The sequence below is a fragment of the Sandaracinaceae bacterium genome (assembly GCA_020633055.1).
Classification (GTDB): Bacteria; Myxococcota_A; Polyangia; order Polyangiales; family Houyiibacteriaceae; genus JADJJE01.
The window spans coordinates 403701-514523 of the sequence record JACKEJ010000010.1; the positions used below are offsets into that span (position 1 = coordinate 403701).

85 protein-coding genes (1 of these 85 cut by a window edge) are annotated in these 110823 nt (G+C 70.1%); 44 read left to right on the forward strand and 41 right to left on the reverse strand.

Annotated features, from left to right (window positions below; genetic code table 11):
- Window positions 1-321, reverse strand: the start of a protein-coding gene (locus tag H6726_24130; protein MCB9660755.1) for an alpha/beta hydrolase. 528 nt of this gene lie to the left of the window's left edge; the window shows 321 of its 849 coding nt (coding positions 1-321); its start codon is at window positions 319-321; its stop codon lies off the left edge, out of view.
- Window positions 322-329: 8 nt separating this feature from the next.
- Window positions 330-1847 (reverse strand): S1 RNA-binding domain-containing protein, encoded by a 1518-nt coding sequence (locus tag H6726_24135; GenBank protein ID MCB9660756.1) that lies wholly within the window; start codon window positions 1845-1847, stop codon window positions 330-332.
- Window positions 1848-1972: 125 nt separating this feature from the next.
- Here H6726_24135 and H6726_24140 point away from each other — a divergent pair, with 125 nt between their 5' ends.
- The 3 genes from H6726_24140 to H6726_24150 all read left to right on the forward strand — a co-directional run bounded on the left by H6726_24140 (window position 1973) and on the right by H6726_24150 (window position 12446).
- On the forward strand, window positions 1973-8200 hold the full coding sequence (locus H6726_24140; GenBank protein MCB9660757.1) for a DUF4011 domain-containing protein: 6228 nt from the start codon (window positions 1973-1975) through the stop codon (window positions 8198-8200).
- A 222-nt stretch (window positions 8201-8422) separates the two neighbouring features.
- The gene (locus H6726_24145) at window positions 8423-11089 is read left to right on the forward strand and encodes a protein kinase (protein ID MCB9660758.1); all 2667 of its coding nucleotides are present in this window, start codon (window positions 8423-8425) and stop codon (window positions 11087-11089) included.
- 340 nt (window positions 11090-11429) lie between these two features.
- Window positions 11430-12446 (forward strand): DUF2236 domain-containing protein, encoded by a 1017-nt coding sequence (locus H6726_24150; GenBank protein ID MCB9660759.1) that lies wholly within the window; start codon window positions 11430-11432, stop codon window positions 12444-12446.
- Between the two features lie 107 nt (window positions 12447-12553).
- On the opposite strand, the gene H6726_24155 is transcribed toward H6726_24150, so the two are convergent.
- The gene (locus H6726_24155; GenBank protein ID MCB9660760.1) at window positions 12554-13816 is read right to left on the reverse strand and encodes a sulfotransferase; all 1263 of its coding nucleotides are present in this window, start codon (window positions 13814-13816) and stop codon (window positions 12554-12556) included.
- 177 nt (window positions 13817-13993) lie between these two features.
- On the opposite strand from H6726_24155, the gene H6726_24160 reads away from it, so the two are divergent.
- Window positions 13994-16009, forward strand: coding sequence for an acetoacetate--CoA ligase (locus tag H6726_24160; protein MCB9660761.1), 2016 nt, complete (start codon window positions 13994-13996; stop codon window positions 16007-16009).
- A gap of 14 nt (window positions 16010-16023) precedes the next feature.
- On the opposite strand, the gene H6726_24165 is transcribed toward H6726_24160, so the two are convergent.
- Complete coding sequence (locus tag H6726_24165) at window positions 16024-18936, reverse strand: cyclic nucleotide-binding domain-containing protein (GenBank protein MCB9660762.1); 2913 nt, start codon at window positions 18934-18936, stop codon at window positions 16024-16026.
- Window positions 18937-19056: 120 nt separating this feature from the next.
- On the reverse strand, window positions 19057-20697 hold the full coding sequence (locus tag H6726_24170) for a hybrid-cluster NAD(P)-dependent oxidoreductase (GenBank protein ID MCB9660763.1): 1641 nt from the start codon (window positions 20695-20697) through the stop codon (window positions 19057-19059).
- A 69-nt stretch (window positions 20698-20766) separates the two neighbouring features.
- Between H6726_24170 and H6726_24175 the strand changes: the two genes are divergently transcribed.
- From H6726_24175 to H6726_24200, 6 genes are all read left to right on the forward strand, one after another.
- Window positions 20767-22941, forward strand: coding sequence for a molybdopterin-dependent oxidoreductase (locus tag H6726_24175; protein ID MCB9660764.1), 2175 nt, complete (start codon window positions 20767-20769; stop codon window positions 22939-22941).
- Between the two features lie 52 nt (window positions 22942-22993).
- Window positions 22994-23938 carry an alpha/beta hydrolase gene (locus tag H6726_24180; GenBank protein ID MCB9660765.1) on the forward strand — a complete coding sequence of 315 codons (945 nt, stop codon included), beginning with the start codon at window positions 22994-22996 and terminating at the stop codon, window positions 23936-23938.
- Between the two features lie 134 nt (window positions 23939-24072).
- Window positions 24073-24402 carry a hypothetical protein gene (locus tag H6726_24185; protein MCB9660766.1) on the forward strand — a complete coding sequence of 110 codons (330 nt, stop codon included), beginning with the start codon at window positions 24073-24075 and terminating at the stop codon, window positions 24400-24402.
- Between the two features lie 17 nt (window positions 24403-24419).
- A complete protein-coding gene (gene msrA / locus H6726_24190; GenBank protein MCB9660767.1) occupies window positions 24420-25070 on the forward strand; it encodes a peptide-methionine (S)-S-oxide reductase MsrA in 651 nt (216 codons plus the stop codon).
- 52 nt (window positions 25071-25122) lie between these two features.
- Window positions 25123-25806, forward strand: coding sequence for a hypothetical protein (locus H6726_24195; protein ID MCB9660768.1), 684 nt, complete (start codon window positions 25123-25125; stop codon window positions 25804-25806).
- A 60-nt stretch (window positions 25807-25866) separates the two neighbouring features.
- A complete protein-coding gene (locus H6726_24200; GenBank protein ID MCB9660769.1) occupies window positions 25867-26685 on the forward strand; it encodes a sterol desaturase family protein in 819 nt (272 codons plus the stop codon).
- Here H6726_24200 and H6726_24205 read toward each other — a convergent pair.
- From H6726_24205 to H6726_24225, 5 genes are all read right to left on the reverse strand, one after another.
- Window positions 26652-28232: an AMP-binding protein gene (locus H6726_24205; protein ID MCB9660770.1), complete on the reverse strand. Its 1581-nt coding sequence runs from the start codon at window positions 28230-28232 to the stop codon at window positions 26652-26654. The genes H6726_24200 and H6726_24205 overlap by 34 nt on opposite strands.
- Window positions 28233-28361: 129 nt before the next feature.
- Window positions 28362-29327 carry an NAD(P)-dependent oxidoreductase gene (locus H6726_24210; GenBank protein ID MCB9660771.1) on the reverse strand — a complete coding sequence of 322 codons (966 nt, stop codon included), beginning with the start codon at window positions 29325-29327 and terminating at the stop codon, window positions 28362-28364.
- Between the two features lie 22 nt (window positions 29328-29349).
- Complete coding sequence (locus H6726_24215) at window positions 29350-29820, reverse strand: hypothetical protein (protein ID MCB9660772.1); 471 nt, start codon at window positions 29818-29820, stop codon at window positions 29350-29352.
- 101 nt (window positions 29821-29921) lie between these two features.
- A complete protein-coding gene (locus H6726_24220) occupies window positions 29922-30629 on the reverse strand; it encodes a hypothetical protein (GenBank protein MCB9660773.1) in 708 nt (235 codons plus the stop codon).
- A 163-nt stretch (window positions 30630-30792) separates the two neighbouring features.
- Window positions 30793-32187 (reverse strand): wax ester/triacylglycerol synthase family O-acyltransferase, encoded by a 1395-nt coding sequence (locus tag H6726_24225; protein MCB9660774.1) that lies wholly within the window; start codon window positions 32185-32187, stop codon window positions 30793-30795.
- A gap of 172 nt (window positions 32188-32359) precedes the next feature.
- Here H6726_24225 and H6726_24230 point away from each other — a divergent pair, with 172 nt between their 5' ends.
- Complete coding sequence (locus H6726_24230; protein ID MCB9660775.1) at window positions 32360-34585, forward strand: PQQ-dependent sugar dehydrogenase; 2226 nt, start codon at window positions 32360-32362, stop codon at window positions 34583-34585.
- Between the two features lie 75 nt (window positions 34586-34660).
- Window positions 34661-34804, forward strand: coding sequence for a hypothetical protein (locus tag H6726_24235; protein ID MCB9660776.1), 144 nt, complete (start codon window positions 34661-34663; stop codon window positions 34802-34804).
- An 18-nt stretch (window positions 34805-34822) separates the two neighbouring features.
- Here H6726_24235 and H6726_24240 read toward each other — a convergent pair whose 3' ends face one another.
- On the reverse strand, window positions 34823-35872 hold the full coding sequence (locus tag H6726_24240) for a serine/threonine protein kinase (GenBank protein ID MCB9660777.1): 1050 nt from the start codon (window positions 35870-35872) through the stop codon (window positions 34823-34825).
- Between the two features lie 36 nt (window positions 35873-35908).
- Window positions 35909-36148, reverse strand: coding sequence for a hypothetical protein (locus H6726_24245; protein MCB9660778.1), 240 nt, complete (start codon window positions 36146-36148; stop codon window positions 35909-35911).
- A gap of 267 nt (window positions 36149-36415) precedes the next feature.
- On the opposite strand from H6726_24245, the gene H6726_24250 reads away from it, so the two are divergent.
- From H6726_24250 to cofC, 6 genes are all read left to right on the forward strand, one after another.
- Entirely contained in the window at window positions 36416-36784 is a 369-nt protein-coding gene (locus H6726_24250) for a DUF533 domain-containing protein (GenBank protein ID MCB9660779.1), read from the forward strand.
- 4 nt (window positions 36785-36788) lie between these two features.
- Complete coding sequence (locus H6726_24255; GenBank protein MCB9660780.1) at window positions 36789-37508, forward strand: hypothetical protein; 720 nt, start codon at window positions 36789-36791, stop codon at window positions 37506-37508.
- Between the two features lie 381 nt (window positions 37509-37889).
- The gene (gene npdG, locus H6726_24260) at window positions 37890-38534 is read left to right on the forward strand and encodes an NADPH-dependent F420 reductase (GenBank protein ID MCB9660781.1); all 645 of its coding nucleotides are present in this window, start codon (window positions 37890-37892) and stop codon (window positions 38532-38534) included.
- Window positions 38535-38536: 2 nt separating this feature from the next.
- Entirely contained in the window at window positions 38537-39331 is a 795-nt protein-coding gene (gene cofE / locus H6726_24265; protein MCB9660782.1) for a coenzyme F420-0:L-glutamate ligase, read from the forward strand.
- Entirely contained in the window at window positions 39328-40251 is a 924-nt protein-coding gene (locus tag H6726_24270) for a 2-phospho-L-lactate transferase (GenBank protein ID MCB9660783.1), read from the forward strand. Before cofE ends, H6726_24270 begins: the two co-directional genes overlap by 4 nt.
- Complete coding sequence (gene cofC / locus H6726_24275; protein ID MCB9660784.1) at window positions 40248-40862, forward strand: 2-phospho-L-lactate guanylyltransferase; 615 nt, start codon at window positions 40248-40250, stop codon at window positions 40860-40862. Before H6726_24270 ends, cofC begins: the two co-directional genes overlap by 4 nt.
- Here the strand turns inward: cofC and H6726_24280 are convergent.
- Window positions 40840-41394 (reverse strand): helix-turn-helix transcriptional regulator, encoded by a 555-nt coding sequence (locus H6726_24280; protein MCB9660785.1) that lies wholly within the window; start codon window positions 41392-41394, stop codon window positions 40840-40842. The genes cofC and H6726_24280 overlap by 23 nt on opposite strands.
- A gap of 98 nt (window positions 41395-41492) precedes the next feature.
- On the opposite strand from H6726_24280, the gene H6726_24285 reads away from it, so the two are divergent.
- Together H6726_24285 and H6726_24290 are read left to right on the forward strand one after the other, a co-directional pair.
- On the forward strand, window positions 41493-42074 hold the full coding sequence (locus H6726_24285; protein ID MCB9660786.1) for a superoxide dismutase [Fe]: 582 nt from the start codon (window positions 41493-41495) through the stop codon (window positions 42072-42074).
- Window positions 42075-42237: 163 nt separating this feature from the next.
- Complete coding sequence (locus tag H6726_24290; GenBank protein ID MCB9660787.1) at window positions 42238-44544, forward strand: PilZ domain-containing protein; 2307 nt, start codon at window positions 42238-42240, stop codon at window positions 44542-44544.
- A gap of 31 nt (window positions 44545-44575) precedes the next feature.
- On the opposite strand, the gene H6726_24295 is transcribed toward H6726_24290, so the two are convergent.
- Together H6726_24295 and H6726_24300 are read right to left on the reverse strand one after the other, a co-directional pair.
- Window positions 44576-46573, reverse strand: coding sequence for a PAS domain S-box protein (locus tag H6726_24295; GenBank protein ID MCB9660788.1), 1998 nt, complete (start codon window positions 46571-46573; stop codon window positions 44576-44578).
- Window positions 46574-46660: 87 nt separating this feature from the next.
- Complete coding sequence (locus tag H6726_24300) at window positions 46661-48307, reverse strand: hypothetical protein (GenBank protein MCB9660789.1); 1647 nt, start codon at window positions 48305-48307, stop codon at window positions 46661-46663.
- 108 nt (window positions 48308-48415) lie between these two features.
- Here H6726_24300 and H6726_24305 point away from each other — a divergent pair, with 108 nt between their 5' ends.
- The 6 genes from H6726_24305 (at window position 48416) to H6726_24330 (ending at window position 55661) form a co-directional block, all read left to right on the forward strand.
- Window positions 48416-50179, forward strand: a complete 1764-nt coding sequence (locus H6726_24305) for a proline--tRNA ligase (GenBank protein ID MCB9660790.1) — start codon at window positions 48416-48418, stop codon at window positions 50177-50179.
- Window positions 50176-50361, forward strand: a complete 186-nt coding sequence (locus H6726_24310) for a hypothetical protein (protein MCB9660791.1) — start codon at window positions 50176-50178, stop codon at window positions 50359-50361. The genes H6726_24305 and H6726_24310 overlap by 4 nt, the downstream gene beginning before the upstream one ends.
- A 185-nt stretch (window positions 50362-50546) precedes the next feature.
- Window positions 50547-53057 (forward strand): transglycosylase SLT domain-containing protein, encoded by a 2511-nt coding sequence (locus H6726_24315; GenBank protein ID MCB9660792.1) that lies wholly within the window; start codon window positions 50547-50549, stop codon window positions 53055-53057.
- Between the two features lie 12 nt (window positions 53058-53069).
- Window positions 53070-54227, forward strand: coding sequence for an FAD-dependent oxidoreductase (locus tag H6726_24320; GenBank protein MCB9660793.1), 1158 nt, complete (start codon window positions 53070-53072; stop codon window positions 54225-54227).
- A 14-nt stretch (window positions 54228-54241) separates the two neighbouring features.
- Entirely contained in the window at window positions 54242-55201 is a 960-nt protein-coding gene (gene trxB / locus H6726_24325; protein ID MCB9660794.1) for a thioredoxin-disulfide reductase, read from the forward strand.
- 16 nt (window positions 55202-55217) lie between these two features.
- Entirely contained in the window at window positions 55218-55661 is a 444-nt protein-coding gene (locus H6726_24330; GenBank protein MCB9660795.1) for a nuclear transport factor 2 family protein, read from the forward strand.
- A 77-nt stretch (window positions 55662-55738) separates the two neighbouring features.
- Here the strand turns inward: H6726_24330 and nadB are convergent, their stop codons facing one another.
- The 8 genes from nadB to H6726_24370 all read right to left on the reverse strand — a co-directional run bounded on the left by nadB (window position 55739) and on the right by H6726_24370 (window position 63259).
- On the reverse strand, window positions 55739-57358 hold the full coding sequence (gene nadB / locus H6726_24335; protein MCB9660796.1) for an L-aspartate oxidase: 1620 nt from the start codon (window positions 57356-57358) through the stop codon (window positions 55739-55741).
- Between the two features lie 74 nt (window positions 57359-57432).
- The gene (locus H6726_24340; GenBank protein ID MCB9660797.1) at window positions 57433-57744 is read right to left on the reverse strand and encodes a tetratricopeptide repeat protein; all 312 of its coding nucleotides are present in this window, start codon (window positions 57742-57744) and stop codon (window positions 57433-57435) included.
- Window positions 57741-58277, reverse strand: coding sequence for a hypoxanthine phosphoribosyltransferase (hpt, locus tag H6726_24345; GenBank protein ID MCB9660798.1), 537 nt, complete (start codon window positions 58275-58277; stop codon window positions 57741-57743). Before hpt ends, H6726_24340 begins: the two co-directional genes overlap by 4 nt.
- A 47-nt stretch (window positions 58278-58324) precedes the next feature.
- A complete protein-coding gene (locus H6726_24350; GenBank protein ID MCB9660799.1) occupies window positions 58325-59170 on the reverse strand; it encodes a flagellar biosynthetic protein FliR in 846 nt (281 codons plus the stop codon).
- On the reverse strand, window positions 59167-59496 hold the full coding sequence (sctS, locus tag H6726_24355) for a type III secretion system export apparatus subunit SctS (GenBank protein MCB9660800.1): 330 nt from the start codon (window positions 59494-59496) through the stop codon (window positions 59167-59169). The genes H6726_24350 and sctS overlap by 4 nt, the downstream gene beginning before the upstream one ends.
- Window positions 59497-59622: 126 nt before the next feature.
- Window positions 59623-59940, reverse strand: a complete 318-nt coding sequence (locus H6726_24360) for a hypothetical protein (protein MCB9660801.1) — start codon at window positions 59938-59940, stop codon at window positions 59623-59625.
- 177 nt (window positions 59941-60117) lie between these two features.
- On the reverse strand, window positions 60118-61824 hold the full coding sequence (locus H6726_24365; GenBank protein ID MCB9660802.1) for a zinc-ribbon domain-containing protein: 1707 nt from the start codon (window positions 61822-61824) through the stop codon (window positions 60118-60120).
- Between the two features lie 37 nt (window positions 61825-61861).
- Window positions 61862-63259, reverse strand: coding sequence for a response regulator (locus H6726_24370; protein MCB9660803.1), 1398 nt, complete (start codon window positions 63257-63259; stop codon window positions 61862-61864).
- A 302-nt stretch (window positions 63260-63561) separates the two neighbouring features.
- Here H6726_24370 and H6726_24375 point away from each other — a divergent pair, with 302 nt between their 5' ends.
- Entirely contained in the window at window positions 63562-64023 is a 462-nt protein-coding gene (locus H6726_24375; protein MCB9660804.1) for a hypothetical protein, read from the forward strand.
- 31 nt (window positions 64024-64054) lie between these two features.
- Here H6726_24375 and H6726_24380 read toward each other — a convergent pair whose 3' ends face one another.
- Window positions 64055-65413: a sigma-54-dependent Fis family transcriptional regulator gene (locus H6726_24380; GenBank protein ID MCB9660805.1), complete on the reverse strand. Its 1359-nt coding sequence runs from the start codon at window positions 65411-65413 to the stop codon at window positions 64055-64057.
- Window positions 65414-65718: 305 nt separating this feature from the next.
- Here H6726_24380 and H6726_24385 point away from each other — a divergent pair, with 305 nt between their 5' ends.
- The 3 genes from H6726_24385 to H6726_24395 all read left to right on the forward strand — a co-directional run bounded on the left by H6726_24385 (window position 65719) and on the right by H6726_24395 (window position 72041).
- Window positions 65719-67653 (forward strand): hypothetical protein, encoded by a 1935-nt coding sequence (locus tag H6726_24385; protein ID MCB9660806.1) that lies wholly within the window; start codon window positions 65719-65721, stop codon window positions 67651-67653.
- A gap of 80 nt (window positions 67654-67733) precedes the next feature.
- A complete protein-coding gene (locus H6726_24390; protein MCB9660807.1) occupies window positions 67734-69560 on the forward strand; it encodes a hypothetical protein in 1827 nt (608 codons plus the stop codon).
- A 93-nt stretch (window positions 69561-69653) separates the two neighbouring features.
- Entirely contained in the window at window positions 69654-72041 is a 2388-nt protein-coding gene (locus H6726_24395) for an MMPL family transporter (GenBank protein MCB9660808.1), read from the forward strand.
- A gap of 122 nt (window positions 72042-72163) precedes the next feature.
- Here the strand turns inward: H6726_24395 and H6726_24400 are convergent, their stop codons facing one another.
- Genes H6726_24400 through H6726_24410 form a run of 3 tightly spaced genes read right to left on the reverse strand, consistent with a single transcriptional unit; the run spans window position 72164 to window position 73937 of the window.
- Window positions 72164-72829, reverse strand: coding sequence for a hypothetical protein (locus H6726_24400; protein ID MCB9660809.1), 666 nt, complete (start codon window positions 72827-72829; stop codon window positions 72164-72166).
- Between the two features lie 6 nt (window positions 72830-72835).
- Window positions 72836-73462: a GTP cyclohydrolase I FolE gene (gene folE / locus H6726_24405; GenBank protein MCB9660810.1), complete on the reverse strand. Its 627-nt coding sequence runs from the start codon at window positions 73460-73462 to the stop codon at window positions 72836-72838.
- Complete coding sequence (locus H6726_24410; protein ID MCB9660811.1) at window positions 73452-73937, reverse strand: hypothetical protein; 486 nt, start codon at window positions 73935-73937, stop codon at window positions 73452-73454. Before H6726_24410 ends, folE begins: the two co-directional genes overlap by 11 nt.
- A 94-nt stretch (window positions 73938-74031) precedes the next feature.
- Here H6726_24410 and H6726_24415 point away from each other — a divergent pair, with 94 nt between their 5' ends.
- Window positions 74032-74463 carry a nuclear transport factor 2 family protein gene (locus H6726_24415; GenBank protein MCB9660812.1) on the forward strand — a complete coding sequence of 144 codons (432 nt, stop codon included), beginning with the start codon at window positions 74032-74034 and terminating at the stop codon, window positions 74461-74463.
- Here H6726_24415 and H6726_24420 read toward each other — a convergent pair.
- Genes H6726_24420 through H6726_24435 form a run of 4 tightly spaced genes read right to left on the reverse strand, consistent with a single transcriptional unit; the run spans window position 74454 to window position 77850 of the window.
- Entirely contained in the window at window positions 74454-74834 is a 381-nt protein-coding gene (locus H6726_24420) for a hypothetical protein (protein MCB9660813.1), read from the reverse strand. The two genes, H6726_24415 and H6726_24420, sit on opposite strands and share 10 nt — an antisense overlap.
- Window positions 74821-75789, reverse strand: coding sequence for a hypothetical protein (locus tag H6726_24425; protein MCB9660814.1), 969 nt, complete (start codon window positions 75787-75789; stop codon window positions 74821-74823). Before H6726_24425 ends, H6726_24420 begins: the two co-directional genes overlap by 14 nt.
- A gap of 4 nt (window positions 75790-75793) precedes the next feature.
- On the reverse strand, window positions 75794-77179 hold the full coding sequence (locus tag H6726_24430; protein MCB9660815.1) for a sigma 54-interacting transcriptional regulator: 1386 nt from the start codon (window positions 77177-77179) through the stop codon (window positions 75794-75796).
- The gene (locus tag H6726_24435; protein ID MCB9660816.1) at window positions 77176-77850 is read right to left on the reverse strand and encodes a ribulose-phosphate 3-epimerase; all 675 of its coding nucleotides are present in this window, start codon (window positions 77848-77850) and stop codon (window positions 77176-77178) included. The genes H6726_24430 and H6726_24435 overlap by 4 nt, the downstream gene beginning before the upstream one ends.
- Before the next feature lie 249 nt (window positions 77851-78099).
- On the opposite strand from H6726_24435, the gene H6726_24440 reads away from it, so the two are divergent.
- The 3 genes from H6726_24440 to H6726_24450 all read left to right on the forward strand — a co-directional run bounded on the left by H6726_24440 (window position 78100) and on the right by H6726_24450 (window position 81389).
- Window positions 78100-79008 (forward strand): hypothetical protein, encoded by a 909-nt coding sequence (locus H6726_24440; GenBank protein MCB9660817.1) that lies wholly within the window; start codon window positions 78100-78102, stop codon window positions 79006-79008.
- Between the two features lie 521 nt (window positions 79009-79529).
- A complete protein-coding gene (dnaA, locus tag H6726_24445; GenBank protein MCB9660818.1) occupies window positions 79530-80975 on the forward strand; it encodes a chromosomal replication initiator protein DnaA in 1446 nt (481 codons plus the stop codon).
- A 126-nt stretch (window positions 80976-81101) separates the two neighbouring features.
- A complete protein-coding gene (locus H6726_24450) occupies window positions 81102-81389 on the forward strand; it encodes a hypothetical protein (protein MCB9660819.1) in 288 nt (95 codons plus the stop codon).
- A 70-nt stretch (window positions 81390-81459) separates the two neighbouring features.
- Here H6726_24450 and H6726_24455 read toward each other — a convergent pair whose 3' ends face one another.
- The 4 genes from H6726_24455 to H6726_24470 all read right to left on the reverse strand — a co-directional run bounded on the left by H6726_24455 (window position 81460) and on the right by H6726_24470 (window position 85105).
- On the reverse strand, window positions 81460-83307 hold the full coding sequence (locus tag H6726_24455; protein ID MCB9660820.1) for an IS66 family transposase: 1848 nt from the start codon (window positions 83305-83307) through the stop codon (window positions 81460-81462).
- A gap of 82 nt (window positions 83308-83389) precedes the next feature.
- Entirely contained in the window at window positions 83390-83746 is a 357-nt protein-coding gene (tnpB, locus tag H6726_24460; protein ID MCB9660821.1) for an IS66 family insertion sequence element accessory protein TnpB, read from the reverse strand.
- Window positions 83743-84096 carry a hypothetical protein gene (locus tag H6726_24465; GenBank protein ID MCB9660822.1) on the reverse strand — a complete coding sequence of 118 codons (354 nt, stop codon included), beginning with the start codon at window positions 84094-84096 and terminating at the stop codon, window positions 83743-83745. Before H6726_24465 ends, tnpB begins: the two co-directional genes overlap by 4 nt.
- A gap of 160 nt (window positions 84097-84256) precedes the next feature.
- Complete coding sequence (locus H6726_24470; GenBank protein MCB9660823.1) at window positions 84257-85105, reverse strand: sigma-70 family RNA polymerase sigma factor; 849 nt, start codon at window positions 85103-85105, stop codon at window positions 84257-84259.
- Between the two features lie 59 nt (window positions 85106-85164).
- On the opposite strand from H6726_24470, the gene H6726_24475 reads away from it, so the two are divergent.
- Together H6726_24475 and uvrA are read left to right on the forward strand one after the other, a co-directional pair.
- Window positions 85165-87888: a serine/threonine protein kinase gene (locus H6726_24475; GenBank protein ID MCB9660824.1), complete on the forward strand. Its 2724-nt coding sequence runs from the start codon at window positions 85165-85167 to the stop codon at window positions 87886-87888.
- A gap of 142 nt (window positions 87889-88030) precedes the next feature.
- Window positions 88031-91084: an excinuclease ABC subunit UvrA gene (gene uvrA / locus H6726_24480; protein MCB9660825.1), complete on the forward strand. Its 3054-nt coding sequence runs from the start codon at window positions 88031-88033 to the stop codon at window positions 91082-91084.
- Here uvrA and H6726_24485 read toward each other — a convergent pair.
- Entirely contained in the window at window positions 91065-92342 is a 1278-nt protein-coding gene (locus tag H6726_24485; protein MCB9660826.1) for a L,D-transpeptidase, read from the reverse strand. The genes uvrA and H6726_24485 overlap by 20 nt on opposite strands.
- 141 nt (window positions 92343-92483) lie before the next feature.
- Between H6726_24485 and H6726_24490 the strand changes: the two genes are divergently transcribed.
- Both H6726_24490 and H6726_24495 read left to right on the forward strand, forming a co-directional pair.
- Entirely contained in the window at window positions 92484-92981 is a 498-nt protein-coding gene (locus H6726_24490; GenBank protein MCB9660827.1) for a DUF2505 family protein, read from the forward strand.
- A gap of 141 nt (window positions 92982-93122) precedes the next feature.
- On the forward strand, window positions 93123-93683 hold the full coding sequence (locus H6726_24495; GenBank protein MCB9660828.1) for a hypothetical protein: 561 nt from the start codon (window positions 93123-93125) through the stop codon (window positions 93681-93683).
- 8 nt (window positions 93684-93691) lie between these two features.
- Here H6726_24495 and H6726_24500 read toward each other — a convergent pair whose 3' ends face one another.
- Window positions 93692-94510, reverse strand: a complete 819-nt coding sequence (locus H6726_24500; GenBank protein ID MCB9660829.1) for a glutamate racemase — start codon at window positions 94508-94510, stop codon at window positions 93692-93694.
- A 178-nt stretch (window positions 94511-94688) separates the two neighbouring features.
- Here H6726_24500 and H6726_24505 point away from each other — a divergent pair, with 178 nt between their 5' ends.
- The 3 genes from H6726_24505 (at window position 94689) to H6726_24515 (ending at window position 97884) form a co-directional block, all read left to right on the forward strand.
- Window positions 94689-95966, forward strand: a complete 1278-nt coding sequence (locus H6726_24505; protein MCB9660830.1) for a protein kinase — start codon at window positions 94689-94691, stop codon at window positions 95964-95966.
- Window positions 95967-96003: 37 nt separating this feature from the next.
- The gene (locus H6726_24510) at window positions 96004-96705 is read left to right on the forward strand and encodes a tetratricopeptide repeat protein (GenBank protein ID MCB9660831.1); all 702 of its coding nucleotides are present in this window, start codon (window positions 96004-96006) and stop codon (window positions 96703-96705) included.
- Between the two features lie 114 nt (window positions 96706-96819).
- Window positions 96820-97884: an FHA domain-containing protein gene (locus H6726_24515; GenBank protein ID MCB9660832.1), complete on the forward strand. Its 1065-nt coding sequence runs from the start codon at window positions 96820-96822 to the stop codon at window positions 97882-97884.
- A gap of 63 nt (window positions 97885-97947) precedes the next feature.
- On the opposite strand, the gene H6726_24520 is transcribed toward H6726_24515, so the two are convergent.
- Both H6726_24520 and H6726_24525 read right to left on the reverse strand, forming a co-directional pair.
- Window positions 97948-99000, reverse strand: coding sequence for a hypothetical protein (locus tag H6726_24520; GenBank protein MCB9660833.1), 1053 nt, complete (start codon window positions 98998-99000; stop codon window positions 97948-97950).
- A 23-nt stretch (window positions 99001-99023) separates the two neighbouring features.
- Entirely contained in the window at window positions 99024-99689 is a 666-nt protein-coding gene (locus H6726_24525; protein ID MCB9660834.1) for a hypothetical protein, read from the reverse strand.
- Window positions 99690-99759: 70 nt separating this feature from the next.
- On the opposite strand from H6726_24525, the gene H6726_24530 reads away from it, so the two are divergent.
- From H6726_24530 to H6726_24540, 3 genes are read left to right on the forward strand one after another with little or no spacing between them, the layout of a single operon-like run.
- Window positions 99760-100560, forward strand: coding sequence for an adenosylcobinamide amidohydrolase (locus tag H6726_24530; protein MCB9660835.1), 801 nt, complete (start codon window positions 99760-99762; stop codon window positions 100558-100560).
- Window positions 100557-101525, forward strand: coding sequence for a cobalamin biosynthesis protein CobD (gene cobD, locus H6726_24535; GenBank protein ID MCB9660836.1), 969 nt, complete (start codon window positions 100557-100559; stop codon window positions 101523-101525). The genes H6726_24530 and cobD overlap by 4 nt, the downstream gene beginning before the upstream one ends.
- 46 nt (window positions 101526-101571) lie before the next feature.
- Window positions 101572-102678: a histidinol-phosphate aminotransferase family protein gene (locus H6726_24540; protein ID MCB9660837.1), complete on the forward strand. Its 1107-nt coding sequence runs from the start codon at window positions 101572-101574 to the stop codon at window positions 102676-102678.
- 122 nt (window positions 102679-102800) lie between these two features.
- On the opposite strand, the gene rpoC is transcribed toward H6726_24540, so the two are convergent.
- Together rpoC and rpoB are read right to left on the reverse strand one after the other, a co-directional pair.
- Complete coding sequence (rpoC, locus tag H6726_24545) at window positions 102801-106976, reverse strand: DNA-directed RNA polymerase subunit beta' (GenBank protein ID MCB9660838.1); 4176 nt, start codon at window positions 106974-106976, stop codon at window positions 102801-102803.
- Window positions 106977-106979: 3 nt separating this feature from the next.
- The coding region (gene rpoB, locus H6726_24550) for a DNA-directed RNA polymerase subunit beta (protein ID MCB9660839.1) at window positions 106980-110823 on the reverse strand (3844 nt) is incomplete at its 5' end.

Genomic DNA, 110823 nt, shown 5'->3' on the forward strand with positions numbered 1-110823 from the left:
GAGCGAGGTGCCCCCGACGACGGCCTGCGCCACACCCAGGTGGTCGAGCAGCGCGATGACGTCGGCGCCGAACTGCGGCATGGAGTACGCGCCCATGTCGTGCGGCTGCTCCGACGCGCCGTGGCCCAGCATGTCGCACAGGATGACGCGGTTACCCGCCGCAGCGAGCGTGGGCGCCAGCATGGTGAACATGCGCACGTCCATCAGCAGACCGTGGACCAGGACGATGACGCGCGGCCCGGAGCCGAGCTCGCGATAGGCGATGCGCCGGCCGGCGTGGTCGAAGGTGCGGGGTTCCGGGAGGGGGGAGCGCTTGGCCATGCCTTAGGCTACTTCAAATCGTAGCTGCGGACGACTCGCCGGCGCTTGGGCTCGTCACCGTCCGATGCCGAGCCATCGGCGTCCTCCGAGGCGGCCGCCGAGCCGGCGGCGCCCCCCTCGGTGGGCAGCGCCGCGTCGAGCGCCGCAGCCAGCGGGCTCGCAGCGGCACGGGCCTCGCGCTCCTGGGCCTGCCGCGCCTGCTCCGTGCGCGCAGCCTGCGCCGCGAGAGCTTCCTCTCGGGCGCGCTGCTGCTCGAGCTCGCGCTCACGCGCCTCGCGGGCCTTCTGCTCCTGTTGGGCGATGCGCGCCAGCGCCTCCTTCGAGGGCGCCGCCGGTAGGTCGAGGCTGAGCTTGCCCAGCGCCGCGGCCAGCGCCCCACCGCCGCGAGTGCTCTCCCCCGCCTGGGCGGTCTTGTAGTCGCGGAAGTCGTTGCGGGCCTGCACCTCGGACACCTTCTTCGCGCTGAAGCGCAGCCGCCCGCGCGCGGCGTCCAGCAGCACCACCTGCAGCACCTCCCCGATGGGGAACGCGCGCCGCAGGTCGCGACCCTCCTGCACCTCCAGCTCGCGCGCCGGCACCAAGCCCTCGCCCTGCTTGGTCTCCACCACGACGCCGTGCGGCAGGTGCTTCACGACGGTGCCCTCGAGCACCGCGTCCTTGCTGGGGGGCGGGATGGCCGGGGCAGCCTCGGCCGCGGGAGCCGCCGCCAGCAGCGCCTTCATCGACAAGCCGATGCGCGCGCCGTGCTTCGAGCCCTCCTCGGGCAGCTCGATGGAGAGGACCTTCACCTCGACGCGCTCGCCGAGCGACAGCACGTCGTCCACGCGCTCGACGCGCCCACGCGTGATCTCGCTGATGTGCACGAGGCCCTCCACGCCACCCAGGTCGACGAACGCACCGAACTTCTGGATCGAGCTGACCGTGCCGCTGAGGATGGCCCCCTCCTTGATCTCGGTCAGGCGGGCGCGGCTGGCCTCGGCCTTCTCCTGCTCCAGCACCTTGCGGCGCGAGACGATCACCGAGCGCCCCTCCTCTTTGATCTCCAGCACGGCGAAGCGCGCGGTCTGGCCGACCAGCGGCTCGAGCTCTGCCACGTAGGACGTGCTCACCTGCGACGCCGGGCAGAACGCGCGCGTGCTGCCGACCGTCACCTCGAGCCCCCCCTTCTGCGCCTTGCTGAAGCGCCCCTCCACGGGCGTCCCGGTCTCGAGCGCCAGCTGCAGCTCGCGCACGTCGATGCCGCCGCCCGAGCCCATCGTGACGACCAAGAGCGGTCCGTCGTTGTGGTGTGGGTCCACCACCGTCGCCTCCAGCTCGTCGCCCACCTGCACGGTGAGTGAACCGTCCGGGCGCTGCAGCTCGAGGCGGGCGACGCGCGCGTCGGCTCGGCTGCCGAGGTCCACGAAGACGCTGTCGGCGCCGATGTGCACGACGCGCCCGCGCACGCGCTCCCCCTTGGTGAGGCGTCGCACGGACGTGGGGGCGGACTGCTCCATGAAGGACCGGAAGTCGTCGTTGCTGGACATGGTGCCGAGGGTTGCCGCCAAACGGGGTGGGTTTCAAGGCGCCGGGGGGTGCCGAGCCGCACGCAGCTGTAGTAGCGTGCCGTCCCCGCCCGTCAGCCGAGCGCTGCGCGAGCCTCGGAGACCGCATGACGAAGAGAGTGGAGGATCCCCCCCGCCGCCCCCTGGGCCCCCTCGACCCCGAGCGGGTCCGCTGCCGCCTCGAAGGCGACCTGCTCGCGCAGCTGGCGCGCACGTCCGACCTGGGGGCGCTCGCGGGCCGCGCCAAGGGCTTCGATGGCGCGCGGGTGCGTCGGGACCTGCTGGCGCGCTCCCTGCGGCTGTCGGCGGCGATGGCGCCCGCGGCCCACCGCATGCTGGAAGAGAGCGCGCGGGTGCTGGGGCTGGCCGAGGGCACGCAGCTCGAGCTGTATCAGTCGGCAGGACCCGAGAACGCCGCCATGCACTTGGTCGAAGCGCCCGTGCTCGTCGAGGTGCAGGGGCGGCTGCTCACGCAGCTGGACGAGGTCGGGCTGCTCTCGGTCTTCGGCCACGAGCTGGGGCACTACCTGGCGCACGGACCCGCGGGGACGCGTGGGGAGCAGCACTTGGCAGCGCGCGCGTTGGCCCGCAGCGGGGACGAGCAGGTCGCCTTCCTCGCGCAGCAGCTCGGCGTGGCGGCCGAGATCACGGCGGACCGCTTCGGCCTGCTGGCCTGCCAGGATCTCCCAGGCATGTTGCGCACGCAGATGTCGGTCACCACGGGGCTGCCCGTGAGCGCGCTCACCTGGGACACGGACGCCTACCTCGCGCAGTGCCGAGAGCTGATGGAGGCCTGCCTCGAAGGGGCGGACCAAGCGCGCAGCGGGACCCACCCCGAGCACCACCTGCGAGCCTACGCCGTGTGGCTCTTCAGCGAGAGCGACGTGTACCACGCGCTCACCGGCAAGGGTTCGGGACAGCGCCCCATCGCGGACGTCGAGGACACGCTCGCGACCATCCTCGGGCGACCCGAGCTGGACGTGGCGTACGACCCGCTCGAGGCGCCGCCCCTTGAGGTCTTCGAGTTCGCGCTGGCCGCGGCCGTCATCGTGGCCTGGGCCGACGAGGAGCTGGCGCCCGAGGAGTCGGAGCTGGTGGAGCGCATCTTCGCGCCGCTGGTGCCCGACTGGCAGACCTACCTGGACCTCGAGAGCGCGCGCGCGCGGCTGGCCCGTACGGCGCCCATCGTGCGCAGCGGCGGGGCCGACCTGGCCCGACGCGTGTTTCTGCTGCTGGTGCACATGCTGGGCGCGGACGGCACCATCGACGAGCGCGAGGTCGGCGCTGTGCTCGGCGTCGGCGTGGTGCTCGGACAGCAGGCGCTCTTCGAGCGTTGGATGGTGGCTGCGCTCGCGGCCCTGAAGGTGCACATCGTCATCTCGGACGTGGCGCCGCAGGTCATCCCGCTGCCGGCACGCCACGCCGACGTCCTCGACGCGCTGGATGCGTTCCTCGACGGCGTCTGCCGACGCGGAAGCGGGAGCATCGTATTCCGCCGACTGCTGCACTTGGTGGGGCAGTCGGAGCTGCACGAGGGAGCCGTGACCGCCATCGAGGGCGCGTTCGACGCGCGCCAGGTGCGCGTCGTTCCACCGCTGCGACACGCCCAGCTGGACGACGTGCTGCACCTGGAGGCGCCCCTCACGACCCACGACGACGACGACGACGACCAGGGTTCGGCGGCGCCAGACCCGTCGCGACAGCAGCTGGTGCGCGGCCTCTCGCGCCTGCGGGACCAGCTGATCTCGGGGGACGGGCGCAGTCCCTCCGTGCGGCTGCGAACGGTGCGCAACGAGCGCGGCTTCGACGTGGCGCGCCTCGACCGCATCTCCCTCGGGATGGGGGAGCGCGCGCTGACGCACGTGCGCGCGGGTCGCGTGGCGCGGCTGGTGGACGCCAGCGAAGCGGGCACGCACCGCGCGGCGGAGGAGTGTGGGGAGGCGCTCGACAAGCTCGACCGCGCACACCGCGATCGCGTCGAGGAGACGGGCTCGCACGACCTATACGTGGGGTATCCGTTCCTGACGGGTGCGGTGGCGCAGAAGACCGCGCTGGTGGCGTACCCGGTGCGCGGGCCCCTGCTGCTCTTCCCGGTGGACCTCGTGCGCGACAGCCGCGGCGCGCGCAGCTTCAAGCTGGCACCTCGCAAGGACGAAGACCCCATCGTCAACCAGTCGCTGCTGCGCCTGATGTTCAACAAGCTGCGCTTTGGCTTCCCCGATAGCCTGGCCGAGGAGCTGGACACGCTCGCCAGTGACCGCGAGGTGGGCCTGGGGGCCGTGCTCGCGCGCCTCGCCGAGCTGGGCGTCGACGTGCAGGTGCCGGGCGGCGCGCTGCGGTCGTTCGAGGAGCGGGCGGACATCGACCAGGGCGGACCACGCCTCGAGGTCGAAGAGGTGGCCGTGCTGGGACTCTTCCCGCAGTCCAGCTCGGATCTCCTGCAGGACTACGACGCCCTCATCCAGGAGCTGAGCGAGGGCAACACGCCGGTCCCGAACCTCTTGGCCTCGGCCACGGTGCTGTTGCCAGCAGCCCTGCGAGGACAACGCCTGCCTCCGCCCGCGCAGTCCGCGGCGCACCCCCTGATGGACGCCGACCCGGCCCAGCGCGAGGTGCTGAGCGAGTGCCTGAAGCACGAGGCGATGGTCATCGACGGTCCACCCGGGACCGGCAAGAGCCAGGTCATCGCGAACCTCGTGTTGGATGCCCTGCGCCGTGGGGAGCGCGTAGCGGTCGTGTGCGAGAAGCGGGCGGCCCTCGACGTCGTGTTTCAGCGCATCGAACGGCTCGGGCTGCGGCACGCGCTGGCGCTCGTGCACGACGTCCACGAGGACCGGAAGGCGCTCTACGCCCAGATCGCAGAGCGCCTGGACGGATTCACGCCGTTGACCTTCGACGTGGCCGCCGCCGAAGCGCTCCACCAGCAGCACGCGGCGACCGCAGGCGAGCTGGACGCGCGACGCGCGGCGCTGGCGTGGCGCGCCCCCGGCGCCACCCTCGGCGTGGGAGAGCTGCTGACCCTGCGGGCCGCGACTGCACCCGAGCCCGACGGCCCCCAGACGACGAGCGCACCGGACGCCCCCGCGGGACCGCTCCCGGAGTGGCTCGCGGGGCTCGACCTGACGACGCTCTCGGACGTGCTCGGGCAGGTGGTCGCGCTGCACGCCGAGCAAGAGTTCTGGGCGCCGGGCAGCCCGTGGCGCGCCGCGCCGGGCGAGCCCCCGCGCGCGACCCTCGCGAGCGCGGGGGACGCGGAGCTGCGCGCGCTCGTCACCCGCACGGAGGCTGCCATCGAGGCCGCCCGGCACTTCGCAGCGGCTCCCGCGGCCCTCGCGCCCGACGCACTGGACGCCGTGACGGACGTCCTCGCGGGCGAGCGTGACGTACGCGCTCTGCGATCGGAGGTACCCGACGGAGACGCGCTCTACGTGGCGGTCCGCGCGGCCGACGCGCTGGACGCCGCCGTCGACGACTTCGAGGACGCAGACGCCCAGCTCGCGCGCGAGCGCGCGGCGGTGGACGCGTGGGACGAGCCCGTGCTGCTGGAGCCCAGCGCAGAGCTAGTGGCCGCGCTCGCCGTGCTGCAAGGCTACGCGGGTCGCTTCGTGCGCTTCTTCGTGTGGGCGTGGTGGAGCGCCCGCTCGCGCGTCACTCGGAGCATGAGTCAGGTGTGGCCCGAGCGAGCGGGGCATCCGCTGGATGGGGCCTTCCTGGGTCAGCTGATGAGCCGCGTTCGTGCCGCGGGCGTGTGGCGGGCCGCGACGCACGCGATGGCGCACCTGCCGGGCGCCCCCCGTCTGCGGAACCGCCGCGACCTCGTCGCCTACCTGCCCGCCGCCGCGCGCATGATGGCGCACCAACGCATGCTGCGGAGGGCCGCGCCCCAGCTGGCCATGGCCCGGCTGCCCACGTCGCTGGGCGCCACCAGCCTCCCCGCCTGGGACGCCGAGGTGGCCGCGCGCGATGACGCGCACACCCGCCTCACCCAGCTGCGTGAAGCGGTGGTGGCGCTACGCCCCTACGCGCCGGGACTGAGCGCCGCCCCGAGCGCCGTCGAGCTCGAGGCCCTGCGCGACCGACTCGCGCGCGACGGGGCGCGCGTGGCGCGCTGCGACGGTCAGCTCGCGCGGGCCGAGCAGCAGCTCCCCGCGCTGCGCGCCGTGCTCGACGTCCTCGTCACCGCGCACCCAGACGCGGGTCCCGAGCGTTGGCGGCAAGCGCTGCTGCACGGCTGGGCGACGGCGCAGCTGACGCGGGCACATCGGCACCACCCCGCCCTCACGGACTACGGGACCCCCGAGAGCGACGAACGCAAGCAGGCCGCCATCGCGCGCCTCGCCACGCTCGACACGCAGCTCTCCGAGATCGAGACCGAGCGCGTGCTCGCCACGCTGGACCGGGCACCGCTGCTGAACGTCGCAGCGCCAGAAAAGCACAAGCGTCGCAGCGCGGCGCAGGCGGTGTGGGAGAGCCTCCTCAAGGAGACCCGCAAGAAGCGCAACCTCCTCGCGCTGCGCACCTTCGTGCGGCAGTTCGCGGACGAGGGCCTGCTCGACGTCGTGCCCGTGTGGCTGCTCTCCCCGGAGACCATGGCCATCTTGTTTCCACGCGAGCCCCTCTTCGACCTGGTGGTGTTCGACGAGGCGTCCCAGTGCACGGTCGAGTCGGGGCTGCCGGTCCTGCTGCGTGCAAAGCGCGTGGTGGTCGCGGGCGACGAGCAGCAGATGCCGCCCACCTCGTTCTTCCGCATGGGCGGGGGCGATGAAGAAGACGCTTCACGCAGCGATGCATCCAACGAGGCGGACCGCGCCGAGCGCGAGGTGCGCGACATGCTGACGTCCGAGTCGCTGCTGACCCTCAGCCGCAGCCGCGTCCAGCACACCGCGCTCTCGTGGCACTACCGCTGCCAGGACGAGTCGCTGATCGCCTTCTCGAACCACGCCATGTACGGAGGCGAGCTGCTGACGATTCCGTCCACGCACGCGACCGACGCGACCCCAGGCCTGCGCTTCGTGCACCTCGAAGACGGTGAGTACGACGGGGGCCAGAACGTCAAGGAGGCCGAGCGGGTCGTGACGCTGCTCGCCGAGCTGCTCGCGGAGGCCGCGCCGCCGACGCTCGGCGTGGTGACGTTCAACCTCAAGCAGCGCGCCGCGGTGCTGCAGGCCATCGAGCAGCGCGTCGCGAGCGACCGAGCGTTCGGCGAAGCATGGACGGCGGCCGAGGCCAACGAGCGCCTGGACGAGCGCCCGTTCGTGAAGAACCTGGAGGCAGTCCAGGGTGACGAGCGCGACGTGATCGTGTTCTCGCTCGCGCACGCGCCCGTGTCGCGCAAGAGACGCAGCGGGAGCACCGACCGCTACGTGCCCGCCCGCTTTGGTCCGCTGGGGCAGCGGGGAGGTGAACGGCGCTTGAACGTCGCCATCTCGCGCGCGAAGCAACGCTGCTACATCGTCTCCTCGTTCCTCCCAGACCTACTGAGCGTGGCAGGCTCCAGTCACCTCGGGCCACAGCTCTTCAAGCGCTACCTCGAATACGCCGACGCCGTCAGCCGCGGCGACGCAGCACGGGCAGAAGGGGTGCTGTCCCTGGTGCGGGAGACCCGCAGGAGCGGGAGCAGCAAGGTGCGCCCGCTCCCGGTCGCAGGCTACGTGCCCATCGCGACGCAGCTCGCGTTGGCGCTCGAGCGACGCGGCGTGCCGTACGAGCTCAACGTGGGGACCTCCGACTTCCGCGTGCCGCTCGCGGTCCTGAACCCATCCGACCCGTCGCGCTTCGCGCTCGCGGTGCTGCTCGACGAGTCCGGCGAGGGCTCGAGTTCGTTCGATCGGTTCGTCCACCGCCCGCGCGTGCTCGAGACGCGTGGCTGGCGTGTGCTCGAGGTGGACGCGGCCACGTGGGCGCACCGGCCCGAGGCCGTGGTGCAGCAGATCCTCGAGCGTGTGCCGGGAGCCGAGGGCGCGCTCCACACCCCCGCGTTCCGTTCGCGCCGAACCAGGAACCACGACGGCATCGAGCCCGCGACCAGCCCCCAGCCCGCCGCGCGTGCGCGTGCGCGTGACCCCCAGCGTGCGTCGGCCGATGAGCCTGCGCCGTCCCCGTCGCCGCGGGCCGATCTCCCTGCTTGGGCGGGGGGGATCCCAGACGCGACCTACCAGAACGCCGCCGTCCGCCTGCATGCCGCAGAAGAGCTCCCGCTCGCCGAGCTCACCCGCCTGGTCGGCGGCGCGCGAAGACTGCGCATCTTCGAGGCGGAGCTCGCGAGCTGGGGCGTGCCGTTTCGCATCGAACGCGTCGCGCGCGGTCGCTCCGAGTTCGTCTGCGTGGTTGCCTGATCATTCGGAAGCGGCGCCGAGGCACGCGCGAATCGGTGACGCCCGTCCGCCAGCCGCGCCGCCCGTGGATTCGCGACCACACGGTCAGCTCGGCGGCCCATTCGCGCGTTTCGGGTGGGCGCCGCGCCAGAGTTGTGTACTCTCGTCCGCACTCCTCCCCCAAGGGCCCTCATGTCGCTCGCGCCCGTCCCCCTCGAAGCTCCTGCTGAAGAACGTAGCAGCATGGTCGGGCGTCAGCTCGGCCGCTACGAGGTCCTGACGCGCCTGGCGTCCGGCGGCATGGCCGAGGTGTACATCGCGCGAGCGATCGGCGTGGCGGGGTTCGAGCGCCTCGTCGCCCTCAAGGTGCTGCACGGCAACCTCGCCCACGAGCGCGAGTTCATCACGATGTTCCTGGACGAAGCGCGCCTCGCCGCGCGCATCCGGCACCCGAACGTCGTGCCCACGCTGGACGTGCGCGACAGCGGCGGCGACGGTTTCTTCCTGGTGATGGACTACGTCGAGGGCGGACACCTGGGCACGCTCATCGGCACGGAGGCCCAGCAGCATCGGCGCCTCCCGGTCGACGTCGTGGCGCGCATCGCCATGGACGCGCTGGCCGGGCTGGCCGCAGCCCACACGCTGCACGACGACGCTGGCCAGCCGCTCAACCTCGTGCACCGCGACGTGTCCCCCCACAACCTCCTCGTCGGTGCAGACGGCATCTGCCGCCTGACCGACTTCGGCGTCGCCAAGGCCGAGATCCGCCTGTCTTCCACGCGCACGGGGCAGTTCAAGGGCAAGCTGGGCTACATGGCGCCCGAGCAGGCGGCGACTGGCACCACGGACCAGCGCTCGGATCTGTTCAGCATGGGCATCATCGTGTGGGAAGCGCTCACGGGCTGCCGGCTGTTTCGTGGGCGCAACAACGTCGAGACGCTGACGAAGATCCTGAACGAGCCCATCCCGGCGCCCTCGTCCCGCGCGCCCGAGCTCGCGCCCTTCGACGCCCTGCTCGCGCACGCTCTGCAGCGAGATCCGGCGCGCCGCTTCCAGAGCGCCGACGCGTTCATCGAGGCGCTCGAGTCGGTCATTCGCCCGTTGGGCGGGGCGGCCAGCTCTCGGTTGGTGGCTCAGCACGTCGCGCGCATCCTCGGCCCCGGGCTCGACGCGCAGCGCGCGGCGCTCAAGGCCGCTACCGAGGCACTCGGCCGCGCCCGCCTGGACGGCGAGTTCATGCCGGCTCCACGCGGGAGCCAGCCCGGCACCCCGCCGAGGCCACCCGAGCGCGAGTCGCTGACCCCGGCGCTCGATCCCGCCCTCGGCGAGGTCGTGGACGGTCGCTATCGCCTGGACATGGTGCTGGGCCAGGGCGGTCACGGGGTGGTCTACGGCGCGACGCACACCACGCTCCGCCGTCGCGTGGCGCTCAAGGCCTTGCGCGCCGACCTCAGCGGCTGCCCCGAGGCCGCGTCACGCTTCGAGCAGGAGGCGCGCTCGGTCTGCTCGCTGGGCCACCCGAACATCGTCGACATCATCGACTTCGGGCACCTGCCCGACGGGCGCTCTTACTTCGTGATGGAGCATCTGGACGGGCAGACGCTGCGCGCGCGGCTCCGCCAAGGCGCACTCGCCACGCCAGAGGCGATCCAGGTCGCGGGCCAGGTGGCCAGCGCGCTGTCGGCGGCACACGGACAGCGCGTGATCCACCGCGACCTCAAGCCCGAGAACATCTTCCTGCAGGCTCCCCAGGGGGGCCTCCCAGCCGAGGCGAAGGTGCTGGACTTCGGCGTGGCCAAGGTGGCCAGCGCGCCGCACAGCACCGACGAGAACGTGGTGTTCGGTTCGCCGCACTACATGTCCCCCGAGCAGGCGGCGGGGGACTCCGTCGACGGCCGCACGGACGTCTACGCGCTCGGCATCATCCTCTACGAGATGCTCACGGGCGTGGCGCCGTTCCGAGGCGACTCGTTCGTACACGTGTTGCATCAGCACGTGCACGCGCCACCGCCAGGACACCCACGCCTCACCCGCGACGAGCCCGTGCTCGGGAACATCATCCTGCGCGCGCTGGCGAAGGACCGCGAGCAGCGCTACCCCGACATGAACGCGCTGCTAGCCGACCTACCGCAGCTCGAGCGCCCATCGCACATCTCGGGCGTGGACCTCGTCGCCGCGCGCGTCACGCCCGCCGTGGCGGCCCCACCCGCGGCGGCCGCGCCAACGAAGAGTCGGTGGCGGACGATGGCCTGGGTGGGTGCCAGCGTCGTCGCGCTCGGCCTCCTCGCAACCCTCGGCGTGGTCGCCCTGCGTACGCTGGGCCCGGAAGCACAAGCCGCGTCACGAGGCGCGAGCGAGAGCATGGTGCCCACCTCGGGTTCCCCCGGCGCCCCCGATGCCCCAGCGCCCGAGAGCGCCCCGCCAGGCGGCGCCAGCGTTGCGGCCCTCCCAGCGCCCACGCCGAACGCAGCCCCGGGCGCAGACGCCAACGCAGGCTCCACGGCCAACACCCCGGCGCCCGCCGGAGCAAGCGCACACGTCGTCCAGATCCACAGCGACCCACCGGGCGCGATGGTCGAGCAAGACGGAGCGCTCATTGGCAACACGCCTCTCCCCTTCCACCTGCCCAGCGGGCACGTGGAAGCACGCCTGACGCTGACGCTGGCGGGACACCGCAGCGCCGTGGTCGCCGTGAGCGGAAACTCCCCCGAGCGCATCGACGTCACCCTCGCGCCCAGCAGCGGCAGCAGCAGCTCACGCTCGTCGCGCCACGGCGAGGCCGCGTCGCCAGCCTCCGCCCCCAGCGCGCAAGCCCCCGCCCCGAGCCCGCCCCCGACGTCCCCTGCGCCGCGTCCGAGCCCCGCGGTGAGCGTCGACGTCGTCGACCCCTGGAACCAGGGCAGACGCTGAGCACCCGCAGAAGCCCTCTCGCGCTGCGCTGAGCCTCTGACCCGCGGCTCGGAACCAACGACGCGAGCGCCTCTCGACATCCGTGCCCCGCGGACGAACCCTCATTCAGGCGAGCCTCCAGAGCCCCTACAGCGTCCCGCGGCCAGCGCCCGCGCTCAGGTGAGCCTTCCGCGCCCAAAGCGGACCTCACGAGTCCCGCGGAAACCTTCTCGCGCAGGTCGAGCCCAGAGACGTCACCGAGGGAGGGGGGAGCTCCGCAGCCGACACCCGGGGCCCCGCCCGACGTGGTGAGAACCGCGCCAGTATTGACCAACGGGTGAATTAATCCGAAACTGTGCACATGTTGGTCACTCAGCGGCAGTTCGAGTCGACGGTGAGCGCAGCCGCAGCCCAGGTCACGGACCCCCGAGCGGGGTTCCAAGGGCCCTCGAGCATGAGCTGGCGCATCGGCAAGGAGACCGTGATCTTCATGGGCGGGGGCTGTGCCGCCCTGCTGCAGCTGGCCCACCCCTACGTCGCCCACGGCGTGGATCAGCACAGTGAGACCCGCTCCGATCCGATCGGCCGCTTCAACCGCACGTTCCTGCACGTCTTCAACATGATCTTCGGCTCGCAGGCCGAGGCCCTCGAGTCCTCCCAGCGCGTGCGCGCCATCCACGACGCGGTCCACGGCCCCATCACCGAGAACGTCGGACGCTTCGAGCGCGGGCACCGCTACCGGGCGCACGATCACGACGCGCTCCAGTGGGTGCACGCCACGCTGATCCACACCGCGGTGCGCGTGTATGACCTGGCCGTCAGGCCCCTGTCGTGGGCCGAGCGCGACCAGTACTACCAAGAGTCCAAGAGCTTCGCGGCGCTGTTCGGTATCGAGCGCGGGCGCATGCCCGCCACGTGGACCGAGTTCGACGCCTACGTGAACGCCATGGTCGTGAGCGACACCATCCGCGTCGGCACCGCCGGGCGCGAGCTGGCGCAGTACCTGCTCACGCCCCCCAGCCAGGTGAGCAAGCCGTTCTTCGACTGGTACGTGCTCATGACCGCGGGCCTGTTGCCCGACTCGGTGCGCGCGCAGTTCGGCATGCGCTTCAGCGCGGAACACGAGCGCATCTACCACGCGTCGTTCCGCACGCTGAGGCACGTGGTGAAGGTGCTCCCGCCGCGCGTGCGCTATGTCCCCGCCTACCACGAGGCCAAGCGGCGCCTGGCCGGCAAGGAGGGCCCCGACGTCATCGGCCGCGCGCTGGAGCAGACCGTCCTGCGCGTGCTCGCGCCAGCCGCCTCCACGCCGCCGTCCATGTTCGAAGCCGCCGTGGGCAAGCACGCCCGCGCGGCGTCGCGCTGCCCGGTCGCCTAGCACGCCTAGCGCCCCGCTGGCGCCCCTGACGCGATGCCTCAGCAGCGCACCTGACGCAGGGGCTTACACCGGCCACGACCGCGCGTGTCCGCAGCGGAAGGTGCCGCTCAGGGCTCGAAGCCGTACGCCTCGAACACGTCGCGCAGCTCGGCGTAGACCTCGGCCTCCGTCAGGCCGTACTCCTCGAGCGAGTACGCGTGCTTGCTGGCGTGCGCGCGCTGACGGGACGTGGCCGCGACGAGCTTCGCGCGGAACGCGTCGTCCACGGGCTCGCCGAGCCGCTCGTACAGCGCTGCCACGGTCCCCTGCGGATCCGCGACCAGCTCGTCGTAGCGGATCACCACGAAGCGGTCGGCGGGGAGCTCGCGCTGTAGCGTGAGGGCGTAGCGCAGGTAGTCCATGCCGAAGCGCGCCAGCGCCTTGGCCTCGGGCGAGTCCTTCTGGATGTCCGGCGAGTGCGTCTTCCACGCCGCGTAGAACATGCTCAGGAAGCTGCCGAGCCCGTCGTACGGGTGCCGCACCAGGTACACGAAGGTGGCGTCCGGAAAGCGCCCCAGCATGGTCTTGATGCGCGGCGAGAAGAAGACGTTCTTGTTCAGGAAGCGGCGTCCGTTCCCCGACGAGAAGAGGATGCGACGCAGCGATCCGTCGTAGTAGTCCATCAGGCGCTCGCGCTCCTCGCGCGGGCACGCGTCGAGCCAGGCCAGGTCGCGCAGCTGCTCTGGGAAGGGCGAGAGCAGCATCGTCGTGGGCGTGTGCATGGCATAGACGAAGGTGCACTCGTCCTCCTCGGCCTTGTCGAAGCCCATCTCGTGGATGTCCTCCCAGCGACTCTCGAAGAAGAGCCAGTTGCCGAGGTCCACGGTGAGCTTGCGCAGCAGCCCGAAGAAGAAGCGCTGGTCGACCCAGCGGATGGCGGCCAGCAGCTTGTACACGACCACCGAGCCGAAGACCGTCTGGTAGAGCTTCACCGTCGTCCAGCGCGCTTCGTCGAGCGACAACAACCGGTGCAAGAGCGTGGTGCCGCTGCGCGGGTTGGCGAAGATGAACACGGGGCGCTTCACGCGCGTGCGACGCCAGGTGGGGAACAGCACGTCATCGAGCGCGTTGCAGGCGTAGTTGAACGCGAACAGCGCGAAGTAGAGCGGCGTGTAGATGGCCACGGCGAACGCCCGCCGCAGCGAGAAGCGCTGCGCGGTGAGGGTGAGCAGGCGCGCGACGGCCCCCGGCTGCAGCACGAGGTTGCCGCGCCCGCGGGGCAGTACGTCGCGCACGGCTGGCGTGGCCGCGAGCTCGAGAGAGTGGAGGCTGGGGCGCGAGGAGCCGCTGTCGAGGGGCTCGTGGGCGTGGGTGGTGGGGCTGGTGGTCATGGAGAGGCTCCCGGTCTAACGCCGAATTCCTGAACAAAAGCGTGGGTGCGCCGTGTTTTCCCGGCAACACGCTCCGGGTGAGCCGTCGTTCCTCCGGGGTGAACCGGCCGCTGCCGGAATGAACCGCCATTCATTTCGGGGTTGCAGCGCCGGGCAGGAGGTGGTGTCTTGGGGCCCATGGAACCCGTGCAGCCCAGCGACACCGACCCGTCCCCAGACCGCGTGCTCTACCAGCCCACCCCCGCCCGCGTCGCCGCGACGCAGATGGACGCGTTCCGGCGGCGCATCGAGGCCACCCACGGCGTCTCGCTCGCGGACAGCGTCGCGCTCCACGCATGGTCCGTCGCCAACCCAGGGCCCTTCTGGCGCGCCGTGTGGGAAGACAGCAGCGCGGTCGGTGAGCTGGGCGCGGTCGACCTGGAGCGGCCCGAGGCGATGCCCGGCGCGCGCTTCTTCCCAGAGGCGCGGCTGAACTTCGCGGAGAACCTTTTGCAGCGCACCGACGACGGCGTGGCCCTGATCTACGCCGACGAAACGGGCACCCGCGAGCGCGTGACCTTCGCCCAGCTGCGCACGCAGGTAGCCACCCTGGCGGCGGCCCTGACGGCAGCCGGCGTGACCAAGGGCGACCGCGTGGCCGGCTACGTTCCCAATGCCCCCATCGCGGTGCGCGCCATGCTCGCGGCGGCGAGCCTCGGGGCGACGTGGTCGTCGTGCTCGCCGGACTTCGGCTCCGCGGGTGTAGTGGACCGCTTCGGGCAGATCGAGCCACGCGTGCTGATCACGGTGCCGGGCTACGGCTATGGCGGGAAGTACTTCGACATCCGCCCCAAGATCGCCGAGGTGTTGCGCGCCGTGCCGAGCATCGAGCGCTGCGTGCTCGCGCCCCACGACCTCGGTGGGCTCGGCAAGGAGGACGCGCTCGCGGGCCTCGGTCCGCTCGCCGATCATCCATCGGCGGTGCGACTGGCGGACTTCCTCGCCGGACACGAAGCCGACGCGCTGCGCTTCGAGCGCCTACCCTTCGATCACCCGCTCTACGTGCTCTACAGCTCGGGTACCACGGGCAAGCCCAAGTGCATCGTGCATGGCGCCGGCGGGACGCTGCTGCAGCACCTCAAGGAGCACCGCCTGCACACCGACCTGCGGAGCGACGAGCGCTTGTTCTACTTCTCCACCTGCGGCTGGATGATGTGGAACTGGCTGGTGAGCGGCCTGGCCGTGGGAGCCACCCTGGTGCTGTACGATGGGAACCCGATGAGCCCGTCGCCCGAGGCGCTCTTCGAGCTGGCAGCGCGCGAGCGGATCAACGTGTTCGGCACGTCCGCCAAGTACATCGACGCGCTGGCCAAGCAGGGCGTCGTGCCGCGCGAGGGACACGACCTCGGTAGTGTGCGCGCGATCCTCTCGACGGGTTCCCCGTTGGTGCCCGAGTCGTTCGACTACGTGTACGAAAACATCAAACGCGACGTGCTGCTCGCAAGCATCTCGGGTGGAACGGACATCGTCAGCTGCTTCGTCCTGGGCGATCCGACGCGCCCCGTGCGACGCGGCACCATCCAGGGCAAGGGGCTCGGGATGGACGTACAGGTGTGGAACGACGAGGGCGCGCGTGTGCTGGACGAGCAGGGCGAGCTGGTGTGCATAGCGCCCTTCCCGAGCATGCCCGTGGGCTTCTGGGGCGACGACGACGGCTCACGTTACCGCGCCGCGTACTTCGAGCGCTTCCCTGGGGTGTGGTGCCACGGCGACTTCACGCGCGAGACCGCGGACGGAGGGTTCGTCATCACGGGCCGCTCGGACGCGGTGCTGAACCCGGGAGGCGTGCGCATCGGCACCGCCGAGATCTACCGCCAGGTGGAGCGGCTCGCCGAGGTGCAGGAGGCCATCGTCATCGGGCAGCCCTGGGAGGGCGACGTGCGGGTGGTGCTGTTCGTGGTGCTCGCCGCGGGAGCCAACCTAGATGATGAACTGCGAGGGCGCATCAAGCGCGAGATCCGTGACAACGCGAGCCCGCGACACGTGCCCGCCCGCATCCTCGCCGTGCCCGGGATCCCTCGCACGCGCAGCGGCAAGATCAGCGAGCTGAGCGTGCGGCGCGTGGTGGCGGGCGAGCCCGTCAAGAACGTGGAGGCCCTCGCCAACCCCGAGGCGCTCGACTACTTCCGAGATCTGCCCGAGCTGCGCGCCTGAGTCGCCGGTGGGCGTCAGCCGTGCGCCACGCGCTCGAGGGTGTTGGCGAGCCGAGTGCTCACCAGCGTGAGAAACCCCGCCGCCGCGAGCCGGTCGCTCTTGAGCAGCGACTTGAACGCGCTCGCGTCGAACTCGAGCACGCTCGCGCCGCCTTCCCCCGCGCGGACCGCGAGTGTCCTGGTGCGTCCCAGGATGACGCCGAGCTCGCCTACGAACTCCCCCTCCTCGATGCTGCCCACGCGCTCCCCCTGAGCGAGCAGGGCGTCCGCGCGGCCGCGGACGACCGCGAGGAAGTGGTCGCTCTTGCTGCCCGCGTCCCACATGAGCTCGTTCGCCGCGTACTCGCGAGCGACGCTGATGCGGGCGAGGTTGGCCAGCGAGGGGAAGTCGAGAGCGTGCGCGGCCTTGGCGGAGAGGAGCGCGAAGAGGCGGGCGAGCGCGGGCGGCGCCTCGGGCTCACGCGCGCTCTCGGGCCCGCGCAGCACCGCCGCAGCCACCTCGGCCAGCAGCGGATCCGTCGTGTGCTCGGCGTCCCGCGCAGCTGCCCGCCCCCTTTGGCCGTCCACGCAAGCGAGCGCAAACAGTGCGATGCTGCGCTCCACGTGCCCCCACTCGCGCAGCGCGCGCGCGCACACGTCGGCGACGTCGGGTCGCGGCACGGGTTCGCCGTGCTCGAGGGCAGCATCCACCACGGCCATGAGCGCGCGGTTGATCTCGGGCGAGAGCTGCAGCGAGCGTTGCCGCTCGTGGACCAGCACCTGCACCTCGACGGCGGCCAGCGTCCGCAGACGCTCCGCCAGCTTCTGGTGCGCAGGGTCGTCTCCCAGCCCCGAGAGCAGATGTAGGCTGCGCTCGACGACGCGCGCACGCCGCCGCCCCATGACGGCGAGCAGCGCGCCGCGCACCCCACCGGGCAGCGACGTCGCCTCTGCCAACCCCGTGGTGTTGATGTCGAGCCAGAGGAGCTCGGACAGCCCCCGCTCGACGCGCTCGACCAGCTTGCCGGCGCGCCCCGTGAGCTCGTCGACGGCCGCATCTTGCTCTTCCGCAGTGACCGCATAGCGCCGCTGCAGGTCTCGAATCTCGGCGAGCACGCGGTCGTCGGTGAGCGCCTTCTTCACGGGCACCCCACGCTCGGCGGCGGTCACCAGCACGCGCTCCAAGGCCTCACGAAACCCGTCGAGCCGTAACCGGTTCTCCACGCTGCGGGCCTCCTCGGCGCCGAGCAGCTGCGCGTCCTCGATACCGAGCTCCGCGAGGATCTCGGCGTGCTCGTCCTCGCTCACCTCCATCTGCTCGCGTAGGTTCTCGAGGACCGAGAGCCCCGCGGCGCTGTCGGCGTGCCCAGCCACGAGGCACTCGCGCAGCGTCGCACGGTAGGCCTCGAGGCGCGCCCCCGATGACGCGATCGGCAGCGCCTGGGCCAACACGAAGACCTCGTCCGTGTTGAGCTGCGCCACGCTCCGCCCACCGAGCACGCGCGCGAGCAGGCTACCCAGCTTGTCGAGCTGACGACGCAGCGCCTCGGCCACGCTCTCACGCTCGTACGCCTCGCTCGTACGCGGCCACGTGCGAGAGAGCCACACAGCGGACAGCGTCACGATGAAGATGTCGAGGAGCGTGTGCGGCACGGTCGAGAGCAGGTTGATGTTGGGCCGTCCGCCGAAGAGGTAGAACGAGTTGAAGGTCAGGAAGGTGCAGATCACCAGCGCCCGGTGCCGCAGCTCCTCGGCGCGCAGAGCCTTACCGCGGGCGCGGCGGTACGCGCCGTAGGCAGCTTCGAGCGCGCGGCCTGCAGCGACGCTCAGCAGCATTGCGCCGAGGATGGTGAGCGGCGCCGCCAGCCACTTGGGCGGAAACGCGAACGCGTGCCCTCCGAGGAACACGCCGGCCGCGCCGAGCTGCTGCATCACATCCTCTTCGTGCGTCCAGGCGCCCGAGAAGTAGTAGCCCGCGTTGCCCGCGTACACGGCGTAGTAACCGTAGAAGCCCCACACGAGCCCGAAGTAGCCGTAGTAGAACGCCCGACGACCGGGCTCCATCAGCCCCGCCCAGTATTGCCGCTCGAGGTCCACGTCAGGGCAGGGGCTCTTGCACCCCACGCAGATGCTCTGGTCCTCTCCGTTGGGCGTGGTGGTGCGGCACGTCGCCTGCGTCAGACGCAGCTTGCCCGCGTGGGCCTCGCTCTCGAGCAGCCCACGAGGCTCGGTGTAGACCTTCTGCACGGCCGACACGGGGCAGATGTAGTTGCACCAGGTCTTGCCGCCGAAGAGGTAGCCGACCAGCATCGCGAGCGCGATCACGGACAAGAAGAACACCCCGAGCGCGACCCGGTCGGAGTTGATGAACAAGATGCGCAGGGACACACCGAGCCACAGCAAGCCACCCTGCACGTACCAGACGTTGCGCCCCAGGAAGGACTCCGGCGAGACCAGCACGAGCTTGCGCTCGACGCGCCCGGTCTTCGGGTGGATCACCTTGCGCGTGCGCTGCAGCCCGAGCCGCCTCGGGATCTGCATGAGCGCCGAGAGCGGACAGACGCGCCGCCAGGCCTCGTGCCCGAACACGAGCAGGAACATGGGGACGATCGGGAGCAGGATGGTCCAGAACAGACGGGCGCCTACCGGGTAGGCCTGCTCCACCAAGCAGCGCCCTTGGATGGTCGTGCAGCGCGCGTCGCACTGTCCCGTGGGCGCCCCCACCCAGTCGACCTCGCCGGACGCCAGGCGCCGAGGACACGCAAAGCGCTCGTGGGGAGCCTCCGCGTCCGCGAAGCGGTCCAAACGAAACGGGCTCCAGCTCGATGCATGGTCGGTGAGCACGGAGGTCAGCGGGTCGTAGAACAGCGAGGCGATGATGACGCCCCACCCCACGACGAGGGCGAAGCGAATCACGCGCGCGCTGCGCTCAGCGAGGCGGGCGAACACGCCGGAGCGTACCTCGAAACGGTCGCGCGGTCGTCGTCGAACGGCAGCGCGTCACGTGCCCCACGCTCGCACCGCGCACCGCGCGCTCACACGTCGACCGCAGCGCGCCCGCCCGCGGGCTCACACGTCGACCACGACGCGCCCGACGGGGTGCGCCACGCAGGCCAAGGTGAAGCCGGCCTCGCGATCCGCCTCGCCCAGGCCGATCCCAGGCGGGACGCGCACCTCACCTCGAACCGACACGCGGCACGTCCCGCAGGCCCCACTGCGACACGCGAAGGGGATGTCCACGCCAGCGCTCTCGGCAGCGTCCAGGACGGTCATCCCCGCGTCGCACGCGACGTCCCCGGGCGCGTGGGCGCAGCCTTCGAACGCCACCACGGAGGCAGTCTTTCGCGGGGCGCGCACCACGGGGGCGGCGTCGTGCACCGGCCGCGGCGCGCGCAGCTCGGGGGCCGCCGAGCTCTCGCCCAGCGGCGCGGGGAGCATGCGTCGGAGCGCGCTGGCGGAGGCGCGCGTCGTGACTTGGCTGGCGCGCTCCGGAGAGGCTCCGAAGCTCTCGGCCGCGTAGTGCTCCATGGGAAATCCGGCTGCCTCCACGGAGGCGCGCACCGCCCTCATGAAGGGCTCGGGGCCGCACAGGAAGATGTGCCGCTGCTGCCAGTCGGGGGCAACGCGCGCGAGCAGGGCCGCGTCCACGCGCCCGCGGAGCCCCTCGTGCCCCGGGGGAAGGTCGCGCGTGAGCGTCACGGCCAGGCGGAACGACGCGTGGCGGCGCTCCAGCAGCTGGAGCTCGTCGTGAAAGATCACGTCCGAGAGCGAGCGCGCGCTGTGGACGAATACCACGTCGCGTGGGTCGCCCCGGTCGTGCAGCCAGCGGGCCATGGACATCACGGGCGTGATACCGCTACCCGCCGAGATCATCAGGAAGCGCTCGGCGTTGGTGTTGGCGCACGTGAAGTGCCCCGCGCAGCCCGTGACCAGCAAGCGCCCGCCGACGTGCATGTGATCGCACAGCCAGTTGGACACCACCCCCCCGGGCACGCGCTTGACGGTGAGCTCCAGAACGTCCGGACGGCTGGGGCTCGAGGCGATGGTGTAGGAGCGTCGCGCGACCTGCCCGTCGATGTCGAGCTCCAGGCAGAGGAACTGCCCGGGCGCGTAGCGGAAGTGCAGCGGCTCCTCCGGGGCGAACCGGAACGTCGTGCAGTCCGCCGTCTCGCGGAGCGTCTGGACGCAGCGGACATGGATGCGCTCCCCCCCCCACACGCGCGTGTCCAGCGCCCCCTCCTCGGCGTCTGACGCGCTCCGCGCCGCCTCGGCCTCCGAGGGCAAGAACTCCTCGCCGAGCGCGTCGAGCACCGCCAACGCGGCGCGCTCGCGCTTGGACACACGCCCGACACCCAGCACCCCCCCTGAAGCGCGCGCGAGCGACCACCCGAGGCGCGCGAAGTCCGCGCGCGCCCCAACGCGCTGGTCCGCCGGGAGTTCCGTCGCGAGCGCGGCATAGCGTCCCCGCAGCGCGCGCAGGCTACCGTCGAACGTGCCGCGCCGATGCTGTCCCCAGAGGGTCGAGTAGCGTCCGTCGACGGCCTCCATGAGCGCGCTCACGGCCGGGCTCTGACACCAGCGTCGGTTCTCGCTCAGCTTCTGGAACACCTCGACCTCGTGGGCGTCGATCTCGTCGTCGGCGCCTGCGACGAAGAGCAGGATGGCGAAGGGCAGATCGGCGGCGGGGGGGCGGGGTACTTGCTTGGCCATCGACTCCCCCGAGGTATCACGCGGGTGCTTCGTGACCAAGCCAAAGTCCCTGGGTGGTACGCTGCGCGCGTGCCGGTCCACTACACCACCTGCAACATCTGCGAGGCCACATGCGGCCTGGCCGTTCACGTCGAGCGCGGCCGCATCGCCCGCATCGAACCCGACCGCGACCACGTCGCCAGTCGCGGCTACGCGTGCGTGAAGGGCCTCGCGATGCGCGAGGTCCAGCACTCCCCCGACCGCTTGGTGTATCCGCAGAAGCGTGTGGGCGCCGAATTCGTGCGCATCTCCTGGGAGCAGGCGCTACGCGAGATCGGGGACAAGGCGCGGGCCCTGCGAGAAGCGCACGGAGCCGACGCCCTCAGCGTGTACCTGGGCAACCCGATCAGCTTCAGCTTCCTGGCGCCCATGCTCGCGGCCGGCTTCGCGCAGGGGCTCGGCACCAAGAACTTCTTCCAGACGGGCTCTCAGGACTGCAACAACAAGTTCGTCGTGGCGCAGCGCATGTACGGCTTCCCGTTCGTGCAGCCCTACCCGGACGTGGACCGCACCTCGCTACTCGTCTGCGTCGGGTCCAATCCGGTCGTCAGCCGCATGAGCTTCATCCACCTGCCGGACCCCGTACGCCGGCTGGAGGCGATCGTGCGCCGTGGTGGGCGCGTGGTCTTCGTCAACCCGCGTCGGACCGAGAGCGCGCGGCAGCTCGGCGAGCAGGTCTTCATCCGCCCCGACACCGACGTGTTCTTCTACCTCTCGTTCCTGCACGAGGTCCTGCAGCACGGCGTGGACCGTACCCATGTGGAGCGCCACATGAGCGGCTTCGCGACGCTCGAGCCGCTCGCGCGCGCGTGGCCTCCGGAGAAAACGGCCCAGGTGACCGGCATCGCCCCTGACGTCCTACGCGAGCTGGTGCGCGCCTACCTCGCGGCGGACGGAGCCGCGCTGTTCTGCTCCACGGGCGTGAACCAGGGCAGCCACGGCACGCTCGCCTTCTGGTTGCAGGAGGTCATCAACGCCATCACCGGGAACCTCGATCGCGCGGGCGGCACGCTGGTGGGGCAGCCGATCGTGCCGGACCTCATGCGCACGCTGCGCAAGGCCGGAAACACCATGCGCCCGGACCGCAGCCGCGTGGGGGACCTCCCGTCGTGCGTGGACAGCTTCCCGGCGGGCATCATGGCCGACGAGATCCTCACGCCCGGCCCCGGCCAGGTGCGCGGTCTGTTCGTACTGTCCGGCAACCCCGTGCTGTCGGTACCCAACGCGGGGGGTCGCCTCACGCGCGCCCTGAGAGAGCTGGAGCTGCTGGTGACGGTCGACATCTTCCGCACCGAGACCGGGCAGCTGGCGCACTACGTGCTACCTGGCACGACGGCCTTGCAGCGCCCCAACATCCCGTTCGTGTTCCAGTCGTTCATGGGCGCGTCCCCCACCCCCTTCATGCAGTACAGCGAGCGCGTACTGCCGCCCGAGGGCGAGCAGCGCGACGAGGTGGACATCCTCTTGCAGCTCGCCCACGCATGCGACGCGCCGCTGTTCGGCTCGCGCGGCCTCGCGACGGTCCTGCGCACGTGGCAGCAGCTTGGGCGCGTGCCTGGCTTTGGCGCGACGGTCGGCCTCACCCACGAGCGCCTGCTGGACGTGGTGCTGCGAGCCACGCGACAGGGGTCGCGACGGAGCCATCGGGCCACACCGCACGGCGTGCTGCGCCCACCCCACGCTGGCGGCACCTTCCTCGGCACACGCGTGGTCACGGACGATGGTCGCGTGCAGCTGGCCCCACGGGACCTCGTGGCCCTGGCGCGCGAGCTGCCCGACGCGTACGAGCGCGAGCTGACGCAACGCACACGGCTCAAGCTGATCAGCAAGCGCGAGCCCCTCAGCCACAACAGCTGGATGCACAACGTCCCGCGCTTCGTGCGTGGAAGGCACACGACCAACTACGTCTACATGCACCCCGAGGACGCACTCGCGGCCGGACTGCGCGACGGGGACATGGCCATGGTGCGTAGTGAGGTGGGCAGCATCGCGCTGCCAGTCGCCATCACGGAGGACATGATGCCGGGCGCCGTCGCGCTGCCGCACGGCTGGGGCCATCAGGACGCCGACGGACTGCGCGTGGCCTCGGCCACGAATGGGCAGAACGTGAACTTGCTGGCGCGCACGGGCCCCGATGCGCTGGAGCCGCTGTCCGGCATGGCACAGCTGAACGGCATCGTGGTCGAGATCGTGAGCGCGCCGTGAGCCTCGCGAGCGCAACCACCAGCCCCTCAGCCGCACGTCTCCAGAGAACAGCATGAGCCCGACACTCCGCGCCCCATTCCAGCAGCTGCGCTTCTCCGAGCTCCCGGAGCGCCCTCGCCTCCCCCACCCCTACGCCAGCACGCCGGCGCGCGAGCTGCAGCTGGAGACACGCGCGTTCGGTCCCGTGCGGGTACACTGCCGCGTCACGGGCGAGGGACCGCCGCTGTTGCTGGTGCACGGCCTGATGACCTCGAGCTACTCGTTTCGGTATGTGCTCGAGCCACTCGGACGGCACTTCACCGTATACGTGCCAGACCTCCCCGGCAGCGGGCGCAGCGCCATGCCAGACCGCTCCTATCACCCGGAGCGCTACGTGGAGTTCCTGTCCGAGCTGATCGACGCGCTCGACATCCGAGGCTGCGCCGCGGTGGGGAACTCGCTGGGCGGCTACCTGGGGATGCGGTTGGCCCTGCACGACGCCGCCGCGCTGTCGCGACTGGTGAACCTGCATTCGCCGGGCATCCCCCTGCCGCGCCTGCACCTGCTGCGTGCGGCCCTCGGGCTCCCGCTGAGCGAAGCCGTGCTGCAGCGCGCCATCGCCCTGCATCCCGAGCTCTGGGTACAGCGCAACGTGCACTACTTCGACGAGACCTTGAAGTCGCGCGAAGAGACCCGCGAGTACGCCGCGCCGCTGCGGACGTTCGAGGGGCGCCACGCGTTCTTCCGCATCCTGCGCGAGACCCTCGACGTGGACGAGATGGCCCGCTTCACAGGCGAGCTCGAGACGCGTCGTGCGCGAGGCGAGCGCTTTCCGATCCCGCTCCAGCTCATGTACGCGCCGCGCGATCCGATGGTGCCACCCCGCGTGGGCGACCGGCTGCGGGCGCTCCTGCCGGGAGCGGAATTCGTCGCGCTGACGCGAGGCTCGCACTTCGCCCACGTCGACGCGCCGGACGCTTTCTTGGACGCGGCGCTCCCGTTCCTCACGCGCGCGTAGTGGCGCGGACCCGCCGTGGGCGCGCCCGTGGGTGCCAGCGCCCACACCCATGGCGGCAGCGGATCGGTGCCTACCCGCGTTCGGTGATTGTGTTCTGGCCGGAATTCCGGCAATTCCCTCTCCAAGGAATTCCCATGCGACACCACAGCACTTTCTCTGCCCTCGCGACTCTGCTTCTCTCCGCCGCAGCGACGGTCTCCATCGGCTGCAGCGACACGGGCGAAGGCGCGCCTGACATCATGTTCGAAGACCGCGACGCGGGGAACGACAGCTGCACGAACTCGACGATCACGTGCAACGACCTGTCACGACAGCCCTACCAGGTATGCATGACCGAGGACAACGCCACTTGCTATCTCCGCCGCAACGGCGTGCGCTACGACTGCGCCGAGTGCGGCACCGTCGGTGGCTGCTTCGAGGCGAGTGAGCGGCTCGTCGCCGAGCAGTGTCCGGCCAGCCCCTGAGCGCCTACACTCCGGTCATGTTCTTCGGTCACAAGAAGCTCACCCTCCCGAGCCCGGACGAGGCCCTGCCTGGCAGGACCACCCCGATGATCGTTCCGCAGGAGCACTTCGTGCTCGCAGGAGCGCCACTGGTGGCCCCTTTCCCGGAGGGCAGCGCGCGAGCGCTCTTCGGCCTGGGCTGCTTCTGGGGCGCCGAGCGGAAGTTCTGGCAGACGGACGGGGTGGTCAGCACCGCGGTGGGCTACGCGGCCGGGCACACGCCCAACCCCACGTACGACGAGGTCTGCTCTGGACAGACAGGCCACAACGAGGTGGTGCTGGTGGTCTTCGACCCGGCCCGCGTGTCGTACGACACCCTGCTGAAGGTCTTCTGGGAGAGCCATGACCCCACCCAGGGCATGCGACAGGGCAACGACCGCGGCACCCAGTATCGCTCGGGTATCTACACCTACGACGAGGCGCAGCACCGCGCCGCGCTCGCCTCACGAGACGCGTTCGCGCCGCGTCTGGCTGCTGCGGGGTACGGGCCCATCACCACCGAGATCCTCGACGCCCCGCCCTTCTACTACGCCGAGTCCTACCATCAGCAGTACCTCGGCAAGAACCCAGGGGGCTACTGCGGTCTCGGTGGCACGGGGGTCTCCTGCCCTGTGGGCCCCACGGTCTAGCCATCGGACCGGCCCCCGCTCGCTCTCCACTTGCAACCCGGAAAGCCGTCTCATGTCACTTCGCGAATCCGCTCTGCGCCTTCACGCCTCGCGTCACAGCGCGCCTCTCCTCGGCCTCCTCACCACCGTCGTGCTGCTCCTGGGCACCTCCCAGGCCCACGCGCAGTCGCCCGTGCAGCTGGTCGGCGACGGGCGCGGCGTCACCACGTCCGGCCCCACCGAGGCGATTCGCCTCAACGCCTACGGCGTCCTCCGCGGCGGCGGAAGTTGGCGCGTGCGTGGTGACGGCGGCAGCGCGTCGGACGACGCCGGCGTCGGCGGCGGCCTCGGGCTGCGCGTGGAGATCCCCCTGCATGAGTACTTCGTGCTGGGGCCCATGGTGGACTTCCACGTCCTCACGCTGGACCCGCTGCTGATTGGCGATCGGTTTCGCATCAACACGCTCACGTTCGGGGTGTGGTCCAAGGGTCGCTACCTGTTCGACCTCTCGGGCCACCCGTTCGAGGTCTACGTCTCGGTGCCCATGGGGCTCAGCCTCTACTTCGCGGACCAGCCCGGCTGGGACACGCAGGTGGGCGTCAGCGTCGGCCTGCTGCTGGGTGCACAGCTGTTCATCAACGAGCGCTTCGGGTTCTTGCTGGAGAACGGTTTTCGTCGCGACGGGTTCCGCGAGGATGGTCTCAAGTACCGCACCCTGCAGTTCGTCATGAACGCGGGTATCTCGATTGCGTTCTGAGGCTCCGCGCCCGAGCTCGGGGCACGCCCTGGGCGTGGGTGCGGACGGCGGGGTGAGCGCATGAGCTACCCCGCATGGCTGGCTGGCATCTCGCTGGCGTTCGCCCTGCTCGAGCGGGCCCGCCCCCGCTACTCCGCGCAGCGCGTCTTGCGCCGGGGCGTCGTCCGCGACCTGCTCTACGTGGTTTGGAACGGGCACTTCTTGGCGGTGGTGCTCGCGCTGGCGGCAAACCCCCTCGCGGGCGTCGTCGATCGGCTGGCGTCCGACCACCTGGGCATGGACCTGCACCGCGCCGTCGCGGCGGGCTGGGCCCCCGCGCTCCAGTTCGGCGTGGGCCTCGTCGCGATGGACTTCGCTCAGTGGTGCATCCACAACCTGCTGCACCGCGTCCCGCTGCTGTGGCGCTTCCACAAGGTGCACCACGCCATCGTGGAGCTCGACTGGCTGGGCAACCTGCGCTTCCACTGGTTCGAGATCGTGGTGTACCGGACGCTCCAGTACCTGCCGCTCGCGTTCTTCGGCTTCTCCGCCGAGGTGCGCTTCGCGCTGGCCGTGTTCAACACCGCGGTGGGGCACTTCACGCACGCCAACCTGCGCGCACCCATCGGGCCGCTCGGCTATGTGCTGAACCACCCGGCCATGCACGCCTGGCACCACGTGCACCCCGACGCTGGCCCCGTGAACAAGAACTTCGGGATCACGCTGTCGGTCTGGGACTGGCTGTTCGGCACGGCCTACGTGCCCCACGAGCCCCCGGCCCGGCTGGGCTTCGAGGGCATCGAGACCTTCCCCGAGACCTTCCCCGGGCAGCTGCTGTATCCGCTGCCCGTGGAGGCCAAGCTGCGTCAGTTGACCGAGCGGGCGCGGTCGCCCCAGTAGGTCGCGCGCAGCGCCTTCTTGTCGGGCTTGCCCACGGCCGAGAGGGGGATCTTGTCCACGAAGTCGACCGACTTCGGCGTCTGGACCGAGCCCTTGGCCTCCTTCACGCGCTCCTTGAGCTCCATGGCGAGCTCCTGCGTGCCCTCGACGCCGGGCTTGAGCACGACGACGGCCTTCACGGCCTCGCCCCAGCGCTCGTCGGGCACGCCGATGACCGACACCATGGCCACGCTCGGGTGCGCGGAGATGACGTCCTCCAGCTCACGCGGGAACACGTTGAACCCGCCGGTGACGATCATGTCCTTCTTGCGGTCCACGATGTAGAGGAACCCGTCCTCGTCCAGGCGACCGACGTCGCCCGTGTGCAGCCAGCCGCCCGAGAACGCCTTGGCCGTCTCCTCCGGGAGCTCGTGGTAGCCCTTCATGACCAGCGGGCCGCGCACGCAGATCTCGCCCGCCTCGCCGGCCGGCACGGGCTTGTCCTCGTCGTCGAGCAGGGCCATGTGCACCCAGGGGGCGGGCCGACCGCAGGACGAGAAGCGCTCGGGCTTGCTCAGGTCGTGCTCCTTCTTCTTCATGTGCGTCAGCACCATGGGCGCCTCGGACTGCCCGAAGAACTGGAAGAAGATCTGGCCCCACTGCTCCACACCTTGCTGCAGGCGCGCGGGCGACATGGGCGAGGCGCCATAGAACAGCGTCTCGAGCGACGAGATGTCGGCCGTCTTCGCGCGCGGATGGTCGAGCAGCGCGTAGACCATGACCGGTACCAGGAACGTGGTGGTGATGCGGTGCTTCTCGACGGTGTCGAAGAAGATGTCCGGCGTGAAGCCCTTGGTGGCGTAGAGCGCGCCGCCGCGCTGCAGCGTGGGCACGAACACCGCGGCCGCCGCGTGCGAGAGGGGCGTGGCGACGAGGAAGCGGATCTCCTCGGGCCACTCCCACTCGGCCATCTGCACCATGGTCATGTACGCACCCGAGCGGTACGGCTGCAGCACGCCCTTGGGGCGCCCCGTGGTGCCGCCCGTGAACACGATGGTGTTGAGGTCCTCGGCGGTGATGTCCGCGGCCACGAGCGGCTTGGGCTCGAAGGTCGCCGCCAGCGCGCAGTAGTCCTCGCCCACCTCGGTGGGGCCGAAGGCCAGCAGGTTCTTCAACGTGGGCACGCGCTCCTTGAGCGCCTTGGCCAGCCCATCGAACGCGGTGGGGTCGTAGATGAGCGTCTCGATGCCCGCGTTCTCGATGACGTAGGCGTGGTCGTCGAGCGAGCCGAGCGGATGCAGGGCGGTGGCGCACACGCCCGCGATGGAGCCGGCCGCGATGTTGTGCAGCACCTCGGGACGGTTGGCCGAGATGATGGCCGTGCGCGAGCCCTTGCCGATGCCCTTGCTGTTCAGCGCCTGGATCAGCTGGCTGGTCTTCTCACGCACCTCCCGATACGTCTGCATCTCGTCGCCGAGGTACAGGCAGGGGCGGTCGTGGTAGCGGTTGAGCCCGTCGATGATGAGGTGGGGCATCAACGTCGGCTCGAAGAGGTGGTTCGCGCTCATGGTCATCCTGGGGACGCACCATAGCCCGGAATCGCCCTTTGTGGAGGCGCGGAACCGAAAAAATAGAACTTGTTACAGCGGGCGCACGGAACGGAAGGGCCGCATCACACCGGCGCCGGTGCGCGACCGTCAGCGGGGGCGCACCAGCGACAGGAAGCCCCAGCGCACGGCGCGTCGCCCGGGACGTAGCCCCAGGCGCACGGGGGCCATCCGCTGCTTCAGCTCGGCGGCGTAGTCCTCGAAGCGCCCACCCTGAAAGTGCAGCAGACGCTCCGCCTCGTCCGTGTCCATCCAGTCCGTGTAGTAGCTCTCGTCACCGAACGCCTCGAACGGGACGTGGCCCAGGCCCAGCGCGTCGAAGAGCGCCTGCATCAGGTCGTAGTGCGTGATGCGGCAGCCCTTCCCGCCGCCCAGCATGAGCGTCTTGCCCAGCGCCTCGTCGCACGACACGGCGGCCGCGAACGCGCGCGCGACGTCGTCGCGGTGCACGTACTCGAGGCGGTTCTTGGGCGAGATGCGGAACAGCATGCGCAGCGTGTCGAGGGTCACGCTGGTGGCGCCCGGGTCGGGCGAGACCCCTACGCGCATGATCACCCACGGCACGCGCGAAGCTCGGATCATGGTCTCGCACGCGATCTTGCCCCGCGTGTACTCGTCCGTGCCCTGAGTGGGCGTGCTGGCGCGCACGGGCGGGCGCTCGTGCAAGCGCGGCCCGTGGACGCTCACGCTGGACGGGAAGACGAGGCGCGGCGGTGTGCGGTTGTCTTCGATGGCGCGCAGCACACACTCTGTGCCACCCACGTTCACCGCGCGCGCCAGCTCGGGCGCGCTCTCGGTGGTGGGAGGCAACACCGCGGCATGGTGGATGACCGCGTCGCACTCGAGCACGGCGTGGCGCACGTACGTGACGTCGCGGATGTCGCCGTAGCGCACGTCCAGGTTCTGCCCTGACCGTGTAGCGAGCTTCTGCAGGGCAGCCGCGCGCTTGCGGTTGAGCTTGGTGTCGAGGTCCAGGGCGCGCACATCGTGGCCGGCGCGGATCAAGGCTTCGGCCGTAGCCATCCCGAGGTTCCCGAAGGCCCCTGTCAGCATCACGAGCATTACGATGGTGTTCCCTTCAGGGGCAGATCTGGGCCGGGTTCAGCAGGTTCTGCGGGACGCAGCGGCGGAGGCAGTTGTTGCCCTCGATGCACATGACGCCGCTCATCTGGTTGCAGTCCGTGCCTGGGTTGACGGGGCAGCGGTCGGGGTTGCCGATGGGGAGCCCGGGCTCGCACTCCTCGCTCGCCTGGACGATGCCGTCGCCGCAGCACGTGGGCTGCCCGTTGCAGGGCCCCAGGTCGGGCCCCATGTCCGGCGGCCCCATGTCCGGAGGCCCCATGTCGGGCGGACCGCTGTCGGGCTCGCCCATGTCCGGAGAGCCAGTGTCGGGTGAACCCAGATCCGGCTGACCGAGGTCCGGGGCCCCCATGTCCACCTGGTCCTCCGGCGCTCCTCCCTCGAGGAACACGCCGTCCGCACACGCCGAGAGCCCCAGCCCGCCACTGACGACGAACGCCAACGCTCCCAATATCAGCCAGCTCCGCATGCCATCTCCAAGTGGGCGCCGACGGGCGCTCTCCCGCATTGGTACCATCGTCGGGACCCCGCTGCCAAGCCACGTACCGACGGGCGGACCAAGTTTCGCCCCTACTCGGACGTCGCCGAGGCAGCGCTCGCGGGGGCCATGGCCATGACCTGCTTCATGGCGCGCCAGGCGAGGGCGGCGGGGACGATGACCCACGCCAGCGCGACCGTGCGGTCGATGTTCGAGACGATGGGGTTGCTGGTCTCGCCCATCAGCAGGTAGGGAACGTAGTAGGCCCACGTGCCCGCAAAGTGTAGGGCGCACAGCACGGCCTCGACGACGGGACGCGCGGGCGAACGCTTCGCATAGAGGGCCACGACGAGGAGACACATGGGCAGCTGGATGAGCAGCTCGAGCCAGTAGACGGTGTCCAGCGCGATGCGGTGCAGGTCGTGCATCGGGAAGTCGTGGTTGGCGTTGGACACGGCGTAGGCGTCACGCAGGTTCGGCATGACCTGGAACAGACCGGACATCACGTCGCAGCCCGTGTGGTACCAGCACGCGTTCATCAGGAACCACACCATGGCGAACTTGTCGGTGTCGGAGAACGCCGGTCCGACCTTCCAGATCTGGTGCAGCTTCCACATGCCGAAACTCGCGGCGGCCACACACACCAGGAAGTACGGCGAGAGCAGCATCGCCATCCACTGCGCCGGGTCGAAGTGCAGCGCGAAGTGCACGCTGGGGTCGCTGGTGTCCAGCATGCAGGCCAGCGCGACGGTGAAGAACTCCATCCCAGCGGGCCAGTAGATGTAGAGCTTGGTCTTCATGATGCGCGGGACGCTAGCAGAACCGCGGACGCGCGCACGGTTAGCGTTATTGGCGAACACCGACGCGTCGCGTAACGGCCCGCGGGCAGGCGCGCTGGCCGCGGGGTCCACGGCCCCACCCATCCGGCGGCGGCGCGAACACCCGCGGGCGGCGCACCTGACGTCAGCGCGCGGTGCGCAGCTCTTCGTAGGCGGGCCGCACGAACGCCGCCATCGACCACACATCCGGGACGAGGTCGGCGGCGACCATGAACCCGAAGTCCACGTGCCCGTCGTAACTCATGACCGTGATGTTGAGCCCCGCGCCCTCCATCACCGGGCCCATGGGGTACACCGCCACCAGGCGTGCGCCCGCCAGATAGATGGGGACTTGTGGCCCGGGCACGTTGGAGATGACCAGGTTGTGGATGGGGCGGTGCTTGTCGGCCAGGCGCAGGCGCGAGTAGAAGCGCCCCGCCAAGTGGAAGGTGGTGGGCGCCGCGAATTCCGCCCAGCTCTGCAGCATGTCGGCGCCAATCGCCTGATGCTCGTGCTTCGCGCCCATGGTGGCCGCCTTGATGGCCATCAGGCGCTCGACCGGGTCGTCGATGTCGGTGGCTAGCGAGGTGAACATGCCCGACACGTGATTGCTGCCGAGCCCGGGGCGCATGGAGCGCACGGAGATGGGGCACACGGCAACCAAGGGATCCACAGGCAGCTCTGCGCGCCCCTCCAGGTACCGGCGCAGCGTCCCTGCGCACACGGCCAGCACCACGTCGTTGAGCTTGACCCCGTGGCGGTCCTTGACGCGCTTGAGCCCCTCGAGGGGCAGCTGCGCGAAGGCCACGTTGCGCCGCGCGCTCAGCGCTCCGTTGAAGCTGGTGCGCGGCGCGCGCAGGGGCGTGCCTCCCACCAGGGCGTCGGCCTCCTGCCGCTGCTTGGCGACCCCTGCCACGGCGCTCGCGGTCTGCGCCACCAAGCGCACGAATTCGGCCGGCTGCTTCACCCGCGAGACGACCGCCTCGCGCAGCATGTCCACGGGCGACGGAACGCCCTCACCCCGGAACGTCGGGGTCGTCGCGGGGCCAGGCGCGGCCTCGCTGGCGTCGAGGCTGAAGAGGTGCACGAGCAGACCCGCGCCCGTCGCCCCATCGACCGCCGCGTGGTGCACCTTGGTCATGACGGCGAAGCGCCCCCCCTCGATGCCCTCGATGACCCACGCCTCCCACAGCGGGCGTGAGCGGTCCAGTGGTGTGCTGGCGATGCGTCCACAGATCTCGCCCAGCTCACGGCGCCCCCCGGGCGCGGGGCAGGCCACGCGCCGCACGTGACGGATGATGTCGAAGTCGGGGTCGTCGATCCACACGGGGTGGTGCAGCTCGAACGGCACCTCCACCAGCCGCCGGCGGAACGCGGGCAGCCGGTGCACGCGGCTCTCGATGAGGTTCTGGACTTTCTCGAAGCTGTAGCCCCCCGGCATGTTGGCCGGGTCCAGCACCGCGGCCATGGCCACGTGCATGTGCATCTTGGGCGTCTCGAGATAGAGGAAGGAGGCGTCGAGACCGGAGAGGCGTTCCACGGCGCGAGTCTGCCTCGTCCGCGCGGAAGTTTCAGCCACAACCTGCCACGCGACGTCCCGCGACCTTCACGGGGGTCGCAAGAAGACGAAGAGTACCGTGCCGACGTGCGGGGAGGCTGGCGCGTCGGCGGCCAGAGCGCGACACCAGCGGATTCACGTGGATACTGCTGGGATGGCACACCGTCTCCTTGCACGCGCGGCCCGGTCGCAGCCCCTCACCCTGACGCTCGCATGGCTGCTGTGGTGCGCACCGGCCGACGTTCGCGCGGACTTGGTGGGCTCGCCGGCGGGTTTCGCGGAGAGCACCTGGCTGTCCACGGCGAGCGACATCACTGGCATGGCGTTCGCCCCCGACGGGTCCAGCCGGCTGTTCCTGACCCGCAAGGGAGGCGAGGTGCGCATCGTGCAGCTGAACCCGGGTGGGGCTGGGACGCTGCTCCCCACGCCCTTCGCGACGGTCTCGCCCGTGTTCACCAACAGCGAGTGTGGCCTGATCGGCATCGCGTTCGACCCAGACTTCGTGACCAACGGCTACGTGTTCCTGTTCGTCACGGTCTCCGACTCCGAACAACAGATCATCCGGTACACCGCGAGCGGCGACGTCGGCACCGCGAAGACTGTGATCGTCCAAGACCTCCCCACGCGCGGGCAGAACCACGACGGGGGTGGCATCGGCTTCGGCGCGGACGGCATGCTGTATTGGTCCATCGGGGATCTGGGCAACGGCACGGGCGTGGACGCAGACCTGACGCGGATGGCCGCGAAGGTAGGACGGGCGCGACGCGACGGTTCGGTCCCGGGCGACAACCCCTTCGTCGATGGTCCGGGCGGCAACGCCGACTACATCTTCGCCAGGGGCTTCCGCAACCCGTTCACGCTGACGTTCCAGCCCACCACGGGGCTCCTGTGGGTCAACGTGGTGGGTACCACCTACGAACAGGCGTTCGTCGTGCGGCGAGGGAACCACGCAGGCTACAACGACTACGAGAACGATCAGCCAGACGGCTTCATCACGCCGGTCATCGCGTATCGCACCGGGGGGACGCGCACGCTGGTGGTGGAGCCGGACGGGGCCGTGCGCAGCGGCGGCGTCATCACCTTCACGACGGCCGTCGGTCACCGCTTGCGCCAGGGTGAGCGGATCGTGGTCACAGGCGTGACGGACGACAGCTTCAACGGCACGTTCTACGTGGCGCAGGGCTCGCGCGCGCCGAACGACCGCCTCTTCACCGTGTCGAGCCCCGGACCCGACGCGAGCAGCGGCGGCGGGCAGCTGACCACCATGGCGCAAGGGCGCACCATGAGTGGTGGCACGTTCTACGATGCCACCGGCTTCCCCGAGGCCTATCGCGGCAACTTCTTCTACGGCGACTTCATCGACAACCGCATGATGCGCGCGGTGGTGGGTCCGGGCACCGCGGTGAGCAGCGTGGACTACTGGTCCACCAACCTGAACGCGCCCATCGACCAAGCCGTCGGCCCCGACGGCGCGCTCTACACGGCGAGCTACAACGGCACCATCTACCGCACGCGGTACTCCGCACCGTCGCAAGCGCTCGTCGTGTCGCAGCGCCACGTGCGCGCGCTCGAGGGCGGCGCGGCGGTGTTCTCGATCTCGCTCGCGCAGGCACCGGCGGGAGACGTGAGCGTCATGATCGTGCGGGAGAGTGGGGACGCCGACGTGAGCGTGACGCAGGGCAGCGCCCTGACGTTCACCACCGGCAACTGGATGGACCCGCAGCCCGTGCGCATCGTCGCCGCGAACGACGAGGACGGGGAAGACGATCGCGCGCAGCTGCGCGTCTCGTCGAGCGGGCTCGTCGCGGTGGACGTCCAGGTCGACGTGACCGACAGCGCCTCCGTGGTGTTGGTGGTGTCGACGCCCAACCTGACCCTCACCGAAGGTGGGACGCGCACGTTCACCGTGCGGCTCGCCGACGCACCTGACGCCGACGTGCTCGTGAACGTCGCTCGCGGCGCGGGGGACGCGGATCTCAGCGTCAGCTCTGGCGCGCAGCTGACCTTCACGCCTGCGAACTACGCGACGCCGCAGATCGTCACCATCGCAGCGGCCGAGGACGCCGACGGTGTCAACGACACGGCGACGTTCACGGTGAGCGCGGCGGGCGCGGCGACGCGCTCCGTCCAAGCCATCGCGGTGGACGACGACGCTGGGGGAGCGGACGCGGGGGTCGTGGAAGACGGAGGCGCGTCGGACGCGAGCGTGACGCTCGACGGAGGACGACTGGACGCAGGGAGCGGGCCGAACGGTGGTGGAGGCTGTGGGTGCCGTGTCAGCGCGGGAGGGGAGCGCGCTCCGGCCTGGCCCACCGTGGTCGTCATCGCGGCTGCGCTTTGGCGGCGTCGAGGAGGGCGCTGCCGCACACGCCTCGGATGAAACGCCTGGCGCCCGCGATTTCCACCCAACGCCACGGTCTTTGGTTCATCATGGCGCGGTGACCGAGGACGGCCGATGACGGCGAGCCCACTCGACCCGGCGCTCCAGCAGCGCATGACCGAGATCCTCGCGGAGCTCGACGACACGGTGGCGGTCGACGCGACCATCGGTCGGTCGCTCTCCTACGAGGTGACCCGCCGCGCTGGGCTCGCACGCTGAGCGCGCCCGCGTAGCTGGCTAGGGGTCGACGATGGTGTCGTCCATGTCCACGCGATCGACCGTCGTCACCACGCGTTCCCCGGAGTCGCCCGCCCGGTCGTTCAGGTCTCGGAACGCATGTCGCATCGCCGCGGCCATCGCCCGCGCGTCTTGAAAGCGCTCGTCGGGCTCCTTGGCGAGGGCACACGCGAAGAAGTCGTCGACCGCAGAGGGCAGCCCGGGGAGGTGCGTCGAGGGCGGCGCTGGCGAAGCGGTCAGGATGCCCATGACCAGCTGTGGGAAGTTCTCGCCCTCGAACGGCAGCGCGCCGGTGAGCATCTCGTACATGACGACCCCCGACGCCCAGAGGTCGACCCGCGCGTCCACGGGCCGGCCCATGGCCTGCTCGGGGGCGAGGTAGTGCGGGGTCCCGAGCACGTCACCATCCCCCGTCAGCCCCTCCTGCGACTCGTCCTTGGCGATGCTGAAGTCGAGGATCTTCAGCACCTCCTCACCGCGCTCCTGCGCCAGGAAGAGGTTGTCGGGCTTGATGTCGCGATGGATGACGCGCTCGGCGTGGGCGCGCGCGAGGCCGTCCAACAGCTGTCCACCGAGCTGCGCGACGCGCGCCACCGGGAGGCGGTGGCCACCCAGCTGCGCGCTGAGCTCCTGCCCCGTGAGGTGCTCCATGACGATGTACGGGGCTCCGTCTGGCAGCCGCCCGACGTCGAAGATGCGCACCACATTGGGGTGCTCGATGCGTCCAGCCGACTGCCCCTCACGCAGGAAACGGGTCTCTGCCGCGCTCCCGCTCTCGAAGCGTGAGTGGAGCACCTTCACTGCCACCGTCGTGCCGAGGTGCACGTGCTCCGACCGATACACCGACCCCATGGCGCCATCGCCGATGCGCTTCCCGAGCAGATAGCGTTCCTCGAGCAGTGTCCCTGTGAGGTCGTCGCGCGACGGCTTCCAGGTCACACCCGCCGGGAGACGGGTCTGGGGGTCGACGACGTCCCCCGTGAATGGACAGCGCAGCACGGACGCGACGTGTGGCAGGTTGCAGTGGCGACAGCGAACGAAGCGTTCCAAGGAGACCTCCGCGGCCATCATGCCCCAAGTCGGGGGTCAGCTGGTGATGGGCATGCGAACGAGCGCGGTGTGACCCTCGGGGAGCGCCGGGAAGCGCATGGCCCGAAACGCCGCACCTACGCAGCGAGCCGTCCCCGCCCACCGACGGGACTCGATCGCGACGAGCTGGGCCGTTCCATCGGACTCGATGACGAAGGCGACTTCGAAGCTGACAGGGCCGCTCGCCGCCGCGAGACAGCGTCGCAAGTCGACGGAGGCGCGCACCCGGTGGGACACATCGCTCGATTCACCGTCGCCCGCCTCGTCTGTCGACCGCGCCGCTCGAGCGTGCTCATCGCGTCGAGCGGTGCATCCATCGCCCTCACGACGTCCGTTGTGGTCCGGACGCCACGCTCGCGGTACGTCCCGGGCGCCGAGCACGTCCGGCACGGCGTGCCCACTCAGGACATCTTCCTCGTGGTTCGTGGCGCTCCACCGTGTCACCACGAGGCGACTCGACAGTACACGGCGACCGACGAACGTTGCTACCCTGCGGCCCGACCGATGGACACGCTACGCATCCTCGAACTCTGGGCCGCGACCGCCTGGGCGGACGGCCACCTCCATCCCAACGAGGCCGCCGCCCTTGAGCGCCGCATCGAGGCCAGCCCCGACCTCAGCCGCGCCGAGCTCGAGACCGCGCGCCGCCTGCTGAGCCACCCGCCAGACGTGAGCGTCGACGCCGTCCAAGCCCTCGACGCCATCGCTCGCGAGGGCGTGTACCGGGCGGCGCTGGGCATCGTGGCCCTCGACGGCGTCCTGCACGAGCGTGAGCGCGCCTTCATCACGCGGTTGCGCGCCGCCCTCGGGTTGGCCGAGGCCACCTTGGTGGCCATCGAAGCGGAGCACGGCATCGCCCCCGCCGTGGCCTGAGCCCATGCCACTCCAAGTCCTCGGCCCCCACGACAGCCGGGTCCTGTCCGAGCGCGGCCTGCTGCTGCGCGGCGTCCTGTCCGTGGCCGCGCTCCCCGAGCCGCTGCGCGCCACGCTCGCCGCACAGGATCCTGCCTTCCTCGACTACGCCCAGCTGCTGGTCTTCGCACACGCCGGCCCGCGCATGTGGCGCGCCCTCCAGACGGCCCCCGCGGATCTCCGCACCACGGAAGATCCGATCGACACCTTCTCGGTCGAGACCGTCCGAGAACACCTCGAGCGCGAGCTGGGCGTCCAGCGCTTCACCCTGCTCTACCCCGGGCACCGCACCATCCCGCTCCAGGAGCTGGGCGCGCTCCTCGGCTGGCACCACCCCTCGCCCCTCCGCGTCGGCATCAACCACACCTTCGGCACCTGGTTCGCCTACCGGGTGGCCCTCCTCGCCGACACGAACCTCCCGCTCTCCCCGCTCCCCGACGACGCCGCCAGCGCCCCGTGCGCCACCTGCGTGGACAAGCCCTGTCTCTCCGCCTGCCTCGGCAACGCCCTCACCCAAGGCGACCTCTCGCTCCCGCACTGCATCGACTTCCGCACCCGGCCCGAGTCCCCGTGCGCCCACCGCTGCCCCGCCCGCGAAGCCTGCCCCATCGCCCCCGAGCACCGCTACGACGCCGACCAGATCCGCTACCACTACGGCGTCTCCCTGAAGATGCTCACGCGCTAGCGCCACATCCATCCTCCACGCGAACCAACCGCCCCCGACCAACCACCACCGACTCACTCCGACTCCCGCCACACCCATCCTCCACGCGAACCAACCGGCCCCAACCAACCACACTCGACTCACTCCCGTCCCCCTCCAAAGCCCCAGACGTCGCCGAGGGAGCGGGGCGGCCCGCGCCTGGGTGCTGGGGGGACCCGCTTTCAAGCGCCGCTCTGCGGCGCGTAGAAAACGGGGAGGCACCACAGGGAGCGCCTGCGCGACCGGGCCCAGGCGCGGGCCGCCCCGCTCCCACTCGCAACGTCGCCCCCGGGGCGCTATGGTGCCGCGCGCCGCCACCGGCGCCGACAGGGCCCGCGGGTCCGAGACCAAGGAGACAGGTAGATGCGTATTGGACTTGTGGGTGGAACCGGCCGCGAAGGCACCGGGTTGGCGCTGCGCTGGGCGCGCGCCGGGCACGACGTGTTCATCGGCTCGCGCGAGAGCGAGCGCGGCGTGGCCAAGGCGGCCGAGCTGGCGAGCGAGCACGGCATCACGCTCAGCGGCGGAGACAACCTCGCGGCCTGTGCCCACGGCGAGGTCGTCATCGTCACCGTGCCCTACGCCGCGCACGCGCCCACCTTCACCGCCATCCGTGACGCCGTCGCCGGCAAGGTCGTGGTGGACATCACCGTGCCCCTCAAGCCGCCCAAGGTGCGCAGCGTGCAGCTGCCCCCCGGCTCGGCTGCCGCGCTGGAGTCGCAGGCCATCCTGGGCGAGGGCGCCACCGTCGTCGCCGCGCTGCACCACATCAGCTCGGAGCACCTCGGCGACCCCGCGCACGAGTTCGACTGCGACGTGCTGCTGTGCGGCGAGAAGGTCGCGCGCGAGACGGTCGCGAAGCTGATCGAGGACCTGGGCCTGCGGGCCATCGAGGCGGGCACCCTGGAGAACGCGGTGGCCCTCGAGTCCATCACGCCCGTGCTGCTTTTCATCAACAAGAAGTACGGCGCCACGGCGGGCCTGCGCATCACGGGGATGCCCGCATGACGATGGAGCCCGGGGCGGCGCTCGAGGTCGGCGCTCGCGTCCACTTCACAGCCCTCCCGGGCATCCCGCTCGTGCAGAGCGGCGACGCGCTGGCGCCGCTCGTCCGTGCCGCGCTGGCTGCGGCAGAGCTCACGCTCGCGCCGGGTGACGTCCTGGTGGTCACGTCCAAGCTGTTCTCGCGCAGCGAGGGGCGCTTCGTGGACATGAGCCAGGTCGTCCCCTCGGACGAAGCGCGCGCGCTGGCGCTCGAGGTGGACAAGGACCCCGCGCAGGTCGAGCTCATCCTGCGCCAGTCCGCGAGCATCTCCCGCAAGCGGCCTGGCGTGCTCGTGGTGCGCCATCGCCTCGGCTTCATCTCGGCCAACGCCGCCATCGACATGAGCAACGCCTCGCCAGCGCACGCACCTGCGGGGTCGGGGCCGTGGGCCCTGCTGCTCCCGGAAGACCCCGACCGCAGCGCGCGCAACCTCCTGGCGGAGCTCGGCGCGCCTGGCGTGGGCTTGATCGTCAGCGACTCGTTCGGGCGCCCGTTCCGGGTCGGCACTGTCGGCGTGGCCGTGGGCGTCGCGGGGGTGCCCGCCGTGTTCGATCAGCGCGGCCGCCACGACCTCCACGGGCGCGAGCTGCAGTACACCATCACGGCGCTGGCGGATCAGCTGGCGGCCGCTGCGGATCTGGTCGCCGGCCAGAGCGACGAGGCCCGTCCGGTCGTCCACGTCCGTGGGCTGCGCTTCACCCCGAGCGAGACGGGCGCACACGAGCTGCTGCGCGACCCCGACGTGGACCTCTACGCATGAGCAGTGCCCCACGGGTCGTCGCGCTGGCGGGCGGCGTCGGTGGTTCGCGCCTCGCGCACGGGCTCGCGCGCGCGCTGCCCGAGGGCGCGCTCACGGTGATCGTCAACACGGGCGACGACCTGACGCACCTCGGGCTGCGCATCTGCCCTGACCTCGACACGCTCATGTACACGCTGTCGGGGTTGGGCGACCGCGCGCGCGGCTGGGGCCTACGTGACGAGACGTTCCGCGCCATGGAGATGGTCGCGCGCTACGGCGGGCCGACGTGGTTCGCGCTGGGGGACCAGGACCTCGGCACGCACCTGGTGCGCACGGCTCGCCTGGGCGAGGGCGCGACGCTCACGCAGGTCACGGCCGAGCTGTGCGAGCGCGTGGGCGTGCGTACGCCGCTCCTGCCGATGAGCGACGGCGAGCGTCGGACGTTCATCGAGACGACCGACGGGGAACGGCTCCCCTTCCAAGACTGGCTCGTGGGTCGCCGCGCGGCGCCGCGTGTCGCGCGCGTCACGCGTGAAGGGGACGGCCACGCGACCGACGAGGTCCTGCGCGCGCTCGACGAGGCCGACCTGGTGGTGTTGTGCCCCAGCAACCCCTTCGTGTCCCTAGACCCCATCCTCGAGCTACCGGGTGTCCGGGAGCGCGTGGCGGCACGCCGCACCGTCGGGCTGAGCCCCATCGTCGGCGGGCAAGCCGTCAAGGGCCCGCTCGGCACGATGATCCCGGACCTGCTCGGCACCCCGGCGAGCGCCAGCGCCATCGGCATCTACTACGCGGACCTGCTGCGTGGGCTGGTCGTAGAGCGCGGCGACGCGGTGAACGTCACGCTCCCCACGCTGGAGACCGCCACCGTCATGGGAGACGAGGTCGATCGAGCGCGCCTGGCGCGCGAGCTGCTCGACTTCGCGGCGGCCCTACCGTGAGACGACACACCGCCATCGTCCCGGTCAAGGGCTTCGCGCACGCCAAGTCGCGGCTCACCGAAACGCTGACCACGTCCGAGCGCGAGGCGTTCGCGCGCCACTGCTTCGAGCATGTGCTCGGGCTGCTGGAACACCACCCCGGTGTCGACCGCGTGCTCGTCAGCTCGCGCGACGCCGACGTGCTCGCGCTGGCCCGCACACGAGGCCACGTGCCGCTGCACGACCCCGTCTCCGCGAGCCGCCTGAACGAGGTGATCGACGCCGCGCTGACCGTCGCCGTAGAGCAGGGCGCGGAAGCCGCGCTGGTCCTCATGTGCGACCTGCCGCTGCTGCGTGCCTGCGACCTCGACGCACTCTTCGCCAGCGACGCGGAGCTGGTCTTGGCGCCAGACGGCGCACGGGCAGGCACCAACGCGCTGGTCGTGGCGCCCGCGGATCTGCTCCCGACGTGCTTCGGAGACGCGCGCAGCTTCGCGCTCCACACGGCCCGCGCCAAGGCCCTCGGCGCACGAACGCACGTCGTCCACTCCGAGGGCCTCGCGGGCGACGTCGACACGCCCGCCGACTACGCCGCGTACCGCGCGCGCCTCAGCCCTCCAGCGAGAGGATGATCAGCGAGTAGCCTTCCGCGGGCACGGCCCCTCGGTTGGTGTAGCGGTGCGGCAGGTGCCCCGGGAACTGCACCAGCGACCCGGCCTCGACCACGACCTCGTCGCCGTCCACCACGAGCGTGGCCTCGCCCGAGAACACCACGAAGAACTCCTGCGAGCCGCGCGGGTGGGGCCGCCCCGCGGCCGAGCACTTCGGCATCAACGTCACCCGTTGGATCTGCACGCCGCGCGAGGCGATGGGCGACAGCAACCTGGAGATGTAGCGTCCTTGGTCGTCGCGGTACTCGCGCGCGTCCAAGGTCTTCACCTTGTAGAGGCGCTGTCGCGGCGGCGCCGCCACCAGCTCGTCGAGGCCGACCTGAAGTGCCGCGGCGACGGCCAGCAACGTATCCAGGCGTGGGTTCGCTTCGCCCTGCTCCAGACTCGCGAGGGTCGCCCGCGGGAGGTTGGCGGCCAGCGCCAAGGACTTCTGGGTCAGCCCCGCGGCGTGCCGCAGGCGCTGGAGATTCTCGGGGAGGTAGCTGCGACTCATGACGGTATCCTGGAGAATCCTATCAATATTCTAGAGCTTGGGGGCTTGATCCGCGTCCCCCAGGTCTTTAGCTTCTGCGTTCCAACTCAGGAGGAAACATGGCTATCGAACTCCCCGCACTGCCCTGGCCCAAAGACGGTCTCGCGCCCCACATCAGCGAAGAGACCCTCGACTACCACCACGGCAAGCACCACAACGCCTACGTCGTGAACCTCAACAAGCTCATCCCGGGCACCCCGCACGAGAACCAGAGCCTCGAGGAGATCGTGAAGAGCTCGTCGGGCGGCGTCTTCAACAACGCCGCGCAGGTGTGGAACCACACCTTCTACTGGAACAGCATGAAGCCCGGCGGGGGCGGTGAGCCCACGGGCGCCATCGCGGACGCCATCAACGCCAGCTTCGGCAGCTACGCCGCGTTCCGCGAGCAGTTCGCGGCGGCCGCGGCCACGCAGTTCGGCTCGGGCTGGGCCTGGCTGGTCAAGAGCGGCGACACGCTCGAGATCGTGAAGACGCCGAACGCGGAGACCCCGCTCACCACCGACAAGAAGCCCCTGCTCACCATCGACGTGTGGGAGCACGCCTACTACGTCGACTACCGCAACGCGCGCCCCAAGTACATCGACACCTTCCTCGACTCCCTGGTGAACTGGGACTTCGCCAACGCGAACCTGGCCGACTGATCGCCGCTCGCCACGGCGCTGTTCGCGCACTCGAACGCCCTCCGCGGTCTCGCTGCGGAGGGCGTCGCGTTTCGCGCACGCCGCACGTGTCGAAAACTGGACCCCCCGCGCGCGTTCTGAAATGCCTCCCGGTGCGGAGCACTGGCTCCACCAGAGGCAAACCATGCAAGCACAGATCGAGCGCAGGGCGCACGCGCAACGCGTGCCGATGGATCACGGGGTGGTCGAGGTCTCCTTCGTGGAGTACGGCGAGACGGCCCCAGCCGACGCGGTGAACATCGCCGAAGGCGGGTTGTCGCTGCGCGCATCCATCCTCCCGGAGGTGGGCACGGAGATGCGCTGTTCCTTCCCCATGCCCGACGGGCAGTCCATCGAGGCGGAGTGCCAGGTCGTGTGGGCGCAACACAGCGGCCCCTACGCGGGGGAGTTCGGCCTCCGCTTCACGGACCTGGCGCGCCTCGACGAAGAGCGCATCCGCGACTACGTCGACGCCCACCGCGCGCACGGCGAGTGGCAAGACTCGAGCGCAGGAGGCGGGAGCGTCGACGACTCGGACCCAGGCTACGTCGACGACTCGGACCCGGGGTACGCGGCGCGCGTCGCAGACTCCTACGAGCCCTCACCGCCCACCAAGCACCCGGCCATCCCCGACACCATCCGCCTGTTCATCGATGGCGTCTCGAGCCCCGTGGCTGCGAAGGTGGTTCAAGCGACGAACGAAGCGCTCGTGGTGGAGCAGGCTCTCCCCTTCCTGCGCCTCGGCACACGCATCGCGGCGGTCGAGGGCGGCCCGAAGGGCTCGCTGGTGGGTGTCGCGCTGCGCGTGGTGGATGGAGCGCCGAAGCTGGTGCTGACCGTGCAGTTCGGCGGCGAGACGGAAGCGGTGGAGCAGGAGCTCGAACTCGCCATCCCCGAGCCCGTGCACAGCGACGTCGCCTACGCCAAGACCGAGCTACGCAGCCCGCTCGACACGTTGCCAGACGTGGAGGACGGCGAGGGCGACAGCGCCGTGGACGCGACCCCAGAGGAGCAGGCCGGAGCGGTCCTCGAGGACGGACACGTGAGCATGGCCCTCGAGGACGCCCGGCACTCTTCGGTGCCGCCCGCCCGCATCGTCGATGCGCGACCCTCCCGTAGTCCGTCCGACATGGCCCGCGCAGCGCGCGCCGAGGTGGCGTTCGCCCGGCCCGACGACGACGACGACGAGGACGACGAGGACGAGAACGTCGTCGTCGCGCTGGGCGCGCTGGCCGAGGACGTGAGCCAGAGCGAGCTAGACGACCTCGACGAGCTGCTGAGCGCTCCGCACGTCGCGGATCGCGAGCCGATGCGCCCCGGGCGGGCCGATACGCGCGACCCCGCTTCCCGCGGGCACGCGCCGGCCGCGGCCGACGAGGTGCCCGACGCGCTGGGAGACTCCCCGGTGGACCGCCTGTCGCTGCTGCTCCGGACGCGCTCGCAGCAGCTCGGCGCGCGAACCGCCCCGCTGCGCGCTCGAGGGCGCGCGCTCCTGGCTGGCGGCTTGAAGGGCCTGCTGCCGGCGCTGCGCCTTTTGTGGGCGCGCACGCTGCAGCTCGCGGTCACGCTGCGTACCAAAGCCAAGCCCACGTTGCGCGCGCTCGGCCGGCGCACTCAGAACACGGTCGCGCAGCTGCGTGGCCACCAAGCTCGACGCACCACGACCTCGGGCCGCCCGCTGCGACGCCAGCAGTCCCGCGTGGGGGCGACGGTGCGGCCCGGCGCCCCTCGAGCGCAGCACGAGACGAGCGCCGCGCTGGACCCGCAGCGCGCGCGTCGACGTGCGATCGCCCTGTCCGCGCTGGCGTTCTCGCTGGTAGCGCTCACCGTGTGGGCGCTCGTCCCCTCTGCCGAGGAGCCGGCCGAGGTCGACGCACCGCCCACCACCGCCAGGACCCCGAGTGAGCCACTGGCCGCCGCACCGGCCCCCGCGACGGACGTGGCCGTGTCCCCGTACGTCGCGCCCGCGGCGCCCGCCCCAGCGCCCGCCGCGGCGGTGGCAGCCGCCCCCGTCCCACCCGGACCCACTCCTGGTCCCCTCGCAGAGCCCACGTACCCCTCGCTGGGCGACGAGCGTCCCCAGGCGCCGGGCTCGGTGCCGGGCGACTCTCCATACGCAGAGGGCGGGGCTGAGCAGGCACCCATGCAGGAGGGCCGCTCCTTCGGCGCAGACACAGTCGGCAATGCCCGACGCTTCGAGATCAGCATGAGCCAGCCGGTCGAGAACGTGCGCGGCCGCGCGGAGAGCAACGGCTTCGTGGTCGACATCCCGGGCTCGCTCGCGATGGGTGGCGCACGGACGATCAGCCGCAACCATCCGTCCGTCGCGCGTAGCCACATCCTGAATCACGGCACGTACTCGACCCTCACCGTCGAGTTCGTCGCCGGCCAGTCGCCCGCCTACCGCGTGAGCGGTCGGGGCGCGACGCTGCAGATCGAGATCGCGCGCTGAGTCCCTCGACCCGAGCCCCGCGTGCGCGAGCCTACTCGTCGCCGGGGCTCGAGCCGCGGGCCGACGCACGGTCCAGGTCGAGGATCTTCTGGTCACCGACGTAGCTGCGCGTCTCGTACTTGGTCACGCGCCCGATCTTGCGCACGATGTCCGCCATGCGCTGAGCCTCGCTGACCATCGTGCCCGCCGCGCGATGCTCCGCCGACCCGGGCACCAACTTGCGCTCCAGTAGCTCGGCGTACGCCATGATGCTCGTCAGAGGCTGGTTCAGCTCGTGCGCCGCCGTCCCTGCCAGCTCGGCCAGCACGGCCTGCCGCTCCGTGTGCTCGAGCTTCTGATGCACCTCGGCCAAGCGCTGCTGCGTGCGGAGCCGCTCGCGCAGGTCGGTGAAGATGCCGAACGTCGCCACCGGCTCTCCGCGCTCGAAGATGAGCGCGGCGGAGATCTGGATGGGGATCTGCTCCCCCTTCACCCCCTTCGCGTCCACGCGCGTGGGCACGAGGCGGCCAAACCCGCCGTAGCCGTCGGACATCAGCCGCTCCCGTACCAGCGTCCACCCCTCACCGTCGTAGAGGTCGGCGAGGTTCATGCGACCCACGACGTCGGCTGCTCGGTAGCCATAGATGCGCTCGGCGCTGGGGTTGAAGAGCACGATGTTGCCCTCCATGTCCCCGGCCACGATGCCGTCCACGCTCGCGTCGATCAGCGACTCGAGGAACTCCATCGTCTTGATGAGCTCCGCCTCGGTCTGCCGCTGCACCGTCACGTCCTGACAGGACACCAGCACCTTGGCGTCGCCGATGGCGAGAGCCGCGAACGAGCAGTTGAGGATGACTTCGTTGCCGTCCTTGCGCACGAAGCGGATGTCCGCGCCACGCGGGTACACGCCCGCCGCGAAGCCGTCCCACAGCGCCCGAGTGCGCTCCCGCTCGGTCTCGCTGACGAGACCCTTGATGAGCAGCCCCTTCATCTCGTCCGCGGAGTAGCCCAGCATCTCGTGCGCGCGAGGGTTCGCGAACAAGAGCGACCCGTCCTCCGCCAGCACGGCGATCCCCTCGGCCGCCGACGCGAACAGCTCCGCGTAGCGCTCGAGCCCCGCGAGCCGACGCTCGGCCTCGAAGCGCGCGAACGTGACCTCCTGAGTGTGATCACGCAGCGACTGCATCACGCGCGCGTTGCGCAGCGCGACCGCGGTGGCGTTGGCGACGGCCTGGCAGTACCGCATCTCGCGTGGCTGCAGCACACGGTGAGGGGTCTCGAGCCGCAGGAAGAACACGCCAATGGCCTGCGTCTCCCACACGATGGGAATGAGCACCATGGCGCCTAGGTCCTGCGACACGTTGACTCCCGCGAGGACGGGATGGGTCCTGACGTCGTCGATGGTCAGCGGCTCGCGGCGCCGCAAGACCTCTCGAATCTCGGGGTAGTCGGCCAAGTCGATGGCGAGGTTGGTGAGCGTCTCGTCGTCGCTCGCCACCATGACGTACCCCTTCTCGTCGATGTCCGACCCCTCGGTGTCTGGCGCGAGCACGATGGAGATACGGGCCGAGCCGATGGCGCGCGCGACGCGTCGCACCACCGAGAACAAGATGTCGCGGAAGTCCAGCGACGACGTGAGGCGCTGGGTCAGCTCGAGCAAGGTCTCCGCGTCGGTCGCGGCCTCGACGAGGGCCAGGCGGGCGCCGCGCCCTGCCTCGGCCACGCGCAGGCGGGCCTGGCACTGAGCGGGCGCGAGGGGAGCGAGGAGCACGTCATCCGCGCCGTGCGCCAGCCACTGCGCGGGGTCGTCCTGCGTGTCCTCGGGGAGCCACACGAGCAGAGGTACTCGGGGCCGCAGCGCCTCCCTCGCCGCGCTCACGAGCGCGCTGTCCGCGGCCACGACGACAGGCCCGATCTGCCCCGCGGCGGCGGCCTCCAGCAGCTCCGTCACGCTCCCCACGGCTCGCACGCCGGTCCCGAGGGCACGTACGACGAGCGCGCGCCGGTCCAGGTCGTGGTCCAGCACGTAGGGTACAGGGGAGGGGTTCATCAGGCGGGGGGCTCACAGGGCGCCCAAGGCGTCCTGGGGCAGCATATCAGGGGAGCCTCATTGTCGGTATCAAATGGCAATTGTGATCTAGATCTCAAACGCCATGGCTTCGACGCGCGCGAGCTCGCGGACACGCAGGATCTCCGACGTGTACTCGCTCATCTCTTCGCGAATGGCCTCGCTGGTGAGGTCCACCATGCTCTCCACGACCGGAGTCACGGACGCCAGCGTCTCCGTGAGCCCATGGGCCAGCTCGTCCAGCCGGCGGTCCAGGTCCGCCAGGTCTCGCTCCGTGTCGGCAGCCACCGCCTCCAGCATGCGTGCGTGCGCGGTGCTCAGCTCGTCCAGCGCATCCGCCGGGACGACCTCCGGGAACATGCGCGCGAGCCGTACGAGGTTGCGCCACGTGTCCTCGGCCTGCACCGGGTCGGGGCGCCTCCCCCTCAGCCGCTGCCCACCGGCCTCCAGCTGGTGAAAGGCCTCACGGTACTGCGCGAGCTGCACGTGGTACTGCATCTCCTTCGCCTGCGGCCACAAGTAGTGCAGCCGCGAGTGGCGCTGTTCGGTGGCCACGTCACGGAGCCCCTTGCTGGACTCGGGCAGCCGCGCGAAGAACGCCGCCGCCATGCGGTCACACTGCGCGAGGAGCGCGCGACTGGCGATGCGACGCCGAAGCCGGTGCACGGTGCGCTGCAGCAGCAAGAGGGCCTGCTTGCAGGCCACGTTGGTGGCCTCGTCCAGGCTCGCTCCGTACTCGCGCGCCCACGCGACGAGCTGATTGCGGTGGCGCGCCTCGATGTCCGCGGTGACGCGCGGCCGGTCCAGCTCCATCGCGCGCAGCTCGCGCAGGTTGCGGTGCGAACGCACGAAGAGCACCACGTAGATGGACAGATAGAAGGCGCCGTACAGCAAGAGCCACAGGCTGAGACCCACGATGGTGGCGAGGTGGTCGTTGACCCAGGCGCCGAGCGCCCCGCCGAGGGGCACACGCAGGCCGCGCGCCACCTCGCGCGAAGCCCACGTCACCAACCGAGGGCGCACGGAGAAGGTAAAGTCTCCGATCAGGGCGAGGAGCACGATGACGACCAACCCGAGCCGCCGCATGAGCACCGCCACGGGCACGCTCGCGTTCTGCGAGATGCGCATGACGTGACGCGAGCCATACACGACGTCCGCGGCGCCGAGGACGAAGGCGAAGAGCCTGGGCGCCACACCATACCGAGAGCGGACCTCGAGGTTGAACAGCGTCTCGTTGGGTTCTCCAGCGACGACCACCTGCGGGAACTGGAGATCGAGGCAGACTTCGCGAGGAGGTCCTGCCACGCGCGGCACCTGGAGCACGAGCGCCTGCCGCTCCCTGGGCGTCGCGGGGTTCTCGTCGAGCGACGCGACGAAATCATCGACGCGGGCGTGACGACTTGCCGTGAGCTCCTCCATCATGGACTGCAGACGGCCTTCGATACGCTTGACGTAGTCGATGGGGCTGCGGTCTCCCTGCTGCGCGAGCTCCGACCAGGAGACGTCGGCGCCCTGCTCGAAGCGCACGACCGTCGTCTCGGCGCGTCCCGTGAGCTTGTCGAGGGCGTTGGTCGCGAGGGTCGCTTGCAGCCGCCGGAAACGCAGGAACCACATCACCTTGTGGATGAAGTACAGCAGCGACAGCAGCATCACGCCGTAGAAGACGGCCACGAAGACGGTCGCGAGCGTGCCCATGGGGAAGGCGCCTTCTAGCACCGACACACCGCTCGGGCACCCCGTCCTCTGGCGTCGCGCCCGGTTGCGCATGGCACGGCGCCCCTCGCGGCGCTGGTGTCCCGCGCCTCCGCGGGCTACAAGGCGCGCATGCGCTACCGTCAGGCGTTCATCCCCACGCTCAAGGAAGTCCCCAAGGACGCGACGAGCCCCTCCCACGTGCTGCTCCTGCGCGCCGGCTACGTGCGCATGGTGGGCGCAGGCATCTACGAGATGCTGCCGCTCGGCCAGCGTGTCCTGACCAAGATCAGCAACATCGTCCGTCGCGAGATGAACGCCGCGGGCGCCCAGGAGCTGCTCATGCCGGCCCTGCTCCCGGCCGAGTACTTCCGTGAGACGGGCCGTTGGGACAGCTTCGGCGACACCCTGGTGCGGCTGCGGGACCGGCGCGGCAACGACTATCATCTGGGGCCCACCCACGAGGAGATCATCACGGACCTGGTGCGGCGCGAGGTCAAGAGCTACCGCCAGCTCCCGCTCAACCTGTACCAGGTCCAGATGAAGTACCGCGACGAGCCGCGGCCCCGTGGTGGGCTGCTGCGCTGCCGCGAGTTCCTGATGAAGGACGCCTACTCGTTCGACGTGTCCATGGAAGCGGCCGAGAAGAGCTACGCGACCATGCGCGACGCGTACCACGCCATCTTCCGGGGCCTCGGGCTGCACTATCGCGTCGTGCGCGCGGACAGCGGGGCCATGGGCGGGAGCACCAGCGCCGAGTTCCAGGTGCTGACGCAGACGGGCGAGGACGCCATCGTCGCCTGCTCCTCGTGCGAGTACGCGGCCAACGCCGAGGTCGCGGAGGCTTGCCCGGCTGCGCCCGGAGCCGCACCCGGCGGGGACGTCCCCGCCATCGAGAAGGTGCGCACACCGAAGGTGAAGAGCATCGCGGACGTCGTTGCGTTCTTCGAAGCCAACGTCCCTGGCACGACGGGCGTGGCACCCGAGACGTGCATCAAGTCGCTCATCTACGTCGCCAGCAACATCACGACGGGCGCCAGCGAGACGGTGATGGTCGTCGTCCGCGGCGACCACGAGGTGAACGACATCGCGCTCGCGCGCCACCTGGGCGCGGACGAGGTGCGCATGGCCACCGAGGAAGAGGTCAAGGCACACGTCGGCGCCGCCCCCGGCTTCATCGGCCCAGTCGGCTACAGCGGGCGGGTCATCGTGGACCCAGACGCCGCTGCCATCCCGAGCGCCGTCGGTGGCGCGAACGAGAACCCCTTCCACTCGGCCAACATCGTCTACGGCCGCGACTACGAAGGCGAGCGCGTCAACGTGCGCCTGGTGCGCTCGGGCGACCTGTGCGTGCAGTGCGGCGCCCCGCTCGAGACCTACAAGGGCATCGAGGGCGGCCACGTCTTCATCCTCGGCACGCACTACTCCGAGAAGATGGGCGCGACCTTCCTGGACGAGAGCGGCAAGCAGCGCGCCATCGTCATGGGATGCTACGGCATCGGCGTGTCCCGGCTCATGGCCACCGCCGTCGAGCAACACCATGACGACGCGGGCATCCGGTGGCCGATGGCCATCGCGCCCTTCCAGGTCATCGTCTCCGTGCTCGGCGACGCGACTGAGACGGTGGCGGCCGCGACGGCGATCTACGACGGGCTGCGCGGCGCCGGAGTGGACGTGCTGCTCGACGACCGCGACGAGCGGCCGGGCGTGAAGTTCAAGGACGCCGAGCTGCTCGGCATCCCGCTACGCGTCACGGTCGGCGCCCGGGCGCTGGCGGAGGGGAACATCGAGATGAAGGAGCGCAGCGGGGGCGACGCCCTCGACGTACCCGTCACCGAAGCCGTTGCACGCATCACCGAGCGCGTCGTCGCGCTCGGTGGGGAGCTGACCAAGTGAGCGACCAATACGAGACCCCCACCAGCCGCATCATCGTCCTCGGACTCGTCTTCGCCGCCCTGGTGGCGATCGGGGTGGTGACCGTGCTGAAGCCGGAGTTGGAGCAAGAGCCCGAAGCGACCAACGTCGCCGAGGTCGGGCCGCAAGCGACGCCGAGCAGTGCGCCGCCCCCTGCGCACTGAGACCGCTCCCCTGCTCGGAATGTGGGACCCCCGCTCGCGCTTCGAGTGCGCCGCTTGGCGCGACACGGCCTCGGGCCCCGAGTGGCGCTGAAATGATCTGCGGGGGTCGTGCGTCCTACCGGTGGCGCACCCACTTTCGCGAGCTTTTGCGTTATTGGCCACCATTCATCACAATGGAGGTACCTGTGACCCCCCGCTTCATTCGCACCCACGTCTCCCGGTCAGCCCCCCTCCGCATCGCGGCGCGGGTCGCGCTCGCCCTGCCCCTCGCGGGTGCCGCGCTGTGGGGACCGGGCTTGGCGCAGGCCGAAGGCGGGGAGCGCTGCGCGGTGGGCGATGTGGCGTGGTCCTCTGCCGAGCGCCTGACGTGCCGCGTGGACCCCCTGCGACGACCCGAGTCGACGCCCGACCTCGACGCGCTCGCGCGCGAGCAGCCGGTCGCGAACGGCTCGAGCCGAATCACCCCGGGCACTGCGGTCAGCGCACCCGCCATCGTACGCGCACCGGAGCCCAGCGCCTTCGAGCGGGCCCGTGCGCTCGCTGCGGACGGCGAGCTGGATGCCGCTCTCGGGCTGTTGGACGAGACCGCTGCGGCCTTCCCCCGCCTGGCGGACCGTGTCGCCCTGTTGCGCGCCGAGCTGCTGATCGACGCCGCGCGCTACCCCGAGGCCGCCGAGGCGCTACGCACGGCTCGCCAGAGCGTGGACAGCGCGGTACGTGTCGAAGCCGAGATCGCGGAGGTGCGCGTCCGCATCCTGTCCGACGACCCACGCGCCGACGGGGCGCTGCGTGCGCTGATGGGTCGCTATCAGGAGCTCCCCGGTGAGGCGCAGCTGCGCCTCCTACTGGGTGAGTCGCAGCTGCGCCGCGACCGACGGACACAAGCGGCCGAGACGTTCCGCGTGCTGGACCTGCACTTCCCCGGGAGCCCGGCCGCCGAGGCAGGCCTGGCGCACCTGACGGCGCTGCGGGAGGCTGGGGTGCGCGTGCGGCGTCAGCTCACCACCGAGCGTGTGGACCGCGCCGAGCGCATGGTCTCGCTGGGGCAGCACGAACGGGCCCGCGCCGAGCTGGCCGCGCTCGGCGAAGCCCGCCTCAGCCGGGCGCTGCGGTCGCGGGTACACCTGGCGGCGGCGCAGCTAGCCCGCCTCGAGGGCCGCTGGAGCGACGCGCTGACCCACCAACAGCAGGGCATCCGCCAGTCGCCTCCAGTCAGCGCCGAAGAGACGGAAGAGCGCGCCGAACGCGCTGCGGACCTCATGACGGCGGCGCTCTCCCGCGATGTGGAGATCGCCACGCGTCGCGTGGAGCACATGGTCGGGCGGCGCGCCTACGCGCAGCTGTCGAACGCCCAGCTCGTGCAGGTCATCGAGGTCGCCGCCCGCGCAGGGCTGGCGGAGCCGGTGCGGAGCGCCACTCACGCGCTCTCCACGCGTGACATCGCTGCGGACGCCCGCATGAACGCAGCCCTCGAGGCCATGGGGCTGGCAGACGACACGGACCTGCTCCGCATGTTCGAACCGCTCGCCAACACGCGCTCGCAGCGTGGCACCCAGGCGGCGTACTACCGCGCGCGCGCGCTGGAGCGCCTTGGGCGCTTGGATGAGGCGCGAGCGGCCTATGGCGAGCTCAAGACGCACGACCGTACCCCCCAGCGCTACTACGCCATGTGGGCTGACGTGCGCGTGCGCGCGCTGCAGCCCGCCCCCGCCAGCGACTCGCGCCGCCTCGACCCTGCCGCCACCCGCAGCGTCGGAGAAGGAACGCGCGGAGCACCGGTGGACATCGCGCCTGGCAGCCTACACCTCAACGTAGACCTGAACCTGGTCGCCGAGCGTCTCTTGCCGCTGGCCGCCGAGCACGGCGATGCGTTCCCGTCGCTGCCGCGCGCGTACGACCTGCTCCGCTTGGGCGAACCCAACACCGCCACCCACGAGCTCTACGAGGCGTTCCTGCAGTGGCGCGACGCGCGCGGCACCGCGCTACGGCGCACCGGGCTCGAGGGCGTGGCGCGGGGTGGTGATCGCCGTCGCAGCGCGGTCAGCTTCACCGCGCGCCAAGAGCGGCGCGGCCTGGCTCCTGAGGAGCGCCTCGAGCTCGCCGAGATCAGCTCCGCGCTGGGTGACCACGGCATCGCCGTTGGAATGGTCGGGTGGTCGGAAGTGGGAGCCCGCCCGCGGGCCCACGCGCACCTGGTGGAAGAGGCAGCCCTTCGACATGGCCTCGACCCGAACCTCCTCTTCGCCATCATGCGCGTAGAGAGCGTCTACCAGCAGGGCATCATCAGCTACGCAGGCGCCATCGGTCTCGCGCAGATCATGCCCCGCACGGGCCGTCTGATCGCCGAAGCGCGGGGCATGACGGACTTCGACACGGGGGACCTGGTGGACCCTGCCGTCAACCTGGACTTCGCGGCTTGGTACCTGGCCTCGCTGATCGAGCGCTTCGATGGTCACCTGCCGCTCGCCATCGCCAGCTACAACGGCGGACCCCATAACGTGCGCCGCTGGCTGCGCGCGCACGGGCCGGGCCAGCCCATCGACGCGTTCCTCGAGTTCATCCCGTTCGAGCAGACGCACCGCTACGTGCGCCGGGTGTTGACGCACTATCAGGCGTACCGTGCCCAAGCCGGGCTGCCCCCCGAGGTGCTGTCCATGGCGCTGCCCAGCGGCGACGATCACGCCATCGCGTTCTGAGCGACGCTCGTGCTGCGCGCCGACGTCGTCGTCTTGGGGGCTGGCGTGGTGGGGCTCGCCTGCGCCCGAGCGCTCGCCCAGACGGGGCGGGAGGTGTACGTGCTGGACCGCGAAGGGGGTGTGGGGCGCGGCACCAGCGGGCGCAACAGCGGGGTCATCCACGCGGGGCTGTACTACCCGGGAGACTCCTGGAAGGCCCGACTGTGCGTCGATGGTGCGCAGGCGCTGTACCGCTTCTGCGCGGAGGCGGGCGTGCCCCACGAGCGCACGGGCAAGTGGGTGCTGGCCGCGCACCCCGAAGAGCTCGAGGCGCTGCACGCCGTCGCGCGCGCTGCGACGAAGAACGGTGCAGACGTAACGTCTGTGGACGGCCGCGACGTGACGCGGGAGGACCCCGCCCTGCGTGCCTGTGCGGCGCTGTGGTCGCCCAACTCCGGCGTGGTAGACGCCGCAGCCCTGGTGGACGCGCTGGCACGCGAGGCGCGCGCTGCGGGCGCCGAGTTGGCGCTCGGACAGCGAGCGGTGCGCCTCGAGCGCGGGTCCGGGGGCTGGACGTTGACCGTGACGACCGGCAACGACGGCGCGTCCGACGCGACCGAGGAGATCCATGCCGACACCGTCGTCAACGCAGCTGGGCACGGTGCGCCCGAGCTGGCCCGCCTCGCGGGCCTCGACCTCGCGGCGTGGGATGCACGACCGGCGTACTACCGCGGGGACTACATGAGCCTCGCGACCGAGGCGCCGCGGCCGCGCTGCCCGCTCGTGTACCCCGTGCCACAGACCCACGGGTTGGGCGTGCACCTCACGCGCGACCTCGGCGGGCGCACACGCGCTGGTCCGGACGCCTACCCCATCGACGCCCAGGACGTCCGCTTGAATCTGCTGGACGACACCGCTTGGGCACACAAGGCACAGACCTTCGCGGCAGCGCTCGGTCGCTACTTGCCCGGCATCACCGCCGAGCACCTGAGCCCCGAGTACGCCGGCGTGCGCCCCAAGCTGCTGCGCTCCGATGGCTCCTCCGGGGACTTCCTGCTGCTCGGGCCGGCCGACCTCGGCGCGCCCGGCATCGTGCACCTGCTAGGCATCGAGTCGCCGGGGCTGACGGCCTGCCTGGCCATCGCCGACTGGGTTGCAACACAGCTCGAAACCCGTACAACGCGGAGCTAACCGAAGGAACCCCCATGTCCGACAACGCCCACAAAGTCGTCATCATCGGCAGCGGCCCGGCCGCCCACACCGCCGCCATCTACTGCGCGCGCGCCGAGCTACAGCCTGTGCTCTTCGAGGGCTTCATGGCGGCGGGCGTCGCGGCCGGCGGTCAGCTCACGACCACCACGGACGTGGAGAACTTCCCGGGCTTCCCCGAAGGCATCATGGGCCCCGAGCTGACCGACCGCTTCCGCGCGCAGTCGGTGCGCTTCGGCACCGTCATCCACACGGAGACGGTGGAGTCGCTCGACCTCAGTCAGCGCCCCTTCCGCTTCAAGACCGACTCGCAAGAGGGCACGGCCGAGACGATCATCATCGCGACCGGCGCGACCGCCAAGCGCATGGACATCCCGGGCGCCGGGGACGGCGAGTTCTGGCAGCGCGGCGTGAGCGCGTGCGCGGTGTGCGACGGCGCCCTGCCGCCCTACCGCAATCAGCCGCTGGCCGTCATCGGCGGGGGCGACTCCGCCGTCGAGGAAGCCACCTTCCTCACGAAGTACGGCAGCAAGGTCTACCTGGTGGTGCGCCGCGACGAGCTGCGGGCCAGCAAGATCATGCAGCAGCGTGCGTTCGACAACCCGAAGATCGAGATCCTCTGGAACACCGAGGTGACCGCCTGCAAGGGCGGCGATGGGCTCGAGAGCATCACGGTCGTGAACAACAAGACGGGCGAGTCGCGCGACCTGGCCGCCACTGGGCTCTTCTTCGCCATCGGCCACACGCCCAACACCGCGTTCCTGGGCGGGCAGATCGAGACCGACGCGCAGGGTTACATCGTCACGCAGCCCGACTCCACTGCCACCAACGTCCCGGGCGTGTTCGCCGCGGGCGACGTGCAGGACAAGAAGTGGCGTCAGGCCATTACAGCGGCTGGCACAGGCTGCATGAGCGCGCTCGAAGCGGAACACTTCCTCGCGGCGCACGGCGGCTGAGGATACACTCCGCGTCATGCCGTCCCTCGCCGTCGACGTCTCTGCCGCGCCCAGCGAGGTCCTCCTCGTCGAGCGCTTCCTCGCCGCCCTCGAGAGCCTCGACAGCGAGGCCATCCTCGACCTCGTCGCGGACGACGTCGTGTACCAGAACGTGCCGTTGCCGCCCGCGCGCGGACGCAAGCAGTTCGAGCAGCAACTCGGGCTGATGGCCCGCCACATGACAGAGTTCGTCGTCGACTCGGCGCGCTACGAGACGCGGGGCGCGACCGTGCAGTGCAACCGCTACGACACGCTGGCAGGCCCGGGGTGGCGCATGCGCCTGTGGGTCGAGGGCGAGTTCGTGGTGCGCAATGGCCTCATCGTGCGCTGGGTGGACCGCTTCAGCTGGCCCAAGCTGCTGCTCGCCACGGCCAAGACCACGCCGCGCCTGCTCATGCACCTGACCAAGCGCGGTCGCTGAGCGCGCCACCGCGGAGGGGTGCGGCCCGTGGGTGGCACCTCTCCGGGCCACGGGGCGCTACGCCCCCCGGGGGACGGTCAGCGCTTGCGGATGTGCGGCGCCTCGTCGCGGCTGATGTACGTGTCGCCGCCGAAGCGATCGTCATCCATGTCCGGATGGTCCACCGTGTAGTGCAGCCCCCGGCTCTCGCTGCGCGCCGCTGCGCTCTTGATGATGAGCTCCGCCACGTCGGCGATGTTGCGCAGCTCGAGCAGGTCACGGTTGACCAGGTGGTTCCAGTAGTACTCGCGGATCTCCTCCTGCAGCACCGCGATGCGCCGCGCCGCGCGCTTCAGGCGCCTGTCCGAGCGCACGATGCCCACGTAGTTCCACATGAAGCGGCGCAGCTCGTCCCAGTTCTGCGTGACGATGACCGCCTCGTGGCTCGGGGCCGCCGCGCCCGGGTCCCACTCGGGGATGTTGGGCATACCTGAAAGGTCCGCCGAGGCGACGATGCTCCCCGCCGCGCGCCGCCCGTAGACCAAGCCCTCCAGCAAGCTGTTGCTGGCCAACCGGTTGGCGCCGTGCAGCCCGGAGCAGGTGACCTCGCCGACGGCCCAGAGCCCCGGCAAGCTCGTCTTCCCGTCGAGGTCGATCACGACGCCACCGCACATGTAGTGCGCCGCCGGGACGACCGGGATGGGGTCCTTCCGCATGTCCACGCCGTACTCCATGCAGCGCTCGTGGATGTTCGGGAAGCGCGAGGCCAGGTAGTCGGCGTCCTCGCCCGTCATGTCGAGGAACACGCAGTCCTGACCCGTGCGCTTCATCTCGAAGTCGATGGCACGCGCCACGACGTCACGCGGGGCGAGGTCCTTCATGGCGTGGTGCCGCTCCATGAACGCGGTGCCGTCCGCGAGCCGGAGGATGCCCCCCTCCCCGCGCAGCGCCTCGCTGATGAGGAAGCTCTTGGCCTTGGGATGGAACAAGCACGTCGGATGGAACTGGAAGAACTCCATGTTCGCCAGCAGCGCGCCCGCCCGGTAGGCCATGGCCACGCCGTCACCGCTCGCGACGTCCGGGTTCGATGTGTAGAGGTAGACCTTGCCCGCGCCGCCCGTGGCCAGCACCGTGGCCCGCGCGACGAACGTGAGCACCTCACCGCTGTCCTCGTCGAGCACGTACGCGCCGGCCACGCGACGCTCGCCTCCGAACTTGCTCAGCTCGAGCAGGTCGATGGCCATGTGGTGCTCCAGCAGCTTGATGCGGGGCTGCGCAAGGACGGCCGCCACCAACGCGCGCTGCACCTCGCGGCCCGTGATGTCCCCCGCATGGATCACGCGGCGCGCGCTGTGCCCACCCTCGCGTGTGAGGTCGAAGTCCTCCGTCTCGTTCCCGTCGGCGTCCAACGTACGGCTGAACTTGGCGCCGATCTCCATCAGCTCGCGGATGCGTGCGGGGCCGTCGGCGATGACCATCTCGACCACGTCGCGGTGCGACAGACCGCCCCCCGTCGTGAGCGTGTCCGCCACGTGTGCGTCGAACGAGTCGGTCGGGTCCAGCACCGCCGCGATGCCCCCTTGCGCGTAGTTGGTCGCGGAGTCCTCGCGGCTGCGCTTGGTGACGCACGTGACCGTGCCGTGCTCGCTGAGCTCGAGCGCGAGGGTGAGCCCGGCCACGCCCGAGCCGATGATCAAGAAGTCGGTGTCGACACGCATGAGGGGGCGAGCATACCAGCACCCGGGAGCCGCGCAGCCCGGCGCCTGCACGCAAAGCCTCGACGCCCGGCGCGTCAGTGAAGGGTCGCCAGCAGCCCGCGCAGCTCGCCGAGCGCGTGTCCGTCACCCGTGCGCTGGGCCGCAGCGACGCCCGCCTCGAGCGCGGCGCGCGCCTCGTCCACCCGTCCGAGCTGCTCGGCCACCTGCCCCGCCATGAGATACGACGGAACGTAGTCCGGAAAGCGCGCCATCACCGCTTGGTACGCGCCGAGCGCGTCGTCCAGGCGCTCCAGGCTCCGCAGCTCCATCGCGCGCGCGTAGTGCACGAACGGGTCCTGGCTGCCCTTCGCGATCATCGCGTCCAACATGTCGAGGCGCTTGCTCATCCCTCCTCCAGCACACCCAGGTAAGGCAGGTTGCGCAGCTTCTGCGCATGGTCGAGCCCATATCCAACCACGAAGACGTCGTCGATGGTGAAGCCCAGGTAGTCGATGTGCACGGGCGTACGCGCCCGCGCAGGTTTGTGCAGGAGCGACGCCAGCTCGAGCGTGGCGGGACCTCGCGTGCGCAGGTTCTCGAACAGGTAGGCCATCGTCAGCCCCGTGTCCACGATGTCCTCCACGAGGATGACGTGCTTGCCCTCGATCGAACGCGTTAGATCGCTCGTGATCTGCACGACGCCGCTGGTCTCCGTCGCGTCGCCATAGCTGCGCACGGCCATGAACTCGACCTCGACCTCGAGGTCGTCGTCGAGGGCGCGGGCCAAGTCCGCGGCGAAGACGAAGCTGCCCTTGAGCACGGCCACGAGCACCACCGGGTGTCCGCGATGGCGCGTGGAGATGTCGCGCCCGAGCTCACGGACCCGCGCCGCGATGGTGTCTTCTGTGATCAGGACGCGCGGCGCTGGCGTGGGCGACATGCAAGGGAGACTCGACGCCACCGGCGCACCTGTCAAGACGCGCGGGCTCAGCGCGTGAGCGGAAGCGATGTGCGCGCTTCGTCGATCCCCGACGTGAACAGCTCGGGCAGGAGAGGCACGAGGACACCCAGCGTGAGCAGCAGCCCCAGCACGCCCACGGACGCGCGCAGCGGCATGCTGGCGAAGTGCAGTGGGAGCTGCGGCGCGGTCCGCCCTAGCAACCCCATCCCGAGCTCCGTCAGGACGAGCGCGAGCGCGGCCGGAGCGCCGATGGACACGGTCAGCGCGAGCGCGGCGGCCACCCACCGCATGCTGCGCTCCGCCAGCGCCGGCCACGCGTCGCCGGCGAGCGGCGTGCCCACCGGCACCAACTCGAAGCCCGCCGCGAACGCCTCGAGCGCGACGCGGTGCCCGCCGAACGCGAAGAACAGCGCTACCGCAAACAGACTCAGCCACGTCCCCAAGGGCGTCAGGTGTCCACCAAAGATGGGACCCGAACCGCCCCCCTGCTGAGCGCCGCGGAGCGTGTCCAACCACTGCCCAGCCCCCTCGAGCGCGACGACCGGGAGGGCGATGGCCAGCGCGAACAGCGCGCCACGCAAGACCTCCACAGCGAGCGAGACCACGAGCGAGAGCGCATCGGGGGTCAGGGCGTCGCCGGGGAGTGACGCATTGGCGTGCGCGGCGGCGAGCGGCGAGAGCGCAAGCGTCGACACCAGCGCCACCCCAGCGCGTCCGAGGGGCGGGGCTGGTCGCAGGAGGAACAGGGGACCGAGGATGGTCAGCGGAGTCAAGCGGGCCAACACCAACAGGCCGACGTGCAGCGGCGGGACGCTCACCCCGGGATCCAGCGCGCGGAGGCAGGCCTCGAGCAGCGCCGCGGTGGGGTTCATCGTTGCAGCTCTGGGAGCGCCTCGAAGAGCCCCGCGCTGAAGCGCGTCAACTCCCCACCGAGCGCGCCACCGACCAAGGCCAGCACCAGCCCCACCGTCACCAACTTGGGGACGAAGCTGAGCGTCTGCTCCTGCACCTGCGTCACGGCTTGGAGCACCCCCAGAGACAGACCCACGACCAGGCTCACGAGCAGGGCTGGTCCGGAGAGCAGGAGCGCCAAGTAGAGCGCCTCGGTCGTGAGGCGTGAGAGCTCAGCGGGTTCCACCAGGTACTCCCATGTGGTTCGACACGCACATGCGGCGCAGTGGAGCAGCAGAACGGCCATAGAGCAACCCGGGGCACGCCGCGTCGAGACGGGCCCGGACGAGCCGGCCGTCGTACGCGAGCGGAGTCCACCCCAGCTCGGATCGGTCCGCGCGCGCGTCGCGCTGAGGCGCCCACAGGGCGTCCGTCAATGCGTGAGCAACAGCTTGACGAGGCCGAACGTGACGACGGCCACCAGGACCGCCAAGGCCAGCTGCACGGGCAGGCCCATGGCGGCGAGGCCCTTCTTCTTCTTGCGGACCTTGCGTGGTGCGCTCGGCGCAGCCGCGATGTTCACTTGGACGGACGGCTCGTCACGACGGACCGGCGCCGTCGCGGGTCGGGCAGCGGCCTGCGCCTCCAGCTCGGCCGTTGCGGCGTCGAGCGCCGAGGCGTCCCACATCTCGGTCAGCTCGTCCGCTTGAGACCCCGGGTCGGACTTGGTGTCGTCGGTCGCGTTGCTCACGGCTCCCTGCGATGGTCGCAGAAACCGGACGCGAAAGCCAAGGTCCTTGCGTAGTTTTCCACATGGCTCGGACCCCGTCTGGCGCGCCGGCCGAGCGGCAGACGCGACACGCGCGCCCTGGCCGAGTGGGCCGACGGGCCGGTCGCGGGCGGGCGGTGCCTGCGAACTGCGCCGCCTTCACCCCCCAGCGCTGAACACGACAGGGAAGCGCGTGGAGCCGCCGTCCGACGACGCCGGGAAGCGCCAGCGACGCACGCTCTGTTCGATGCACGACCCCAAGCCGCCGAAGTCATTGCCCGTAGCGTTCACCGCGGTGACGGTGCCGCTGCGGCCCACGGTGACATTGACGTCCATGCGCGCCCGGGGCGGGTTGGCCTGACCGCGTGCTGCGCGCTCGTAGCAGGTCTGCAGCGCGCGCCGGTTGTTGTTGACCACGCGCTGCACGGCCGAGGCCTCGAGCGGCGGCGCAGCGGCGGCGGACATGGTGGTTCCGATGGACGAGGGGTTGGCGGACGAGCCCACGGACTCGAACTGCGCGAACGCGGCGTCGTCCGCCATGGCCGTCGCTGCCATGGTGGGGGCGGTGGGTGTCGGCGCACGACTGGTGCTGGAGCCGCTCCGGCTGTGGCCGGTCGACGTCTCGGCCTCTGGCTCCGACTCCGGCGCGCCGGCGTCGACCGTATCGGTCTCTTCGGGCACCTCCAAGGGTGGAACGACAGGATCGGGGGTGGGGTCCGGCGAGGGCGTGTCTGCCACGGCGACGGTCGCGGGTTCCTGGGCGCCGAACCACTCCGATCCCTTCATGCCCAGCACGACCCCGAAGAAGATGCCGCCCGCGAGCATGCCCCACACCCACACGGGCGTCTTCTGAGAAGACTCGCGCTCCCGGTATGCGGGTTCGTTGGCCGCCGTGGACGCGGCCACGGCGATGGGCGCAGCGACGGCGGGTGCCGTCTGGGACGCGGTGGGAGCGACAGGCGCCGGTGGAATGGAGGACGGGCTGGCGAAGTCCAGCGCAAAGTCGTCCTGGCCTGGCGCGTCCGGGAGCATGTTCCCAGGGGGCGCGACGGGCGCCGCGGCACGACCTCCGACCGGGACCAAGTTGGCGCTCGAGCGATCGGACGTGGGGAGGGTGAACGCGCCCGAGCCAGGTCGTCCCCGCGGACCCGTGGGACGCGGCGTGGCTCCCGAACCTCCAGTGCGGGTCGCAGGCGGGACGGATGGTCGTCGACGCTGGTCCAACAAGGACGCGAGCTGCGGAATCTCACGGATGGGCCGCCAGTCGTCGAACCCCTCACGCCACGCGAGGGAGTCCCCCGTGACCGCACCCGTACCGATCTTGCGCGCGATCTCGTCCCGCTGGATCGGCCCGACCGGGACGTCGTTGACGGCGACGTGCCACTCCTCGGTGGCCTGAGGCATCGGGGCCGCAGCGGACGTCCGCAGCGACCCGGCGTCTTCGTTGCCGACCTTCTTGCGGAAGTCCGCCCCGAGCGCCGACGGCCGCGCCGCGCTCGCGGCGCCAGCGCTCTTGGCGGACGCCCCTGGCGCCTTGGCGGGCACCCCAGCAGCCTTGGCCGGGACGCCAGCCGCCTTCGTGGGAACCGAAGACGCCTTGGCCGGGACGGACGACGTCTTGGCCGCGGCCATCGGGACCGGCGCCACCTTCGACACGACGGCCGGAGCCTTCTTGGGGACAGCCGCCTGTGGTGCCGCCGCTTCAGTCGGGGCAGCCGCTGGCGGGGCGACACTGGGAGTCACGCCCGCGCCTCGGATCAGGATGTCGTTGCCGCACTTGCGGCATGTCATGCGCAGCGTGCGCCCTGCGACCTTCTCGTCGGGGATCTGGTACTTGGCTTTGCAGTTGTCGCAGAGAAATTTCATCGGGTCCGGGTGCCTGGGGGGACGTGTCGCGGGGCGCTCAGAGCAGCGCCATCAGGTGTTCCTTGATGCCCTGCCGCGTCTCGTCGTCGGGGGAGTTGCCGAGCGCACGTTCCCACATTTCGATGGCCTTGTATTTGAAGCCAGCCCGCTGATACAGGATCGCGAGGTTCTTCAGCGCGGCGAAGTGTCGGGGTTGCAGGTCTACGGCGGTCTCCAGCTCTTGAATCGCGTCGAAGATGTCATCACCACGCCCCAGCACCAAGCCGAGGTGGTAGTGAAGCTGAAAGCTCGCGGGATCGACCCCCAACCCCTGCCGGAGCTTGGCTACCGCCAACTCGAGGTCCCCCCCGCGGTACGCGTCCATCCCCTGCTCCAGGAACGCCGACGTCTCCTTCGAGAGCATGTCGTCGGGCTGCACCTCGCCGCTGCGCCCGTCGAGCACCGCATCCACGTGGCTCAGCACGTCGCCCATCTTGAACGGCTTCTCGAGGAACGCGTCCACGCCGAAGCTGGACTTGAGGTCCTCGGCGACGCGCCAGCCGCGGTAGATGGCGCTGACCATGATGATGGGGATGTGCCCGTAGCGCTTGCTGCCCTTGATGCGTCGGCAGATCTCGAAGCCGTGCACCTCGGGGAGCATCGCGTCCAGCAGGATGACGTCGGGCGTGTCGTCGCGCACCAGCTGCAGCGCCTCGAGGCCCCGCTTCGCCTCGATGACCTGGTAGCCCTTGGTCTGGAGCACGCGCGTCAGCAGCTTGCGGATGTCGTCCTCGTCATCCACGACGAGCACCTTGGGGCGCTCCGGGCGGGGCCGCGTGGCGGCGGTCGGGATCTCGACGGCCGCGACGCGCGACTCTTCCTCCCGGCGCGTGGGCGCTGCGGGGGGCACGGGGGGCGGCGCGGCGCGACGCGGTGGTGGCGTGATGCCCACGGACGCGAGGTACTCGTCCGTGACATGCGAGCCGATGTAGTACGGCTCGTTCGCTTCGAGGGCCGCGTAGGCGTAGTCGATGACGACCTTGAGAGCCTCGTGCAGGGCGACGTGCGCGAACACGCGCAGCCCGGTGACGAACTCGATCTCGTCCACCACGCGGCGATCGTTCGGGTCCGCCATGGCGAGATAGACCCGATCCTCCTTTACGAGCACGGGGAGGATCAGATGCTGTCGGGCGATCTCGACCGGCACGAGCTTGAGGTTGTCGCTCGGGATGACCACCTGCGTGAGGTCGATGCCGGGCAAGCCGTGCTGCTCGCTGAGCGCCTTCAAGAGGTCCACTTCCGCGACCTTGCCGGACTTCACGGCTGTGGTGGCCAGCCGCTGCCCAGGATGGGTGCGCTGCTCGGCCAAGAGCTCGTCTAGCTCGGCCTGCGTCACGAGACGCTGCTTCAGCAGGATCTTGCCGAGCTGTTTCTTGTCGCCTGAACCGTTACTCATCGCGGGGGGAAGGGGCGAGCGTCTCGGTCGCCCTTCGGAACGGGAATGCTACAGCACCGCTCTTCGCTTTCACAACTCGCAAATCCCAGACGTCCGCGAGACGGACCCGATCCGCCGCCTTCTGGACGACGACCCCTGCGCCACGCACAATGGCTAGCCGCCGCGCGGGAATAGACCCCGCTGCGACCTCGATTGACCTCATGATGCGCCCCGTCTCCGCTCTGCCCTCCGCCTCCCCCCTGCGTCCCAGCTCCTCGACACGCGGTTTGCGTGCGCGGTCGTCCACGTGGGCTTACCTGGTCTTGTGTACAGCCCTCGTTGCCGTCCTCGCGGGCGGTTGCACGCGAGACATCCCGAACACCACGGTGCCCGACACGGCAGCAAACCGCGAAGTGATCGAATTCATGGAGACCTATCGGCGCGCGTTGGAGGATCGAGACGTGGCCCTGCTGACCGGGATGGCGTCGCCGCGCTACCTGGACCTGTCGGGCACGCCCACCGGCGAAGACGACGTCGACTACGACACGCTCGCCGCGACCCTGCCAGAGCTGTTCGCGCGGGTGGAGGACGTTCGCTTCGAAATTCGCTACCGGCACGTGGTGTTCCGCGAGGACGACGTGCTGGTCGAGTTCCGCTACACCGCCAGCTACCTGATCGCCGACCACCGCGGCGAGAACGAGTGGCATCACAAGGTAGAGGACAAGCGCATGGTGCTGGAGTGGGACGACGCGAACTCTCGCTACCTGATCCTCTCCGGCATGTAGCGTCCGGGCTGCGTCGGCCCGCGCCCGCGGGTCACGCGAGGCCGTAGTCTTTGATCTTGTAGAGCAGCGCGCGGTGGCTGATCTCCAACAGCTTCGCGGCCTGCGTGCGGTTGCCGTCGGTCTTGTCGAGGGCCTTGCGGATCAGCGCCTCCTCGATGAAACGCTGCGTCTTCTTGATGGACAGCTCCCCGCTGGCGAGGATGGACGCCACCATGTCGGTAGGCGTGCGGACGCGCTCGGGGAGGTCGGACTCACCGAGCTGCTGCCGCTCGGTCAAGACCACCGCGCGCTCGATGAGGTTCTCCAGCTCGCGGACGTTGCCCGGAAAGGGGTACTCGAGGAGGCGCTTCTTGGCGACGGCGTCCAGGCCACGCACGTCGGTGCCGAGCCGAGCGTTGCAGCGTGCGACGAAGTGCTCCGCGAGCAGGAGGATGTCGTCCGCCCTCTCACGGAGCGGCGGCGCTTTGATCTGCAACACGTTCAAGCGGTAGAAGAGGTCTTCGCGGAAGCGCCCCTCGCGCACCTCGTGCTCGAGGTCGCGCACGGTAGCCGCGACGACGCGCACCTTGATGGCCTTGTCGCGCGTGTCGCCGACGGGGCGTATCGTCCCCTCCTGGAGGACGCGCAGCAGCTTCACTTGGAGGGGCAGCGGCAGCTCGCCGATCTCGTCCAGGAACAGCGTCCCGCCGTCCGCTTCTTCGAACAGGCCGCGCTTGTCGGACCGCGCGTCGGTGAACGCTCCCTTCTTGTGGCCGAACAGCTCCGTCTCGAGCAGGGAGCCAGGGATGGCGCCACAGTTGACGGGCACGAAGCGGCCGGCCCGCTGCGCCCCGTGGTCGTGCAGGGCACGGGCGATCAGCTCCTTGCCCGTGCCGCTCTCGCCCTGGATCAACACGGTCGTGTCGTAGCCGGCGACCTTCTCGACCACGCGGAACACCTGCCGCATGACGTCGCTCTTGCCGAGCATCTGCGCGAACGACTGCTGCTCGCGCACGGCTTCACGGAGGGCCTTGTTCTCCCGCCGCAGCGTCTCGCGTTCCTCGGCCTTGCGCAGCGCGAGCAACACCTCGTCGCGCTTGAAGGGCTTGGCCACGTAGTCGTAGGCACCCGCCTTCATCGCGTCGAGCGCGAGGTCGAGGGAGCCGTAGGCGCTCATGATGATGACCGTCGCGTCCTGCCCGCGGGCGCGCAGCGCGGCGCACAGCTCGATGCCCGTCATCCCGCCCATGCGCACGTCCGCCAGCACGAAGTCTGGGTCGAAAGTGGACACTCTGGACAGGGCCTCCTCGGCGCTCGCCACGGTCTCGACCTCGTAGCCCGCCTTCTTGAGGAGCGTCCCCAGCACCAGCCGGATGTTCTCTTCGTCGTCGGCGACCAAGACCCGCTTCACAGCCGACCTCGGGGTAGACCCTCGCAATGATTGCGGAGCAGCATTCGTCGCATCTGCAAAACGTATCTAGCGGGGGGCCGTACGTCGAGGGCGAACGCCGAACAGACCACACCGTTGACGCATGACAACCAAGTTGCCGCACGTACGCTGCACAACACCAGAAAGCGCCCCTGGGTCGGGTGGCACGCGGTTCGCTTGGCTCGAAAGCGGACTCGGACCTTCGCCTCATCGCCTAAGCACCCTATGGTGTTGATCTTTCTGGGCCTGTGGAGGTATCTTCGCGGCCTCGCGTTCTTGGAGGAACCATGTACTTGCGCTCACGCAGTCTCACAGCCCTGCTCTCGATCGCCACCGTGCTGCTCGGGGGCTGTCTCGACCGCCCCCTGAGGCCCATCAACCCGTGCACCGTGTCGGGTGTCGTCAACGAGGTCGCCGTCGAGAAGATCAACGAGATCGACCTCCTCTTCCTGGTCGACAACTCGGCGTCCATGCGTGAAGAGCAGCAAGCGCTCATCTCGGAGATCCCCCGTCTGGTCGAGATCCTCGCGGGTGGCGACCTGGATGGCGACACCATTCAGGACTTCGAGCCGGTCTCCAGCATCCAAGTCGGCATCATCACCAGCGACATGGGCATCGGCGGGGTCGACATCCCAGCCGCAGCGCGTTGCGGAAGCGTCTTGGGCGATGACGGCGTCCTGATCGATCTCCACCGCGGCTCGGACGGCGCGTGCCCCACGGAGCCCGCCGTCCCCGCGTTCCTCACGTTCATGGCGGGGACGGACAATGCAGCGACGTTCGCAGCGTCCGTCGGATGCCTCGCCGACACGGGCTCTGACGGATGCTCCTTCGAACAGCAGCTCGAGGCCGTCCTGAAAGCCCTCACCCCGGCGGACTCCACCGTCACGTTCCCGCAGTTCCGACGCGGGGTGGAGGTGCGTCGGACGACCGGGCACGGTGGGTCGGGCGTGAACTCGGGCTTCCTCCGCGCCAACTCGCTGCTCGCGGTGATCGTGGTGACGGACGAGGACGACTGCTCGAGCTCGGACCTCGATCTCTACGACGTGACCAGCGGCGACCAGACGTACCCCGTCCCCCGGGACAACGCCAACATGCCGGCTCCGCAGCGGCAGTGCGCGACGTACCGAAACGTGCAGTACGACGTGATGACCCGGTACGTGGACGGCATCCTGGCCCTGCGGCCCGGACAGCGCCCCGACTTCACCATCTTCGCCACGATCTCGGGCGTCGACCCGGACGTCCTCGATGCCAACAGCCGACCGGAGCTCGTCAACGGCATCGAAGTGACGACCGTGGACATCGAGGCCATCCTGGCGGACGCATCGATGATCGAGCGCGCCAACGCCCAGAACAACGACCTCGAGCCGAGCTGTGTGCGCCCGAATCCGATGGATCCCGGGAACGCGAACCTCGACAACGAGGCCTACCCGCCGCGCCGCCTGCTGGAGGTCACACGGGGGCTCATCGAGGCGCAGGCCGGCGGCGTGGTGGCCTCCATCTGTCAGGCCCGCGACGCTGAGAACGGCGACTACACCGCCGACTTCAGCGACGCTGTCCAGTCGATCGTGGCGCGCATCGCCGCGTCGCTGCCCACCAGCTGCCTCCCGCGCCCGCTCATCCGCGGAGGCGACAACACCGTGTTCTGTCAGATCCTCGAGGTGCTCCCCGAGGGCTCCTCCTGCGCCGAACAGGAGGCCCGCGGCCGCGAGCCGGAGGCCGTGCGCATGGAGGGGACGCGCGAGGTGTGTCGCGTGAACCAGGTCGTCCCCACCCCCGAGAACATCGCGAACGGGCAGGAGCCGAGCGGGCTCGGCTGGTTCTACGACGACTACTCGGCGGAGCTCGACGACGACTGCTTCCGCTTCGAAGAGGACAACCGCCAGCAGATCCGGTTCACCACGGGTGCCGAGTCGATTCCGGGCGCGAAGTTCCGCCTCGAGTGCGTGAGCCCGGTGGTCCCGACGGGAGACGTCGCGGACATCGGCTCCGAGTGCGCCGGCGGTAATCAGGCGCCGTGCGACCTGGATGGTGACGACCTCGCCAGCTTCCGTTCGCGCTACGACCGCGAGGGAGCGTCCTTGGTGTGTGACAACGTCACGAACACGTGCCAGTTCGCGTGCGCCACGGACGCCGACTGCCCGGGTGGCAACGTGTGCTTCGGGTCGGACGACGGCAACGAGGGCAACAACGCGTACTGCGTGAGCCCGACCTGTCAGTTCTGAACCCAACGTGACACGCTGAACGCGGCGACCCTCTCACGGGGGTCGCCGTTTTCGTTTTCTGGCCTACTGTGTCGCTGCGCATGCCCTTCGCCCCTCTACGTCGAACCCGAGCGAACACACGCGGGTTGCCGCTCCTGTTGAGCGCGTTGGTGGGCCTGGGCTGCGACCCGTACGCACGTGACCTCGGATCGGTGCCGCCCTGCGGGCAGCGCATCCTCGTGGAGCGTGTGACGATCACGCCGCCACCCCGCCTGGATCTGCTGCTGGTCGTGGACGACTCGTCCTCCATGGATGACGAACAACGCGCCCTGCGACGCGAGATCCCGCGCCTCATCCGCATCCTCACCACAGGCGACGTGGACGAAGACGGCCTGCGTGACCTCGAGCGCATCGACGACCTGCACGTAGGTGTCGTGCGCACGGACATGGGGACGGGTCCCTACCCCTCGAGCCAGTGCCCCGGAGGGCGAGGAGCCGACGGTGTGTTGCAGCAGACGTCAGGCGTGGTGCCCGCCGTCGCCTGCGCATCGGCCTACCCGCCCTTCGTCTCGTTCCCCGAGCTGAGCGCCGACGACGTGGCAGTGGCGGCCCAGTGTGTGGCCACGGTCGGGACCGACGGATGCAACTTCGAGCAGCCCTTGGAAGCGCTGCTCAAGGCGCTGACGCCCAGCACGGCCGGACCGCTGTTCGTGGAAGGTCGCGTCGGTCACGGCGACGGTGCCAACGTGGGGTTCTTGCGCGAGGACGCGGTCCTGGTCGTGGTGCTGCTCACCGACGAGGACGACTGCTCCAGCCCGGACGATCGCCTCTACCAAGTCGATGGCGACGCATACCCGGGCCCGTTCCTCGACGACGACCCAGGAACCCACCCGACCCCGCTGCTGGACCGACGCTGCGCGGCGTACCGCGATGCGCAGTACGAGCCGACGCGCTACGTGGAGGGGCTCCTGGCGCTGCCCACGCGCGGCGTGGTGCTCGCGGGGGTCGTAGGGCTGCCTGTCGACGCGAGCGAGGCGTTCCAAAGAGACGGGGACTTCCAGGCGTTGCTGCGACACCCGGCCATGGCAGAGCGTGCCGCGCCCGATGCCCCGGCCTCGTTGGTACCCGCGTGTACGCGTATGGAAGGGACACTTGCCTCCAGCGCGACGCCCGCCCGCCGCATCGTGCAAGTGGCCGAGGCGCTACGCGAGGGGGGCGGGCAGGTGGTGCTCGAGAGCATCTGCCGCGCTGACACGCTGGGTCGCGCGGACTACTCGTCGTTGGCCACCAGCCTCCTCGCGCCCATCGCCGCGGCCCTCGGGGACAGCTGTCTCGCGACCCCCTTGCGACGCCTCCCGAGCGGTGAGGTGCGCTGTCAGATCGACGAGACGCTCCCGTCAGGCGGACGCTGCGCGGACGTCCCGGGGCGTTCGCTGGCGCGGCTCGACGAGTCGGGCCGCGAGGTCTGTCGGCTGACCCAGCTGGTGCCGTCCGACGAAGAGCGCGTGGCGGCGGCCCCTCCGGCTGGCGTGGGCTGGTACTACGACGACTACACCGCGCGGGCGCTCGGTCAATGCCCAGCCACGCGCCCGCAGCTATTGAACTTCGCAGCGACCGAGCCAACGCCCAGGGCGCAGCTGCGGATCGAGTGCGTGTTCGACGACGTGGGAGATCCGGACGTGCCGAGCTGGGGCAGCGCGTGTCGTCTGAGCGTGCCCGACGGTTGCGCCCTCGATGCGGCCGGGCTCGCTGCGCTTCGCGCGCGCGCGGGCCGCGACGACGCCCGGCTGGCCTGTGAGCCCGCGACCAGCCTGTGCGAGCTGCGGTGCCGCACCGACGCGGAGTGCCCCCTGGGCTTCGCCTGCGCTTCGTCCGCCCTTGCCGATGGCCTCGGGGACGGCTACTGCACCGATCCCCGCTGTGACTGAACGCCCCCTTCGCACGTCCGCGCGCCCCGTCGGAGCACGATCCAGGATCGGACGAAGCTCCGGCGCGCGCGGCCGACGCTCGGAGGGCGCGGGATGAACGAACCCCACACGCCGCTCGGCCCGGTGGTGTTCGGCGAGCTCGCGCGGCGAGTCACCGCCTTGCGCTGGGTTGCGCTGGTGGTGTGTGCCGTGCTCACGTCCGTGTGTGGCTGGCTGGCCCTCGATCGGCTGACTGTGAACCACCGCAGCGAGAATCTGCTCGGCAGCGACTCCGCCTCGGTCGCGACCCTCGAGCGCCTCGAGGCGCTCTTCGGGCACGACAAGGTGTTCCTCGTCAGTGCCCAGGGCGAGGTGCTCACCCCGCAGTTCCTTTCGCGCCTGCGTGCACTGCACGAGCGCATCGAGGGCCTCGGCCTCTCGGTGACCTCGCTGGCAAACGCGACGCAGCTGGTCCTCGCCGACGGCGAGCTGCGCGCGCGACCGTTGCTGACCGACGCGCCCAGCGACGACACGATCCCCGCGCTGCGGCGCGCCGTGCTCGGCAACCCAGCGCTCGTCGAGCACGTGATCAGCGGCGACGCCTACGGCGCCACGCTGCTGGTACGGAGCGAGGTCCACGACGACCAAGAGGCGATACGCGTCTGTGACGCGCTGACGGAACTGTTGGCCAACGCAACGGAGGAAGGGTTCCGGCTGAACCTGACTGGCATGGTCGCCCTGGACACGGCGCTCGACCACGCCATGCAACGCGATCTCCCGCTGGTCGTGGGGACGTGCCTCGCGACCATGCTCCTGATCCTCGCGTTCCTCTACCGCGGCCCCTTCGGGGTCGCTGGGCCGTTGCTGGTGGTCGTCCAGGCGGTGGTGTGGACGCTCGGCGCGATGGCCTACTTCGGGGTGCCGATGACGGGCGTCACGAGCGTCCTGGCGGCGTTCCTGATCTGCGTGGGCATGGCCGACTCCATCCACGTGCAGTCGCACTTTCGCGACCTGCGGCGCGACGGCGCGACGCCGCGCGACGCCGTCGTCGAGGCCGTGTCGCAGACCGGGGTGCCTGTGCTGCTGACGTCCCTCACCACCATGGCGGGCCTGCTGAGCTTCCGGACCGCGAGCCTCGCGGCCATTGTGGACATGGGCACCTTCGGCGCTCTCGGCGTGGCCGCCGCGCTGCTGCTCTCGTTGGTGTTCCTGCCCGCCTTCCTCACGTTCCACCGTGGCGGCGGCCTCGGCGCCCGCGCCGCGCAGCGTGCACGCGAAGGCGTCCCCGTGGCTTCCGACCGCCTCGAGCGCGTACTCGCCTTGTGTGATGCGGCCTCCCGACCGCGGCGCGAGGCCGGCCGCCTCCGGTATGGTCGACGCAACCTCACTCTGCTCTTGTCGGCCGCGCTGCTGATCGCGTCTGGCTTCGGGCTGACCCACCTGCGCGGACGCCACGACCCAGTGGGTTGGCTCCCCACCGACGATCCGACGCGCGTCGCCATCGAAGAGGTCGACGCGGCCTTCGGCGGCACCGCCACGATCCAAGTGCTCGTCAGCGCACCGTTGGGCCAGACGCTGATCCACGAGGACGCGATGCGACGCCTAGCAGCGCTCGCGGCTCACGCGCTCGCCTACGAGCCGCCCGGGGCTGGCCGAGAGCGCGTCGTGACGGGGGTGACGAGCGCCCTCGACCTGCTGCGCGAGGCGCAGCGCGCCGTGTCGGGTGAGCCCGACGGCTATGGCTTGCCCGAGACGGAGCAGGAGACCATCGAGCGCTTCGCGCAGCTGCGCGTGGTCGCACCAGAGACCTTGCGACGCTACCTCACGGACGACGGGAGGCACGCGCTCATGACGCTGCGCGTGCGCTGGCTCGAGGCCGGCGAGTACCGGCCGTTGGCGGCATACCTGGACGCCGGGATTCGGGAGCAGATCGGCACCGCAGCCCACGTGGAGCTGACCGGGTCGGCCTACACGGGCTTCGAGGTGGTGAGCGCGCTGATGGTGGACCTCACGAAGAGCTTCTTGGCCGCCCTCTGCGTCATCACGCTGCTGATGGTGCTGCTCTTCGGCGACTTCAAGCTCGGCCTGGTGGCCATGCTCCCGAGCCTGCTGCCGCTCGCGCTCGTCGGCGGCGCGATGGGCGCGCTCGGGATCCCGCTGGACCTGAACACGCTGATGGTGGCCAGCATCGTCATCGGCATCGCCGTGGACGACACCATCCATTTCTTCTACGCCTTCCACGCGAGCGAGCCCACAGGTGGCACCGAAGGCGGCATCGCCGCCGTGTTCGCGCACACCGCACGCGCCATGGTAGCGACGAGCGCGGTGCTCGCCATCGGGTTCGCCACCTATGGCCTGGCCCGCCTCGAGAACATCCGTCACTTCGGCCTCTTGGTGGCACTGACGGTCATGGTGGCGCTCGCGTCGGACCTGGTCTTCACCCCCGCGCTGCTGCGCGCGATCTACCACCGCGGCGTACGGCCACCCGGCCGCGACGCCTGACGTAACGCGGTCCGCGCCCGTGGCGTCATGGCCTCAGCGTCGGGACGCGCTGGCATACGTCCTTCCGGCGCCACCGCCGCATGCCGACGTGCGCACCGGCGCCCGGCGCGCACGTGACGCGCTCACAGGCCGAGGGCCTGGGAGACCAACGCGTCGTTCGAGAGCGCGCGCAGCCGCCGGGTAGTGCTGCGCACGCCGTAGAGGTCGTACACCAGCAACGCTGCGCCTTGCGTGACCATGCCCCACCCTGCCCCGCGGGCCGTGCCAGGGTGGCGCGTGCGCTGCGCGAGCCCCACCAAGAGCGCCCCTGCAACCACGTAGAGCACATCGAGCCCGGCGTTGACGGCGAACGACGTGCGCTTCCAACGCTCGCTGCGCGCCCACGCCGCCACACGCTCAGCCACCGTGTCGGGGGTCGCACCCGTCAGCTCGAAGGGCTCGGTCCGCGCGCGATGGCGAAGGTCCAGCTGCCCCAGGCCGAGCGGCACGTTGATGAGCCCGAACGACAGCGTGGTCAGCCCGAACGAGAGCCAGCGCGCGTCGTCGCGTCCGACCACCGCCGTGAGCGCGCCCGCCAGCGTGCCCACCACGCCCAGCGTGAAGAGCGCGGCCCCTTCGCGCCGGCGCTCGCGCACGTGCTGAAGACGCAGGGTGACGACGTCGGGCCCCGCCTGCGCCCCGGCCATGAGTTCCTCGATGGGCGGCGGCGGCAAGGAGGACTGTGCGTCCACGCGGGCACTCACGCTCGCCAGCCCAGAGAGCGCGAGCGCGAACAACCATGTGCGCACGACGCCTCAGCCCCCCGCCCCGCCGATGGCGCGCGGCAGGCCCACCAACGTCAGCAGCTCGAGGCGCGCCTTGTGGTCGTCCAGGAACACGCCGAGCAGCTTCGACGTGGTGGTCCACGAGCCCGTCTTCCGCACGCCGCGGTAGCACATGCAGAAGTGCTGACACTGCACGATGACGGCCACGCCTTGAGGCTGGAGGTGCTCTTGGATGGCGTTCGCGATCTGGGCGGTGAGCTTCTCCTGGACCTGCAAGCGGCGCGCGAAGACGTCCACCGTGCGCGCCAGCTTGCTCAGCCCCACGACGCGCCCGTTGGGGATGTACGCAACGTGAGCCTTCCCGACGAAGGGCACCATGTGATGTTCGCAGTGGCTGTGCAGCTCGATGTCACTCACCAGGACGAGCTCGTCGTAGCCCTCCACCTCTTCGAACGTCTTCGCCAGGTGCTCGGCCGGGTCCTCGAGGTAGCCCGCGAAGTGCTCGGCCATCGCGTTCACCACGCGCTTCGGCGTCTCGAGCAGGCCCTCGCGCTCGGGGTCGTCTCCCAGGTAGCGCAGCAACGCGCGCACGTGCTCACGCGCTTCTTCCTCGGTGGGTCTTGGCTTGGTCACGGCGCGGTGGCTCCTATAGACCATCGGCGATCAGCTGCACGTTGTGCTGCGTGATGCGGATGAGGCGGCTCGTCTTGCTGCCCCCGCGGAGCGAGGTGGAGTCGCTCTCGAAGTCGCGCACCACGGCCCCGGCCGGATCGTAGACGATGGTGCGCGTGTGCATGCGCACGGGGCCGAAGCCATTGCGGAACTGTGTGATGTAGATGTGCACGTTGAACGGCACCTGCCCCTGGCCGAGCCCGGTGAGCACGCGCGCCATCTCGCCCGGGACGTTGTTGTTCGCCAGCATGGCGACCTTGTCGGCCTCGAGCTCGGGGGCGAGCATGACCTGCACGCTCGCGACGTGACCGACGAACAGCACGGACCCCTGCGCGGAGCGTGGCGCGACTGGCCGCAGGCGGAAGCCACCGCCGCACCCCGCCAGCGTGGCGAGCACCAGGGCCAGGCCGAGGGGCGCGAGGTAGGACACGGATGGCGTGAGTGGGTGGCGTGCGTGCATGGGGTCCTCTGGGACGGGGAAGCAGGACGACGGGAGTGAGAAGCGAACGAGTGTACTACGCATGGTGCGCGGGGGCGCCTGATACAGTGCGCGTATGCGCGTCGAAGACACCCTCCGCATCCACGAGCTCTTGTTCGCGTACAGCGACGCCATCGACCAGCAGCGCTTCGATGCGCTCGCCGACGTGTTCACGGTCGACGCCGACATCGACTTCCGCCAGACCGGTGGACCACGGCACCAGCTCGCTGAGATGCAGGTGTTCCTGGCCCAAGAGCTCGCGCGCTACCGTCGCCTGCAGCACTTCATCAGCAACGTGCGGGTGCGCTTCGACGAGCGCGACGCCACGCGCGCGTCCGCACGCTCGTACGTGCTGGCGCAGCACGGCTACCTCGCCGACGGCAAGATGCGCTTCTTCCAGCTGGGCGGCGAATACGAAGACGCGCTGTCCCGGCGCGACGAGGGGTGGCGGATCGCGGCGCGCACCCTGCACCTGCGCTGGCTCGACGGTGAGCTGCCTCAGTCCTGACAGCCGCTGCCCTGCTGCTGGGTGACCTCGCCGCGCAGGGAATCTTGGTAGGCCAGCCAGCGTGCGATGACGTCGTCCGCGAGCCCGTGCTCGCGCGCCGTGTCCTCGAGCAGCTTGCGGCGCCGCATGAACTGCCCGCCCAGGATGGCGTGCGGGCCGTGCGCGGTGCGCAGGGGGCGCCCCTCGTACACCACCGGCGCGCCGAAGTAGTGCGCCGCGTGCTGGTACTCGAAGCGCTTCACACGCGCGCGGTCTGCGCGGCGGAAGTGGAAGCCGATCATCATGTCGTCGAAGCAGCGGTCCACGAACGCGTCGATCAACGGTCGCAGGCGCGCCTCGCCGCCGAGCTCGTCGAACTCACTGGCTGGCACCGAACACTCTCTGGTTCAGCTCGCCGATGTGCGCTGCCGGGAGCTGCCGCTCCGCCGCGCTGTCGAGGTAGCCGCGCAGCATCAGGCGCGTCTGCTCACCCACCTTCGTGAAGTGGTAGCGGAGGTACAGCTCGGCGTCGAAGGGCGCGAGCCAGGTGGCTCCATAGGAGATGAGGGAGAACAGCGGTCGCCGGAGGAGCGGGCGGAACCAAGGGGCGGGCACACCCAGCTCGGCCCCCACCAGAGTCAGCGCCTCTCGCGCCGCGCCTGCCGCGAGCGTCAGCCAGTCGCCCTTCCGTAGCGACGCCATCCGCCAGCCGGCGCCCTCCAGCGCGACCACCATGGGCATCATCAAGCACGAGCTGAACGCCAGGCTCACGCGCGCATCGGCGACCACGCCAGCAGGACACCCGCCGCGTCGCAACAGATCCGAGACGGCTCGCACACGCGTCGGCGTGGCGCCGCTGAACTTGCTCGGCGACAGACGCGGCAGCACGTAGGCGACGCCGGGTGGGTCGACGTTCTCCCCGGGCAACGGCGCCTGATACGCGATCATCCCGATCAGTCCGTCGACCACCTGCTCGCGCGGCAGGTGCTGATCGAGCAGCGCGCGCACCTGCATGCCGGGCAGCATGCACACCAGCGACGTCTTCGGCGCGCGGGCCACCGCCGCGAGCGCGCCATCCAGCGCTCCGGACGTGAGGGCGTTGGTCGGCACGCACAGCCAGACCTGGTCGTAGCCGTCCGCCAGCGCCTCCACGTCGTGCTGGACGTGCGTCGGACGCAGCGCTTGCGGGCTGCGGCTCGGCAAGCGGTAGAGGGGCACGCCCGCCTCGAGCTCGGCCACGTATCGCTCCCGCACGAAGTAGGTGACCTCGGCGCCAGCCGCGAGCATGTGCAGCCCGTACACCTGCCCAACAGCCCCGCCCCCGACGATGGCGACCCGCGCGCTCATGCGGTCACACCTGGGTGTCTCGCACGCCGTAGCGCTTGGCCAGCTCGCGCAGATGATAGCGCGTGAGCCCCGCCGCCTGTGCGCTGCGCGTGATGTTCCCGCCGTACTTGTCCAGGAGAGCCTTCAGGTACGAGGCCTCGAAGGCGTCCGTGATGCGCTGCTTGGCTTCCTTGAACGGCACGCCCTCGTCCACCAGCTCCTCGGCGCGCCCGCCCGGGAGCGTCATGGGCGGAGACTTCTGGCTGGCGGGCACGAAGTCCGAGCGGTCCAGCTCGAAGCCGTCGGCCAAGGACGCGGCGCGCTCGACCGTGTTCTTCAGCTCGCGCACGTTGCCAGGCCACGGGTAGGCCTGCAGCCTCCGCATGGCTTCCTCGGTGGCAGAGAACTCGCGCTCCTCCCCCGGGAAGCGGCGCCCCGCGAAGTCGTCCAGGAAGCCGCGCACCAAGAGGGGGATGTCCTCCGGGCGCTCGCGCAGTGAGGGGAGCTCCACCTGCACCACGCTCAGGCGGTAGTAGAGGTCCTCGCGGAACGTGCCCTCGTTGACCATCTGCCGCAGGTCACGGTTGGTGGCGGCGACGACGCGCACGTCGACGGGCAACGTCTTCTGCCCGCCCACGCGGCGGATCTCGCGGTTCTCCAGCACACGCAGCAGCTTGGGCTGCATGTCCAGCGGGAGCTCGCCGATCTCGTCGAGGAAGATGGTGCCGCCGTGCGCCTGCTCGAACGATCCGCGGTGACGATCGCTCGCGCCCGTGAACGAGCCGCGCTCGTGTCCGAACAACGTGCTCTCCACCAGCTCACGCGGGATGGCGCTGCAGTCCTGTACCACGAGCGGTTGAGCGGCGCGCTTGGACGCGCGGTGGATGGCGCGGGCGACCAGCTCCTTGCCCGTGCCGGTCTCGCCGCGCACGAGCACGGTCAGGTCGCTGGGAGCCACCTTCTCGAGCACGGCGAAGATCTCGCGCATGCGCGTGCTCGTGCCCACCAGGTCGTAGAACGTCTCGTTGCCGCTCAGGGCGATGTCGATGCTGCCCTCGAGCGGGTCGAAGCGCAGCTGGGTCTGGCCGACGGTGAACAGCGTGCCTTGACGCAGCCACACCTCGCGGATGCGCAGGTCGCCCACGCTCGTGCCGTTGGTGGAGTCGAGGTCACGCAAGAGCACGCCCTTCTCGTCCGCCACCAGCTCGCAATGGGTTCCGCTCACTGCTTTGTCGGACAGCACCAAGTCGCAGATGACGCTCCGCCCGACGGTCACCCGCTCGCGGTCCACCACCAGCTCGGCCCCCTTGTTGGGCCCACTCACCACGGTGACGCGGCTGCGTCGCAGACGCCGAGACGTGAGCCCCGGATCCGCGAACACGCTGGTCAGCATGGCGGGGTCGACGCTCATTCCGCGCAGTCCTGACGGATGGCTCGCATGGCCGCAGCGTAGTCGGATGCCGCGAAGACCGCACTCCCCGCGACGAGGACGTCGGCGCCTGCCGCGACGACCTGGCGTGCCGTGCCCACCTTCACCCCCCCATCCACTTGGAGGTCCGTGTCGAGCTCACGTTCGTCGATCATGCGCCGCAACCGCTCGAGCTTGGGGAGCACGGCCGGGATGAAGGACTGGCCACCGAAGCCGGGGTTGACGCTCATGACGAGCACGAGGTCGCACAGGTCCAGCACGTATCCGAGGCACCCCTCGTCCGTATGAGGGTTGAGCGAGACGCCGGCGCGCTTTCCCAGCGCGCGGATCTGTTGGAGCACGCGGTGGAGGTGCGGGCAGGTCTCGGCGTGTACCGTGATGACGTCTGCCCCGGCCGCCGCGAAGTCTTCCACGTAGCGCTCAGGCTCGACGATCATGAGGTGACAGTCGAGCACCTTGGTGGTGACCGGACGCAGCGCCCGGACGACGGGCGGACCGAACGTGATGTTGGGCACGAAGCGGCCGTCCATCACGTCCAGGTGGATCCACTCGGCGCCGCCTTCGTCGACACTCCTCACCTCCTCGCCCAGTCGGGCGAAGTCGGCAGCGAGGACGGAGGGAGCGAGGCGGAGCGGCTTCGAAGAGCGTGGCACGCAGGTAGAATCCACGCTGGCCCACGCGTGTCAACCACCACCCCCCCGCCCCACCCCGGAAAACAGGCGACTTGCGGATTTCTGGACGCTCCCGGGGCGTTTGGCTATGGGAACGACACCACGATGCTTGAGCACGGATCAGATTGGCCGAAACGGCCTCCCGACGGTCGGACGTTGGTGGCCTGGGCACGACGACGAGCCGACACCAACGCATCCGCGAGGAGGCGCGACGTCGCACGCGGGTGGCTGGTGGCCACCCTGGCGCTCACGGCGCTCGTGCCGACATCGGCTGCTGGCCAGGTCGAGGCCCCGAGCGGCGTCCTGGACGAGGCCACGACGGAGCGCGCCCGCGAGGACACGCTCGAGACGGCGCGCGGCATCGCCATGGGGTCGGGCTCACGCGCGACGGCCACGGGGACTTCGGCGCTGGCCTACAACAACGCCAATCTGGCGCTCCTGCGCCTGTACCACGTCGAAGCTGGCTTCCAGTACATCACGGGGCGCAACGCGTTCACCATCGGGTCTGCCGTGGCCGACTCGATCAGCAGCGCCCTCGCGGCCGGGTTCAGCTTCCGCGGGTTCTTCGGGAACGGGCGTGACTACAACGGATGGGACGGACGGCTGGGCCTCGGCATGGCGCTCGCGCCAGCCATCTCCCTGGGCCTGGGCGCGCGGTTCCTGCGCATGAGCCCGCGTGACCGAGACGACAACGACACGCCCATCGGAGAGCACGCGCGGGGCTTCACGCTCGACGCGAGCGCGACGGTCACGCCCATCGAGTGGCTCCACTTCTCGGTCTTGGCCTACAACCTGATCGACCTCGACTCCGCGCTGGCCCCCGTTCAGATTGGAGGCAGCCTCGGCGCGTTGGTGTCCGACTTCGGCCTGGCCGTGGGCGCGGACGTGCTCGTCGACATCAGCACGTTCTCCTCGCCACGCGTGCTGGGCGGCTTCGGCCTCGAGTACACCATCTCGGACATCGTCCCCGTTCGGCTCGGATACCGTCGCGACGGTGGCCGCGACGTCCACACGCTGACCCTCGGCGCGGGCTACTTCGACTCGAAGTTCGAGGTCGACTTCGCGCTTCGGCACGACCTGCGCGCGCGCGCGCGGCGGCAGACCGAGCTCATGCTGACGGTGCGCTACAACGTGCAGTAGCCCCGAGGGTCGTCGTTTCGTTCACAAGCTGTGGATAACCTGTGAGCCACGCGCGGGGTAAGCCACAGGGTGTGATCTGAACGTCTGCACAGCGCCGCGGAGGATGCGCTTGATGGCTCGAATGGAATCGCCACGCGAGTCATCCACATGTCACACAGGTGATCCACAGCGTCTCTCGGAGGCTCTCGGAGAAATCGCGGATCCACCTTGTTTTATGGTCGATTTCTCGATCACGACACCCCCGTAGCGCGTCACCTCTGCGCACACGCGGACCCCTCGAAAGAAACTTGTGAGCGAATCGTTCGCGATCCTCGTGAGTTAGGATTTTCCTCCAACGAACCCGTAGACGCTCGATTCGGGGACTGCTAGTTTCGCTTTCCCTTCGGTGGGGATGTCCAGAGTGGCAGCCGCCGGGTAGCAAACCACTCTCCTCCCGAACAGCAAGTAAGACGTGGCGAACACTCTGTGCTCCATGTGTGGGTAACTGCGTGCATCGTCTTGCAATGTGAAGGTATTTGCCCATGAACGACCTGTGGGAATCGACGCTGCTACGTCTCCAAAAGACGATCTCCCCCGAGGCCTTCGAGAGCTGGATCGCCGACATCGAGTTCGGTGGTCTCCTCGACGGTCAACTGACGCTGCGCGTGCCCAACAGCTTCCAGCTCGAGTGGGTCCACAACAACTACGAGTCGCTGGTGCTGGACCTGTGCCGCGAAGAGGCGCGCTACACCAACCACGCGGCCCCCACCGCCATCGTGTGGACGGTCGACGCCGACCTGCAGGCGCGCGCCACCGCCGCGCGTAGCGCCGAGCCCGCGCCGCCACCCGCGCAACGCCCGCCCCTCCAGGGCGCGAACGGTCGCCCATCGACGCCCGCGGCGGGCATCCAGGTGGCGCGCCCGAGCTTCACGTCGCAGTCGTCGCTGCCGCAGCCGCCGCCGGTCGCGGACCTCAACCCGATGTACAGCTTCGACAACTTCGTCGTCGGGCCCAGCAACCAGCTCGCGCACGCGGCCAGCGTGGCCGTCGCGTCGTCGCCCGGCACCCGCTACAACCCGCTCTTCATCTACGGCGGCGTCGGTCTCGGCAAGACGCACCTCGTGAACGCCATCGGCCACACCGTGCTCGCCAACAACCCGGGCGCGAGCATCCTCTACCTCTCGGCCGAGCGCTTCACGAACGAGTTCATCTGGTCGCTGCAGAACCACCGCATCGCGCAGTTCCGCGAGCGCTACCGCAGCGGGTGCGACGTGCTGTTGATGGACGACATCCAGTTCCTGGCCGGCCGCGAGCAGACGCAGGAAGAGTTCTTCCACACGTTCAACGCGCTGCACCACGCGAACAAGCAGATCGTGGTCACGTCCGACGTCTACCCGCAGCAGATCCCCGAGATGGAGGAGCGCCTCATCAGCCGCTTCCAGTCCGGCATGGTCGCCGACGTGCAGGCGCCCGAGGTGGACACGCGCGTGGCGATTCTCCAGACCAAGGCCGCCGGCGAGGGCATCCAGCTCAGCCAAGAGGTGGCCCACTTCCTCGCGCAGGTGGTGAAGAGCAACGTCCGCGAGCTCGAAGGCACGCTCACGCGCTTGGCTGTCTTGGCCGAGCTCCGCAGCCGCCCCATCGACATGGAGCTGGCGCGCGAGGCCACGCGGACGGTCATGCCGCAGATGGACCAGGTCACCAGCGTGGAGGACATCCAGCGCGCCGTGTGTGAGTACTTCGGCGTGCGCATGGCGGACCTCAAGGGCAAGAAGCGCACGCGCTCCGTCAGCCACCCGCGCATGATCGCGATGTACCTGTGCCGCGAGCGCCTGGGTACCAGCTACCCGGACCTCGGCAGCCGCTTCGGGGGCAAGGACCACACGACGGTCCTCAGCGCCTACAAGAAGATCGGCCGCCTGCTCGAGGAGAACGACGACAAGGTGTTGGACGCCATCACCGCCGTCGACCGCAAGCTCGGGCTCTGAACGTCGGGCGCTGCACGGGTGGGGCGCAGCGCCCACGCTGCGTGACGGGAGCCCGCGCGCAGCGTCTGAAAGAAGTTTGAGCCGGTCGCCGACGAGGCGCGTTCGGGAGGTGAAAGGACACTCACCATGACCCGTACCCTCCTCACCTCTCTCCTCCTCGCCCTCACCCTCTTCGCTGGCACGACGCCGCTGGGCGTCTCCTCCGCGCGTGCCTGCGGAGACTATGGCGACTTCCAGCTCCTCCGCGTCCAGGAGGTCGAGCACGCCGTCGACCTCCACTTCTCGTCGGCTCGGCGCGGGGTGCACGTCGAAGCCATGTGGGGCACCTCCATCCGAGACGGGAACGCCAGCACGATGGTGCGCTTCGCGCGCCGCGGCGTGACGTACGACCAGCGCATCGTAACCGCTGCATAAACCCGCTCTCGTCGAGCGCGGAGGACCGCCTCACACTGGGCTCATGCTTCCGGCGATCAGCTCGACGCGCTCAGGCGCGGTCCTCCGCGGGCGACTCTTCGCCCGGGCGGCGCAGCGGAATGGGGTCGGGCACGGTGATCCATCCGACCTCGGCCGCGAGCTCGGCGGGATCCAGTCGGGCGCGCGTCTGGTTCCAGACGAGGGGCGCGAGCTCGAGGTAGCGGTCCTCGGGCCAGCATGGGAGGACGCGGATCAGGTCGCGGATGTACTCGCGGGGGTTCAGGTGGTGGAGCTTGGCGGAGGCGATGAGCGTGAGGTGCGCCCCGGCGTTCTCGGCGTGCTTGGTGCTCCCGGCGAACAGGGCGGCGTCGCGGATGCGGACCACCTTGCGCAGCTCGCGTTCGCTCCAGTTGTTGTCGATGCGCAGGCGCCCGTCGGTCAGCACGGCGCGGAGCGGCCCCTCCTGACGGACGACGTATCCCAGCGCAGCGCGGGCAGGTCCGCGGCGCTTCTTCTCGCGCTCGTAATGCTGCTTCGCGAAGTCGACGAACTCGTCGATCAAGGGCGCGAGGTGCTGCAGGCGCCGCGCCTTGATGGTGGACGGTGGAGGCTTGCCGGCACGGCAGCGCCGCTCGACCTCGAAGATCTTGTGCAGATACACGAGCCCCTCGCGCCCTATCGCGAGCTTCGCGAACGCGGCCTCGAAGAACTTCCTTCGCGCGTGCGACCAACACCCCACCTCGGTGGGCAGCTCGTCGTCGGGCGCGTCAGGGTCAGCGGGCCGAAAGAGCGCGTTGTACACGCTACACGCGTCGGCCTGGATGTGGCCGCCGTAGCCTTTGAACAGCGTGACGACGTCTTCGCTGCGCTGGCGCTCCGTGAAGTTGAACAGGATGTGGTCGCGGTCCGCGATGCGCACGAAGTAGTGGCCCTTGCGACAGGGCCGCCGTGGGCCGTCGTCGAGCTTGCCCGGTTGCACCGCGAAGCCCGTGGCGTCGGTGGCGATGCAGAACGCGCTCATCAACGCGTCCCGCTCCATGGCGGCGACGATGGTCTCGTTGAAGCGCGAGCCGAGTTGGTCGAGCCAGCGGCTCATCGTGCCCCGGTCGAGCGAGACGCTCTCGAAGAGCAGCTCCTGCTCCTGACGGTAGAGCGGGAGGCCTTTGCTGAACTTGTCGGTGATGACCTCCGCCAGCACCGACGGCGCCGCGAGGCAGCGCGGCAGCAGCTCGGGCGGCATGTCCGCCGTGAACAACTCGGTGCGCCCGTTCTCGTCAGGGAGCGTGGCGTAGGTCGTACGGAGGATCTCGACGTGGATGTACTCGGCGGGCTTGCGTCCGAGCTTGTGGCTGGCCTCTGGCTCCGGCAGGCGACGGGCTAGCCCGTCGTCAACGAGCTTCTCCATGTGTGGATCCGTCAGCGACACGGTCTCCTTGCGCAGCCCCATCTCCTCTACCCGACGACGCCCGGTGGACTTCGACCGGCGCTTCTTCTTCGCCTCCGGGTCGTTGCTGTCACCGCTCTCATCGCTCGGGTCATCGTCGCTCTCGGACGGGTTGCCCATGGCACCCGCGAGCGCGTCCAACTTCTGCGTCAGCGTCTCGAACTCGAGCTGCAGCTGCGTGGTGTCTGCACGCTCTGCGGACGCGATGAAGATCTTGCGCTTGAGTAGCTTCAGCTCCAGCTGCAGCTGCATGTACGCCTCGCGCAGCGCCTCGTACTGCGCCGCCTGCTTGGCAATCTGCGCCGCTGCGGCATCGAGCTTGGCCTCGCGCGCAGCAAGTGCCGCGTCGCGTGCGGCAAGCTCAGCGTCGCGTGCGGCGAGTTCGGCGTTGCGCTCCGCGAGCGCGGCCACGAGCTTGTCCACGAGCTCGCCGCGCTCTCCGGTCAACGACTCGAGGTCTGCCTTCGTCGCCATCGCTGGGTCGACTCATAGGATCTAGGATCCCGCTTGTCCATAGCCAGATCCGAGATTCTTCACGCACGCGCACGCTATCGGATCAATGCACCGACGGAGTGGTGTTGCGCTTCGCACGCGCGCGCGGAGGAGGCAGCTCTATGCCGTCTAGCAGCACGTCCAGCTGGTCCTCGCTCAGCTCCACCACGCGTCCTTCGTCGATGGGCTCGGGGAGCTGGAAGCGTCCACGGTCGAGGCGCTTGTAGAAGATGCAAAGGCCCGTGCCGTCCGCGAAAATCGCCTTGAGGGCGGTGCGCCGACGGTTGAAGAAGATGAAGAGTCCACCGGTGCGCGGCGAGCGGCCGACGCGTTCCTGCACCTCGCCTGCAAGGGTGTCGAAGCTCTTGTGCAGGCTCACCGGGTCGAGCGCGACGAACACCTCGATATCGGCCGGGATCATCGCACCACCTCCGGGCGCTCGAGCACCGCGAGCACGCGCGACAGCGTCTCCTCGTCAAACCCGCGCTCCACCTCCACGCGCACCGCCCCAACCGACAGCCGCACCCCGGTGCCGCGCGTCACGGACGTGGCCGTCACCGTCGGCCGCGTCGGACGCACCAGAGCCATCCGAATCTCCGCGCCTGACTTCGCGATCTTTCGCGCCGCCTTCTTCTCGTCCTGCATCCGCGCCGACCACGACCAGAGCCGGGTCACATTCAGGCCGCGCGCCTCGCAGTACGTCCGCGCCGTCTCCCCGCTCGCTCGCCACGCACGCACGTGATCGGGCCATTCACCCTGGAGTCTCTTCATCCCCCGAGCGTGGGGCTCGCTCCGCATCTCGTGAAGAGCGGGTCCATGCAGCGGTTACGCGCATCGAGCTCACGTTCAGCGCGGACGGGTGGCACGTCACGCGTGGCGGCCAGCTGGTGCGCGTGGGGTGACCCGCGCACCCCGGACGACCCCAGCCGGCCTACCCGTCCCGCTCGTCCTGTGTGCGCAGCAACCCTCCCACGCTCACGTCGAAGCGGCTGCGCACCAGGTCGAGGATGCTCTCCAGCTCCGACACGGGCAGCGCCAGCTGTGCGCCCAAGTGGCGCTTGGTCTCCGTGGCGACCTCCTCGCGTGCCGCAGCGAGCTGTCGCACGACGGTCGCGCGCGACACGCCGTACATGCTCGCCAGCTGAGGCAACGTCACACGCTCGACGAAGTGCAGGCGCAGCAGGTTGCGCTCACGCGCGCCGAGTCCGCGGATGGCGCGCTCGAAGCTGGCACGAAACGCCGGGCGGTACTGTGCCTTCAGGATGGCGCGCTCGGGATCCAGTGCGTCGATGTCGTCCGCGGCGCGCTCGTCGTCGACGGCGTCCGCCTCGCGGCGCGTCTTGCGCAGCATGCTGATGGCGGTGCGCGTGGCGCTGACCTTGATCAAGCCGCGCAGCGAACCACGCCCAGCGTACTCCACCAGCTTGGGTGTGGGCCCCAGCAGCAGCTTGGCGCGCAGCTCCTGGCCCACGTCGTCCACCATCGCAGGCGGCAGCCGCAGCGCGGTCAGCGCGGGCGCGACGAGCGAGAAGTAGTCCCGCTCGAGCACCTGGGCCGAAAACGCGCTGCCGTGCGCCACACCCACCGCGAGCGCCAGCTCGTGCGCGGCCTCGTCCGACAGCGAGTCGAGCGAAACAGGCAGGCGCGCGAGAGCATCGACGTAGGCCGGCAGCGGCAGCTCGGGATCCACCGACGCGCTGGCGACGAGCGCCTCCAACCGCTCCGCGGCGACGGTCGCGCGGTCGCCACGCTCGCGCTGGTATCGTTCGGTCCAATGCACACGCAGAGTGTACTCGCCCAGGCCGCAGACGGCACCGATGGTCGGCCCGCGGAGCGCTAATGACCTGCCCCGACGAGCTCACGCTGTGGACGCTGGTCTCGGGCGGACTCGACGAGGACGCGCTGGCCTCGCTGGACGCGCACCTGGACGCGTGCGCCGAGTGCCGCGAGCTGGTCGGCGTGCTCGCATCGGGGCAACGACCGGTCCCCGACCTCGATGTGCCGGTCGGGACGCGCCCGATCGGCGCCGCTCTGGGGCGCTTCGTGCTCGAGTCCCTCCTGGGACGTGGCGCGATGGGCGAGGTCTATGCGGCGCGGGACCCCGAGCTCGGGCGCACGGTCGCGCTCAAGGTGCTGCACTCGCTGAGCGACGCGCCAGACGGAAACGCACGTCTCTTGCGCGAGGCGCAGGCGATGGCGCGGCTCACCCATCCCAACGTGATCCAGGTCTACGAAGTGGGCAGCGACGGAGGGGACGCGTACGTCGTGATGGAGCGCGCCGCGACGAACCTACGCGCGTGGCAGGCGCAGCGCCCAACCGCGCGCGAGGTCCTGCGGGCCTACGACGAAGCGGCCGCGGGGCTCGAGGCAGCCCACGCCCACGGTGTCGTGCACCGAGACTTCAAGCCGGAGAATGTCCTGCTGAGCGACGACGGGCTGGCCAAGGTGGCGGACTTCGGCCTCGCGGGAGAGCTCCGGGGAGCGTCACACGCGCTCGACGAGCCAGTCACCACGCTCACCTGCACGGGCGCGCTGCTGGGCACCCCGGCGTACATGGCCCCCGAGCAGCTGCGTGGCGAGCCCGCGAGCCCTGCGACGGACCAGTTCGCCTGGTGCGTGTGCGTGTGGGAGGCGCTGACGGGGGCGCGTCCCTTCGAGGGTCGAACGCTGCGGGAGCTGCGCGAGTCCATCGAGCGCGGCGTCCCCCACGACCGGGCGCTGGCTCACCCGCTCGTGAGCGTGCTCGCGCGCGGCCTCCAGCCGCTCCCAGCGAACCGCTACCCCGACATGACGGCGCTGCGTGCGGCGCTACGCGCGGCGGACCCTGAGCGCGCGTCGCAACGGCGCCGAGTCGTGCTGGGATGGGCGGCGAGTGCCCTCGTACTGGCGGCGAGCGTGGCCCTCGTGGTGCTCCGTACGCTCCCGGCGCCAGCGCCAGCGCCCGACCCTTGCGAGGCGACAGCCGCGCAGCTCGACGCACACGCCGCGCGAGCTCGCGCCGCGCTGGGCGCAGCGCTCCCTGCGACGAGCCGAACGTTGCGCTCGCAGCTGGAGGCCCAGCTCGCAGCGTTCCACCGCGCCCAGCTCGCCGAGCTCGACCGCGTGTGTGCGGCGCGCGGCGCGGGGCCGTCCCGCGCTGCATTCGCGGCCCAGCTCACGTGTCTCGAAGCGCAGGCCGACGCCGCAGCGCGGCTGCCACCCAACGGAAGCCCACGCATCGCGGAGTCGCTCGCGGATGCGGTCGACGCGCTCCCCGACCCGCGCCGCTGCGATACCGGAGGTCACACCTCGACCCCCGCCTTGGAAGCCGTCGCCCGAGGGTTGGGCCAGGCGCGCGCCAGGCTCGCCGCGGGAGCTGCGCCACTGGCGTTGATAGCGGTCGAGGCGGCCGCGGCCGACGCCGAGAGCGCGGACGACGAGGCGACGAGCGCGCGTGTCGAGGTCGTTCGCGCACAGGTGCTCCGCGCGCTCGACCGCTTCGAGGAAGCGGACGGCGCGGCGCGCCGGGCGCTGGTGGCCGCTGAACGTGCCGACGCTCCATGGGAGCGCGCCGACGCGTGGCTCGAGCTGCTGGCCATCGCCGGCAGCCGCGGCGACTACGAGCGCGCCGCGCGCGAAGCCGAGCTGGCCGAGGCCGCGGTCGCGCGGCTCGAGAGCCCCGCGCTGCGTGAGACGTACCTGCATCGCCGCGGCCTCGCACGCGCCCACCTCGGGCAGCTGGCGGAAGCCCGCGCGGACCTCGAGCAGGCGCTCGCGCTGCGGAGCGCGAGACTCGGCGAGGAGGCCGTCCAGCTGGCGTCCCTCCACGCGAGCCTGGGGCACGTCGAACGCATGGACGCACACCTCCCCGTCGCGCAGACCCACCACGAGCGGGCGTTGGCGCTGGATGCGCCCTTCGGCCCCGACCACCCGCGTCACGCCAACCACCTGCACAACATCGCTGGCGTGCTGCGGCTGATGGGCCAAGCCATCCAGGCCCGCGCGCTCTACGAAGAGGCGCTGAGCATCCGGCGCCGCGCCCTCGGCGACATGCACACGGACGTCGCGCTCAGCCACAACAGCCTCGGCCTGGTGGACGCGGACGCCGGCGACTGGGACGCCGCGCGCGCCCACTGGGAGACCGCGCTGCGGCTCTTCACGACGGCGGGCCACGCGGACGCCGCCCTCGCGGAGCGCAACCTCGCGCTCGCCGCGCTGGCGCAAGGAGACCCCGCGCGCTCGCTCGCGCATGCCCTGGCCGCCCTACGCTCCGACGAGGCGCGAGCTGGGCCCGACGCGCAGGCGGTGGCCGCGGATCTGCTCGCCGTCGCGCGCGCGCTGCTCGCGCAGGGACGCCGCGCGGAGGCAACAGCCCGCGCAACGCGCGCGCTCGAGATCGCTCGAACCCATCGCGACGATGCGCTGTCCACGGCGGCCCGCCAGCTCCTGACAGCGGCAACGCCCGCTGCGACCCAACCCCACCCGGCGCGAACGACACCCGCGCGCCGACCGCCCGCCACGACACCCCTCGTCCCGCCCGTGCGTCGCGAGGGGGCCTACGGCGGAGGGGAGGTTTGGGAGTAACGGCCGTCGAGCTTCGATGCCGCAGCGTGCCATCGCGCCCGGGCGACATCGGTCGAACGCTCCGGCGGTGCGAAAGGACCCCTGACGCCTGCTGACGCCCTCCTGACAGGTGCTGTCAGAGACGGCATGCTAAGCGCCCCCCATGTCGCCGCGACCACACGCCACCGAGTCGGAGAACATCGAGATCGTCGGAGCCCGCGAGCACAACCTCGACGTGCCCTACCTCGAGCTGCCCAAGCGCTCGCTGGTGGTCTTCACCGGGGTCAGCGGCTCGGGCAAGTCCAGCCTGGCCTTCGACACCCTCTATGCCGAAGGTCAGCGACGTTACGTGGAGAGCCTGAGCGCCTACGCGCGCCAGTTCCTCGGGCGCCTCGAGCGGCCCGCGGTGGAGCGGTTGCGCGGCCTCTCGCCCACCATCGCCATCGAGCAGAAGTCGGCCAGCAACAACCCCCGCTCCACGGTGGGGACCATCACCGAGATCTACGACTACCTGCGTGTGCTCTACGCGCGGGCTGGCGTGCAGCACTGCCACCAGTGCGGCAAGGAGGTGCGCGGACGCAGCGCGGAGGAGGTGGTGCGCGACGTGGAGAGCACCGTCGCCGAGGGCACGCGCCTGACCTTGTTCGCGCCGCTGGTGACGCACCGCAAGGGCGAGTTCCGCGAGCTGTTCACCGAGCTGGCCGGGCGTGGCTTCGTGCGCGCACGTGTCGATGGCGAGGTCCTACGGCTCGAGGACACGCCCACCCTCGTGAAGCACAAGAAGCACACCATCGAGGTGGTCGTCGACCGCCTGGTGCGCCGCGATGAGGACCGACAACGTCTCACCGAGGCGGTCGAGGCGGGGCTACGCGAAGGCCAGGGCGAGCTACTGGTGGAGGTCGAGCCAGAAGGGGACTCCCCGAGCCACGCGCTGCGCTTCAGCGAGTCGCGCATGTGCTGTGGCGTGGCGTTCCCCGAGCTCAGCCCACAGAGCTTCTCGTTCAACAGCCCGCTCGGCATGTGCCCCAGCTGCCAGGGGCTCGGCACGCGCATCGAGGTGGACCCGGAGCTGGTCGTGCCCGACCCGAGCCTCTCCATCCGCGAGGGCGCCATCGCGCCGTGGAAGAGCGCCATGGACAAAGGCGAGGGCTGGACCTTCCGCGTCATCGACGGCATGGCCAAGGCCGTCGGCGTCGACCTGGACACCCCGTACGCCAAGCTCAGCGCGAAGAAGCGCGCGCAGGTGCTCTACGGCCTCGAGGGCAAGAAAATCCGCATGGAGTGGGGCTCGGAAGGCGGCGACAGCCACGGTAGCTGGGCGGTCTCGTTCACTGGCGTCATCCCGCGTCTCGAGCGGCTGTACCACGAGACCAAGTCCGAGATGATGCGCGTGTCGTACGCGAAGTACTTCGCGGAGCGACACTGTGACACCTGTGAGGGACGCCGGCTGCGGCCCGAGAGTCTCGCCGTGCGGGTAGGGGAACGCGGGATCGCCGACGTCACGCACATGACGGTGTCCGACGCGTCGGCGCACTTCGACGCGCTGCAGCTCACCGGAAACCAGGCGGCCATTGCGGAGGGCGCCCTACGGGAGATCCGCAGCCGCCTGCGCTTCCTGCTGGACGTGGGGCTCGAGTACCTCACGCTCGATCGCGCCGGCCCCAGCCTGAGCGGCGGCGAGGCACAACGGATTCGTCTGGCGAGCCAGCTGGGCAGCGAGCTGAGCGGCGTCATGTACGTTCTCGACGAGCCCAGCATCGGACTGCACCAGCGCGACAACGAGCGCCTGATCCGGACGCTCGAGCGCCTGCGCGACCTGGGCAACAGCGTGATCGTGGTAGAGCACGACGAGGAGACCATCCGCGCCGCCGACCATCTCGTGGACTTCGGCGTCGGCGCCGGCCGGCTGGGCGGCAAGGTGCTCTACAGCGGCGCGCCCGAAGGCGTCGCGCGCGTGGCCGAGAGCATCACGGGGCAGTACCTGAGCGGCGCGCGCAGCATCCCGCGGCCCGAGGCGCGACGCACACCGCAAGGACAGCTCCTCGTCCGAGGTGCGCGCATGAACAACCTGCACCGCATCGACGTTTCGATCCCTCTCGGGGTGCTGACCGCGGTCACCGGCGTGAGCGGCGCGGGCAAGAGCTCGCTGGTCAACGGCATCCTGCTCCCCGCGCTGGGGCGCAAGCTCCACAACAGCACCGACCCCATTGGCGCGCACGACGCCCTCGAGGGGCTCGACGCCATCGACAAGGTCATCGCCATCGATCAGCGTCCGATCGGGCGCACGCCCCGCAGCAACCCGGGCACGTACACGAAGGCGTTCGACGAGGTGCGCGAGGTGTTCGCCCAGCTCCCGGAGGCGCGCACGCGCGGATTCACGGCGGGGCGCTTCTCGTTCAATGTGAAGGGCGGGCGCTGCGAGGCCTGCTCGGGCGACGGTCAGGTGAAGGTCGAGATGCACTTTCTGTCCGACGTGTTCGTGCCGTGCGAGGTGTGCGAGGGGAAGCGCTACAACAGCCAGACCCTCGCCGTGCGCTACCGCGGCAAGAACATCACGGACGTGCTGGCCATGAGCATCGACGACTGCGCCGACCTGTTCGCGGCGCACCCGAAGCTCGCGGCCATCCTGAGCACGCTGCAGCAGGTGGGGCTTGGCTACATGCAGCTCGGGCAGCCCGCGCCGACGATGAGCGGCGGCGAGGCGCAGCGCGTGAAGCTGAGCCGCGAGCTGGCGAAGCGCCAGACGGGGCGCACGCTCTACGTGCTGGACGAGCCCACGACCGGGCTGCACTTCGAGGACATCCGCCGCTTGCTCGGGGTGTTGCAGCAGCTGGTCGACGCAGGCAACTCCGTGCTGGTCATCGAGCACAACCTGGACGTGATCCGCAGCGCAGACTGGGTCGTCGACCTGGGGCCGGAGGGCGGAGCGGGAGGCGGTCGCGTGGTGGCGGAGGGCACGCCCGAACAGGTGGCGCGGGTCGCCGGAAGTCACACGGGGCGCTTCCTGCGCGGAGCACTCCGGAGCGCGCGCGCACCAGACGTCGCCACGCGCTCGAAGCCCGCGCCCGACACCACGCTGTCGAAAACGCGCACGCCAAAGGGCGCGTCCACGACGCCGCGGAACAGCAGGTCCAGCCCGCCAGCCAAGACCGCCAACGCCGCCAAGACCGCCAAGACCGCCAAGACCGCCAAGAAGCTCAAGGCCGAACGCGGATGAACGTCGGACGCTCGCCCTCGAGTGGCAGGATGGCGTTCCACCCGGCGGGCAGCGCCGGCTGGGTGAAGTCGAACAGGTAGCGCGCATCACGCGGGCTCAGGTTGACGCAGCCGTGGCTGCGGGCGTGCCCGAAGTCGTCGTGCCAGAACGCAGCGTGCAGCCCGTTGCTGCCCTCGAAATACTGCACCCACGGGACATCTTCGATGGCGTACTCGTTCGGCGTGTCTGCGCCCAGGTTGCTCATGTCGCTGAAGGCCAGCTTGATCCAGATGGCGTGCACCCCGAGCGGCGTACGGTGATGCCGCCCCTCGCGTCCGGTGGAGACGAGCGTCACGAACACGGGCCGGGTGCCCTCGTAGGCCACCAGCACCTGATCGGCCACGCTCACGTCGAGCCAACGCTCGCCAGCGCGCACCTCGGCGGGGGGCTCGGTCAGCGTAGGCCCTTGCAGGTCGCGCCGACGCATCGCACCGCCGTCCGCCAGCGCGACCCAGTCGCCGCGCTCGGGCGTCGACGGGCTGAGGCGCAGACGCGTCCGGCGCCCGAGGCGACGCACGACGGGACCGTTGGGGCGCGCGTGCACCGTCGCGTTGTCACGACGTACCCAGGCGAAGGCGAGGTCGTCGTCTGGACCCAGCTCGACCCCCGCGAGGTCACTCCCGCGCGCGTAGCCGATGTCGCCGCGCTCGATGAACAGCTGGCTCTCCGTGCGGACGAAGCGCACGCCTTGCACGGTGCGCTCCCCCGTCACCACCACGCCGAAGCCACGACCCAGCGCCATGGCGTACTCGTCGGTGAAATACTCCGACGGTCGCGCGTAGGCGCGTGCGCCGTCCGTGCGCACGAAGGCGTACGCCTTCGGCAGCAGGGCCCCCTCGGGCACGGCTGGCCGCGCGACCCCGCTCGGCAGCTCGGTGCTCAGCTGCGCGTGGCGCGTACACAGGTACAGCTCGTCACCCACCTGGAACCAATAGCCGGTCGGGCAGTCCACGCCGGGCAGCCGGCGCCGAACCGGGAGCCGCGTCCCACGCGCGATGGTGCCGCGGCGGCCGGACGCCTCGCTGGGACCCCGAAACACGCGTGCCCCGTCGTTGACGACCTCGACCGAACGCACCCACTGCGGGAGCGGGAGGCTTCCGGTGGTCGAAGGCTGGGCACCCACGCGCTCCGAGGCGGGAGCGCTCAGCGACGCCGCCAGCAAGGAGAGCGCACCCAGCAGCGGGGCGCCGCTCGGCCACGCGCGCGAGAGACTCTTCACGCCCCGGAGTATACCCAGCGGGGGCGCCAGGGCCGCTTTTGGGGCGAGGGGACCGAGCGCGCACGGCAGGCGCAACGCGCGCCGAGCCCTGGCGTGCACCGGCCCGCTGGCCACTGGCGAAGCGCGCTGCTACGCCTCCGCATGACCACGAAGTTCACGGTCGAGCACGTGCTCAACACCACGCCCGAGGGGTTCTGGACACGCATCCAGCCAAACGAGGAATTCTACCGGGCCCTCTACGTCGACCACCTGGGCTACGAGTACGAGCTGCTCGAGTGCGACCTCGCGGTCGGGACACGCAAGGCGCGCATCAAGCCCACCGCGGACGCTCCGAAGGTCATCCGTGAGGCGTTGGGTGAGCGCTTCAGCTTCATCGAGGATGGCAAGTACGACGCCACCGCGGGCCGCTACGACTTCCAGATCATCCCCAACACGTTCACCGACAAGGTCCACACGACGGCGTACCAGATCATGGTCCCACACGGCTCCGACCAGTGCGTGCGCACCGTGCACTTCGAGATCACGGCCAACCTGCTCGGGCTGGGCGCCATCCTCGAGAAGTTCATCGCCCGCACCACGCGCGAGAGCTACGGCGACAGCGCCAAGTTCACGAACGACTTCCTCGCCAAGCTGGGCTGAGCGGCTCGTGTCGGCGAGCGGGGGCGAACGCCCCCGGAGGGGGTCGGGGCCCGCCTCGAGCCGGTCCACTCTGCGCAGGGCTCCCGGGGTCGGGCGGAGGAGCCGCTTGTCCGCGCTCGGGCTCGCTCCTATCCTGCGCTCATGAACGCGCCATCCTCGGTCTCTCGTCGGACTCCTGCGAGCCTGTCCTTCGTCACTCCGCTGCTCTTCTCCGCCACCATGCTCGCGGTGGGACCAGCGCTCGGCGCCTGCGATGGAAGCGCGCCTGGCGCACTGCTCGCCTCGGACACGGAGAACCTGGAGTTCACCAACGCGCAGTCCTCCACCAGCGCAAGCTACCGGCTGTACCTCAGCGCGAACGCAGTCCCTCAGGTGTCGTCCGCCACGCTCGGCGTCATCGTGGACGTGGTCGCAGGTGGTCCATCCATCGAGGTCTCGGTCACCCCCCCTTCCGGCACGGCGGTGACCGACAGCACGCCCGAGCCCGTGACGAGCTCCGGTGTCAGCTACGACCGCTATGCGCTCACGCTGCCAGAGTCCTCGGCTCTCTGTGAGGACACCGGCGCGTGCACGCTGGACTACGCCGTCTCGATCACACGCGCCGGCACGGACGACGCGGCGTTCACCGCGATCGCGACGGTCTCGGGCGTCATCGTGGGTGACGCGATCACCACCGACGACGTCGCGCTCGACTTCCTCTGAACGACGCGTCAGAGGTCGATCTGCTCGACCGCGGCCGCGTCGATGTCGCGACCCAAGAAGCGCCCCGCGACCTCGGCGAAGCGCCCGGGCAAGTCGGTGACCATGATGCGCAACGTGCCGGGTCCGTCGGCGCGCGCGAGGCCACGTGCGTGCAACAGCGCGTGCAGCTCGCTCGCCGTCGCGTGTGCGCTGTCGACCACCTGCACCTCCGGGGAGAGCACGCGCGCAGCGACACTGCGGATGACGTCGGCCAGCAACGGGTAGTGCGTGCAGCCCAGGATCAGCGTGTCCACGCCTGCCACGGCGAGCGGCTCGAGGTAGTGCTCGACCACCTCAGTCGGGACAGCACCCTCCAGCCAGCCCTCCTCCGCCAGCGGCACCAGCAGCGGCGCCGCCTGGGGGAAGAGCTCCGCCTTGCTGCTGAGCCCAGCCAGCTCACGGCCGTAAGCGCCCGAGGCGACCGTGCCGCGCGTCGCGATGACCCCCACGCGGCCGTTCACGCTCGCCTCGATGCCAGCGCGCGCTCCAGGGCCGATCACCCCCAGCACCGGCACGTCCAGCTCCACGCGCAGCATGTCCACCGCCACCGCGGAGACTGTGTTGCACGCGATCACCAAGAGCTTGATGTCGTGCGCCTGCAGACGGCGCGCGCACGCCCGCGCGTAGCGCAACACGGTCCGGGGGCTGCGCGTGCCATAGGGGACACGCGCGGTGTCGCCCAAGTACACGATGTGCTCGTTGGGGAGGGCGTCCATGATGGCGGAGGCGACGGTCAAGCCACCCAGCCCGGAGTCGAACACGCCAATCGGAGAGCGGGCGTCGGCCATATGGCTCGGAGTGTAGCAACCCTGGGGTCGCGCGCTGCGCACCACGGCGGATCGTTCGGGTCGTCGCATCCAGAAAGTGCGTACCGCTCGGGCGTCGTGATATCGTGCCGTTATCACTGACCGACCACAGTCTCATTGGAACGGCAGCGAGGCCCCCTCGAGCGGGTCGCTCGATGGCTTGATCTTCGACCTCGGGGAGATGCTCGCGGGCAACTACGAGGTCCGTTGCCTGCTGGGTGCCGGCGGCATGGGCCAGGTGTTCGAGGCGCTCGACCACCAGCTCGACCGCCGCGTCGCCATCAAGGTCGCGTCCGCCGGCCCAGCCGTCAGCTTGCTGCGCCAAGAGGCCCGCGCGCTCGCTGCGTTCCGTCACCCGAGCCTGGTCACCGTCCACACGCTGGGCGCGCGCCGCGGCGTCGACTTCCTCGTCATGGAGCGCATCTACGGCCTCAGCCTCGGTCGCCACCTGAGCACACGCTTCGACTCCCGCTCGGCCCCCGACATCGACGAGACCATCGAGGTCATCACCGCCATCGCCGAAGGGCTCGCCGTGGTGCACCGCGCCGGCTTGGCCCACCGCGACGTGAAGCCCGACAACGTCATGATGACGCCGGACCACCGCATCGTGCTGATGGACTTCGGGCTCGTGCTGCCGGAGTACCACGTCGCGTCGCAGACACGCATCGCCGGCTCACCTCCGTACATGGCACCGGAGGCGCTGGACAACACGGTGCAGCCAGGCGCCGGGCGCTTGCTGGACCTGTACAGCCTGGGCGTGGTCGCCTTCGAGATGCTCACCAACACGCTCCCGGTCGCCGGCGAGAACGTGGCCGAGCTGTACGACCACCACCACACGCAGCCTGTGCCCGATGTGCGCACGCGCCGCATGGGCGTGCCCGCGCGCTTGGCCGAGTTGGTCAGCGAGTTGCTCGCGAAGAGCCCGAACGATCGACCCCAGAGCGCCGAAGCCGTCGCCTGGCGGCTACGCGCGATGCAGGGCGGGATCCGCGAAGCACAGCAGGCCGTGACGCTGGTGCCCGAGAGCGATGAGCTCCGCGTGCTGATCGCGGAGGACAACAAGGACGTCGCCCGCGTGCTGCAGTTCTACGTGAAGCAGATCTTGGGGGACTCCGTGAAGATCGAGACGGCCGCCGACGGCGAGGCGGCGATGGCGGCCATCCGTCGACGCGAGCCGGACCTCCTGTTGCTGGATCTCCACATGCCCAAGATGAACGGCATCGAGGTGTGCATGGCGCTGCGTGGCGAGCGTCTCGGCGAGCGCACGACCATCATCAGCGTGAGCGCGGGCGCGCAGGACGACGACCGCCAGCTCCTCTACCAGTTGGGAATCCACCACTTCGTGGAGAAGGGCACGGCGCTCAAGGAGAGGTTGTCGACCGCCATCTACGACGCGATGGGCATCGACAAGCGCTCGGAGAGCGTCACCCGCTTCTGAATATTCGCGGCGTATGGCAGTCTGTGGCGGTACGCCCATGCCTGTCCGACTCCGTCCCCACGCGTCCCTCCGAGTGCTCCGGCTCGCGGCTGGGCTGGCTGCGCTCACCGTGGCCCCGGCGGTCACGCCACCGCCCATCGCCCACGCACAGACCGACGAGCAGATCGCGCGAGCCCGCGCACTGTTCACGGAAGGACAGAGCGCGTACGACGCCGGTCGCTTTCAAGAGGCCGTGACGAAGATGCGCGAGGCGTACGACATCACCCACTCGCCCGAGCTGGCGTTCAACGTCGCACGCGTCTACGAGCGCATGAGCGAATACCAAGAGGCCATCCGCTACTTCCGCATCTACCTGCGTCAGGGTACGCCCGACGCCGAGGTGCGCGCGGACGTGGAGCAGCGCGTCGCGGCGCTGCGCGAGGCCGAACGTCGGTCCCGCGACCACGTCTTCACGGCGCCCCCGAGCGACGACGAGCTCACCCGCGAAGCCCGGACGTTCTTCACGCGCGGCGTCGCGATGTTCCGGCGGGGCGAATACGAGGCGGCCATGCAGGCGTTCACGGCCGCCCACCGCTTCGCGCCGCTGCCCGAGGTCCTCTACAACATGGCCGTCGTCGCCGAGCGGCTGGGCGCCCCCCGTGACGCCATCGACTACTATCGCGAGTACCTGCGGCTTCGCCCGACGGCACCGGATCGTGGCTTCGTCGAGCGGGAGATCGAGCGCCTCCGAGGCCGCTGAGGAGCGCACCGCGCTTGGGGGCGCCGTCCGACACGTGTGCGACGCCACGCGTCCGCGCGCGGAGCTAGGCACGTTCTTGACCGCAGCCGAGGGCCGGCCCAGGCTCTTCGTCCGATGGGAATCCGCATCACGGTCCGCTCACGTTGGGGTGAGCCCCAAGAGGTGGACCCGCCGAGCGCGTCCCGAGCGCTCGCCGTGTACAGCTTCGAGCACGGTCGCGTGCGCATCGGCCGCGGGCGCACGGCGGACATCCTGCTGCCGCACCCCGCGGTGAGCGGGTTGCACGCCAGCCTCGAACCGAGCGGAGCGCAGTACAGCGTGACGGACGAGGGTTCGACCAACGGCGTCCTGGTCAACGGAGCGCGCATCTCGCCTCACCGGCCCAAGTCCCTCAGGGACGGCGACCGCATCGAACTGGGCGGCTTCACCCTCCGTGTGGAGTTCCTGCCCGCGGTGGGCGGCGTCACCAGCGCGCACGAGACGGCCGAGCTCGCGCGGCAGCTCGTGCGCGCCGTGTTGTCCCAGGGGACGACGCCCGTCGCCGCGCCACAGCTCGTCTTCGAGAATGGCAGCCGCGCAGGCGAGCGGCTGAGCATGCCGGACGCGCCCGCGTCGTGGCGCATCGGCCGGAGTCCCGAGTGCGAGGTGGTGCTGGACGACGCCGACGCGTCGCGTGAGCACGCCGAGCTGTGGCGCGACCTGGATGGCGTGTTGCTGCGCGACCTCGGCGCCAAGAACCCAGCCACCGTGAACGGGCGCGCGCATCCGGAGCGACGGCTGGCGGACCGCGACGAGCTGCGCATCGGCTCGACCCGCCTGACGTTCGAAGACCCTGCGAGCACCGCCGTGTCGCGCATCCAAGCCGCCGACGATCTGGCGGTGGATCTTCCGCCAGACCCCTTCGACGAGCTCGAGGCCGAGCGCGCCGACGCTGAGCGCGCTCGCGAGGCGAGCCAGCCCGGCGACACGGAGAGCGCCGCCCCCACCGACGAAGCGAGCGTCGATCCCGCGTTCGAGGCGCCGCGCGCGGGCGACCACGTAGTGGCCATCGCCGACCCCAAGCCGCGCGCAGCGCGTCCGCGACGTGAGAGCGCAGCGCTGACCGACATGATCGTCTACGTGCTGGCCGGCGCCGTCCTGACGCTCAGCGCGCTCGGCCTGTGGTGGCTCAGTCGCTGAGAGGCTCGCGGGAGGCCGTGCGAAAGGGTCCGTAGCGCACCTTCGCTCGCGGGCCAGGCACCATCACCAAGCCCTCGCGTCGAGCTCCCGAGCCACCATGGCACCCAACGTGGTGAGTTCGGAGTCGACGACGCACGGCCTCTGGCTCATGGGCTCGATGGTCAGTCGTGCACGCGCCCACGCGTCCGCGCGGCCGATGAGAAGGGGAAGCGCTCGCTCGTCGCGCACCAGTGGGTCGACGAGGCGCAGCACGAGCAGGCGGTGCAGCACCCCCTCGCGCAGGAGCGCATGGGCAATCGCCGTCGCGTCGTCCGCGCGAGGGACACGCAGGCAGCCGAGGGCGGACGGCAGCGCGGTGTCCCACGCTGGACGCCGTCCGGTGTCGACCTCCGCGAACGTGTGCCGCCGATCATCGACGGTGACGGCATCGAAGAGTTCGTGCACCACGGACGCCTGCGAATCACCGGGAGCGACGGCCCGGAGCACCGCGTCCCACACGTCTGGGGGCGGGAGTCGTGCGACGTTGGTGAGCGGCGTCCATAGCCGGCCGTACGTCGAGACGGTGTGCGCCAACGCGGAGCCCCACGGGTCGAGTGGGTGATCGTCCAGTGAGATTTCACCCGGGCCCAGCTGCAGGCGCTGGTCGGCGCGCAGCGCGAGGCCACGACGCGTGGGGCCGTGCACCAAGGTGAGCGGGCCCACGAGCTGCACCGAGACCCGTAGATGCTGGGTGAGCGCCAGGGCGAACAGCACCGTGGCCGCCAACACGTCGCACGCGGCTTCCCGTTCGTGGGTGGGCGCGTTCAGCGCGCCGAGCAGCGGGGCGATGACCTCGGGGGCGCGCGTGAGGGCAGCCACGGGCTTGGGGCTACCGGGCAGCAACGCGCGCAGCGCGCGCGCAGCGGCGACGACGGCGGGAGACGCAGCCGGACGCTCCGCGAGGCACGCGAGCAGCGGCTCGTGGAGGGCGCGCGCGGCCAGCTGCCGCAGCAGGCGCGCGTGGGCCGCATCGTCCATGCGCAGGACGTGCTCGCCGTCATCCATGCGAAGGCGGGGCGCGAGGGCGACCCACGCAGGCCGCGTGACACGGCTCGAGTCCTGCGGTGATCGTGACATCGCGGGCGGGACTCCGTGCGCGCTCAGAGGCTCGGCGGGTTCGCCAAGCACGCGTTCAGCTCGGGGCTCTGCGTGAAGCCGCAGCGCCCGTCGGCCTGACGCTCGCAGGCCGCGCCGCGATAGCAGGCGTGCTCGGGGCGCGCGACGCAGATGCTGGCCATGGCCTCCTCGTCGGCGCCTTGGCAGAGCTCGCCACCGCAGCCCGTGCGGATGCACCCCGAGGACGCGTCCTCGTTCGGCGCGTCCTCCGCGCACGAACCATCGCGCGCCACCGAGGTGCCCCCGGCGTGCGCGTCGCAACGGTTCGAATACGTGCGGCCATCGCAGCCGCAGACGGGCCGGTACTCGCGCGTGCAGACGCGTGGGATGGCCTCGCAGTGACCGCCACGATCCGTGGCGCCGCACGAGTCCTCCGGCTCGAACAGACAGAACTCGCCGTCCGGGCAAGGCTCGAGGCCGCGCGAGCCACACGCGCCATCCTCCGTCGTGGGCTCGCTGACCGTGTCGCCCTCGCTCGCGCCACGATGGCCGCAACCCACCGAGACGGTCGCCAGCGTCGCGACCAGCAGCGCGCACCAGCCGGCGGGGGCCTTGGGCGCGACGGCTCGTGGCGCCTTCACCGCGACGGTGACGGTGCCCTGCGGCGCATGGAGAGAGAACGACGTGCGGAGCGTGGTGCGTGTGCGCATGGCAGCAGTTTCCTGGTGGACGGGGCCGGCGCAAGCCTCGGTTGACAGACACGACGTTGACGAGCAAGCCATGCCGATGTTCAGCGGCGACGTGATGTACGAGCAGGACGGCCTACGCATCACGCGCACGGAGCGCGTGCTGGTGATGAGCACCCAGGTCCCGCACGCGTGCCTATCGTTCGCGCCACGCGGGGGTGGCGAGCAGACGACGACGCACGTGGCCAACCACCACGTCGCATCGCACGAACTCTCGCTGGAGGTGGACGCGCTCGCCCTGCTCGAGGCGCGCCAGCGCGAGCTGGTGGGCGCAGACGGTGTCGCCATGATGACCGCCTGTGCGCTCCAGCGCGCCGTGGTCGCCACCGCCGAGGAGCCGCTCGAGGACGCTGCGCTGCCGTCGCCGCCCGTCCGCTGCGTCGCGGTCGCCACCGTGGGGCTCTCGAACCTGCTCCGCGCTGGCGACTCTCCCGGAGCGCTTGCCCCTGTCGGGACCATCAACGTGCTGCTGTGGGTGTCCCGCGCGCTCTCCACGACGGCGCGCCTAGAGGCCCTCAGCGTCGCCACCGAGGCGCGCACGCTGGCGGTGGTGGAGCGTGCCCTTCCGTCGCGTCGTAGCGGCCTACCGGCGAGCGGGACGGGCACGGACTGCATCGCCCTGCTCTGCCCCATTGCCGGTGCGGATCGAGCGAGCGTCATGGACTCCGTGGACGACGCTTCCGGCGTCCCCTACGCCGGCAAGCACACCGCCGTCGGTGCGGTGGTGGGGCGCGCCGTGTACGACGCGGTCTCGGCGGGGGCGGCCTCGTGGGACGAGCGCTATGGGGACACCTTGAGGCGCGCCATGCGGGAACACGTGCGAGGAGCCTCTTGAGCGCCGCCGGAACGGCCCTGGTGTGCCTCGTGCTGGCGCTGGCGTGGGACGTCGTGTTGCGGGAGCTGCCCAACGCCGCGCACCCCGTGGCGTGGTTCGGACGCCTCGCCGGCGCCGCGCGCGGGCGTCTTCCGCTGGCTCCACCGCTGCGGGCGCTGCTCGGGGGCGCGCTGCTGCTCGCGCTCGTGCCGCTCACGGTGGGTGCCGTCGTCTGGATCACGCGAGCAGCGCGCGTGGCGTCGCCTTGGGCGGAAAGCGCGCTCGCGCTGTTCTGGCTCCAGGCCTCGTTCTCCTGCCGCGGGCTGCTGGACGCGGGCCTTGCCGTGGAACGTGCGCTGCGCGCAAACGACCTCGCGACCGCGCGCAGTGGGCTCTCGTCGCTGTGCAGCCGGGACCCCTCCTCGCTGAACGGGAGCGAGCTCGCGGGCGCCGCCACGGCCTCATTGGCGGAGAACCTCTCGGACAGCGTCGTCGCGCCGTTGTTCTACTACGTGCTCTTCGGGCTGCCTGGTGCGCTCGCGTTCCGCGCGGTGAACACGCTGGACGCGATGGTCGGCTACCGGGGCCGCTACGAGTGGCTGGGCAAGCCAGCCGCGCGCGTGGACGACGTGCTCGGCCTGGTCCCGGCGCGCCTCTCCGCCATCCTGCTCTGGCTCGCGGCCGTCCCACTCCGACTGGATGTGGCGCGCGGGTGGCGCACCTGCATGACCGACGCGCGCCTGACGCCGAGCCCGAACGGCGGGTTTCCCATGGCGATGACCGCTGGACTCTTGGGCGTGTGCCTGGTGAAGCCGGACACCTACACGCTGGGTGCAGCGGGAGACCCGCCGAGTGTGCAGACCCTGACGGACGCGCGCCGCCTCGTGGGGTTGGCCATGACGATCACGGCGCTCCTGGCCGTCGCTGCGCTCGCGCTCGGCGACCCGACGGGCCCCGTGTGGAGCTGCATCGGGAGCCCACCATGACTCACGAACGGCACCGCGCGCAATGGACGGCTCCAGGAGGTGCGTCGTGACGCGCAGGGAAGGCCCGCCTGATGAGGCCGCGCGCGACCTCCTCGGACACCATGGAGACACGACACCACGCGCCCTGCGCGCCCTCGGCGTGGACCCATCGCAGGTGCTGGACCTCGGCGTCAACATCAGCCCCTTCGGCCCCAGCCCAGGTGTGCTGGCTGCCGTCCGCGCAGCCGACGTGCGTGCCTATCCCGATCGCGGCGCGACGCAGGCGCGGGAGGCTTTGGGCGCGTCGCTGGGTCGCCCGGCAGACGAGGTCCTCTTGGGCAACGGTGCGGCCGAGCTCATCTGGAGCGCGGTGCGCGCCCTGGTACCAGACGGCGCGTGCCTGCTGGTGCTCGGGCCGACGTTCTCTGAAGCTCACGCGGCCGCGCACGCCTGTGGTCGCCGCGTCGTCGAGGTGCGCGCTCGTGAAGAAGACCTCTTCGAACCACCGCTGGACGCATGGGTGACCGCGCTCGGACGCGAGCGCCCGGCCCTCGTCTACGTCTGCCACCCGAACAACCCCACGGGACGCGCGCTCGACTTCCTCTCGCTGACCGGGCTCGTGGCGGACCACCCGGGTACCACGTTCCTCGTCGACCAGGCCTTCCTCTCGCTGTCGGAGCGCCACGCGGAGTCCGCGCACCGACTTCCCCCCAACGCGCTGGTGGTGCGCTCCTTGACGAAGGACCACGCCCTCGCGGGGCTGCGCGTCGCTTATGCCCTCGGGGCGCCCGCGCTGCTCGCACGTGTGGCGGCGCAGTCGGCACCCTGGAGCGTGTCATCGCTCGCCCTCGCCGCAGCCATCGCCACTACCGCGCCGGAGGCAGAAGCCCACCTGACGATCGTCCGGAAGCGCTGGTTGGCACAGCGCCGAGAGCTCGAGGGCCTCTTGACGCAGGCAGGACTCGCCCACGTGCCGTCCCTGACGGTGTTCGGGCTGGTGCGCGTTCCGCACGCGGACGACGTCCGCACCCAGCTGGTGCAGCGGCACGGGTTCCTGGTGCGCAGCTGCACGTCGTTCGGGCTCCCGGGCTACATTCGCGTCCGGGCCAGCGACGAGAACGCGCGCTTCGTCGAGGCGCTCACGCGCGTCCTCGCAGCGCCCTCGTCGCGCTGAGCACCAGCGTTCGGCGGGCAGACGGAATGAAGAAGGGCACGACGTGCGTGCCCCGCTCCATTGTCCTCAGCGTTCCAGCCGGGCTCGAGGTTCGGCCGGGGTTCTCGCCCGGCCGCCTTCGATCAGTCTTCGCTCACCGCGGCGAGCAGCTCGTCGCCGTCGTTGTCCATGCCGAGATCGTCGGGCGAGTCCTCCACCGCGATGTCCAGCTTGCGGTACGCGGTGAGACCCGTACCGGCCGGCACGAGGCGACCCATGATGACGTTCTCCTTGAGGCCGTAGAGCTCGTCCACCTTGCCGCCGATGGCCGCCTCGGTGAGCACCTTGGTGGTCTCCTGGAAGGAGGACGCCGAGATGAACGAGTCGGTCGAGAGCGACGCCTTGGTGATGCCGAGCAGCAGCGGCTCCGCGACGGCCGGCTGGCCCCCGCGCGCGATGACACGCTCGTTCTCCTTGCCGAACACCGACTTCTCGACGGTCTCGTCCGGCAGGAAGGCGGTGTCGCCCGTCTCCTTGATGCGCACGCGGCGCAGCATCTGACGAACGATGACCTCGATGTGCTTGTCGTTGATGGTCACGCCCTGCAGGCGGTAGACCTGCTGGATCTCGTTCACCAACCAGGCCGCGAGCTCCTTCTCGCCCTTGACCTGAAGGATGTCGTGCGGGTTCGCCGCACCGTCCATCAGCGGCTCGCCCGCGCGCACGCGGTCGCCGTCCTTCACCTGAAGGTGCTTACCCTTCGCGATGAGGTACTCCTTCGGCTCGCCGACCTCGGGCACGATCACGACCTTGCGCTTGCCCTTGGTGTCCTTGCCGAAGTGCACCACACCGTCGATGTCGGAGATGATGGCGCCGTCCTTGGGCTTGCGGGCCTCGAAGAGCTCGGCCACGCGGGGCAGACCGCCGGTGATGTCCTTGGTCTTCGTGGTCTCGCGCGGGATCTTCGCGATGATCTCACCGGCCTCGACGGTCTGACCGTCGGCCGGGATGATGTTGGCGCCCACGGGCAGGAAGTAGCGCGCCACGTTCTCACCGGTGCCGGTGCGCAGCGTGTCGCCCTCGAGGCCCTTCACCGAGAGGCGCGGGCGCGCGCTCGGGTCACGGGACTCGATGATGAGGCGGCGGGACAGACCCGTCACTTCATCGAGCTTCTCTTCCATGGTGACGCCCTCGACGACGTCGCCGTACTTCACCTCACCGGACACCTCGGTCACGATGGGGATGGCCCACGGGTCCCACTCGGCCAGCGTGGTGAGCTTCTTGACCGTCTCGCCCTCGGACACCTTCAGGAAGGCGCCGTAGCTCAGGTTGTAGCTCTCACGCTCGCGGCCGGACTCGTCCACGATCTTGAGCACGCCGTGACGGTTCATGATGACGACGTTGCCGTCCTTCTTCTTGACCGTCTTGGTGTTCTCGAGGCGGATGATGCCGTCGACGCGGCTGATGATGCTGCTCTGCTCGACCTTACCGCGCGCGGCCGCACCACCGATGTGGAACGTGCGCATGGTGAGCTGCGTGCCGGGCTCGCCGATGGACTGCGCCGCGATGACACCGACGGCCTCGCCGATGTTCACCTCGTAGCCGCGCGCCAGGTCACGGCCGTAGCAGGCCGCGCACACGCCGCGCTGCGTCTGGCAGGTGAGCACGGAGCGGATGAGCACGCGCTCGATGCCGGCCGACTCGATGACGTTCACCAAGTGCTCGTCGATCTCGCGGTTGGCCTCCACCAGCACGGTGCCGGTGACGGGGTCCGCCACGTCCTCGAGCGCCACGCGCCCCAGGATGCGCTCGCCCAGCGGCGTCACGACCTCGCCGCCCTCTTCGAGCTTCGAGACCCAGATGCCGTCCAGCGTGAGGCAGTCGTACTCGGTGATGACCGCGTCCTGCGCGACGTCCACCAAGCGGCGGGTGAGGTACCCGGAGTTGGCGGTCTTGAGCGCCGTGTCGGCCAGACCCTTACGCGCGCCGTGCGTCGAGATGAAGTACTGAAGCACCGTCAAACCCTCACGGAAGTTGGCCGTGATGGGCGTCTCGATGATCTCGCCAGAGGGCTTCGCCATGAGGCCGCGCATACCGGCCAGCTGACGAATCTGCTGGTTGCTACCGCGAGCGCCCGAGTCCGCCATCATGAAGATGGAGTTGAAGCTCGGGACGCGCACCGACTCGCCCGTGTCCGGGTTCGTCACGTTGTCGCTGCCGATGACTTCCATCAGCTCGCGCGCGATCTGGTCAGAGGCCTCGGCCCAGATGTCGACCACCTTGTTGTAGCGCTCGCCGTCGGTGATCAGACCCTCTTGGTACTGCTCCACGACCGTCGCCACGTCGTCGTTGGACTGACGCAGGATCTCCTTCTTGCTCTCGGGGATGAGCATGTCGTCCATGCACACCGAGACACCGGCCCGCGTGGCCATCTCGAAGCCCAACGTGCGCAGCCGGTCGGCCAGGAGCACGGTGTTCTTGTTGCGGCTCTTGCGGTAGCACTCGTCGATGAGCGACGAGAGCGCCTTCTTGTCGAGGGTCTTGTTGACCGAGCGGAAATCCAGACCGGGCGGCAGGATCTCGCTCACCAGCACGCGACCGACGGTGGTCTCGTAGAGCTCCCCCTTCCAGCGCAGCTTGATCTTCGCGTGCAGCGCCACCTCGCCGGAGTCGTACGCCATGCGCACCTGATCCGCGTTCGAGAAGATGCCGCTGAAGTCACCCTTGGCCTCGCTGCCCTCCTTGTACTCACCCTTCACGAACTGGCGCTCGCGGGTCATGTAGTAGAGGCCGAGGACGATGTCCTGGGTGGGGTTGATGATGGGCTTGCCGTTGGCCGGCGAGAGGATGTTGTTCGTGCTCATCATGAGCACGCGCGCCTCCATCTGCGCCTCGACCGAGAGCGGCACGTGAACCGCCATCTGGTCGCCGTCGAAGTCGGCGTTGAACGCGGTGCAGACCAGGGGGTGCAGGCGGATGGCCTTACCCTCGATGAGCACGGGCTCGAACGCCTGGATGCCCAAGCGGTGCAGCGTGGGAGCGCGGTTGAGCATCACCGGGTGCTCGGTGATGACCTCGTCCAGGATGTCCCAGACCTCGGGCTTCTCCTTCTCCACCAGCTTCTTGGCGCTCTTGATGGTGGTGACGTGACCACGCTCTTCGAGCTTGCTGTAGATGAAGGGCTTGAACAGCTCGAGGGCCATCTTCTTGGGGATGCCGCACTGGTGAAGGCGCAGCGTGGGACCCACGACGATGACGGAGCGGCCGGAGTAGTCGACGCGCTTACCGAGCAGGTTCTGGCGGAAGCGGCCCTGCTTGCCCTTGAGCATGTCGCTCAGGGACTTCAGCGGGCGCTTGTTCGGGCCCGTGATGGTCTTGCCACGGCGGCCGTTGTCGAACAGCGCGTCGACGGCCTCCTGCAGCATGCGCCGCTCGTTCCGGATGATGATCTCCGGCGCGTTCAGCTCGATCAGGCGCTTCAGGCGGTTGTTGCGGTTGATGACGCGACGGTAGAGGTCGTTGAGGTCCGACGTCGCGAAGCGACCACCGTCGAGCGGCACCAGCGGGCGCAGGTCGGGCGGCAGCACCGGGATCTCCGTGAGCATCATCCACTCGGGACGGTTGCCGGAGTCCTTGAAGGCCTCGATGACCTTCAGGCGCTTGCTGTACTTCTTGCGCTTGGCCTCCGAGGTGGCCTCACGCAGGTCCAGACGCAGCTGCTCGGCCAACGTGTGGACGTCGACGTCGCGCAGCATCTCGAGGACGGCCTCACCGCCCATGCCGGCGTCGAACGCGTCGTCGCCGTGCTCGTCGAGCAGCTGGTGGTAGGCGTCCTCGCTGAGGATCTCACCGCGGACGAGCGGCGTCTCCTGGGGGTTGAGCACGACGTAGCTCTCGCAGTACAGCACGCGCTCGAGGTCCTTGAGCGTGATGTCCAGCACGGCGCCGATGCGGCTCGGTAGGCTCTTCAAGAACCAGATGTGCGCCACAGGCGTGGCCAGGGTGATGTGGCCCAGGCGCTCACGACGCACCTTGGACTGGATCACCTCGACGCCGCACTTCTCGCACACGATGCCGCGGTGCTTCATGCGCTTGTACTTGCCGCAGATGCACTCGTAGTCCTTCACCGGTCCGAAGATCTTCGCGCAGAAGAGACCATCGCGCTCCGGCTTGAACGTGCGGTAGTTGATGGTCTCCGGCTTCTTGACCTCACCGTGCGACCACTCGCGGATCTTCTCCGGCGAAGCGAGCGAGATGCGGATGGCCGAGAACGCGAGCGGATCTTTGGGCTTCTCGAAAAAGCTGAAAATGTCCTTCATGGCTCAGTCCTCCTCGGCCGCGACGACGTCGTCACTACGGCGAATCTGATCTTTTTCGATGAGCTCGACGTTCAGGCAGAGCGCCTGCAGCTCTTTCATCAACACATTGAAGCTCTCGGGGAGGCCCGCATCGAGGGTGTGCTCACCCTTCACGATGGCCTCGTACATGCGGGTACGACCCTGCACGTCATCGGACTTGACCGTGAGGAACTCCTGCAGCGCGTATGCGGCGCCGTAGGCTTCCATGGCCCAGACCTCCATCTCACCCAGGCGCTGACCACCGAACTGCGCCTTACCACCCAGCGGCTGCTGCGTGACCAGCGAGTAGGGCCCGATGCTGCGCGCGTGGATCTTGTCGTCCACCAAGTGGTGCAGCTTGAGGATGTACATGATGCCGACCGTGACGTCCTCGTGGAACGCGTCGCCCGTGCGGCCGTCGAAGAGCACCGTCTGGCCGCTGTCGGGCACGTTGGCGATGCGCAGCAGCTCCTTGATCTCTTCCTCGGACGCGCCGTCGAAGACGGGCGTCGCGAGCTGCAGGCCGTTCTTCCAGCTGCGGATGAGCGGCACGATCTCCTTGTCGCTCACCTCGTCGACGACCTTGCGGACAGGGCCGTCCTTGAAGATGCGCTGGAGGTGCTTGCGGAGGGAGGCGGCGTCCACGCCGGTGTCGACCATCTCCTGGAGCTGCTGACCGAGCAGGTAGCCTGCCCAGCCGAGGTGCACCTCGAGGATCTGTCCGACGTTCATGCGGCTCGGAACACCAAGCGGGTTCAAGACCACGTCCACCGGCTGACCGTTGGGGAGGTACGGGAGGTCCTCCTCGGGCAGGATGCGGCTGACGACGCCCTTGTTGCCGTGACGACCGGCCATCTTGTCGCCGATCTGCAGCTTGCGCTTGATGGCCACGTAGACCTTGACCATCTTGATGACGCCCGGCGGGAGCTCGTCGCCCTTGCCCAGCTTGTCGATCTTCTCCTGGAAGAGGACCTCGATGGCCGACGTCTGCTCGTCGAGCTGCGAGAGGATCGCGTCGATCTTCTCCTTGTTCTTCTCGACCTCGATGGCGCCCCAGTACTTGCGGGGGATGGGCTCGAGCTCGCTCTCCTCGATCTTCACACCCTTCGCCAAGAGCTGCTTGCCCTTGTCGTCCACCAGCTTGGCGGTCGTGGTGTTCTTCACGAGGTGCTTCTGGATGCGCGCGTAGGCGGAGTCGCGGATGATCTTGATCTCGTCCGCCATGTCCTTCTCGAGCTTGGCGCGCTCGTCGTCCTCGATCTGCCGCGTGCGGTCGTCGGTCTCGGTGCCCTTGCGCGCGAACACGCGGGCGTCGATGATGATGCCGGTCACACCGGGCGGAACGCGCAGCGAGGTGTCGCGCACGTCGCCGGCCTTCTCGCCGAAGATGGCGCGAAGCAGCTTCTCTTCGGGGGACAGCTGCGTCTCGCCCTTGGGCGTGATCTTGCCGACCAGGATGTCGCCGGAGTTGACCTCGGCGCCGATGCGCACGATGCCCGACTCGTCGAGGTCCTTGAGGGCCTCCTCGCCGACGTTCGGGATGTCGCGCGTGATCTCTTCCTTGCCGAGCTTGGTGTCGCGGGCGACGCACTCGAACTCCTCGATGTGCACCGAGGTGAACACGTCGTCCTTGACGATGCGCTCGCTCAGCAGGATCGAGTCCTCGAAGTTGTACCCGCCCCACGGCATGAACGCGCAGATGACGTTCTGGCCGAGCGCGAGCTCACCCTTGTCGCAGCTGGGGCCGTCCGCGATGACGTCGCCCACCACCACCCGGTCGCCCGGCTGGACGATGGGGCGCTGGTTGTACGCCGTGTTCTGGTTGGAGCGCTGGAACTTGAGCAGGCGGTAGATGTCCGGGAAGGCCCCGGCCTCACCCTCGGCCTTGACCACGATGCGCGTCGCGTCCACCGACTCGACCACACCGTCGCGCTTGGCCACCAAGCAGACGCCCGAGTCCCGCGCGACGCGGTCCTCGATGCCCGTGCCGGCGATGGGCGCACGCGCGCGCACCGTCGGAACGGCCTGACGCTGCATGTTCGAGCCCATCAGAGCGCGGTTGGCGTCGTCGTGCTCGAGGAAGGGGATGAGCGAGGCAGCCACCGAGACCAGCTGGTTCGGCGACACGTCCATGAGGGTGACCGTGTCGGGCGGAACCAACACGGGCTCACCGTTGTAGCGCGCGTTGATGAGCGTGCCCTCGAGCATCTTGGTGCTCTGGTCGATGACCGCGTTCGCCTGCGCGATGTAGTGGCCCTCTTCCTCGAGCGCCGAGTACCAGCGCACGTCCTCGTCCTTGACCTTGCCCTCGGTCACCGTGCGGTACGGCGTCTCCACGAAGCCGTAGTCGTTGACGCGGGCGTAGGTGGAGAGCGACGCGATGAGGCCGATGTTTGGACCTTCCGGCGTCTCGATGGGGCAGATGCGGCCGTAGTGCGTGGTGTGCACGTCGCGCACCTCGAAGCCGGCGCGCTCACGCGTCAGACCGCCAGGCCCGAGGGCCGAGAGACGACGCTTGTGCGTGACCTCGGAGAGCGGGTTGGTCTGGTCCATGAACTGCGAGAGCTGGCTGCTCCCGAAGTACTCCTTGACCACGGCGCTGACCGGCTTCGCGTTGATCAGGTCGTGCGGCATCAGCGTCTCAATCTCTTGAGACATGCTCATGCGCTCCTTGATGGCGCGCTCCATGCGGACCAGACCGATGCGGTACTGGTTCTCCATGAGCTCGCCCACGGCCCGCACGCGGCGGTTGCCGAGGTGGTCGATGTCGTCCGTGGACCCGCGACCGTTCTTGAGCTCGATCAGGTGACGCACCGTCTCGAGGATGTCGCGCTCGGTGAGCGTGGTGTGCTCGATGTCCGGGCGCTCGCTGTGGTCCTTGTAGAACTTGTAGTTCAGCTTGAGGCGGCCGACCTGGCTCAGGTCGTAGCGCTCGGGGTTGAAGAACAGGTTCCCGAAGAGCGTGCGAGCCGTCTCGAGCGTGGGTGGATCACCCGGGCGCAGGCGGCGGTAGATCTCGAGGATGGCCTCGTCCTGGCTGATGACCTTGTCGGCCAGCAGGGTGTCGCGCAGGTAGGAGCCGACGTTCAGGCCGTCGATGAAGAGCACGCGCAGCTGCTTGACGCCCGCCTCGCGCATGGCGGCGATCTTCTCTTCGGTCAGGTCCTCGTTGACCTGCACGATGATCTCGCCCGTCTCCTCGTCGATGACGTCCTCGGCGCTGACCTTGCCCACGACCTCGCTCAGGTCGGCCGGCAGCTTCTCGATGCCCGCGGCCTGCAGCTTGCGGATGACGGCGCGCGTGAACTTGCGGTTCTTCTTGACCAGCGACTCGCCGCCGATCTTGATGTCGCGCGTGGCGCGCTGACCGGTGAGGATGTCGTACTCCACCGACTTCGAGAACGAGTTCTTGGACTCGAAGAAGATCGTCTCGGTGTGGTAGAAGAACTTCAGCAGGTCGTGGGTGCTGTAGCCGAGGGCCTTCAGCAGCACGGTCGCGTGCATCTTGCGGCGACGGTCGATGCGTACGTACAGCAGGTCCTTGGGGTCGAACTCGAAGTCCAGCCACGAGCCGCGGTAGGGGATGACGCGCGCCTGGTAGAGCAGCTTGCCCGACGAGTGGGTCTTGCCCGAGTCGTGGTCGAAGAAGACGCCCGGGGAGCGGTGCAGCTGGCTGACCACCACGCGCTCGGTGCCGTTGATGATGAACGTGCCGCTCTCCGTCATGAGCGGGATCTCACCGAAGTAGACCTCCTGCTCCTTGATGTCGCGGACCGCGCGCTCGCCGCCATCGCTGTTGTCGTAGATGATCAGCTGGATGGTGACCTTG

What these genes read in the sequence shown, in the direction of transcription:
- H6726_24350 (MCB9660799.1), bottom strand. Translation starts at nt 59,170, where the DNA reads ATGAACCCCACCGCGGCGCTGCTCGAGGCCTGCCTCCGCGCGCTGGAT.
- H6726_24475 (MCB9660824.1), top strand. Translation starts at nt 85,165, where the DNA reads ATGACCTGCCCCGACGAGCTCACGCTGTGGACGCTGGTCTCGGGCGGA.
- H6726_24295 (MCB9660788.1), bottom strand. Translation starts at nt 46,573, where the DNA reads ATGAACCCCTCCCCTGTACCCTACGTGCTGGACCACGACCTGGACCGG.
- H6726_24180 (MCB9660765.1), top strand. Translation starts at nt 22,994, where the DNA reads ATGAGCCCGACACTCCGCGCCCCATTCCAGCAGCTGCGCTTCTCCGAG.
- H6726_24155 (MCB9660760.1), bottom strand. Translation starts at nt 13,816, where the DNA reads ATGACCACCAGCCCCACCACCCACGCCCACGAGCCCCTCGACAGCGGC.
- H6726_24235 (MCB9660776.1), top strand. Translation starts at nt 34,661, where the DNA reads ATGACGGCGAGCCCACTCGACCCGGCGCTCCAGCAGCGCATGACCGAG.
- H6726_24385 (MCB9660806.1), top strand. Translation starts at nt 65,719, where the DNA reads ATGTACTTGCGCTCACGCAGTCTCACAGCCCTGCTCTCGATCGCCACC.
- H6726_24185 (MCB9660766.1), top strand. Translation starts at nt 24,073, where the DNA reads ATGCGACACCACAGCACTTTCTCTGCCCTCGCGACTCTGCTTCTCTCC.
- H6726_24215 (MCB9660772.1), bottom strand. Translation starts at nt 29,820, where the DNA reads ATGCGGAGCTGGCTGATATTGGGAGCGTTGGCGTTCGTCGTCAGTGGC.
- H6726_24365 (MCB9660802.1), bottom strand. Translation starts at nt 61,824, where the DNA reads ATGAAATTTCTCTGCGACAACTGCAAAGCCAAGTACCAGATCCCCGAC.
- nadB (MCB9660796.1), bottom strand. Translation starts at nt 57,358, where the DNA reads ATGCGTGTCGACACCGACTTCTTGATCATCGGCTCGGGCGTGGCCGGG.
- H6726_24515 (MCB9660832.1), top strand. Translation starts at nt 96,820, where the DNA reads ATGGGAATCCGCATCACGGTCCGCTCACGTTGGGGTGAGCCCCAAGAG.
- H6726_24135 (MCB9660756.1), bottom strand. Translation starts at nt 1,847, where the DNA reads ATGTCCAGCAACGACGACTTCCGGTCCTTCATGGAGCAGTCCGCCCCC.
- trxB (MCB9660794.1), top strand. Translation starts at nt 54,242, where the DNA reads ATGTCCGACAACGCCCACAAAGTCGTCATCATCGGCAGCGGCCCGGCC.
- H6726_24520 (MCB9660833.1), bottom strand. Translation starts at nt 99,000, where the DNA reads ATGTCACGATCACCGCAGGACTCGAGCCGTGTCACGCGGCCTGCGTGG.
- cofE (MCB9660782.1), top strand. Translation starts at nt 38,537, where the DNA reads ATGGAGCCCGGGGCGGCGCTCGAGGTCGGCGCTCGCGTCCACTTCACA.
- H6726_24230 (MCB9660775.1), top strand. Translation starts at nt 32,360, where the DNA reads ATGGCACACCGTCTCCTTGCACGCGCGGCCCGGTCGCAGCCCCTCACC.
- dnaA (MCB9660818.1), top strand. Translation starts at nt 79,530, where the DNA reads ATGAACGACCTGTGGGAATCGACGCTGCTACGTCTCCAAAAGACGATC.
- H6726_24170 (MCB9660763.1), bottom strand. Translation starts at nt 20,697, where the DNA reads ATGGCCAAGCAAGTACCCCGCCCCCCCGCCGCCGATCTGCCCTTCGCC.
- uvrA (MCB9660825.1), top strand. Translation starts at nt 88,031, where the DNA reads ATGTCGCCGCGACCACACGCCACCGAGTCGGAGAACATCGAGATCGTC.
- H6726_24530 (MCB9660835.1), top strand. Translation starts at nt 99,760, where the DNA reads ATGCCGATGTTCAGCGGCGACGTGATGTACGAGCAGGACGGCCTACGC.
- H6726_24290 (MCB9660787.1), top strand. Translation starts at nt 42,238, where the DNA reads ATGCAAGCACAGATCGAGCGCAGGGCGCACGCGCAACGCGTGCCGATG.
- H6726_24510 (MCB9660831.1), top strand. Translation starts at nt 96,004, where the DNA reads ATGCCTGTCCGACTCCGTCCCCACGCGTCCCTCCGAGTGCTCCGGCTC.
- H6726_24395 (MCB9660808.1), top strand. Translation starts at nt 69,654, where the DNA reads ATGAACGAACCCCACACGCCGCTCGGCCCGGTGGTGTTCGGCGAGCTC.
- H6726_24525 (MCB9660834.1), bottom strand. Translation starts at nt 99,689, where the DNA reads ATGCGCACACGCACCACGCTCCGCACGTCGTTCTCTCTCCATGCGCCG.
- hpt (MCB9660798.1), bottom strand. Translation starts at nt 58,277, where the DNA reads ATGTCGCCCACGCCAGCGCCGCGCGTCCTGATCACAGAAGACACCATC.
- npdG (MCB9660781.1), top strand. Translation starts at nt 37,890, where the DNA reads ATGCGTATTGGACTTGTGGGTGGAACCGGCCGCGAAGGCACCGGGTTG.
- H6726_24140 (MCB9660757.1), top strand. Translation starts at nt 1,973, where the DNA reads ATGACGAAGAGAGTGGAGGATCCCCCCCGCCGCCCCCTGGGCCCCCTC.
- H6726_24305 (MCB9660790.1), top strand. Translation starts at nt 48,416, where the DNA reads ATGCGCTACCGTCAGGCGTTCATCCCCACGCTCAAGGAAGTCCCCAAG.
- H6726_24500 (MCB9660829.1), bottom strand. Translation starts at nt 94,510, where the DNA reads ATGGCCGACGCCCGCTCTCCGATTGGCGTGTTCGACTCCGGGCTGGGT.
- msrA (MCB9660767.1), top strand. Translation starts at nt 24,420, where the DNA reads ATGTTCTTCGGTCACAAGAAGCTCACCCTCCCGAGCCCGGACGAGGCC.
- H6726_24415 (MCB9660812.1), top strand. Translation starts at nt 74,032, where the DNA reads ATGCGCGTCGAAGACACCCTCCGCATCCACGAGCTCTTGTTCGCGTAC.
- H6726_24455 (MCB9660820.1), bottom strand. Translation starts at nt 83,307, where the DNA reads ATGGCGACGAAGGCAGACCTCGAGTCGTTGACCGGAGAGCGCGGCGAG.
- tnpB (MCB9660821.1), bottom strand. Translation starts at nt 83,746, where the DNA reads ATGATCCCGGCCGATATCGAGGTGTTCGTCGCGCTCGACCCGGTGAGC.
- H6726_24195 (MCB9660768.1), top strand. Translation starts at nt 25,123, where the DNA reads ATGTCACTTCGCGAATCCGCTCTGCGCCTTCACGCCTCGCGTCACAGC.
- H6726_24390 (MCB9660807.1), top strand. Translation starts at nt 67,734, where the DNA reads ATGCCCTTCGCCCCTCTACGTCGAACCCGAGCGAACACACGCGGGTTG.
- H6726_24410 (MCB9660811.1), bottom strand. Translation starts at nt 73,937, where the DNA reads ATGCACGCACGCCACCCACTCACGCCATCCGTGTCCTACCTCGCGCCC.
- rpoC (MCB9660838.1), bottom strand. Translation starts at nt 106,976, where the DNA reads ATGAAGGACATTTTCAGCTTTTTCGAGAAGCCCAAAGATCCGCTCGCG.
- H6726_24160 (MCB9660761.1), top strand. Translation starts at nt 13,994, where the DNA reads ATGGAACCCGTGCAGCCCAGCGACACCGACCCGTCCCCAGACCGCGTG.
- H6726_24285 (MCB9660786.1), top strand. Translation starts at nt 41,493, where the DNA reads ATGGCTATCGAACTCCCCGCACTGCCCTGGCCCAAAGACGGTCTCGCG.
- H6726_24370 (MCB9660803.1), bottom strand. Translation starts at nt 63,259, where the DNA reads ATGAGTAACGGTTCAGGCGACAAGAAACAGCTCGGCAAGATCCTGCTG.
- H6726_24425 (MCB9660814.1), bottom strand. Translation starts at nt 75,789, where the DNA reads ATGAGCGCGCGGGTCGCCATCGTCGGGGGCGGGGCTGTTGGGCAGGTG.
- H6726_24280 (MCB9660785.1), bottom strand. Translation starts at nt 41,394, where the DNA reads ATGAGTCGCAGCTACCTCCCCGAGAATCTCCAGCGCCTGCGGCACGCC.
- H6726_24200 (MCB9660769.1), top strand. Translation starts at nt 25,867, where the DNA reads ATGAGCTACCCCGCATGGCTGGCTGGCATCTCGCTGGCGTTCGCCCTG.
- H6726_24205 (MCB9660770.1), bottom strand. Translation starts at nt 28,232, where the DNA reads ATGAGCGCGAACCACCTCTTCGAGCCGACGTTGATGCCCCACCTCATC.
- H6726_24330 (MCB9660795.1), top strand. Translation starts at nt 55,218, where the DNA reads ATGCCGTCCCTCGCCGTCGACGTCTCTGCCGCGCCCAGCGAGGTCCTC.
- H6726_24490 (MCB9660827.1), top strand. Translation starts at nt 92,484, where the DNA reads ATGACCACGAAGTTCACGGTCGAGCACGTGCTCAACACCACGCCCGAG.
- H6726_24430 (MCB9660815.1), bottom strand. Translation starts at nt 77,179, where the DNA reads ATGAGCGTCGACCCCGCCATGCTGACCAGCGTGTTCGCGGATCCGGGG.
- H6726_24255 (MCB9660780.1), top strand. Translation starts at nt 36,789, where the DNA reads ATGCCACTCCAAGTCCTCGGCCCCCACGACAGCCGGGTCCTGTCCGAG.
- H6726_24220 (MCB9660773.1), bottom strand. Translation starts at nt 30,629, where the DNA reads ATGAAGACCAAGCTCTACATCTACTGGCCCGCTGGGATGGAGTTCTTC.
- H6726_24450 (MCB9660819.1), top strand. Translation starts at nt 81,102, where the DNA reads ATGACCCGTACCCTCCTCACCTCTCTCCTCCTCGCCCTCACCCTCTTC.
- H6726_24150 (MCB9660759.1), top strand. Translation starts at nt 11,430, where the DNA reads ATGTTGGTCACTCAGCGGCAGTTCGAGTCGACGGTGAGCGCAGCCGCA.
- H6726_24270 (MCB9660783.1), top strand. Translation starts at nt 39,328, where the DNA reads ATGAGCAGTGCCCCACGGGTCGTCGCGCTGGCGGGCGGCGTCGGTGGT.
- H6726_24145 (MCB9660758.1), top strand. Translation starts at nt 8,423, where the DNA reads ATGGTCGGGCGTCAGCTCGGCCGCTACGAGGTCCTGACGCGCCTGGCG.
- H6726_24340 (MCB9660797.1), bottom strand. Translation starts at nt 57,744, where the DNA reads ATGAGCAAGCGCCTCGACATGTTGGACGCGATGATCGCGAAGGGCAGC.
- H6726_24465 (MCB9660822.1), bottom strand. Translation starts at nt 84,096, where the DNA reads ATGAAGAGACTCCAGGGTGAATGGCCCGATCACGTGCGTGCGTGGCGA.
- H6726_24250 (MCB9660779.1), top strand. Translation starts at nt 36,416, where the DNA reads ATGGACACGCTACGCATCCTCGAACTCTGGGCCGCGACCGCCTGGGCG.
- sctS (MCB9660800.1), bottom strand. Translation starts at nt 59,496, where the DNA reads ATGGCCGTTCTGCTGCTCCACTGCGCCGCATGTGCGTGTCGAACCACA.
- folE (MCB9660810.1), bottom strand. Translation starts at nt 73,462, where the DNA reads ATGGTCTATAGGAGCCACCGCGCCGTGACCAAGCCAAGACCCACCGAG.
- H6726_24495 (MCB9660828.1), top strand. Translation starts at nt 93,123, where the DNA reads ATGAACGCGCCATCCTCGGTCTCTCGTCGGACTCCTGCGAGCCTGTCC.